Source organism: Streptomyces hygroscopicus (assembly GCF_026168105.1).
GTDB lineage: Bacteria > Actinomycetota > Actinomycetes > Streptomycetales > Streptomycetaceae > Streptomyces > Streptomyces hygroscopicus_D.
On the sequence record NZ_LBMW01000018.1, the window covers coordinates 1 to 110,434 of the forward strand.

The 110,434-nt window shown below is 71.3% G+C and carries 118 protein-coding genes, 3 pseudogenes and 1 riboswitch (1 of these 122 cut by a window edge); of the genes and pseudogenes, 60 read left to right on the forward strand and 61 right to left on the reverse strand.

Features of this window, described 5'->3' with window-relative positions; genetic code table 11:
- Positions 1-231: 231 nt before the first annotated feature.
- Together AAW14_RS18545 and AAW14_RS18550 are read right to left on the reverse strand one after the other, a co-directional pair.
- Complete coding sequence (locus AAW14_RS18545) at positions 232-864, reverse strand: FMN-binding negative transcriptional regulator (RefSeq protein WP_265564978.1); 633 nt, start codon at positions 862-864, stop codon at positions 232-234.
- Positions 864-1,547, reverse strand: coding sequence for a pyridoxamine 5'-phosphate oxidase family protein (locus AAW14_RS18550; RefSeq protein ID WP_265564979.1), 684 nt, complete (start codon positions 1,545-1,547; stop codon positions 864-866). Before AAW14_RS18550 ends, AAW14_RS18545 begins: the two co-directional genes overlap by 1 nt.
- Before the next feature lie 35 nt (positions 1,548-1,582).
- On the opposite strand from AAW14_RS18550, the gene AAW14_RS18555 reads away from it, so the two are divergent.
- Complete coding sequence (locus AAW14_RS18555) at positions 1,583-2,914, forward strand: aminotransferase class I/II-fold pyridoxal phosphate-dependent enzyme (RefSeq protein WP_265564980.1); 1,332 nt, start codon at positions 1,583-1,585, stop codon at positions 2,912-2,914.
- On the opposite strand, the gene AAW14_RS18560 is transcribed toward AAW14_RS18555, so the two are convergent.
- On the reverse strand, positions 2,911-3,909 hold the full coding sequence (locus AAW14_RS18560) for a DMT family transporter (RefSeq protein ID WP_265564981.1): 999 nt from the start codon (positions 3,907-3,909) through the stop codon (positions 2,911-2,913). The genes AAW14_RS18555 and AAW14_RS18560 overlap by 4 nt on opposite strands.
- Positions 3,910-3,983: 74 nt before the next feature.
- Here AAW14_RS18560 and AAW14_RS18565 point away from each other — a divergent pair, with 74 nt between their 5' ends.
- On the forward strand, positions 3,984-4,922 hold the full coding sequence (locus AAW14_RS18565) for a LysR family transcriptional regulator (protein WP_265564982.1): 939 nt from the start codon (positions 3,984-3,986) through the stop codon (positions 4,920-4,922).
- A 75-nt stretch (positions 4,923-4,997) separates the two neighbouring features.
- Here the strand turns inward: AAW14_RS18565 and AAW14_RS18570 are convergent, their stop codons facing one another.
- Positions 4,998-5,465 carry a pyridoxamine 5'-phosphate oxidase family protein gene (locus AAW14_RS18570; protein WP_265564983.1) on the reverse strand — a complete coding sequence of 156 codons (468 nt, stop codon included), beginning with the start codon at positions 5,463-5,465 and terminating at the stop codon, positions 4,998-5,000.
- Between the two features lie 135 nt (positions 5,466-5,600).
- On the opposite strand from AAW14_RS18570, the gene AAW14_RS18575 reads away from it, so the two are divergent.
- Positions 5,601-6,251 carry a cysteine hydrolase gene (locus tag AAW14_RS18575; RefSeq protein WP_265564984.1) on the forward strand — a complete coding sequence of 217 codons (651 nt, stop codon included), beginning with the start codon at positions 5,601-5,603 and terminating at the stop codon, positions 6,249-6,251.
- Positions 6,252-6,260: 9 nt separating this feature from the next.
- Here AAW14_RS18575 and AAW14_RS18580 read toward each other — a convergent pair whose 3' ends face one another.
- Positions 6,261-6,770, reverse strand: coding sequence for a Rieske (2Fe-2S) protein (locus AAW14_RS18580; protein ID WP_265564985.1), 510 nt, complete (start codon positions 6,768-6,770; stop codon positions 6,261-6,263).
- A gap of 164 nt (positions 6,771-6,934) precedes the next feature.
- Here AAW14_RS18580 and AAW14_RS18585 point away from each other — a divergent pair, with 164 nt between their 5' ends.
- The 7 genes from AAW14_RS18585 to AAW14_RS18615 all read left to right on the forward strand — a co-directional run bounded on the left by AAW14_RS18585 (position 6,935) and on the right by AAW14_RS18615 (position 13,140).
- Positions 6,935-7,708 carry a HipA family kinase gene (locus tag AAW14_RS18585; protein ID WP_265564986.1) on the forward strand — a complete coding sequence of 258 codons (774 nt, stop codon included), beginning with the start codon at positions 6,935-6,937 and terminating at the stop codon, positions 7,706-7,708.
- 50 nt (positions 7,709-7,758) lie between these two features.
- On the forward strand, positions 7,759-8,142 hold the full coding sequence (locus AAW14_RS18590; protein ID WP_265564987.1) for a DUF3037 domain-containing protein: 384 nt from the start codon (positions 7,759-7,761) through the stop codon (positions 8,140-8,142).
- Positions 8,143-8,303: 161 nt separating this feature from the next.
- Positions 8,304-9,065 carry a 3-oxoacyl-ACP reductase FabG gene (fabG, locus tag AAW14_RS18595; protein WP_265564988.1) on the forward strand — a complete coding sequence of 254 codons (762 nt, stop codon included), beginning with the start codon at positions 8,304-8,306 and terminating at the stop codon, positions 9,063-9,065.
- Positions 9,066-9,083: 18 nt separating this feature from the next.
- Positions 9,084-9,839, forward strand: coding sequence for an SDR family oxidoreductase (locus tag AAW14_RS18600; protein WP_265564989.1), 756 nt, complete (start codon positions 9,084-9,086; stop codon positions 9,837-9,839).
- Between the two features lie 198 nt (positions 9,840-10,037).
- Positions 10,038-11,618 carry an ABC transporter substrate-binding protein gene (locus AAW14_RS18605; RefSeq protein WP_265564990.1) on the forward strand — a complete coding sequence of 527 codons (1,581 nt, stop codon included), beginning with the start codon at positions 10,038-10,040 and terminating at the stop codon, positions 11,616-11,618.
- 90 nt (positions 11,619-11,708) lie between these two features.
- Entirely contained in the window at positions 11,709-12,392 is a 684-nt protein-coding gene (gene ung, locus AAW14_RS18610) for a uracil-DNA glycosylase (RefSeq protein WP_265564991.1), read from the forward strand.
- Positions 12,393-12,585: 193 nt separating this feature from the next.
- Positions 12,586-13,140, forward strand: coding sequence for a hypothetical protein (locus AAW14_RS18615; protein WP_265564992.1), 555 nt, complete (start codon positions 12,586-12,588; stop codon positions 13,138-13,140).
- Between the two features lie 67 nt (positions 13,141-13,207).
- Here AAW14_RS18615 and AAW14_RS18620 read toward each other — a convergent pair whose 3' ends face one another.
- Together AAW14_RS18620 and AAW14_RS18625 are read right to left on the reverse strand one after the other, a co-directional pair.
- Entirely contained in the window at positions 13,208-13,693 is a 486-nt protein-coding gene (locus AAW14_RS18620; RefSeq protein ID WP_265564993.1) for a hypothetical protein, read from the reverse strand.
- 110 nt (positions 13,694-13,803) lie between these two features.
- Positions 13,804-14,316, reverse strand: coding sequence for a DinB family protein (locus AAW14_RS18625; RefSeq protein WP_265564994.1), 513 nt, complete (start codon positions 14,314-14,316; stop codon positions 13,804-13,806).
- Positions 14,317-14,516: 200 nt separating this feature from the next.
- Between AAW14_RS18625 and AAW14_RS18630 the strand changes: the two genes are divergently transcribed.
- The gene (locus tag AAW14_RS18630; RefSeq protein WP_265564995.1) at positions 14,517-15,428 is read left to right on the forward strand and encodes a Gfo/Idh/MocA family protein; all 912 of its coding nucleotides are present in this window, start codon (positions 14,517-14,519) and stop codon (positions 15,426-15,428) included.
- Here the strand turns inward: AAW14_RS18630 and lnt are convergent.
- From lnt to AAW14_RS18650, 4 genes and pseudogenes are all read right to left on the reverse strand, one after another.
- Positions 15,346-16,920 (reverse strand): apolipoprotein N-acyltransferase, encoded by a 1,575-nt coding sequence (gene lnt, locus AAW14_RS18635; RefSeq protein ID WP_265564996.1) that lies wholly within the window; start codon positions 16,918-16,920, stop codon positions 15,346-15,348. The two genes, AAW14_RS18630 and lnt, sit on opposite strands and share 83 nt — an antisense overlap.
- Before the next feature lie 89 nt (positions 16,921-17,009).
- Positions 17,010-17,639: a nuclear transport factor 2 family protein gene (locus tag AAW14_RS18640; RefSeq protein ID WP_265564997.1), complete on the reverse strand. Its 630-nt coding sequence runs from the start codon at positions 17,637-17,639 to the stop codon at positions 17,010-17,012.
- Between the two features lie 444 nt (positions 17,640-18,083).
- A complete protein-coding gene (locus AAW14_RS18645) occupies positions 18,084-18,263 on the reverse strand; it encodes a hypothetical protein (RefSeq protein WP_265564998.1) in 180 nt (59 codons plus the stop codon).
- Between the two features lie 68 nt (positions 18,264-18,331).
- Positions 18,332-18,583, reverse strand: a pseudogene (locus tag AAW14_RS18650) (winged helix-turn-helix transcriptional regulator); the annotation flags it as partial.
- A gap of 19 nt (positions 18,584-18,602) precedes the next feature.
- Here AAW14_RS18650 and AAW14_RS18655 point away from each other — a divergent pair.
- The gene (locus AAW14_RS18655; protein WP_265565000.1) at positions 18,603-19,079 is read left to right on the forward strand and encodes a carboxymuconolactone decarboxylase family protein; all 477 of its coding nucleotides are present in this window, start codon (positions 18,603-18,605) and stop codon (positions 19,077-19,079) included.
- Between the two features lie 235 nt (positions 19,080-19,314).
- On the opposite strand, the gene AAW14_RS18660 is transcribed toward AAW14_RS18655, so the two are convergent.
- Positions 19,315-19,785: a winged helix-turn-helix transcriptional regulator gene (locus AAW14_RS18660; protein ID WP_265565001.1), complete on the reverse strand. Its 471-nt coding sequence runs from the start codon at positions 19,783-19,785 to the stop codon at positions 19,315-19,317.
- A gap of 114 nt (positions 19,786-19,899) precedes the next feature.
- On the opposite strand from AAW14_RS18660, the gene AAW14_RS18665 reads away from it, so the two are divergent.
- Positions 19,900-21,069, forward strand: coding sequence for a thiolase family protein (locus AAW14_RS18665; protein WP_265565002.1), 1,170 nt, complete (start codon positions 19,900-19,902; stop codon positions 21,067-21,069).
- 4 nt (positions 21,070-21,073) lie between these two features.
- Here AAW14_RS18665 and AAW14_RS18670 read toward each other — a convergent pair whose 3' ends face one another.
- Positions 21,074-21,871, reverse strand: a complete 798-nt coding sequence (locus AAW14_RS18670; RefSeq protein ID WP_265565003.1) for a TVP38/TMEM64 family protein — start codon at positions 21,869-21,871, stop codon at positions 21,074-21,076.
- Between the two features lie 361 nt (positions 21,872-22,232).
- Between AAW14_RS18670 and tuf the strand changes: the two genes are divergently transcribed.
- A complete protein-coding gene (gene tuf / locus AAW14_RS18675) occupies positions 22,233-23,402 on the forward strand; it encodes an elongation factor Tu (RefSeq protein WP_265565004.1) in 1,170 nt (389 codons plus the stop codon).
- 66 nt (positions 23,403-23,468) lie between these two features.
- On the forward strand, positions 23,469-24,314 hold the full coding sequence (locus AAW14_RS18680; RefSeq protein ID WP_265565005.1) for a spermidine synthase: 846 nt from the start codon (positions 23,469-23,471) through the stop codon (positions 24,312-24,314).
- Positions 24,315-24,390: 76 nt separating this feature from the next.
- Here AAW14_RS18680 and AAW14_RS18685 read toward each other — a convergent pair whose 3' ends face one another.
- Entirely contained in the window at positions 24,391-25,401 is a 1,011-nt protein-coding gene (locus tag AAW14_RS18685; protein ID WP_265565006.1) for a hypothetical protein, read from the reverse strand.
- A 76-nt stretch (positions 25,402-25,477) separates the two neighbouring features.
- Complete coding sequence (locus AAW14_RS18690) at positions 25,478-26,455, reverse strand: hypothetical protein (protein ID WP_265565007.1); 978 nt, start codon at positions 26,453-26,455, stop codon at positions 25,478-25,480.
- An 85-nt stretch (positions 26,456-26,540) separates the two neighbouring features.
- On the opposite strand from AAW14_RS18690, the gene AAW14_RS18695 reads away from it, so the two are divergent.
- Positions 26,541-26,978, forward strand: coding sequence for a DUF4442 domain-containing protein (locus tag AAW14_RS18695; protein ID WP_265565131.1), 438 nt, complete (start codon positions 26,541-26,543; stop codon positions 26,976-26,978).
- An 86-nt stretch (positions 26,979-27,064) separates the two neighbouring features.
- Here the strand turns inward: AAW14_RS18695 and AAW14_RS18700 are convergent, their stop codons facing one another.
- The 3 genes from AAW14_RS18700 to AAW14_RS18710 all read right to left on the reverse strand — a co-directional run bounded on the left by AAW14_RS18700 (position 27,065) and on the right by AAW14_RS18710 (position 29,751).
- Entirely contained in the window at positions 27,065-27,634 is a 570-nt protein-coding gene (locus AAW14_RS18700) for a CHAP domain-containing protein (RefSeq protein WP_265565008.1), read from the reverse strand.
- A 99-nt stretch (positions 27,635-27,733) separates the two neighbouring features.
- The gene (locus AAW14_RS18705; protein WP_265565009.1) at positions 27,734-29,332 is read right to left on the reverse strand and encodes a cation acetate symporter; all 1,599 of its coding nucleotides are present in this window, start codon (positions 29,330-29,332) and stop codon (positions 27,734-27,736) included.
- A complete protein-coding gene (locus tag AAW14_RS18710) occupies positions 29,326-29,751 on the reverse strand; it encodes a DUF485 domain-containing protein (protein WP_265565010.1) in 426 nt (141 codons plus the stop codon). Before AAW14_RS18710 ends, AAW14_RS18705 begins: the two co-directional genes overlap by 7 nt.
- 550 nt (positions 29,752-30,301) lie before the next feature.
- Here AAW14_RS18710 and AAW14_RS18715 point away from each other — a divergent pair.
- On the forward strand, positions 30,302-30,952 hold the full coding sequence (locus AAW14_RS18715) for a DedA family protein (RefSeq protein WP_265565011.1): 651 nt from the start codon (positions 30,302-30,304) through the stop codon (positions 30,950-30,952).
- An 86-nt stretch (positions 30,953-31,038) separates the two neighbouring features.
- Here the strand turns inward: AAW14_RS18715 and AAW14_RS18720 are convergent, their stop codons facing one another.
- Entirely contained in the window at positions 31,039-31,566 is a 528-nt protein-coding gene (locus tag AAW14_RS18720) for a gamma carbonic anhydrase family protein (protein ID WP_265565012.1), read from the reverse strand.
- Positions 31,567-31,672: 106 nt separating this feature from the next.
- Here AAW14_RS18720 and AAW14_RS18725 point away from each other — a divergent pair, with 106 nt between their 5' ends.
- Positions 31,673-32,446, forward strand: a complete 774-nt coding sequence (locus AAW14_RS18725) for an acyltransferase (RefSeq protein WP_265565013.1) — start codon at positions 31,673-31,675, stop codon at positions 32,444-32,446.
- Between the two features lies 1 nt (position 32,447).
- On the opposite strand, the gene AAW14_RS18730 is transcribed toward AAW14_RS18725, so the two are convergent.
- Positions 32,448-33,305: a DMT family transporter gene (locus AAW14_RS18730; RefSeq protein ID WP_265565014.1), complete on the reverse strand. Its 858-nt coding sequence runs from the start codon at positions 33,303-33,305 to the stop codon at positions 32,448-32,450.
- Positions 33,306-33,398: 93 nt separating this feature from the next.
- On the opposite strand from AAW14_RS18730, the gene AAW14_RS18735 reads away from it, so the two are divergent.
- From AAW14_RS18735 to AAW14_RS18745, 3 genes and pseudogenes are all read left to right on the forward strand, one after another.
- Complete coding sequence (locus AAW14_RS18735; protein WP_265565015.1) at positions 33,399-33,971, forward strand: helix-turn-helix domain-containing protein; 573 nt, start codon at positions 33,399-33,401, stop codon at positions 33,969-33,971.
- A 52-nt stretch (positions 33,972-34,023) separates the two neighbouring features.
- Positions 34,024-34,578, forward strand: a complete 555-nt coding sequence (locus AAW14_RS18740) for a YbaK/EbsC family protein (RefSeq protein ID WP_265565016.1) — start codon at positions 34,024-34,026, stop codon at positions 34,576-34,578.
- Positions 34,579-34,709: 131 nt separating this feature from the next.
- A pseudogene (locus AAW14_RS18745) lies at positions 34,710-34,862 on the forward strand (transcriptional regulator); the annotation flags it as partial.
- 98 nt (positions 34,863-34,960) lie between these two features.
- On the opposite strand, the gene AAW14_RS18750 reads toward AAW14_RS18745, so the two are convergent.
- Positions 34,961-35,518, reverse strand: coding sequence for an NAD(P)H-dependent oxidoreductase (locus tag AAW14_RS18750; protein WP_265565017.1), 558 nt, complete (start codon positions 35,516-35,518; stop codon positions 34,961-34,963).
- 149 nt (positions 35,519-35,667) lie between these two features.
- Here AAW14_RS18750 and AAW14_RS18755 point away from each other — a divergent pair, with 149 nt between their 5' ends.
- The 6 genes from AAW14_RS18755 (at position 35,668) to AAW14_RS18780 (ending at position 40,371) form a co-directional block, all read left to right on the forward strand.
- Positions 35,668-36,327, forward strand: a complete 660-nt coding sequence (locus AAW14_RS18755) for a TetR/AcrR family transcriptional regulator (RefSeq protein WP_265565018.1) — start codon at positions 35,668-35,670, stop codon at positions 36,325-36,327.
- 31 nt (positions 36,328-36,358) lie between these two features.
- Positions 36,359-36,910 carry a DinB family protein gene (locus AAW14_RS18760; RefSeq protein WP_265565019.1) on the forward strand — a complete coding sequence of 184 codons (552 nt, stop codon included), beginning with the start codon at positions 36,359-36,361 and terminating at the stop codon, positions 36,908-36,910.
- Between the two features lie 217 nt (positions 36,911-37,127).
- Complete coding sequence (locus AAW14_RS18765) at positions 37,128-38,138, forward strand: cation diffusion facilitator family transporter (RefSeq protein ID WP_265565020.1); 1,011 nt, start codon at positions 37,128-37,130, stop codon at positions 38,136-38,138.
- 106 nt (positions 38,139-38,244) lie between these two features.
- Positions 38,245-38,700: a MarR family winged helix-turn-helix transcriptional regulator gene (locus AAW14_RS18770; protein WP_265565021.1), complete on the forward strand. Its 456-nt coding sequence runs from the start codon at positions 38,245-38,247 to the stop codon at positions 38,698-38,700.
- Positions 38,697-39,551, forward strand: a complete 855-nt coding sequence (locus AAW14_RS18775) for an ABC transporter ATP-binding protein (protein WP_265565022.1) — start codon at positions 38,697-38,699, stop codon at positions 39,549-39,551. The genes AAW14_RS18770 and AAW14_RS18775 overlap by 4 nt, the downstream gene beginning before the upstream one ends.
- Positions 39,511-40,371: an ABC transporter permease gene (locus tag AAW14_RS18780; protein ID WP_265565023.1), complete on the forward strand. Its 861-nt coding sequence runs from the start codon at positions 39,511-39,513 to the stop codon at positions 40,369-40,371. Before AAW14_RS18775 ends, AAW14_RS18780 begins: the two co-directional genes overlap by 41 nt.
- A gap of 59 nt (positions 40,372-40,430) precedes the next feature.
- On the opposite strand, the gene AAW14_RS18785 is transcribed toward AAW14_RS18780, so the two are convergent.
- Both AAW14_RS18785 and AAW14_RS18790 read right to left on the reverse strand, forming a co-directional pair.
- Entirely contained in the window at positions 40,431-40,592 is a 162-nt protein-coding gene (locus tag AAW14_RS18785; RefSeq protein ID WP_265565024.1) for a hypothetical protein, read from the reverse strand.
- A 336-nt stretch (positions 40,593-40,928) separates the two neighbouring features.
- Entirely contained in the window at positions 40,929-41,336 is a 408-nt protein-coding gene (locus AAW14_RS18790; protein ID WP_265565025.1) for a CoA-binding protein, read from the reverse strand.
- Positions 41,337-41,522: 186 nt separating this feature from the next.
- Between AAW14_RS18790 and AAW14_RS18795 the strand changes: the two genes are divergently transcribed.
- Together AAW14_RS18795 and AAW14_RS18800 are read left to right on the forward strand one after the other, a co-directional pair.
- On the forward strand, positions 41,523-42,206 hold the full coding sequence (locus AAW14_RS18795; protein ID WP_265565026.1) for a hypothetical protein: 684 nt from the start codon (positions 41,523-41,525) through the stop codon (positions 42,204-42,206).
- Positions 42,203-42,745 (forward strand): SixA phosphatase family protein, encoded by a 543-nt coding sequence (locus AAW14_RS18800; protein ID WP_265565027.1) that lies wholly within the window; start codon positions 42,203-42,205, stop codon positions 42,743-42,745. The genes AAW14_RS18795 and AAW14_RS18800 overlap by 4 nt, the downstream gene beginning before the upstream one ends.
- A 3-nt stretch (positions 42,746-42,748) precedes the next feature.
- On the opposite strand, the gene AAW14_RS18805 is transcribed toward AAW14_RS18800, so the two are convergent.
- The gene (locus tag AAW14_RS18805; RefSeq protein ID WP_265565028.1) at positions 42,749-44,740 is read right to left on the reverse strand and encodes an amino acid transporter; all 1,992 of its coding nucleotides are present in this window, start codon (positions 44,738-44,740) and stop codon (positions 42,749-42,751) included.
- 251 nt (positions 44,741-44,991) lie between these two features.
- Between AAW14_RS18805 and AAW14_RS18810 the strand changes: the two genes are divergently transcribed.
- Positions 44,992-45,618: a YigZ family protein gene (locus AAW14_RS18810; protein WP_265565029.1), complete on the forward strand. Its 627-nt coding sequence runs from the start codon at positions 44,992-44,994 to the stop codon at positions 45,616-45,618.
- 173 nt (positions 45,619-45,791) lie between these two features.
- On the opposite strand, the gene AAW14_RS18815 is transcribed toward AAW14_RS18810, so the two are convergent.
- Positions 45,792-46,097: a hypothetical protein gene (locus AAW14_RS18815; RefSeq protein ID WP_265565030.1), complete on the reverse strand. Its 306-nt coding sequence runs from the start codon at positions 46,095-46,097 to the stop codon at positions 45,792-45,794.
- Here AAW14_RS18815 and AAW14_RS39760 point away from each other — a divergent pair.
- From AAW14_RS39760 to AAW14_RS18835, 5 genes are all read left to right on the forward strand, one after another.
- Positions 45,993-46,307, forward strand: a complete 315-nt coding sequence (locus AAW14_RS39760) for a DUF6317 family protein (protein WP_416223332.1) — start codon at positions 45,993-45,995, stop codon at positions 46,305-46,307. The two genes, AAW14_RS18815 and AAW14_RS39760, sit on opposite strands and share 105 nt — an antisense overlap.
- A 21-nt stretch (positions 46,308-46,328) precedes the next feature.
- A complete protein-coding gene (locus tag AAW14_RS18820) occupies positions 46,329-47,624 on the forward strand; it encodes a WXG100 family type VII secretion target (protein ID WP_265565031.1) in 1,296 nt (431 codons plus the stop codon).
- 16 nt (positions 47,625-47,640) lie between these two features.
- Positions 47,641-48,231 (forward strand): hypothetical protein, encoded by a 591-nt coding sequence (locus AAW14_RS18825; RefSeq protein WP_265565032.1) that lies wholly within the window; start codon positions 47,641-47,643, stop codon positions 48,229-48,231.
- Between the two features lie 959 nt (positions 48,232-49,190).
- Positions 49,191-50,354, forward strand: a complete 1,164-nt coding sequence (locus tag AAW14_RS18830; protein ID WP_265565033.1) for an exonuclease SbcCD subunit D — start codon at positions 49,191-49,193, stop codon at positions 50,352-50,354.
- 52 nt (positions 50,355-50,406) lie between these two features.
- Positions 50,407-53,400: an AAA family ATPase gene (locus AAW14_RS18835; RefSeq protein WP_265565034.1), complete on the forward strand. Its 2,994-nt coding sequence runs from the start codon at positions 50,407-50,409 to the stop codon at positions 53,398-53,400.
- A gap of 7 nt (positions 53,401-53,407) precedes the next feature.
- On the opposite strand, the gene AAW14_RS18840 is transcribed toward AAW14_RS18835, so the two are convergent.
- A complete protein-coding gene (locus AAW14_RS18840) occupies positions 53,408-53,854 on the reverse strand; it encodes an Lrp/AsnC family transcriptional regulator (RefSeq protein ID WP_265565035.1) in 447 nt (148 codons plus the stop codon).
- A 129-nt stretch (positions 53,855-53,983) separates the two neighbouring features.
- Between AAW14_RS18840 and AAW14_RS18845 the strand changes: the two genes are divergently transcribed.
- From AAW14_RS18845 to AAW14_RS18855, 3 genes are all read left to right on the forward strand, one after another.
- On the forward strand, positions 53,984-54,469 hold the full coding sequence (locus AAW14_RS18845) for a rhodanese-like domain-containing protein (RefSeq protein ID WP_265565036.1): 486 nt from the start codon (positions 53,984-53,986) through the stop codon (positions 54,467-54,469).
- A 48-nt stretch (positions 54,470-54,517) separates the two neighbouring features.
- On the forward strand, positions 54,518-55,033 hold the full coding sequence (locus AAW14_RS18850; RefSeq protein WP_265565037.1) for an immunity 21 family protein: 516 nt from the start codon (positions 54,518-54,520) through the stop codon (positions 55,031-55,033).
- A gap of 77 nt (positions 55,034-55,110) precedes the next feature.
- A complete protein-coding gene (locus AAW14_RS18855) occupies positions 55,111-55,956 on the forward strand; it encodes an SDR family oxidoreductase (RefSeq protein ID WP_265565038.1) in 846 nt (281 codons plus the stop codon).
- Positions 55,957-56,005: 49 nt separating this feature from the next.
- On the opposite strand, the gene AAW14_RS18860 is transcribed toward AAW14_RS18855, so the two are convergent.
- Complete coding sequence (locus AAW14_RS18860; protein ID WP_265565039.1) at positions 56,006-57,700, reverse strand: DUF885 domain-containing protein; 1,695 nt, start codon at positions 57,698-57,700, stop codon at positions 56,006-56,008.
- 55 nt (positions 57,701-57,755) lie between these two features.
- A complete protein-coding gene (locus AAW14_RS18865; protein ID WP_265565040.1) occupies positions 57,756-58,259 on the reverse strand; it encodes an Lrp/AsnC family transcriptional regulator in 504 nt (167 codons plus the stop codon).
- A 60-nt stretch (positions 58,260-58,319) separates the two neighbouring features.
- On the opposite strand from AAW14_RS18865, the gene AAW14_RS18870 reads away from it, so the two are divergent.
- Complete coding sequence (locus AAW14_RS18870) at positions 58,320-59,555, forward strand: trans-sulfuration enzyme family protein (RefSeq protein ID WP_416223333.1); 1,236 nt, start codon at positions 58,320-58,322, stop codon at positions 59,553-59,555.
- Between the two features lie 79 nt (positions 59,556-59,634).
- Here the strand turns inward: AAW14_RS18870 and AAW14_RS18875 are convergent, their stop codons facing one another.
- The 3 genes from AAW14_RS18875 to AAW14_RS18885 form a co-directional block, all read right to left on the reverse strand.
- Positions 59,635-61,056 (reverse strand): GNAT family N-acetyltransferase, encoded by a 1,422-nt coding sequence (locus AAW14_RS18875; RefSeq protein WP_265565042.1) that lies wholly within the window; start codon positions 61,054-61,056, stop codon positions 59,635-59,637.
- 198 nt (positions 61,057-61,254) lie between these two features.
- Positions 61,255-62,841 carry an alkaline phosphatase D family protein gene (locus AAW14_RS18880; protein WP_265565043.1) on the reverse strand — a complete coding sequence of 529 codons (1,587 nt, stop codon included), beginning with the start codon at positions 62,839-62,841 and terminating at the stop codon, positions 61,255-61,257.
- A gap of 450 nt (positions 62,842-63,291) precedes the next feature.
- Positions 63,292-64,122: an alpha/beta fold hydrolase gene (locus AAW14_RS18885; RefSeq protein ID WP_265565044.1), complete on the reverse strand. Its 831-nt coding sequence runs from the start codon at positions 64,120-64,122 to the stop codon at positions 63,292-63,294.
- 211 nt (positions 64,123-64,333) lie between these two features.
- Here AAW14_RS18885 and AAW14_RS18890 point away from each other — a divergent pair.
- A pseudogene (locus AAW14_RS18890) lies at positions 64,334-65,206 on the forward strand (RNA polymerase sigma-70 factor); the annotation flags it as partial.
- Between the two features lie 78 nt (positions 65,207-65,284).
- On the opposite strand, the gene AAW14_RS18895 reads toward AAW14_RS18890, so the two are convergent.
- Entirely contained in the window at positions 65,285-66,241 is a 957-nt protein-coding gene (locus tag AAW14_RS18895) for a GlxA family transcriptional regulator (protein ID WP_265565045.1), read from the reverse strand.
- 112 nt (positions 66,242-66,353) lie between these two features.
- Here AAW14_RS18895 and AAW14_RS18900 point away from each other — a divergent pair, with 112 nt between their 5' ends.
- Both AAW14_RS18900 and AAW14_RS18905 read left to right on the forward strand, forming a co-directional pair.
- The gene (locus AAW14_RS18900) at positions 66,354-66,650 is read left to right on the forward strand and encodes a putative quinol monooxygenase (RefSeq protein ID WP_265565046.1); all 297 of its coding nucleotides are present in this window, start codon (positions 66,354-66,356) and stop codon (positions 66,648-66,650) included.
- A gap of 323 nt (positions 66,651-66,973) precedes the next feature.
- Positions 66,974-67,735 carry a GntR family transcriptional regulator gene (locus tag AAW14_RS18905; protein WP_265565047.1) on the forward strand — a complete coding sequence of 254 codons (762 nt, stop codon included), beginning with the start codon at positions 66,974-66,976 and terminating at the stop codon, positions 67,733-67,735.
- Positions 67,736-67,926: 191 nt separating this feature from the next.
- Here the strand turns inward: AAW14_RS18905 and AAW14_RS18910 are convergent, their stop codons facing one another.
- From AAW14_RS18910 to AAW14_RS18960, 11 genes are all read right to left on the reverse strand, one after another.
- Positions 67,927-69,084 carry an ROK family transcriptional regulator gene (locus AAW14_RS18910; RefSeq protein WP_265565048.1) on the reverse strand — a complete coding sequence of 386 codons (1,158 nt, stop codon included), beginning with the start codon at positions 69,082-69,084 and terminating at the stop codon, positions 67,927-67,929.
- Positions 69,085-69,361: 277 nt separating this feature from the next.
- Complete coding sequence (locus AAW14_RS18915; protein WP_265565049.1) at positions 69,362-69,655, reverse strand: hypothetical protein; 294 nt, start codon at positions 69,653-69,655, stop codon at positions 69,362-69,364.
- 404 nt (positions 69,656-70,059) lie between these two features.
- Entirely contained in the window at positions 70,060-71,502 is a 1,443-nt protein-coding gene (gene purB, locus AAW14_RS18920) for an adenylosuccinate lyase (protein ID WP_265565050.1), read from the reverse strand.
- Positions 71,503-71,637: 135 nt separating this feature from the next.
- Positions 71,638-71,997 (reverse strand): DUF4326 domain-containing protein, encoded by a 360-nt coding sequence (locus tag AAW14_RS18925; RefSeq protein ID WP_265565051.1) that lies wholly within the window; start codon positions 71,995-71,997, stop codon positions 71,638-71,640.
- 27 nt (positions 71,998-72,024) lie between these two features.
- Positions 72,025-72,810: an SGNH/GDSL hydrolase family protein gene (locus AAW14_RS18930; RefSeq protein WP_265565052.1), complete on the reverse strand. Its 786-nt coding sequence runs from the start codon at positions 72,808-72,810 to the stop codon at positions 72,025-72,027.
- Between the two features lie 355 nt (positions 72,811-73,165).
- Positions 73,166-74,179: a hemolysin family protein gene (locus AAW14_RS18935; RefSeq protein WP_265565053.1), complete on the reverse strand. Its 1,014-nt coding sequence runs from the start codon at positions 74,177-74,179 to the stop codon at positions 73,166-73,168.
- Positions 74,176-75,501 carry a hemolysin family protein gene (locus AAW14_RS18940; RefSeq protein ID WP_265565054.1) on the reverse strand — a complete coding sequence of 442 codons (1,326 nt, stop codon included), beginning with the start codon at positions 75,499-75,501 and terminating at the stop codon, positions 74,176-74,178. The genes AAW14_RS18935 and AAW14_RS18940 overlap by 4 nt, the downstream gene beginning before the upstream one ends.
- 173 nt (positions 75,502-75,674) lie before the next feature.
- Positions 75,675-76,100 (reverse strand): GNAT family N-acetyltransferase, encoded by a 426-nt coding sequence (locus AAW14_RS18945; RefSeq protein ID WP_265565055.1) that lies wholly within the window; start codon positions 76,098-76,100, stop codon positions 75,675-75,677.
- A gap of 56 nt (positions 76,101-76,156) precedes the next feature.
- On the reverse strand, positions 76,157-77,047 hold the full coding sequence (locus AAW14_RS18950) for an LLM class F420-dependent oxidoreductase (protein ID WP_265565056.1): 891 nt from the start codon (positions 77,045-77,047) through the stop codon (positions 76,157-76,159).
- A 46-nt stretch (positions 77,048-77,093) separates the two neighbouring features.
- Positions 77,094-79,661, reverse strand: coding sequence for an ABC transporter permease (locus AAW14_RS18955; protein WP_265565057.1), 2,568 nt, complete (start codon positions 79,659-79,661; stop codon positions 77,094-77,096).
- Between the two features lie 7 nt (positions 79,662-79,668).
- The gene (locus AAW14_RS18960) at positions 79,669-80,475 is read right to left on the reverse strand and encodes an ABC transporter ATP-binding protein (protein ID WP_265565058.1); all 807 of its coding nucleotides are present in this window, start codon (positions 80,473-80,475) and stop codon (positions 79,669-79,671) included.
- Between the two features lie 315 nt (positions 80,476-80,790).
- Here AAW14_RS18960 and AAW14_RS18965 point away from each other — a divergent pair, with 315 nt between their 5' ends.
- Positions 80,791-81,054 (forward strand): toxin-antitoxin system HicB family antitoxin, encoded by a 264-nt coding sequence (locus tag AAW14_RS18965; RefSeq protein ID WP_265565059.1) that lies wholly within the window; start codon positions 80,791-80,793, stop codon positions 81,052-81,054.
- A gap of 3 nt (positions 81,055-81,057) precedes the next feature.
- Complete coding sequence (locus AAW14_RS18970) at positions 81,058-81,432, forward strand: fic family toxin-antitoxin system, toxin component (protein WP_265565060.1); 375 nt, start codon at positions 81,058-81,060, stop codon at positions 81,430-81,432.
- On the opposite strand, the gene AAW14_RS18975 is transcribed toward AAW14_RS18970, so the two are convergent.
- The 4 genes from AAW14_RS18975 to bioB all read right to left on the reverse strand — a co-directional run bounded on the left by AAW14_RS18975 (position 81,433) and on the right by bioB (position 85,431).
- Positions 81,433-82,119, reverse strand: coding sequence for a class I SAM-dependent methyltransferase (locus tag AAW14_RS18975; protein WP_265565061.1), 687 nt, complete (start codon positions 82,117-82,119; stop codon positions 81,433-81,435).
- 127 nt (positions 82,120-82,246) lie between these two features.
- A complete protein-coding gene (bioD, locus tag AAW14_RS18980) occupies positions 82,247-82,963 on the reverse strand; it encodes a dethiobiotin synthase (RefSeq protein WP_265565062.1) in 717 nt (238 codons plus the stop codon).
- 1 nt (position 82,964) lies between these two features.
- A complete protein-coding gene (locus AAW14_RS18985) occupies positions 82,965-84,245 on the reverse strand; it encodes an adenosylmethionine--8-amino-7-oxononanoate transaminase (protein WP_265565063.1) in 1,281 nt (426 codons plus the stop codon).
- Positions 84,238-85,431 carry a biotin synthase BioB gene (gene bioB / locus AAW14_RS18990; protein WP_265565064.1) on the reverse strand — a complete coding sequence of 398 codons (1,194 nt, stop codon included), beginning with the start codon at positions 85,429-85,431 and terminating at the stop codon, positions 84,238-84,240. The genes AAW14_RS18985 and bioB overlap by 8 nt, the downstream gene beginning before the upstream one ends.
- 147 nt (positions 85,432-85,578) lie before the next feature.
- Here bioB and AAW14_RS18995 point away from each other — a divergent pair, with 147 nt between their 5' ends.
- Complete coding sequence (locus tag AAW14_RS18995) at positions 85,579-86,706, forward strand: 8-amino-7-oxononanoate synthase (RefSeq protein WP_265565065.1); 1,128 nt, start codon at positions 85,579-85,581, stop codon at positions 86,704-86,706.
- A gap of 105 nt (positions 86,707-86,811) precedes the next feature.
- Here AAW14_RS18995 and AAW14_RS19000 read toward each other — a convergent pair whose 3' ends face one another.
- Both AAW14_RS19000 and AAW14_RS19005 read right to left on the reverse strand, forming a co-directional pair.
- Complete coding sequence (locus tag AAW14_RS19000) at positions 86,812-87,036, reverse strand: DUF397 domain-containing protein (RefSeq protein WP_265565066.1); 225 nt, start codon at positions 87,034-87,036, stop codon at positions 86,812-86,814.
- A gap of 12 nt (positions 87,037-87,048) precedes the next feature.
- Complete coding sequence (locus tag AAW14_RS19005; protein ID WP_265565067.1) at positions 87,049-87,909, reverse strand: helix-turn-helix domain-containing protein; 861 nt, start codon at positions 87,907-87,909, stop codon at positions 87,049-87,051.
- Positions 87,910-88,159: 250 nt separating this feature from the next.
- Between AAW14_RS19005 and AAW14_RS19010 the strand changes: the two genes are divergently transcribed.
- On the forward strand, positions 88,160-88,618 hold the full coding sequence (locus AAW14_RS19010) for an ATP-binding protein (protein ID WP_265565068.1): 459 nt from the start codon (positions 88,160-88,162) through the stop codon (positions 88,616-88,618).
- A 221-nt stretch (positions 88,619-88,839) separates the two neighbouring features.
- Here the strand turns inward: AAW14_RS19010 and AAW14_RS19015 are convergent, their stop codons facing one another.
- From AAW14_RS19015 to AAW14_RS19030, 4 genes are all read right to left on the reverse strand, one after another.
- A complete protein-coding gene (locus AAW14_RS19015; RefSeq protein WP_265565069.1) occupies positions 88,840-89,370 on the reverse strand; it encodes a DUF6328 family protein in 531 nt (176 codons plus the stop codon).
- Between the two features lie 79 nt (positions 89,371-89,449).
- Positions 89,450-89,923, reverse strand: coding sequence for a C40 family peptidase (locus AAW14_RS19020; RefSeq protein ID WP_265565070.1), 474 nt, complete (start codon positions 89,921-89,923; stop codon positions 89,450-89,452).
- 3 nt (positions 89,924-89,926) lie between these two features.
- Positions 89,927-90,122: riboswitch (cyclic di-AMP (ydaO/yuaA leader) on the reverse strand.
- Positions 90,123-90,526: 404 nt separating this feature from the next.
- Positions 90,527-90,832 (reverse strand): hypothetical protein, encoded by a 306-nt coding sequence (locus AAW14_RS19025; RefSeq protein WP_265565071.1) that lies wholly within the window; start codon positions 90,830-90,832, stop codon positions 90,527-90,529.
- Positions 90,833-90,839: 7 nt separating this feature from the next.
- Positions 90,840-91,475 (reverse strand): ATP-dependent Clp protease proteolytic subunit, encoded by a 636-nt coding sequence (locus tag AAW14_RS19030; RefSeq protein ID WP_265565072.1) that lies wholly within the window; start codon positions 91,473-91,475, stop codon positions 90,840-90,842.
- Positions 91,476-91,681: 206 nt separating this feature from the next.
- Between AAW14_RS19030 and AAW14_RS19035 the strand changes: the two genes are divergently transcribed.
- The 8 genes from AAW14_RS19035 (at position 91,682) to AAW14_RS19070 (ending at position 98,684) form a co-directional block, all read left to right on the forward strand.
- Entirely contained in the window at positions 91,682-91,957 is a 276-nt protein-coding gene (locus AAW14_RS19035) for a type II toxin-antitoxin system Phd/YefM family antitoxin (protein WP_265565073.1), read from the forward strand.
- A 446-nt stretch (positions 91,958-92,403) separates the two neighbouring features.
- A complete protein-coding gene (locus tag AAW14_RS19040) occupies positions 92,404-92,706 on the forward strand; it encodes an urease subunit gamma (RefSeq protein WP_265565074.1) in 303 nt (100 codons plus the stop codon).
- Positions 92,707-92,721: 15 nt separating this feature from the next.
- A complete protein-coding gene (locus tag AAW14_RS19045) occupies positions 92,722-93,033 on the forward strand; it encodes an urease subunit beta (RefSeq protein ID WP_265565075.1) in 312 nt (103 codons plus the stop codon).
- Positions 93,026-94,747: an urease subunit alpha gene (locus tag AAW14_RS19050; RefSeq protein WP_265565076.1), complete on the forward strand. Its 1,722-nt coding sequence runs from the start codon at positions 93,026-93,028 to the stop codon at positions 94,745-94,747. The genes AAW14_RS19045 and AAW14_RS19050 overlap by 8 nt, the downstream gene beginning before the upstream one ends.
- Complete coding sequence (locus AAW14_RS19055; RefSeq protein WP_265565077.1) at positions 94,747-95,421, forward strand: urease accessory protein UreF; 675 nt, start codon at positions 94,747-94,749, stop codon at positions 95,419-95,421. Before AAW14_RS19050 ends, AAW14_RS19055 begins: the two co-directional genes overlap by 1 nt.
- A 90-nt stretch (positions 95,422-95,511) precedes the next feature.
- A complete protein-coding gene (gene ureG / locus AAW14_RS19060; protein ID WP_265565132.1) occupies positions 95,512-96,189 on the forward strand; it encodes an urease accessory protein UreG in 678 nt (225 codons plus the stop codon).
- Positions 96,177-96,941 (forward strand): urease accessory protein UreD, encoded by a 765-nt coding sequence (locus AAW14_RS19065; protein ID WP_265565078.1) that lies wholly within the window; start codon positions 96,177-96,179, stop codon positions 96,939-96,941. Before ureG ends, AAW14_RS19065 begins: the two co-directional genes overlap by 13 nt.
- Before the next feature lie 144 nt (positions 96,942-97,085).
- Positions 97,086-98,684 carry an alpha/beta hydrolase gene (locus AAW14_RS19070; RefSeq protein ID WP_265565079.1) on the forward strand — a complete coding sequence of 533 codons (1,599 nt, stop codon included), beginning with the start codon at positions 97,086-97,088 and terminating at the stop codon, positions 98,682-98,684.
- A 91-nt stretch (positions 98,685-98,775) separates the two neighbouring features.
- On the opposite strand, the gene AAW14_RS19075 is transcribed toward AAW14_RS19070, so the two are convergent.
- From AAW14_RS19075 to AAW14_RS19085, 3 genes are all read right to left on the reverse strand, one after another.
- Positions 98,776-99,501, reverse strand: a complete 726-nt coding sequence (locus AAW14_RS19075) for a lysophospholipid acyltransferase family protein (RefSeq protein ID WP_265565080.1) — start codon at positions 99,499-99,501, stop codon at positions 98,776-98,778.
- A 239-nt stretch (positions 99,502-99,740) separates the two neighbouring features.
- Positions 99,741-99,929: a hypothetical protein gene (locus tag AAW14_RS19080; RefSeq protein WP_265565081.1), complete on the reverse strand. Its 189-nt coding sequence runs from the start codon at positions 99,927-99,929 to the stop codon at positions 99,741-99,743.
- A 132-nt stretch (positions 99,930-100,061) separates the two neighbouring features.
- A complete protein-coding gene (locus AAW14_RS19085) occupies positions 100,062-100,430 on the reverse strand; it encodes a low affinity iron permease family protein (RefSeq protein WP_265565082.1) in 369 nt (122 codons plus the stop codon).
- A gap of 184 nt (positions 100,431-100,614) precedes the next feature.
- Here AAW14_RS19085 and AAW14_RS19090 point away from each other — a divergent pair, with 184 nt between their 5' ends.
- Both AAW14_RS19090 and AAW14_RS19095 read left to right on the forward strand, forming a co-directional pair.
- Positions 100,615-101,622, forward strand: coding sequence for an SDR family oxidoreductase (locus tag AAW14_RS19090; protein WP_265565133.1), 1,008 nt, complete (start codon positions 100,615-100,617; stop codon positions 101,620-101,622).
- A gap of 15 nt (positions 101,623-101,637) precedes the next feature.
- Complete coding sequence (locus AAW14_RS19095) at positions 101,638-102,114, forward strand: TIGR00725 family protein (RefSeq protein ID WP_265565083.1); 477 nt, start codon at positions 101,638-101,640, stop codon at positions 102,112-102,114.
- Between the two features lie 99 nt (positions 102,115-102,213).
- Here the strand turns inward: AAW14_RS19095 and rocD are convergent, their stop codons facing one another.
- From rocD to AAW14_RS19110, 3 genes are all read right to left on the reverse strand, one after another.
- On the reverse strand, positions 102,214-103,434 hold the full coding sequence (gene rocD / locus AAW14_RS19100) for an ornithine--oxo-acid transaminase (RefSeq protein WP_265565084.1): 1,221 nt from the start codon (positions 103,432-103,434) through the stop codon (positions 102,214-102,216).
- Positions 103,431-104,243: a dimethylargininase gene (ddaH, locus tag AAW14_RS19105; protein ID WP_265565085.1), complete on the reverse strand. Its 813-nt coding sequence runs from the start codon at positions 104,241-104,243 to the stop codon at positions 103,431-103,433. Before ddaH ends, rocD begins: the two co-directional genes overlap by 4 nt.
- 123 nt (positions 104,244-104,366) lie before the next feature.
- Positions 104,367-104,870, reverse strand: a complete 504-nt coding sequence (locus tag AAW14_RS19110) for an Lrp/AsnC family transcriptional regulator (RefSeq protein WP_265565086.1) — start codon at positions 104,868-104,870, stop codon at positions 104,367-104,369.
- A 77-nt stretch (positions 104,871-104,947) separates the two neighbouring features.
- Here AAW14_RS19110 and AAW14_RS19115 point away from each other — a divergent pair, with 77 nt between their 5' ends.
- Genes AAW14_RS19115 through AAW14_RS19130 form a run of 4 tightly spaced genes read left to right on the forward strand, consistent with a single transcriptional unit; the run spans position 104,948 to position 108,994 of the window.
- Positions 104,948-105,703, forward strand: coding sequence for a LytR/AlgR family response regulator transcription factor (locus AAW14_RS19115; RefSeq protein WP_265565087.1), 756 nt, complete (start codon positions 104,948-104,950; stop codon positions 105,701-105,703).
- Positions 105,704-105,713: 10 nt separating this feature from the next.
- Complete coding sequence (locus AAW14_RS19120) at positions 105,714-106,070, forward strand: hypothetical protein (protein ID WP_265565088.1); 357 nt, start codon at positions 105,714-105,716, stop codon at positions 106,068-106,070.
- Between the two features lie 9 nt (positions 106,071-106,079).
- A complete protein-coding gene (locus AAW14_RS19125) occupies positions 106,080-107,792 on the forward strand; it encodes a cation acetate symporter (protein WP_265565089.1) in 1,713 nt (570 codons plus the stop codon).
- A complete protein-coding gene (locus AAW14_RS19130; RefSeq protein WP_265565090.1) occupies positions 107,789-108,994 on the forward strand; it encodes a sensor histidine kinase in 1,206 nt (401 codons plus the stop codon). Before AAW14_RS19125 ends, AAW14_RS19130 begins: the two co-directional genes overlap by 4 nt.
- A 3-nt stretch (positions 108,995-108,997) precedes the next feature.
- On the opposite strand, the gene AAW14_RS19135 is transcribed toward AAW14_RS19130, so the two are convergent.
- Both AAW14_RS19135 and AAW14_RS19140 read right to left on the reverse strand, forming a co-directional pair.
- Positions 108,998-109,156 carry a hypothetical protein gene (locus AAW14_RS19135; RefSeq protein ID WP_265565091.1) on the reverse strand — a complete coding sequence of 53 codons (159 nt, stop codon included), beginning with the start codon at positions 109,154-109,156 and terminating at the stop codon, positions 108,998-109,000.
- 13 nt (positions 109,157-109,169) lie between these two features.
- Positions 109,170-110,434 carry the 3' portion of a serine/threonine-protein kinase gene (locus AAW14_RS19140; protein WP_265565092.1) on the reverse strand. It continues 697 nt past the right edge of the window, so the window shows 1,265 of its 1,962 coding nt (coding positions 698-1,962); the start codon falls outside the window, past its right edge — the gene reads right to left on this strand; it ends in the stop codon at positions 109,170-109,172.

The following is a 110,434-nucleotide window of genomic DNA, read 5'->3' on the forward strand; positions in this document are numbered from 1 at the left end:
GTTCGACGCACCATTCGACACCGGATGTTAAAGATCAAGTTAGGTGCTGATCATGCGGTGGGAGGCACTCCTTGCTCCGTCCCCGGCCGCCTGGGGCGAACCCGGAAGGCCGATCCGGCACGCCGCCTCACGTCCGGCGGCGCCGCCTGGTCGCGGGGCCCGGCCGATGGCCCGACCGACAGGTGTGGGGCCCGAAGCAAGCCCCCACCTGCCGCTCACGCCCCGCGCGTCCTACGCCCCGCGCCTGCGCAGCAGGTGCTCGCGCGCGGCCGCGTCGCCCGGACCGCCCCGTTCCCCCAGCCCGGCCGCGATGCGGTCCTGGACCTCCTCCGGTTGATTGCCCGCGTACTTGAACTTCGCACGCACACCGGTCACTTCGAGCCGCAGGCCGCGGATGCCGGGCAGCATGCGGCCGTACGGCGCCTCGCCCGCCGCCGCGCGTGCGGAGCCGCCGTCCGGCTGGAAATGGCCCATCTGGCGATTGAGCAGATCCGCCTTCCTGGCCGGATCGTCCACGATGTGGGCCGTGCACCGGAGCTGGACCGCCGCGTAGAAGCTGGTGGGAACTCCGTTCTCGGGCGGCACGTCCGACGCCGCCTTCCAGGGCCCGGGCACGTACACATGGTCGTCGACCACGCTCAGCAGCACGTCCGGGTTCGCTTCCAGCGCGGCCCACAGCGGATTCGGGCGGGCCAGGTGCCCCACCGCTTCGCCGCGGTCCGCGTCGTACGCGAAGTGGAGGGGCTGGACGTACGGTGGTTCGCCCGCCAGTCCGTTCACGGCGAGCTGCCCGAAGTCATGGGCGGCGAGCCAGCGCTGCCACTCGGTGTCGTCGTGCGGTGCGTCCCAGGGGTGGACCAGCATCACAGGGCCGTCAGATAGTCCGGCAGCGCGATTCCGGGCGCGAGATCCGCGTCGGCGAGCGGGGCGCCGTACTCCCTGCGGACGGGGATCACGCCGGCCCAGTGGGGAAGAGCGAGGTCCTCGGGCTCGTCGTCCACCCCGCCGGTGCGCAGCTTGGCCGAGACCTCGTCCAGGTCGAGGCGGATCACGGCGGTGGCGGCCAGTTCCTTCTTGTTGGCGGGACGGGAGTCGCTCGAGCGGCCCGGCACGACGTGGTCGACCAGCGCGTCCAGGGCCGTCAGCTTCTCCTCGGGGTCGGTGACCTGGTGGGCGATGCCGTGCACCACCACCGATCGGTAGTTGATCGAGTGGTGGAAGGCCGAGCGCGCCAGGACCAGACCGTCGACGTGCGTCACCGTCAGGCAGACCGCGAGCCCCGGGTCGGCCTCGCCCGTCATCCGCAGCGGGCGCGAGCCCGTCGAGCCGTGGACGTAGAGCAGCTCGCCGACCCGGCCGTAGAGCGTGGGCAGCACGACCGGCGCGCCGTCGCGGACGAAGCCGAGGTGGCAGACATACCCCTCGTCGAGTATCGCGTGCACCAGTTCCCTGTCGTACGACGCCCGTTGCGCGGAGCGCGTGGGGACGGTCCGGTCGGTCGGTGAGTAGACGGCGGGCGGCGACGTCGGCTGCTGGGTCCCCTGCATTGACCTCTCCATTGCACTAGTGCATAATCTGCTTTGTGCTAGGAGAATATCGGATCGAGGGGCGGCGCGCAGCAGAGATTGCGGCGAGCGTCGAGCGCGCGGTGGGCGCCGGGGACCTGGAGCCTGGCCAACTGCTGCCGCCCATGCGGGAGTTGGCGGTCGAGCTGGGTGTGAATCCCAACACCGTCGCGGCCGCGTACCGCACCCTGCGAGAACGCGGAGTCATCGAGACCGCCGGGCGCCGGGGCAGCCGGGTGCGGTCCGCGCCGGCCACCACCGGTCGGGATCACATCCGCGTGGACGTTCCCGAGGGCGTGCGCGACGTGTCGAGCGGCAATCCGGATCCGGCGCTGCTGCCGCCGCTGGCACGGGCGTTCACGGAGGCCACCGCACAGGTGGACCTCGAGCCGGTGCTGTACGGAGATGTCGCCGTGGAACCGGAGCTGGCGCGCATCGCGCGGGCCGGCCTGAACGCCGCCGGGGTGCCGGACGGGCCGCTCGCCGTCGTCTCCGGATCACTCGACGCCGTCGAGCGCGTCCTGTTGGCCCACCTCAAGCCCGGGGACGCGGTTGCCGTCGAGGACCCCGGATGGGGCAGGACCCTGGACCTCGTTCCCGCGCTCGGATTGCGCACGGTTCCGGTCGGTGTCGACGACGAAGGCCCGCTGCCGGAGGGCGTACGCGCTGCGCTGGAAGCGGGGGCGCGCGCACTGATCGTCACGGACCGGGCCCAGAACCCCACCGGCGCCGCGGTGAGCGCCGCACGTGCGGGGGCCCTGCGCGCCGTGCTGCGGGAGCATCCCGGAACCCTGCTCATCGAGGACGATCACGCTCACGGGATCGTCGATGTGCCGCTCCACCCCCTCGCCGGGGTGACCCGCCACTGGGCCTTCGTGCGCTCGGTCGCCAAGGCGTACGGGCCCGACCTGCGCCTCGCCGTGCTCACCGGGGACACCGTCACCGTCGACCGGGTCCGGGGGCGGCAGCGGCTGGGGCCCGGGTGGGTGAGCCGGATTCTGCAGCGGGCCGTGGCGCGGCTGTGGGCCGACGGCGCGGTGGACGCGCGGGCGGTGGCGGCGGCGTACGGGGAGCGCCGTGACGCGTTGATCGGCGCGCTCGCGGAGCGCGGTGTCACGGCGCACGGTCGCAGCGGCATGAACGTGTGGGTTCCCGTGCCGGACGAGACCGGAGCGGTCGCGCGGCTGCTGCACGCGGGCTGGGCCGTCGCGCCAGGTGCCAGGTTCCGGTTGAGCGCGCCGCCCGGCATCAGGATCACGGTCTCGACGCTGGCCCCGAAGGAGACCGGCCCGCTGGCGGACGCGGTCGCCGCCGCCCTCGGCCCGGCCCCTGCCCGCAGCTACGTCTAGGTGGTGTCCGACACTTCGCGCGCCCGGCGGGAGGTGTCGGGCACCGCCTGGTTCCGGGGGCCCGCCTTGGGCCTGGCCTGCGTCAGTGCCGCGCCCGCCAGCACGATCACCGCGCCGAGCGGGGTCGACCAGGTCAGCGACTCACCGAGGATCGCGACGCCCGCCGCGGTGGCGATGACCGGGATGAAGTACGTGACCATTTGTGCCGTCGTGGGGCCGACCTCGGCGACCAGCCCGTACTGGATCAGGACGGCGAGTCCGGTGCCCAGGACGCCCAGGGCCGCGACGGCGAGCAGTGGCAGCACCGGGAAGCGGCTGGGCACGGTGGTGAACAGCGGGGTGACCAGGGCAAGTTGGACGGTGGCCAGCAGCAACTGGGCTCCGGTCAGCGACAGATGGGAGTGGCCTGACCCCGCCAGGGTGCGGCGAACGTAGATCCAGCCCACCGGGTAGCTGAGCGAGGCCAGCAGCGCCATCGCCGTACCCGCCGGATTCAGGCCGTGGAAGCCCTGCCAGGCACCGAGCACCGTCAGTACCCCCAGGAAGCCGATGCCGAGACCGGCGACCCGGCGCCGGGTCGGCCGGTCCTCGGAGAGCGCCACCAGGGACAGGGTCATGCCCCACAGGGGCGAGGTGGCGTTGCAGATACCGGCGAGCGTGGACGGGATCGTCAGCTCCGAGTAGGCGAAGAGCGAGAACGGCAGCGCGTTGAGGAGGAATGCGGCGACCGTCAGATGGCCCCAGGTGCGGGCTCCCCGCGGCAGCCGCTCGCGCTTGACGCCCAGCGCCGCCGCAAGCACCGCCGTACCGAACGCCAGTCGGCCGAGCGTGACCTGGAACGGTGCGTACGCCTCGGTGGCGACCTTGATGAGCAGGAAGCTGAAGCCCCAGATCAGGCAGAGGACGCCGAATCGGATCCGCCAGTCGAGGGCGGCCCTGCGGCGGCCTGTGGAAGGGGCGGCGGGGGCGGTTCGACGGGTGGCGACGGTGCTCATGGGCGTAACTCTGGCGCAGTCGATCTCGTAGCACAATCGAGATTTCGCGCATGATACCTCGTAGCATTGCTTACATGATGAACCTGGAGCGACTGCGCACCCTCGACGCCCTCGCCCGGCACGGCTCGGTCAGCGGCGCGGCCGAGGGGCTGCACGTCACGACCTCGGCCGTCTCCCAGCAGATGGCCAAGCTGGAGCGGGAAGTGGGGCAGCGGCTGCTGGCCAAGAACGGGCGGGGGGTACGGCTCACGGACGCCGGCCGTCTGCTCGCCGATCACGCGGCGCGGATCCTGTCGCAGGTCGAACTCGCCCAGGCCGACCTGGAGGCACAGCGCGGACAGGTGGCCGGTGAGCTGCGCCTGTCGGCCTTCCCGACCGCCGCCCGCGGACTGTTCCCGACCGCGCTGGCGGACCTGCGCGCCAGGCATCCCGCACTCCGGCTGCGCTCGAGCGAGCTGGAACCCGAGGCCGGGGTCGCCGGTGTGGTGCGCGGCGACCTCGATCTCGCGATCGTCCTCGACTGGTACAACAAGCCGATGCCGCTGCCCGAGGGCCTGGTCAAGGCGGCGATCCTCGACGATCCCGCGGATGTGGCGATGCCGGTGGGGCACCGGCTCGCCGACCGGACGGAGGTCGACCTGGGGGAGTTCGCCGAAGACGAGTGGATCACCTGGGGCGAGGGCGAGTTCTGCCACGAGTGGCTCATGTTCACTCTGCGCTCCAAGGGCGTGGAGCCGCGTATCGGCCACCGCGCCGCCGAGACGCACACCCAGCTGGGGTTGGTGGCCGCCGGGCTCGGCGTCTGCGTCGCACCGCTGCTCGGGCGCGATCCCATGCCGCCCGGAGTGGTGACCGTCCCGGTGCGACAGCGCGTGCGGCGGCACGTCTACGTGGTGTGGCGGGCGGACGCCGACCGCCGGCCGTCGATCCGGGCGGCGGTGGAGGCGCTGCGGGCGGCCGGGCAGGCGGTCTCGGCCGGGTCAACGGCGAGTCAGGCGGTCTCGGCCGGGTGAAGGGCGACGGCGACGCCGCCGGCCGGGCAGGCGGTCTCGGCCGGGTCAACGGCGAGTCAGGCGGTCTCGGCCGGGCTACAACGAGCCCAGCTTGCGGAAGTCCCAGGAGACGATCTTCTTCGGTGTCAGCCGCAGCCATGCGTGGCTGCCGTCGTGCGGCATCTCCTCCAGGCCGAAGTTCTTGCGCGCGAACAGCGTCTCCGGAATGTCGAGTTCGGCGCACAGCTCTCCGGTGCGGGGGATCTCGCCCACGAACTCCACCGTCCCGGACAGCTCGGCACCGCGCAGCTGTTCGTACTCCTCGCCCGTGTCGACAACGACGGCGATCCGCGGATCGCGGCGCAGTTCGGTCCAGCGCTTGCTGCGCACGACGGAGTACAGCCAGAGCGAGATGCCGTCCCACGCGAACCACAGGGTGCTCACGTGCGGGGCGCCGTCGGCCGACACGGTCGCCACCCGGCAGGTGCGCTGAGCGGTGAGGAAGTCATCCAGCTCGCCGGGCGTCATCATGATCTTCCGGCCCCGGCGCTGAGTGTCGGTCATGCGTCCCCCTCTTCTTCTCCCACGTCGTGTCAGAGAGAATCTCTGACATCACGTCAGAAAAGAATGGGGTGCCTTCCGTCCGCCCGCAATGGTCGCTACTCTCGCCGGTTCCGGCCGTCGACGTCAGGGGGAGCCATGCCGTCGTACGAACAGCTCAGTGAACTCCTGCAACCCCGGACCACGGTGCTGCTCACCGTGGAGTGCCAGCAGGGCGTCGTGGGGCCGGACAGCGCGCTGCCCGAACTCGCCGTACAGGCACGCTCGTCGGGCGCGCTCGCCAACGTGGCCCGGCTGGTCGCCGCCGCGCACGAGGGCGGGGTGCAGGTGATCCACGCGATTGCCGAGCGCCGCCCGGACGGCCGGGGCGCGAACCGCAACGCCCGCCTCTTCCGCGCCGCCGAACGGCTCCCGCTCCAGCAGCTGTCCGGCACCGCGGCGGTGCGCGTCGCGCCGCCCGTCGAGGTGGCGGAGGAGGACCTCGTCGTACGCCGGCTGCACGGGCTGTCGCCCCTGGCCGGCACCGAGGTCGACGCGCTGCTCCGCAACCTGGGCTGCCGCACCCTGATCGTCACCGGCGTCTCGGCGAACGTGGCGATCCCCAACGCGGTGTTCGACGCCGTCAACCGCGGCTACACCGCCGTCGTGCCCGCGGATGCCATCGCGGGGGTGCCCTCCGACTACACCCCCGCGATGATCCGCAACACCCTCGCGCTGGTCGCCACGGTCGCGGCCACGGACGAGGTCCTGGCCTGCCTCAAGCCGCAACGCCGGGCGGCGCGGGCCTGAAGGCAGGGGTCACGCGAGCGTGATCTCCCCCCCGGCCACGGTGATCTTCGCGGGGGGCAAGGGCTGTGTCGCCGGGCCCTTCTTCACACTGCCGTCGGTCGCGGAGAAGTGGCTGTTGTGACACGGGCAGGTGATCACGCCGTTCGCGATGCCCTTCACCGCGCAGCCCTGGTGGGTGCACTTGGAGGAGAACGCCTTGAACTCGCCCGCCGTCGGCTGGGTCACCACCACGCCCTGGTCGGCAAAGACCTTGCCGCCGCCCTGGGGGATGTCGGAGGTCTTCGCCAGCACCTTGCCGCCGGAGCCGCCCGAGGCGTTGCCGCCGCCCGTGCCGCCGGTGCCGGTGCTGGCACCGGTGCTCGCGGAGCTGCCGTTCTGCATGTCTGAGGAGCCCGACGACGACTTGTTGTCCGAGCCCCCGCACGCGGTCAGCGCGACGGCGAGCCCGGTCGCGCCGACCGCCGCCACGACCGTGCGGCGGGCTGGTGCCGGAGCGGGCTGAAGCGATTCGCTGGTCATGCTGACGTTCCCTTCCACGGATGTCGTCGATCTGCACGGTGGTACGGCTCCAGGGGGGCGGACGTTCAGACGGTGTCGACATCTTGACCCGTTCGGGATCCGCGGGCCGCAAGCCGTGCGCGGTCCGTGTCCGGGCGGCCCGAACTCCCCAGTAGCCTGGGGCGATGCTCAAGGAAGTCATCGCGACCCGTTACATCACGCCGCTGCGTGAGGGCGGTTCGCTGCCGGGGCTCGTGGAGGCGGACGACCTCGGGACCTACGTGATGAAGTTCACCGGCGCCGGACAGGGCCGCAAGACGCTCGTCGCCGAGATCGTCTGCGGTGAACTGGGCCGCCGGCTCGGCCTGCGGGTGCCCGGCCTGGTGACGATCGGCCTCGACCCGGTGCTGGGCCTTGGCGAGCCCGACCAGGAGGTGCAGGAACTGCTCAAGGCGAGCGGCGGACTCAACCTCGGCATGGACTTCCTCAGCCGCGCGATCGGCTTCGACCCGCTGGCCTTCGAGGTCGGCTGCGAGGAGGCCGGGCGCATCGTCTGGTTCGACGCTCTTGTGGGCAATGTCGACCGCTCCTGGCGCAACCCCAACCTGCTCGTGTGGCATGGCGACCTGTGGCTCATCGACCACGGCGCCACCATGATCTGGCACCACAACTGGCCCGGCGCCGAGGCCTCCGCGCTGAGGCCCTACGACGCCTCCGACCACGCTCTTGCCCCCTTCGCACCCGACGTGGCGGGTGCCGCCGCCGAACTGGCCCCGCTCGTCACCGAGGAACTGCTGGCCGAGGTGACCGCCGCGGTCCCGGACGAGTGGCTGACAGGCGAACCGGGCTTCGACACCCCGGACGCGCTGCGCCGGGCCTATGCGCGACCGCTGCTCGCCCGCGCCGCCTTCATCCATGAACGCATCCGGGGCATCGAGAGCCTTCGGGGGGACAAGTGAGCTCGGCAGGACAGGTGAGCTCGGCAGGACAGGCGAGCTCGGCAGGACAGGTGAGCGAGCGGGACGTCTTCGAGTACGCCCTGCTGCGGGTGGTGCCGCGGGTGGAGCGCGGCGAGTGCATCAACGCGGGCGTGCTGGTCTACTGCCGCGCCAAGTCGTTCGTCGCGGCTCGGACGCACCTCGACGAGGGGAAGCTGCTGGCGCTGGACCCGGGTGCGGACGTGGCAGGCGTCCGCGCCGCGCTCCGCGCCGTCGAGGGCGTGTGCGCGGGGGGCGCGGCGGCCGGGCAGGCGGCGCACGACGACGCGGGGCGGCGCTTCCGCTGGCTGATCGCGCCCCGCTCGACGGTCGTCCAGCCCGGGCCGGTGCACACCGGGCTGACCGCCGACCCTGCGGCCGAGACGGAGCGGTTGCTGGACCTCCTGGTGAGGTAATGGATCACACGCACCGGGCGTGCCGTTGACACCGGGTGCCAGGGCTTCTAGCGTCACGTCTGCTGAAGGTACTAAGCGGTCGCTCACCCGTGGGGCGTACCGTGAGAGCCGCAGACTTTCCGAAGGTGTTCCAGGCTTTCCAAGGGCGAGGAGAACCAGCAATGTCCACCACTGAGCAGCGGGTGGCCGTCGTCACCGGCGGTGCGCGCGGCATTGGCGCCGCCACCGCCGTACGACTGGCCGCCGAGGGCCGTGCCGTCGCGGTGATCGACCTCGACGAGTCCGCGTGCAAGGACACCGTGGAGAAGATCACCGCCGCCGGCGGCCAGGCGATCGCTGTCGGCTGCGACGTCTCGGACGAGGCGCAGGTCGAGGCGGCCGTCGCGCGTATCGCCGAGGAACTGGGCGCGCCCACGATCCTCGTCAACAACGCGGGTGTCCTCCGTGACAACCTGTTGTTCAAGATGAGCGTCTCGGACTGGGACACGGTCATGAACGTGCATCTGCGTGGTGCCTTCCTGATGTCGCGCGCGGTGCAGAAGCACATGGTGGACGCGGGCTTCGGCCGTATCGTCAACCTCTCCTCGTCCTCCGCGCTCGGCAACCGCGGCCAGGTGAACTACTCCGCAGCCAAGGCCGGCCTGCAGGGCTTCACCAAGACCCTGGCCAAGGAACTCGGCAAGTTCGGCATCACCGCCAACGCCGTCGCCCCCGGCTTCATCGCCACCGAGATGACCAAGGCCACCGCCGACCGCGTCGGCATGGGCTTCGAGGACTTCAAGGCCGTGGCCGCCACCCAGATCCCCGTGCAGCGCGTCGGCGAGCCGGACGACATCGCCAACGCGATCGCCTTCTTCACGGGCGAGGCGGCCGGATTCGTCTCCGGTCAGGTGCTGTACGTCGCCGGCGGACCGCTCGACTAGGGCCGGGGGCAGCAGAACATGACTTCGGAACTCTCCGGCAAGGTCGCCCTGGTCACGGGCGCCAGCCGCGGTATCGGCTACGGCATCGCCGAGGCGCTCATCGCGCGCGGCGACCGCGTCTGCATCACCGGACGCAACGAGGACGCCCTGAAGGAGGCCGTCGAGAAGCTCGGCGCCGACCGCGTCATCGGCGTCGCGGGCAAGGCGCACGACGAGGCCCACCAGGCCATCGCCGTGGAGCGCACCATGGAGGCCTTCGGCCGCGTCGACTTCCTGGTCAACAACGCCGGTACGAATCCGGTGTTCGGCCCGATCGCCGAACTCGACCTGAACGTGGCGCGCAAGGTGTTCGAGACGAACGTCGTCTCGGCGCTCGGCTTCGCGCAGCAGACCTGGAAGGCCTGGCAGAGCGAGAACGGCGGCGCCATCGTCAACATCGCCTCCGTGGCCGGTGTCTCCGCCTCACCGTTCATAGGCGCGTACGGCATCAGCAAGGCCGCCATGATCAACCTGACCCTGCAGCTCGCGCACGAGTTCGCGCCCAGGGTGCGGGTCAACTCGATCGCGCCGGCCGTGGTGAAGACCAAGTTCGCGCAGGCCCTGTACGAGGGCCGGGAGGCGGAGGCCGCCGCGGCCTACCCGCTCGGCCGGCTCGGCCTGCCCTCCGACATCGGCGGCGCGGCCGCGTTCCTGACGTCGGATCAGTCCGACTGGATCACCGGACAGACGCTCGTCGTCGACGGCGGCGTCTTCCTGAACACGGGGGTCGGCTGACGGACATCTCGACACGGGCGCGGATCGCCTCGAACCATTGACAGAATCCGCGCCCGTGTCCTCGAGAAGCGGTCACGTACGGGGATGACAACGTCGTCATAACGTGCTGGTCACATGCCCCGCCGGAGCACGGTGAACCCGGCGGGGCTCTGCGGTATGGTCGGCCGACCCCTGGTGTGGTAGCTCGAGGAGCAACGCGTGTTCAACCGGAACCGAGGCGTGCGTCAGCTGGCGACGATCGCGTCCATATCGCTCGTGGCCGGATGCGGGATCCTGTCCACGGATTCCTCCGGCAGCAAGGGACCCATCGTGGTGGGCACCACCAGCTCCCCGAGCACGCTGGATCCGGCCGCCTCCTGGGACAGCTCCTGGGAGCTGTTCCGCAACGTGTACCAGACCCTGCTGAACTACCCCCAGGGCGCGAGCCAGCCGGCGCCCGACGCCGCCAAGAAGTGCGCCTTCACCGACAGCACCAACCTGACGTACCGGTGCGTCCTGCGCGGCGGCCTGGCGTTCTCCAACGGCGACAAGCTCGACGCCCGGTCCGTGAAGTACTCCATCGACCGGATCAGACGGATCAACGTGCCCGGCGGCCCGGCGGGTCTGCTGGGCAGCCTCGACCAGGTCGAGACCAAGGGCGACCTCGAGGTCGACTTCCACCTGAAGGAGCCGGACGCCACTTTCCCGTTCGTCCTGGCCACGCCCGCCATGTCGATCGTCGACCCGGCCGACTACCCCGCCACGACGGTGCGCAAGGACGGCGGGACCACCGGGTCCGGACCGTACACGCTGAAGTCCTACCAGGAGGGCAAGGAGGCCCAGCTCGTAGAGAACGGCCGGTACCAGGGCTTCGCCAAGCTGAGCAACAACGCGGTCACCATCCGCTACTTCCAGGACTCCACCAGCATGGTGGACGCGCTCAAGAGCCGGAAGATCGACCTCACCTACCGCGGGCTGGCCGCCTCCGACATCGTCTCCCTCCAGCGCCACGAGTCCAACAACGGCATCCAGCTCGTGGAGAACCCGGGCATAGAGATCAGCTACCTGGTCTTCAACCCGAAGGACCCGTGGGCCGGCAAGATCGCTGTCCGCAAGGCCCTGGCCCAGGTCGTGGACCGGGCGGCGATCGCCCACAACGTCTACAAGGACACCGTCGAACCGCTCTACTCCATGGTCCCGGCGGGCCTGACCGGGCACACCACGGGCTTCTTCGACGAATTCGGGGACCCGAGCACCGCCAAGGCCCGCAAGATCCTCTCCGACGCGGGCATCACCCAGCGCGTCCCGCTGACCCTCTGGTACACCACCGACCGCTACGGCTCCGAGACCGCTCCGGAGTTCCGGGAGATCAAGCGTCAGCTCGAGGCCTCCGGCCTCTTCCAGGTCACCCTCGAGAGCCGCCCCTGGAAGACGTATGTGGAGGGCTACCAGAAGAGCCAGTACCCGGTCTTCGGCCGCGGATGGTTCCCCGACTTCCCGGACCCCGACAACTACATCGCGCCCTTCGTCGGCCAGCAGAACTCGCTGGGTACGCCCTATCCGGCGCCGAAGATCACCGGAGTCCTGCTGCCGGAGTCCCGGCGCCAGAGCGACCGCGGCAATGTGGTCCAGGAGTTCGAACAGGCCCAGCAGATCCTCGTCGACGATGCCCGGCTGCTGCCGCTGTGGCAGGGCAAGCAGTTCATCGCGGCGAACGAGGACATCGCCGGCGGCGAGCGGGCGCTGGACCCGTCGACGATCATGACGATGTGGGAGCTGTCCCGCAAGACCAGCTGGTAGACCGGTCGACGAGGGATTCAGGAGCCCGTTGTCAGTGGTCGCCTGTAGGTTCTGAGACCTGGAAGTGACCGCACATCGGAGGAACTTGAGGTGACCGACATCGCCATGCTGCCGGAGTCCTGGCGGGGCGTTCTGGGCGACGAACTGCAGCAGCCCTATTTCAAGGAGCTCACGGAGTTCGTCGAGGGCGAGCGCGCCAAGGGTCCCGTCTACCCTCCGCGTGAGGAGGTCTTCGCCGCGCTCGACGCCACGCCGTACGAGCAGGTGAAGGTGCTCATCCTCGGCCAGGACCCGTACCACGGCGAGGGCCAGGGACACGGCCTGTGCTTCTCTGTGCGGCCGGGCGTCAAGACCCCGCCCTCCCTGCGGAACATCTACAAGGAGATGCAGGAGGAGCTGGGCACACCGATCCCGGACAACGGCTACCTCATGCCGTGGGCCCGGCAGGGCGTGCTGCTGCTCAACGCGGTGCTGACGGTGCGCGCAGGCGAGGCCAACTCGCACAAGGGCAAGGGCTGGGAGAAGTTCACGGACGCGGTCATCCGTGCCGTCGCGGAGCGGCCGGACCCGGCGGTGTTCGTGCTGTGGGGCAACTACGCGCAGAAGAAGCTGCCCCTGATCGACGACACCCGGCACGTCGTCGTCAAGGGTGCCCACCCCTCGCCGCTGTCCGCGAAGAAGTTCTTCGGCTCGCGCCCGTTCACACAGATCGACGAGGCCGTCGCCCGGCAGGGGCACGAGCCGATCGACTGGACGATTCCGAACCTCGGATGAAGCCGGGGCGGGGCCGGACCGTGGTCCGGCCCCGCCCACCGGTCACCGGCCGTCTCGTGCCGTCACCGTCTTGGCCCGGCGTGTCCACGGAGCCGCCTGACCGCGATCGCCACTGGGGGCGGTTAGCGTCGTGGACGGGGGTCCCCGCTCGAGCAGCCGAGTGTGGGGGAGGGCGACGAGCGTGGAGGACACGGTGGCGAAGCGACAGGAGCAGGAGGCGCCGGACGCCCTCATGACCCGGATCGGACAGGTCGTGATGCTGCACCACGGCGGCGACCGTGAGGAGGCCCGGGACCGCTTCCTGCGCCTGTGGGCGGAGATCGGCGAGGACGGCGACCCGGTGCACCGCTGCACGCTGGCGCACTACCTGGCGGACACGCAGAACGACCCGGCCGACGAGCTCGCCTGGGACCTGCGGGCCCTGTCCGCCGCAGAGGAACTCAAGGACGAGCGGCTCGCCGGGCACGAGGGAGCGCTCGCGATGCGCGCCTTGTACCCCTCGCTCCACCTGAACCTGGCCACGGACTATGTGAAGCTCGGCCGTTCCGAGGCCGCCGGTGTCCATCTGCGACGGGCCCGTGGTGCGGCCGGCGTCCTCGGCGACGACGGCTACGGCGACGGCATCAGGGCGGCGATCGGACGCCTGGAGCGGCGGCTCGCGGAGGAGTGGCCGGGCGGCGGTGTCCCCGAGGCGGGGCCCACGGAGGGTCCCGGCGGAGAGACCCTGGGGCCGCCGAGACGGCCGTAGGGGGCCCGGGAACGTCGGTACGGCCTTTCCACGTTCCCGCCGAGGTCTCCGTACGGGCACTGCGGGCTCAACGCCCGTAGGTGCTCCTGCAGATGACCGCCTCGGGGCTGTCCGGCCGCCACCCTCCGTATGTGCGGCCGAGCGCGCACAGCTCCCCGTTCCTGGGGAACGCCTCGGCGACGGCCGGGGGTACCTCGATCCGCGTCCCCGGGCGGGCCCGCATCGGGTGGGTCCGTGGGTGGGCCTGCCGGTCGTGCGCGTGGGCGACGGGGCGGGCCGGGGTGGCGGCCGGTTGGACACCGGGTGCCGTGCGGGGCGGGCGGTGCGGGGTGGCGACGGTCGGCGAGGGTTCGGCGGAGGACTGGACCATCTCCAGCGCCTCCCGTGCCGGGGCCTGGACGACCCGCGGTTGTGCGCTGCCGTCGGGGCGCAGTGCCGAGGGGGTCGAGGACGGTGGGCCCGGCACGGCCGGTCGCTGGACGGTCACACAGCCGGTGAGGGCCGAGACGGCCACGGTGACCAGGAGCGTTGCGGTGGTCGTCGTTCGCTGCACCCGCGCAACTCTGCTGGGTCCGGCTCGCTTTGGGGGAGCGGACAGGCGGAGGATGCCCCGCACGAGTGATCTCCTGACTCCTACGGAGGGCACCGCCCGCGTCGGGCGCGTCAGTCCCCGGTGGCCCCGTCGACGCGCTCGCGGATCAGGTCGGCGTGACCGTTGTGGCGCGCGTACTCCTCGATCATGTGGGTGTAGATCCAGCGCAGGCTGAAGGGTTCCTCCGAGAACCTGCTGGGCCCCTTGGAGAGGTCGTCCAGTCCGAAGGCGGAGGCGTGGCGCCGGGCGATCTCGATCTCTGCCTGCCAGGTGGCGTACGCCTCCTGCCAGGTGTCGGCCTCGGTGAGGTGGAACTCGCCGTCGCGGTCCTCGTCGCTGTAGTAGATCGGCCCCGGATCCTCACCGACGAGCACCTTGCGGAACCAGCCCCGCTCCACCTCCGCCATATGCCGTACGAGTCCCATCAGGGAGAGCTCGGACGGAGGTACCGAGGCGGTTCTGAGCTGGGCGTCGGTGAGGCCTTCGCACTTCCATGCGAGCGTCTGGCGGTGGTAGTCGAGCCAGCCCTCCAGCATGGTGCGTTCATCGGCGTTCTGGGCGGGTTCACGGCGTGGGACTGTCATGCTCGCATCCTTCCCGACTCCCGTTCCTCCACCAACACATTTCCGGCACCCGCGCTCTTCCTGCGGGAATCCGACGACGTCGCCGACCGGCGGGCCCCCGGCGGGCCCCCGGGTGGGGCCCCGCGCTGGAGTGAGGTCGAGATCGGGGACGCCGTATGCTTCCGAAGAGGGCCCTGTCGGCAATCCCTAGGGAGACACCCGTGAAGGTCGGCTGCATCGGACTGGGCGACATCGCGCAGAAGGCCTATCTACCGGTGCTCGCGACGCAGCCGGGCCTCGAACTGCACCTTCAGACGCGGACGCCCGCAACTCTCCACCGCGTCGCCGACAGCCTGCACCTTCCGCAGGAGCAGCGGCACGTCGGCCTGGACGCGCTGCTCGCCCAGGGCCTCGACGCGGCGTTCGTGCATGCTCCCACCACCGCTCACCCCGAGATCGTGACGCGGCTCCTGGAGGCGGGCGTGTCGACGTACGTCGACAAACCCCTCGCCTACGAACTCAACGAGTCCGAACGGCTGGTGCGGCTCGCGGAGGAGAGGGACGTGAGCCTCATGGTGGGCTTCAACCGGCGCTACGCCCCCGGATATGTGCAGTGCGCCGACCATCCCCGCGAGCTGATCCTGATGCAGAAGAACCGCATCGGACTGCCCGAGGAACCGCGCACGATGATCCTCGACGACTTCATCCACGTCGTGGACACCCTGCGGTTCCTGGTGCCGGGGCCGGTCGACGACGTGACCGTGCGGGCCCGAGTCGAGGACGGTCTGCTGCACCATGTGGTGCTCCAGCTGGCCGGTGACGGATTCACCGCGCTCGGCGTGATGAACCGGCTGAGCGGTTCGGCGGAGGAGATCCTGGAGGTCTCGGGGCAGGACACCAAGCGGCAGGTGTGCAACCTCGCGGAGGTCATCGACCACAAGGGTCAGCCGACCGTGCGACGGCGCGGGGACTGGGTGTCGGTGGCCCGGCAGCGCGGCGTCGAGCAGGCCGCGCTCGCCTTCCTCGACGCCGTCCGCGCCGGCAAGGTCCTCAGCGCCCGTGACGCACTGGCGACTCACCAACTGTGCGAGCGGGTGGTGGCTGCGGTGCAGGAGCCGCCCGTCGCGCTCTGACGGCCCGGAAACCCTCGGCCGCGCACAGCCCCGCGAGCGCCAGCAGTGCCGCGTGCACCGGCCAGTCGCCGTAGCGGACGTACGGGGTGACGCCGTGCGCGAGCGGGACGTCGTACACCGCCGATGCGCTTTCGTGGGTGCCCAGCCAGGAGCCGACGCGCTCGCCGCTCGGGCCGTAGACGGCCGAGACGCCGGTCAGAGTGGCGTGCACCATCGGACGGCCGGTCTCCGCAGCGCGCAGCGCGGCCAGCGAGGCGTGCTGCTCCGGCGCCCAGCTGTGCTGGAACGTCGACGTCGCCGACTGGGCGAGCAGCACCTCGGCGCCCTTCTCCGCGAGGTGGCGGCTCATGTCCGGGAAAGCGGACTCGAAGCAGACCATCGGGCCGACACGCAGTCCGTGCCCGACGTTCATGACCACCTGCTCGGTGCCGCGCCCCCGGTCCTCGCCGGCCGCCCTGCCGACCGAGGTGGCCCAGCCGAGCACGGACCGCGCCGGTATGTACTCGCCGAACGGGACGAGCCGCATCTTGTCGTAACGGTCGCCGGTCGGGCCCTGGGGGCCGACGAGCACCGAGCTCTTGTAGATGCCGGGGTGGTCGGAGCGGCGGGCGTCGACGTTGACGAGGATGTCGGCCTTCACCCGCCGCGAGAGCGCCGCGATCCGGCCGGCCAGGTCAGGGCGGTGTGCGAGGTCGAATCCGACGCTGCTCTCGCCCCACACGACCAGGTCGACGTCCCGCCCGGCCAGCTCGCGGGTCAGCTGTTCCTCGCGGTCGAAGCGCTCGGCGGCGCTGTCCGCGCCGCCGACGATCCCTGGCTGGACGACCGCGATCCGCACCCGCCCGTCGAGAGCGGGGCTGGGCGACCAGAACCAGGCCGCCGACGTCGCGGCGGCCGTGGCGACGAGCCCGGCCAGGGCCGGGAGGCGTGATGCGCGCACCGACACGAGCAGGGCCAGGGCGACGTTCACGGTCACGACCAGGAAGCTCAGCAGCCACACCCCGCCGACCGAGGCGAGCCGCAGCGCGGGCTGCACCTGCCACTGGCTCGACCCGAGCAGCCCCCAGGGACCGCCCAGACCCTGCCAGGAGCGCACCAGCTCGACCATCAGCCAGCCCGAGGGCAGCACCACGAGAGCGGCGCCGAGCCGGCCCGGCGAGGGCACGCCCGCCAGGAAGCGCCGCACCAGCAGACCCCAGGGTGCCCACAGCGCGCCGAGCAGCGCCGCTATGACGAATGTGAACACGTTCAGACTCGGGATCAGCCAGTGGTGCACGGCCGTCATGAAGCCGAACCCGCCGAGCCAGCCATCGTACGCAGCCTGCCGTGCGGTCGGCGCGGAGCGGGCGAGCAGGATCCACGGGACCAGGGCCACATAGGCGAACCACCACAGGGACGGCGCCGGGAAGGCCACCATCGGCAGCGCGCCCGCGAGCACGGCGGCGGTACCGCGCCGCCAGCGGGAGGTGAGCCAGTTGCCGGTCATCCTCATTCGGCGCCTCCCTCCCCAGGGCATGTCACCAGTGTGCGCGCCGGAGAGGATCTTCGACAGGGGGCGTGCGGGAGTGCGGCGGGGGCTGCTCAGGCGGTCGGACTCGCACGGCGTGGTGGGGGAGTGCGGCGCCACTTCTCCTCGACCACCACCTCGCACAGCCGCCAGCCCTCGTACGTGCGCAGGAACGCGAAGGCGTACCGGCCGCCGCAGACGAAGTCGGGCTCGGACGTTCGGGCTGGACCGGAAGGACCGGGAGGCCCGGAAGGACTGGAAGGATCGAGAGGACCGGAAGGACTGGAAGGACCGGAAGGACTGGAAGGACCGGAAGGACCGGAAGGACCGGAAGGACTGGACGGGGCGGAGGCCGCAGCGGGATCGCCGTCCGGTCCCGCCCATCGCATGGGGTTGATGTAGTCGGCCCGGAGCCAGGCCGTGTCACCGACGTCCTGCTCCAGGACACCGAACCGCACGCGCCGGTTGACGATCAGATGCTGGCGCATCGGAAACAGCCGCATGGTCTGTTCCAGCCACCCGGCGACCTGCCCGGCATCGCCCTCGATACCTCCGGCCGACCGGTAGTCGGCGCGCCCGTCCGCCGTGAACAGCCCGCGGTACGCCTCCCAGTCCCCGTCGTCCACGGCCACCGCGTACTCGGTGACGAGTCCGTCGACGGCCAGCCGGTCCATCACGGTCGCGAGCTCCACGCGCTGGGTCATCGGCTCAGTGTTGGGTACGGGGGTGGCACAGCCAAGGGGCGTGCGGGGAATTTCGGGCCGGGCGGGTCATCCGGCCGTGCGGGGCGGAGGCGGTGCGCGGTGGCGCCCCGAGCGGTGGCCGTACGTACGGTGGGGGAGCGTCAGGTGTCCCGCCGGCGACGGCGGGCGGGACGCGTACGCGGGGCAGGCCACGTCCCGGCCCGAGGGCGCCGAGTGGCTCTTCGGACGCGAGCAACGTCACCGGCGACCTGGTCCCGCGGTGGCTCCGCCGAGCGGTGGATCGGCCGCGGCCCTGCCCCGGAACTGGAGACCGATCCGCGGCGCTGACCGGTCACGACGCCCCGGTCAACCACGCCGCCCCCGGCCGGGACGGCTGTTGGCGACCGCGACCGCACAGCCGCGTGGCGGCTCCCCGGCCCGCGTCGGCTGTGCCGAGGCTCGTCCTCAGGCCGCCTCGATGACCTCGCTGCGTATCGCGGCCGCCCACTCCACGACCAGCAGCTCGTACTCCGTGCGCTCCTGGGCCGACAGAGTGCCGCCCGCGCGCAGCCACAGCGCGCGGATCCGCTCGTTTAAGTCGTCGGCAGAGCGCGTGGAACCAGGGCTCATGACATCGGGGGACATGCGGACAAGCCTAGGGGCAAGGGCTGACGGTGCGCTACCGCATGGCTACGCCCACGGTATGTGGTTGGTCACGATCGGTTCTGCGGAGGGGAGTTGGTGGATTCCGTCGCCGGGGTCGACGCCGCCTCCGGTCCGGCCGTCCGGTGTTCGGCCCAGGCGTGGGACCAGGCCAGGAGCGGCTGCACCGCGGTGACCAGGTCGTCGCCCAGAGGGGTCAGGCGCCAGGCCGAGTCGGGGCCGGAGGTCGCCAGTCCGGCCGTGCGGAGTTCCGTGAGGCGGGCCGACAGGACGATGGAGGACATTCCGTCGCAGAGGCGCCGGAGTTCGCGGAAGCCGTAGGTGCTGGAACGTCATCCCGAACTCGCCTCCCGCATACGGACGTTGGGAGCAGGACTGCTCGTCCGCGGTCGGCTGGACCACGCCGATCGCGAACTTGTGATCGCCAGGGTCACCGCACGCTGCGGGTGCGCGTACGAGTGGGGCGTCCACATGGCCACGTACGCGGAAGTCGCCGGACTCACCCCGGAGCAGGCCGCTCTCACCGCGACCGGCTCCGCCGACGACCCCGCCTGGTCACCCCGGCGGGCGGCCCTGGTGCGTGCCGTCGACGAACTCCACGCCACCGCACGGCTGGGCGACGACACCTGGGCCCGTCTCCGCGCCCACCTCGACGAACGCGAAGCGCTTGAACCGCTGGTGCTGGCCGGCTGGTACCGCACGATCGCGTACGTAGCGAACGGGCTCGAGATAGGGCCGGAGCCGTGGGCCCGCGCCTTGCCCGAAGGCTGGGACGAGCCCGCCGACTCGGCTGCGTGAGGACTCGGCTCACCGGCGCACGGTGAGGAGGCGTCCGTATGACGATCGGCACCTTGTGCATCGTGCATGCTCACGGCGACCGCCTCACGCGCCGGGGACATCGTCACGGACCGCCGGCCCAAAGATCACCGGTTGCACAAGGGCCTGCAGCCGCATCGAGGTGCACGACGTCAATCCCGCGTCGCGGTCCTGAGCGCCGACCTGGACGTCTGCCGGGGGGACCTCGTGGGCGGGCCTACGGGGCGGCCGGACCGGAGACCGTCCAGCCGGGCGCCTGCGGATGTGCCGTCAGGTCCTCGTGGCGGACCTCGTCGCCGCAGACGGAGCAGGTGACGACCGGGAGCAGTGGTTTGCCGCAGTTGTGCTCGATCACCATGGGGCGATCGTCATCCCTCCGGAGATGGCGGTCGCCCCACGCCATGAGGGTCATCAGGACCGACTCCAGTTCCAGGCCCGCCGCCGTGGGCCTGTACTCGAAGCGCTGCGGCCGCTCGCTGTACATCTTCTTCGCCAGGATCCCCGCCTCCACCAGACGCTTCAGCCGCGTGGCCAGGATGTCGCGCGGCGCTCCGATGTTGCGCACGAGCTGGTCGAACCGTCCGTTGCCGAGGCACACCTCGCGCAGGACGAGCAGGGAGTACTTCTCACCGACCAGGGCGAGGGTGTCGGCGATCGAGCAGGGGCGCGGGTCTTTGGAGGCGGCCATGCCTCCAGTCTAGGCGAGAGTTGGATTTTCCAACTCATAGAGCTATGGTGGGTCCGGATTTCCTACTCACTGGTAATCGCCCACCGGCACCCGCCGGGCAAGGAGGCCGCACCAATGCGCGACGCCGTGATCGTCGAAGCCGTACGCACCCCGGTCGGCAAGGGCAGGCCGAACGGCGCCCTCGCCCATGTCCACCCTGTGGAGCTCCTCGCGCACACGCTGCGCACCCTCGTCGAACGCTCCGGCATCGACCCGGCGCTCATCGACGACGTCATCGGCGGCACCGTCGACCAGGTCGGCGAGCAGGCGATGAACACCACCCGGTACGCCGTGCTGTCCGCAGGCTTCCCGGAGACCGTGCCCGCGACCACCGTGGACCGCCAGTGCGGCTCCTCCCAACAGGCGGTGCACTTCGCCGCGCAGGGCGTGCTCTCGGGCGCGTACGACATCGTCGTGGCCTGCGGCGTGGAGTCCATGAGCCGGGTACCGATGTGGTCGAACGTGCCTCCGGGCAAAGACCCCTTCGGGCCCAAGGTCGCCGAGCGCTACCCGGAGGGTCTGGTGCCGCAGGGCGTCAGCGCCGAGCTGATCGCCGCGAAGTGGTCCATCACCCGCGAGCGGATGGACGCCTTCGCCGTGTCCTCGCACCGGAAGGCGGCAGCGGCCTGGGACGCGGGCCTGTTCGACGCCGAGACGGCTCCTCTGGAGGGCCTGACGCGTGACGAGTGCATACGTCCGTCCAGCACCACCGAGATCCTGGCCGGGCTCAAGCCCGCCTACCACGACCCCTCCTTCGCCGAGCGCTTCCCGCAGATCGAGTGGAACGTCACGGCGGGCAACGCCAGCCCCATCAACGACGGGGCGTCGGCCGTGCTGATCACCTCCAGTGAGACGGCGGCCCGCCTCGGCCTGCGCCCGCTCGGCCGGCTGCACAGCTTCGCGGTGACCGGCTCCGACCCCCTGCTGATGCTCACGGGTGTCATCCCCGCTACCGAAAAGGTACTGCGCAAGGCGCAGTTGACCCTCGACGACATCGACCTCTTCGAGGTGAACGAGGCCTTCTCCAGCGTCGTGCTCGCCTGGCAGCAGGAGACGGGCGCCGACCTCGCCAAGGTCAACGTCCACGGCGGGGCCATCGCCGTCGGCCATCCGCTGGGCGCCAGCGGCACCCGTCTGACCACCACCCTGGTGCACGCGCTGCGCGCGCGGGGAGCGCGCTACGGTCTGCAGACGATGTGCGAGGCGGGCGGCCTCGCCAACGCGATGATCCTCGAGGTGGTCTGACCGGTCAGACCGCGCGCAGGTGGTGGCGCTTGCGCCAGGCCACCACCGCGCCGGCCAGCGCCGGTACCGCGATGAACACCATCGCGATCAGGAAGGCGGGCGAGGTCGGCTTCGAGGCGCGGGCGCCGGCGACGGCGTAGGCAGCGGTGTTCGGAACCGAGCCCAGCGCCGTCGCGAGCAGGAACGGCGCCCAGCGCATCCGGGAGACGGCCGCGCAGTAGTTGGCCGCCCAGAACGGCACTGCCGGGAACAGCCGGGCCGCCATCATCGTTCGGAAGCCGTGCCGGGTGAGCTGCTCGTCGGCCGCCTTCAGCCAGCGTCCGCGCAGCAGTGGGCGCAGCGCGTCCTGCCCGAGCACCCGTCCGAGCCCGAATGCCATCCCGGCTCCCACCACCGTGCCCGCGAGGGCCGTGCCGGTGCCCAGCGCCGAGCCGAAGAGGGCTCCCGCCGCGACGTTCAGCAGCGGGCGGGGCACGAACGCGACCGTGCACAGCCCGTACGCCGCAGCGAAGACGACGGCCGCCGCGGCACCCCCGAGCTGCGGCGGCCAGCCGTGCTCCAGCAGCTTCTGCGGCTGGAACTGCAGCACACAGCAGGCGGCCGCGGCGAGCAGGAGCACGAGCAGGGACAGCCGCGACCAGGGTGACAACAGCACTCTCGTGCAGCGGGCGGTGAACCCGAGCGGTACGACGACGGCAGCGGCCGGCGCGGCGACGAGCTCCGTGACGGCGACGAGCTCCGTGACGGCGGCCCGGGGAGAGGCCGTGGCGGTGCCCCCAGAGCGGGTGGTGGCATCGAGCATCCGGCGACAGTAGCCGACGGTGTGTGTGATCGCCGTATGGTCCGTCTCGCGGAGGTCATGGCGTCAGGGCAACGGGCCCCGCACGAAAAACCATTCGACGTCGGCGGGCCCTTCGGCGAGGATCTACGCCATGTTCCGGTACGCCTTCGTTCTCGCAGCATCCGCCGCCGCGGATGCGCCGAAGGCTGCCGTTCCCGTCCTCGTGGCCGCCGTCGACGGCGCCCGAAGCTGACCCTTCCCGGATTGTCCGGCGGACCCCGCAGGGGGAGGGTCGGCAAGTCCTTGGGGTCCCCGTCCCGGTCGGACCGTCCGACGCCGGGGCCGTCACTCGGCATCACTGAAGAGGCTTCGAGGTACAGCCATGTCCAAAACGGCATACGTGCGCACCAAACCGCACCTGAACATCGGCACGATGGGGCACGTCGACCACGGCAAGACCACTCTGACCGCCGCTATCACCAAGGTCCTCGCCGAGCGGGGGACCGGCACGTTCGTCCCCTTCGACCGGATCGACCGGGCCCCGGAGGAGGCGGCGCGCGGTATCACCATCAACATCGCGCACGTCGAGTACGAGACCGACACCCGGCACTACGCGCACGTGGACATGCCGGGCCATGCCGACTACGTCAAGAACATGGTCACAGGTGCCGCGCAGCTCGACGGGGCGATCCTCGTCGTCTCCGCGCTCGACGGGATCATGCCGCAGACCGCCGAACACGTGCTGCTCGCCCGGCAGGTGGGCGTGGACCACATCGTCGTCGCGCTGAACAAGGCCGACGCGGGCGACGAGGAGCTCACCGACCTCGTTGAGCTGGAGGTCCGCGACCTGCTGACCGCCCAGGGCTATCCGGGCGACGCCGTACCTGTGGTACGAGTCTCCGGGCTCAAGGCCCTTGAGGGCGAGCCCCGTTGGACTGCGGCGATCGACGCGCTGCTCGACGCGGTGGACACGTATGTGCCCATGCCCGAGCGGTACGTGGACGCGCCGTTCCTGCTGCCTGTTGAGAACGTGCTCACGATCACCGGTCGCGGCACGGTCGTCACGGGCGCCGTCGAGCGCGGCACGATCCGCGTCGGCGACCGGGTCGAGGTGCTCGGCGCCGGCCTGGAGACCGTGGTCACCGGTCTGGAGACCTTCGGCAAGCCCATGGAGGAGGCGCAGGCCGGGGACAACGTGGCGCTGCTGCTGCGCGGGGTGCCGCGCGACGCGGTGCGCCGCGGGCACATCGTCGCCGCGCCCGGCAGCGTCGTGCCGAGCCGCCGCTTCTCGGCGCAGGTGTACGTGCTGTCGACGCGGGAGGGCGGCCGTACGACCCCGGTCTCGACCGGCTACCGGCCACAGTTCTACATCCGCACCGCGGACGTGGTCGGCGACGTCGACCTCGGCGGGACGGCCGTCGCCCGGCCCGGTGACACGGTGACCATGAGGGTGGAACTGGGCCGCGAGGTGCCGCTGGAGCCCGGCCTGGGCTTCGCGATCCGCGAAGGCGGCCGGACCGTCGGCGCGGGCACCGTGACGTCCGTCGGCTGACGGCTGCGGGAGGGTCCGGGGGGCGAGGCCGCGCCCCGGACCCTCCCGCACCCGCACAATGGAGCTGTGAGCGAGCCCATACCCGTCACCCGTACCGTCGACCACGGCACCGCCAAGCTGATGCCCGATGTGGACCGGGACAGGGCATGGCTGCTGACGGTCGACGGGTCACCGCAGTCGTACGTCGATCTGGACGCGCCGACGCACCTGGAGTTCGAGTACGCGCGTCGTCTCGGCCATGTGCTGGACACGGTGAAGGAGCCGTGGCGGCCCCTGGACGTGCTGCACCTCGGCGGGGGCGCGCTCACCCTGCCGCGCTATCTCGCCGCGACCAGACCGGGCTCACGGCAGGACGTGGTGGAGGCCGACCGGGGCCTGCTGGACCTCGTCATGGAACACCTTCCGCTGCCGGCCGACGCCGGTGTCGTCCTGCACCCGGCCGACGCCCGCGCGTGGCTGGAGGCCGCCGAGCCGGACTCCGCCGACATCGTGATCGCGGACGTCTTCGGCGGCTCCCGTGTCCCCGCCCACCTGACCACGGTGGCGTACGCACGCGCCGCCGAGCGGGTGCTGCGCCCGGACGGTGTCTACCTGGCGAACCTCGCCGACGCCGCGCCCTTCGCATTCCTGCGCTCTCAACTCGCCACTTTCGCGGCGGTGTTCGAGGAACTGGCGCTGATCGCGGAGCCGGGCGTGCTGCGCGGCCGCCGCTTCGGCAACGCCGTGCTCATCGCCGCCCACCGGCCGCTCGACACGGCCCCGCTCGCCCGCCGCACCGCCGCGGACGCGTTTCCGGCCCGCGTCGAACACGGGTCGGCGCTCCGGGACTTCACGGGTGGTGCGGAGCCCGTCCACGACGAGAACGCCGTCCCGTCACCCGAACCGCCCGACGGGTCCTTCACGATCGGTTGACGGGTCCCTCACGATCGTCCGACGGGAGGCCCGCCCGCCAGGTGCCACCACCGCCATGGCACCCGGGGGCGCCGACTCAGGACGCCGTCGGGTCGCCGTGGAGGCGGACGGTGCTCAGAATCTTCATGATCGTCGCGTCCGGGAGCTCGTCCTTCACACCCGTGGCCCCGTAGAGGTTCCACGCGACGAAGTCGCCCGTGGAGTTCTTGAAGCCGAACGTGATGGCCTTGCCGTCGCTCGCGCACTTCCCCTTCTGGGGCGTGTTCCTGGAGCGGGCCCAGGCGATGCTGCCCTGGACGCCGGACGCGGTCGTGTACGGCTTCGCCTTCTTGTCGAAGGTCACGCTCTTCTTGTCGGGCTGCGTGTATCCGCCGTACACCCACCAGGCCACCTGGTTCACCGCGACCTCGTCGGTGTTCTTGGCGCCGCTCGCTCCCTTGGTGCCCGCCGCGGCCAGCGCGGTGCTGTCCGGACGGCCGCTCTTGCCGTCGTCGGACGTGCACCAGTTCTCTTTGAGGTACGCGGGCGCGGACATGGTGATCAGGGGCTTGGCACCGGCCTTGGCGTTGTGGTCCTCGAAGCCGATCATCAGGTCCGGCGACTTGACGTCCCAGTCCGGTGGCACGTCGAAGGCCGTGCCCCACTTGGGGTTGACGACGACCTTCCAGCCCGGGACGGTCGGCTTGTCGGCGCCGCCGCCGCGCGGGTTGTCGGTCGCGGAGCTCGAGGGTGCCGCGCTCCGCGAGGTGGTGGGAGACGCCGTGCCGTTCTTGCCGCCGCCGGCGTTGTCCTTCTTGTTGCCGCCCAGGACCAGGACCCCGGTGACGGCCGCGGCCACGACCACGGCCGTCGCCGCCCCGATGGCGATGACCTTCGTCCGGTTCCCGCCGCCCCCGCCGCTCGGCGGCTGGGGCGCACCCGCGGGCGAGGGCGCGCCCCACTGCGGCTGCCCCGGCTGCTGATAGGGGTTGGGCTGCTGATAGTCCGGCTGCTGGTACGGGTTCGGCTGCTGGTACCCCGGCTGCTGGTAGGGGTTCTGGTTCTGCGGGTTCTGCTCGCCCCCGGGCGGCTGCTGTCCTGGCCACATGGGCAGTAACCCTAGTGCCGCCTGTGACACGTTTCGGTCACTGCCCCTCGTCAGACCTGTACCGGATGCGGGGTGTTCACGACCCCGACGCCTCCTTGTCGAGCCGTACGGTGGCCGCGATCTTCCGCACGGTGGCGTCCGGTACCTCGCCGGATACGCCCTTGGCGCCGAAGAACGACCAGGAGGTGAGGTCCCCTTGGGCGTTCCGGAAGGCGAACGTCCACGCCTTGCCGTCCGTTGCGCACTTTTTCGATTTCTCCACACCTACGGACCAGGCTGTGCCCAAACTGCCCTTGAGGCCGGAGTTCGTGGTGAAGGGCTCGACAGCGCCGGACTTCACCTTCGTCCGGTCGGGCTGGGTGTACTGCCCGTAGATCCAGGCCTTCGAGTCGGCACGCGCTATCTCCTCGGTGCCCTTCGCCCCGTTGTTGCCCCTGGAGCCCGCCGCGGCCAGCGGACTGTACTCGTACGTGCCGTCCTTGTTGTCGTCCGAGGCGCACCAGCGCTCCTGCAGGAACGCGGGTGCGCGCATGGCGACCAGTGGCTTGTCGTCGGGGTCGCCGTTCTCGGAGACCCAGGTGACCCAGTCCGTCGACTTGAGTGCCCACTGGGGCGGCACGTCGAACGCGACCCCCGATTCCGGGTTCACGACGACCTTCCAGCCCTTGACAGTGGCCTGCTCGCTGTCCGCGCCCCGCGGGTTGCTCGGGCTCGGCCGCGGAGAAACGGAGCGGGTGGGCTCCGGGCCGACCGCCCTGCCTCCGCCGCCCCCGCCGAGCAGCGCGAACCCGGTCACGCCGGCGGCGATCACCACGGCCCCCGCGGCGAGGACCGCGACAAGTTTTGTGTTGTTGCGGCCGCCCCCGGGCGGAGGCGTGACCCCGCCGGCCGGGTGCGGCGTCGTGTTCCACGACTGGGGTTGTTGATAGGGGTTCGGCTGCTGGTACGGGTTGGGCTGCTGGTATCCCGGCTGCTCGTACGGGTTCGACCGCTGTCCGGCCGCGGGCTGCTGCGGGCTCGGCCCGCCCCCCGGCGGCTGCTCTCCTGGCCACATGGACCGCAACGATACGACGATCAACACCCAGCCCTGGCCATGGCTGGCTACTCGCGGGTAACATCGCGGCATGAGCGCAGACCAGATGTCGATCGGCGAGATGCTCGCCGCCACGGTGCCGATGGCCAGGACCCTGAACCTGGAGTTCCTGGAGACCACGCCGGAGAAGGCCGTGGTGGCCCTGCCGGACCAGAGCGACTTCCACAACCACGTCGGCGGGCCGCACGCCGGGGCGATGTTCACGCTGGGTGAATCGGCGAGCGGCGCGATCGTGCTGGCCGCGTTCGGGGACCAGCTGTCGCGGGCCGTTCCGCTCGCCGTCAGCGCCGAAATCGCCTACAAGAAGCTCGCCATGGGCCCGGTCACCGCGACCGCCACGCTCGGCCGCCCCGCCGCCGAGGTCGTCGCCGAGCTCGACGCCGGTCAGCGGCCCGAGTTCCCCGTCTCCATCGCCATCCAGCGCGGGGACGGCGCCGTCTCCGGCGAGATGACGGTGGTGTGGACCCTGCGTCCCAACGGCTGACGGCGTCCGCGCCGCCGTATGCCGAAGGGCCCCGGCCGGGGACGTGCTTCCGGCCGGGGCCCTTCGGCGTGCCGCCGCGCCCCCTGTCAGAACCGCAGATACCGGCTGGGATCCGACGCCGACGTGGTGCGGATGCTCAGGGAGTCCGGCCGGAAGTCGTTGTACGCGCTGCGGTAGCCGTACTCGTGCAGTGTGACCGTCCCGTCGTCGCCGACGGCCGCGACGTAGGCGACGTGCCCCTGGCCGCCCGCGCCGTGCACGCCCGGGTCCCACTGCGCGATGTCGCCGACGTGCGGGACCGTGCTGGTCACGGCGCCGGTCCAGTGCCGGGCTTCGCCACGGAAGTCGGGGGACTTGCGGTGGGGGCGTCCATCGGCGCGGATCGCCCAAGCGGCGAACGAGGTGCAGGAGCGCCTGGGGTAGCCGTGGCCGTCGGCCGTCCGGGGGCCGGTCGCGTCCTTCCACGGGTAGGCGGCCGGGTCGGCCGCGGTCAGGGACGGGAGCCGCGGGGAGCGTGCCAAGGTGGCGGTGGAACCGGGAGCGGTCGTGGCTGCGGGCGCCGCGTGGCCCGTGGTGCCGAAGACCGCAAGGGCGGCCGTGGCCGTCACTCCGGCGGCCACGACGCGTAGTGATTTCTTCGACGTGCGCCTGTGCATGGGGGGTTGGTCCTTTCCGAAGAGCTTGTCGCAGCGTCGGGGCGGGACGTTTCGGTGGCGGTGTCGGGACGTGGTGGTCGGAACGGTGCGGTCCGGCGGTCAGCCCCGAACCGCACCGACCAGCGCGCGTATCTCGAACTCCTTCTGGGCGACGGTTTCTTGATGAGGCCTCAGAACACTGCCCAGCCAGCCGAGAAGGAAGCCAGCGGGAATCGAGACGATCCCGGGGTTCTGCAGCGGGAACCATGCGAAGTCGACATGCGGGTAGATCGAGGTGGGCGTGGAGGACACCACCGGAGAGAACACCACGAGGAGAATGGAGCAGATCAGACCGCCGTACAGGCTGAGCAGTGCGCCGTGTGCGCTGAAGCGGCGCCAGAAAAGGCTGTAGACGAGGGCCGGCAGGATGGCCGACGCGGCGATGGCGAAGGCGAGGAACGCCAGGCTCGCGGTACTCGTCTCCCACGGCAGCAGGGCGAGCAGCATGCCCAGGAGGCCGATCACGGCCGCCGCCATGCGTGCCACGCCGAGCTCCTCCGCCTGTGTCGCCCTGCCCTTGCGGACCACCTCGCCGTAGAGGTCGTGGGCGAGCGAGGAGGCCGCGGCGAGGGTGAGCCCGGCCGCGACCGCGAGCAGCGTCACGAAGGCCAGACAGGAGATCAGCGCGGTGAGCACGCCGCCGCCGATGGACTGGGCGAGGAGCAGGACGGCCGCGTCGCCCCTTGGGTCGATCCTCGCGATGGCCTCCCGGCCGACGATCGCGGTGGCGCCGAGACCGAGGATCCCCGCGGCCAGGCAGACGAAGCCGACGAGGCCCATGGCCCAGACGACCGAGGTACGCAGCACACCGTTGGTGCGCGGGGCGAGCAGTCGCATCACCACATGGGGGAGCGCGGCCAGACCGAGCACGATGGCCAGCTCCAGACTGAAGAAGTCGAGCTTGCTGGTGATGCCGCCGCCGTAGCGCAGCCCGGACTCCAGGAAGCGCGGGCCCACGCCGCTGTTGTGTGCGGCGGCCGACAGGAGCGCGTTGACATTCCAGCGGAAATGGGTCAGCACGACGACCGCCGTGATCGCCACACCGGCCACCAGCATCACGGCCTTGACGACCTGGATGAAGGTCGCGCCGGGCATTCCGCCGAGGGCCGCGTACACCACGACGATGGTGCCGATGACGACCACGCACAGGGTGCGGGTGATCTGACTGGGCTCGCCGATGAACTGGGTCAACAGTGCGACACTGCCGATGAGTTGGGCCACCAGGTAGAGAGTGGTGACCGTCAGGGTGCAGATGGCGAGGGCGAGGCGGACGGGCCGATGGAGGCGCGGCAGGCGCAGCGCCAGGGTGTCGCCGAGGGTGAACCTGCCGGAGTTGTGCAGGGGTTCGGCGATCACGAGCAGCACCGTCATCCAGGCGACCGTGGTCCCGCCCAGGTAGAGCAGGCCGTCGTAGCCCGTGAGTGCGACCAGGCCCGTACTGCCCAGGAGGGTCGCCGCCGACACGTAGTCGCCGCACATCGCCAGGCCGTTGCGCAGTGCGGACATGTTCCGGTTGCCGAGGTAGAACTCGCTGATCTCGTCGCGCTGGGGGGCCGTCAGCAGCGCGGTGAACAGGGTGACCACGACGACGGACAGAAAGAGGACGAAGGTCAGCTGCAGGCTGAGCCGGTTCGCGACGCTTGCGGAGACCGTCACCACGCGCGGAACCGCCCCTCCTGCGGGACACGAGGCCTCTCCCGCCCGGCGCGGCCCGGCTCCGGACGGCCCAGCTCCGCGCGGAGCCGACGCGCCGCGGGGTCGATGCGTCGGCGCATGTGCACGGTGTAGCGCCATACGGCAAAGGCCACGACCGCGAACTGGGCGAGGCCGAGGGCAAGACCGAGGGTGAGGTGTCCGGCCAGGGGCCGGTTCATCACCCGCGAGGCGAAACTCGACAGGAGCACGTACAGCAGAAAGCCACCCACGACCAGCGTCGCGGCGATGGCTCCGAAGGTGCGGAAGGAGCGGCGCAACGACTGGAATTCGGGATGTTCGTACAGGGACGGGTACCTCGTGGAATCGGCTGTCGGGGCGGGGGAAGGGGGCCGGTTGGTTTGTTGTGGGGGATATCCGTACATGACGCACCTTCTTTTTGCTGCCGTGTACCGCACTTCCGGAGGACGCCGACTCAGGAATGGCTCATCGAGAACTTCCGGATACCGAAACCGGGATCGTGTGCGGATTCTGTGGGGAGTTCGTGACGTTTCCGTTCTCGGGTTTTTCGGGTTTTCGGGGAGGTCGGGACGGCCTTGGGTGAGGTCCGTGACCGGGTCGGGTGCGGAGTATTGCAGTGCAGCCTTTGAACAATCAACCGCCTGTGCGGAGGGGAATTTGAAGAGGGTTGTTTCCGCTTTCCTGTCGGCTTTAATGCGTTTCTTGTTTCAAGGCTCCGGCGGGCCTTGTCCGACAGGCCGGGGTCCGTGCCGTCCCTGACGGCCGCGCGTCCAGTCGTCCCCGAAGGCCGTGCGACCAAGGGCGGGGGACACCCTGGCCGGGACCGTCCACCGGGAGCATCGGTGCGGACTGTGAGAGGCCCCGGATCCCGGTGAGCAGGTAGGCTTCCCGGGGGCACGCCCGACCAGACGTGCGCCCGCGAGAACACGGACGCGAATCGGGGAGGAACCGGCGGTGCACGTCCAGGAATGGCTCGACACGGTACCCGCGGCCGCCGTCTACGCGGTGGTGGCCCTGGTGATCGGTCTGGAGAGTCTGGGCATTCCGCTCCCGGGCGAGATCGTCCTGGTCTCCGCCGCGCTGATGTCCTCGCAGCACTCCGGCATCAACCCGATCGTCCTCGGCGCCTGTGCGAGCGCCGGCGCCGTCGTCGGCGACTCCATCGGTTACGCGATCGGCCGCAAGGGCGGACGGCCGCTGCTGGCCTGGCTCGGGAAGAAGTTCCCGAAGCACTTCAGCGAGGGCCATGTGACGACCGCAGAGCGGTCCTTCGAGAAGTGGGGTATGTGGGCGGTCTTCTTCGGCCGCTTCGTCGCCCTGCTGCGGATCTTCGCCGGCCCGCTCGCCGGTGTGCTGCGGATGCCGTACTGGAAGTTCCTGATCGCCAACTTCCTCGGCGGCGTGATCTGGGCGGGCGGCACCACGGCGGGCATCTATTACGTCGGTGTCGTCGCCGAGTCCTGGCTGAAGAAGTTCTCGTGGGTCGGGCTGGTCGTGGCCGTGCTGCTGGGGCTGGCGTCGATGCTGGTCGTCAAGAGGAAGGCCAAGAAGGCGGGGGCCGCGCAGCGGGAAGCCGAAACGGAAGCCGTGCCTGCGGGGGAGTAGAAGCCGCGCCGCATCCTCGTACCCGTGGGTGCCAGTGGCCCCTGCGAGGTGCCCCTCGTCGGGCGCCGCTCAGTCGTGCAGCCGTGTCAGTCGTGGACTTCTCGATGTGCCCTTGCCAGTTCCGCGTACATCGTGCCGTTCAGCGTGATGCCCTCGCGCTCCTCGTGGGTGAGCTGTCGCCTGACCTTTGCGGGTACTCCCGCGACGAGTGAGCCCGGGGGCACCTGCATGCCCTGCGGCACCAGTGCCTGCGCGGCGACCAGCGAGCCCGCGCCGATCACCGCGCCGTTGAGGACGGTGGCGCCCATCCCGATCAGACAGTCGTCCTCCACGGTCGCGCCATGGACGACGGCGTTGTGCCCGATGGAGACGCGTTCGCCGACGGTGACCGGGAAGCCCGGGTCGGCGTGCAGCGTGCAGTTGTCCTGCACGTTGCTGCTCGCGCCCACTGCGATCCGTTCGACGTCGCCGCGCAGCACCGCTCCGTACCAGACGCTCGCGCCCGCGTTGAGCGTCACATCGCCGATCACCACGGCCGTGGGTGCCGTGAACGCCTCCTGATGCACCTTCGGATCCTTGCCGCCGATGCCCGTGATCAGCGCCTTGTGCGTCATCGCCGTCTCCTCGTGGTCGGTACACCCGCACCGTACGCCATCGGTGGGGTGAAGATCACAGCCGTGCGGTCGCGTGGGCGCACCCCGGGCCCATTACGGTGTGCGGGTGCCCAGGAGCAAGAACACGTTCTCATCATGGTGTCGTGGCCTCGCGCAGCGCGTCGTCCACGCGGGCTGGGCCTGGGTGCAGCGCACGGGGTCCGTGACCGCGGAGCACCCCGGGCGCTTCCGCTTCGGCGCGATGGGAACGGGTACCAGGCTCGCCTTCCCGCTCGGCACGGTCTTCGGCGAGCCCTGGATCCATGTCGGCGCGCACTGCATCATCGGCGAACAGGTCACCCTGACCGCCGGTCTGATGCCCGGCCTCGACCTCGGCCCCGACCCGATCCTGCGTATCGGCGACGGCGTCGTCCTGGGCCGTGGCAGTCATGTCATCGCCGACACCACGGTCGCGATCGGCAGCGACTGCTACTTCGGGCCCTACGTCTATGTGACCTCCACGAACCACTCCTACGACGACCCGCACCAGCCCATCGGCAAGCAGTGGCCGCGGATGGAGCCGGTGGAGATCGGTCCGGGTTGCTGGATCGGAACCGGCGCGGTGATCCTGCCGGGAGCGCGGATCGGGCGGAACGTGGTGGTGGCGGCCGGAGCGGTCGTCCGCGGAGCCGTACCGGACCACGCGGTGGTGGCCGGGGCCCCGGCGCGGGTCGTGCGGCGCTGGACGCCCGAGGCCGGCTGGCAGCCGCCGCTGAGGACCCCGGCCCCGGTGCCCATACCCGACGGGGTCACGCCGGAGCAGCTGCTGGCGCTGTCGGAGCTGGACGAGGACACCGTGGCCCACCTCGCGGAGCTGGACGCCGAGTCGGCCGAGTCATGAGTCAGCCGGTGGCGAGGAGCACCGTGCCGACCAGCGCGAGGCCCGCACCCGCCGCCTGCACCGCGCGCAGCCGCTCGCTGAGGAAGCCGCGCGCGGCGAGCGCCGTGACCACCGGATAGAGCGAGGCGAGCACGGCGGCCACGGTGACCGGGCCGTGCTGGGCGGCGACGGCGTACGTCCCGTTGGCGGCGACGTCGGCGAGACCGACGAAGGCGAGCGCGGGCAGGGAGCGCCAGGGGAAACCGTCCTGCGGGAGCGCCGCCGTTCCGCGCCGCACGGCGACGTACAGGGCGGCACCGCCCGCGACGACGTTGGTCAGGCGTTGTACGAAGAGCGCCAGGAAGAGCCCGGTGACCGTCGTCGACGCCTCCGCGATCAACGCGAACACGGTGCCGAAGCCAAGCGCGGCGACCAGCGTGAGCAGGATCGCCCGCCGCTGGACCGGCGCGCCCCTGAGCTGGGGGCCGCCCGCTAGTACGACCCCGGCGACGGCTACGGCGATGCCCGCGGCCTGCAGCAGCCCGGGGCGCTCGCCGAGCGCGAGTCCCACGCCGACGGGGACCGCCACGCTCAGGGTGGCGAGCGGCGAGACGACGCCCATGGGGCCCATGGCGAGAGCCTGATAGAAGGAGAGCAGGGCGACGGGCCCGATCAGGCCCGCGGCGAGCGCGAACCACAGTCGTGGTCCAGCCTCGCCCCAGCCGCCGGTGGCCACCACGATCGCGCCGAGCACCGTCGCCGCGATGGTCTGCGAGACGACGACCACCGTCAGGCCGGGCATCCGCCGGGTGAGCAGCCCGCCGCCGAAGTCGGCCAGGCCCCACAGGAGGCTGGTGGCCAGGGCGAAGAGTGCTGTCATGAGCTGCCTCGCAGTACAGTTCAGTGAACGATCAGGTGCACCACACGATAGTTCATTCTATTCAACTCTGTCATATAAAATATTGGACGGAATGTGTCGGACCTCGACCTGCTGACCCAGTCCCTGGCGCGCAACGTCAAGCGCTGGCGCAACGAGCGGGGCTTCACCCTGGAAACGCTCGCGGCCCGCGCCGGAGTCAGCCGCGGCATGCTCATTCAGATCGAGCAGGCCCGCACCAACCCGAGCATCGGCACGGTCGTCAAGATCGGTGACGCGCTCGGCGTCAGCATCACCACCCTGCTCGACTACGAACAGGGCCCCAAGGTCCGCATCGTTCCCGCCGAGCAGGCGGTGCGCCTCTGGGACACCGACGCCGGCAGCTACAACCGGCTCCTCGCGGGCACTGAGGCGCCCGGCCCGCTGGAGATGTGGGACTGGCGACTGATGCCCGGCGACCGCAGCCCCTCGGACCCGCACCCCGTCGGCACGGTCGAGCTCGTCCATGTCACCGCCGGCGAGCTGACGCTGACCGTCGACGGAGTCGACTACCGGGTACCGACCGGAGCGAGCGCCTCCTTCGAGGCAAGCGCCCCGCACACCTACGGCAATGACGGCGACGTCCCGATGGAGATGGTGATGGCCGTCTCGGTGCCGCCCGTGCGCTGAGACGCCCGTCCGGCGGCCGGTGCCGGGCATACAGGGCTGTTAGCGTGCGGTCATGCGCGCACCCATCGGACACTTCGACAAGGCCACCCCGGCGCCCGACTGCCTGGACGAGCTGACAGCCCCGGTGGCGAACGCCGTACGCGAGTGGACCGGCAGCGTGCCCGCCGACCGGATCGTCTACGTCGACACCGAACCCGAGTGGGCGGACACCGCGGTCTTCCTGGAGCACTACGGCAAGGAGTTGCTCGACCGGTCCGCCAACTGCGTCGTGGTCGCGGGCAAGCGGGGCGGCGAGACGACACTGGCCGCCTGCCTGGTCCTCTCCGGCACGCGGGCCGATGTGAACGGAGTGGTCCGCCGCCAACTAGGCGCCCGCAAGGCCTCGTTCGCTCCGATGGAGGTGGCGACGGGGGAGACCGGCATGGAGTACGGGGGCATCACACCGATCGGACTGCCCGTCGGCTGGCCGGTGTTGGTGGACTCGGCCGTCGTGGACCTGCCGTACGTGCTGGTCGGCAGCGGCCGACGCCGGGGGAAGCTGCTGGTGCCGGGCAAGGCATTCGCGGAGCTGGCGAACGCGGTCGTGCTGGAGGGGCTGGGCGTCTGACGCCCCTGCGGGGGGTGTGGCGTTCGGCCGTGCCGGGCCGTTGCTCCGTCGTACCTGTGCCGAGGGCCGGTCGGGCCTACGGTGACCGCGCGCGTGCCGGGCCCGGCGTCCCCGTACGGAGAGCGCCGTGTCTGGCGCGGCTCCGGCTCGCGGGCCTGGTCGACACGCGCAAGGAAGGCCGCCGCGTGATCTACTCGCTGCGCGACGGCCATCTGCGCCGGGTCGTGGACGAGGCGCTCAGCATGGCCGACCACCGGCTCACCAACCGCCCGGCGCACGACTGAGGCTCGTTCGGCCGACATGTGAAAACGGCTGTGGGCCAGGACCGAGGGGTCCTGGCCCACAGCCGTGCCGGGGTTGGGCCGAGGCCCGAGAAGGGGTATCAGGCGGCGGTCGGAGCAGCCTCGGAGAGCTGCGCGAGGACCTTGGTCAGGCCCTCGACGACCTCGGAGTCGTCGGCCGGGTGGGTCTCTGCGAAGCGGACCACGGAGCCGGGGATGGACAGCTTGGCGTCCTCGAGGACCGCGGCACCGGCGATGCCCAGGGCCTTGCGGGTCTCGTCCTGCGCCCACACGCCGCCGTACTGGCCGAACGCGGTGCCCACCACGGCGACCGGCTTGCCGCTCAGGACGCCGGCGCCGTAGGGGCGCGACAGCCAGTCGATCGCGTTCTTCAGCACCGCCGGGATGGTGCCGTTGTACTCGGGCGAGAACAGGAGCAGGGCGTCGGCCTGGGCAGCGGCGGTGCGCAGCGTGGTCGCGGCCTCGGGCGCGCTGCCCTCGACGTCGATGTCCTCGTTGTAGAAGGGGATGAGGCCCAGACCCTCGTAGAGCACGACCTCGACGCCCTCGGGGGCGTGCTTCACCGCCGCCTCGGCGAGCTGGCGGTTGTGGGAACCGGCGCGAAGGCTGCCGACGAGAGCGAGGATGCGTACGGACATGGAAATCTCCGGGGGGTATCAGATCAGTACAAACGAACCATGGAAGTCCGTTCAATGTTGTACCACTTTAAGCGGACCGCGGTCCACTTCGTGTGACACTGTAAACGGACCAGGGTCCGATTGTCTTCCCGGGGAGCTACGCTGAAGCCATGACCGAGCCGCTCGCACCTTTCCCCGTGCCGCAGGACGACCCAGGCGGCCTGACGGACCTCGCCCTCATGCCGCCCGTCGGCGCGCCCCAGCTGCGCGCCGACGCCGCGCGCAACCGCACACGTCTGCTGGAGGTGGCCGCCCGCCTGGCCGCCGAGCGCGGTATCGCGAACGTGACCATGGATGACATCGCCTGCGGCGCGGGAGTGGGCAAGGGCACCGTCTTCAGGCGGTTCGGTGACCGTACGGGCCTGCTGGTGGCGCTGCTCAGCCATCACGAGGAACAGCTCCAGGCCGCCTTCCTGTCCGGGCCCCCACCGCTCGGCCCGGGAGCTCCCGCGGCCGAGCGGCTGCGTGCCTTCGGCTCGGCCGTGATCCATCATGAGCGCCTGTACCGGGACTTCTATCTGGCCGCCCACGCCGAGCCCGGCCGCCGCCGCACGAACCCCGCGTACCAGTTGCGGGTGGCCCACGTCTGCATGCTGCTGAGGGAGGCGCGGGCGGACGGCGACATCGAGCTCGTCGCGCACACGTTGCTCGGTTATCTGGAAACGGTGCTCATCGACCACCTGCTCACCCGCCGCGGGGTGACCCTGGAGCGTCTGCAGGCCGGCTGGTGCGACCTGGTCGACCGCTACACGGGCCGATGTACCGGCTGAGGCGCGCATCCGCCGCGCCATGATGGTGGCCATGACCACCCACAGCAGAAGAGCGGAGATGTTCGTCCCCGCCGAGCACGATCCCCGGGTCCTCGGCCCCGCCACCGGCGACGAGCGCACCCTCCTCAATGACTTCCTCGGTGCCCAGCGCGCCACGCTGGAGCTCAAGTGCACGGGACTGGGCGCGGAGTTGTCGCAGCGGTCCGTCGCACCGTCCACGCTCTCGCTGCTCGGCCTCCTGCGGCACCTGGCCGACGTCGAACGCCGCTGGTTCCGGCAGGTCCTGGCCGGTCAGGACGTGCCGCCGCTGTTCTCCTCGCCCGCCGACCCCGACGGCGACTTCTCCGGCGCGGTGCCCGCCCCCCGGGTCATGGCCGATGCCTGGAAGGCCTGGCGGACCGAGACGGCCTTCGCCGAGGCGTTCGTCACCGCCGCGCCCCACCTCGATGTCGAGGGCCAGGACTCCTGGCGCGGCACCGTGTCGCTCCGCTGGGTGCTCATCCACATGATCGAGGAGTACGCCCGTCACAACGGCCACGCGGACCTGTTGCGGGAGCGCATCGACGGGTCGATCGGAGTGTGAGGTCGATCGAGGTGTGATGCCGGGCGCCCCGGATGCCGGACGAGCAGTGCGGCGCGTGGGCGCCCACCCTCCCGCCCTCCCGGCCCCGTGACGTTTGTCCAGGTCAGCGACGTATTATCGGACATGACAACGGTCACCGGTGCAGGCTTTGCCGAGTGGCGTCCAGATGCGTTTCACTGCGGTCGTGGCATCGGATGCGAGGGGGAAGGCGGACCAGATGAGCGACCACGGCCATGGGCACGGACCGGGGGGCCATGCAGGGCACTCGCACGGCGTGTCGGCGGACGCCGACCGCCGCTGGCTGGGCCTGGCCCTCGCCCTGATCACCGTGTTCATGGCGGCCGAGGTGGTCGTCGGCGTCGTCGCGGGATCCCTGGCGCTGATCTCGGACGCGGCCCATATGCTCACAGACGCCGCCTCCATCGTGCTCGCGCTCATCGCGATGCGGCTCGCCGCACGCCCGGCCCGCGGCGGCTTCACCTACGGGCTCAAGCGCGCGGAGATCCTCTCCGCCCAGGCGAACGGCCTCACCCTGCTGCTGCTCGGGGCCTGGCTGGCGTACGAGGCCGTACGGCGGCTCATCCATCCGCCGCAGGTCGCGGGCGGGCTCATGCTGGCCACCGCCCTCGCCGGGATCGTCGTCAACGTGGCCGCCGGCTGGTGCATCTCGAGGGCCAACCGGACCTCCCTCAATGTCGAGGGCGCCTATCAGCACATCCTCAACGACCTGTTCGCCTTCATCGGCACCGCGATCGCCGCGCTGCTGGTCGTCCTGACCGGCTTCGAACGCGCCGACCCCATCGCCACGCTCGTGGTCGTGGCGCTGATGGTGAAGGCCGCGTACGGGCTGCTGCGCGAGTCCGGCCGAATCTTCCTGGAGGCCGCGCCCGCCGACGTCGACCCGGACGCGCTCGGCGACCGGCTCGTCTCCCGGCCGGGCGTCGTCGAGGTGCACGACCTGCACGTATGGCAGATCACCTCCGGTCAGGCCGCCCTGTCCGCACACATCCTCGTGGAACCCGGCGGCGACTGCCATGCGGTGCGCCGCGATCTCGAGGACGTCCTGCGCCACCAGTACCGCATCACGCACACCACTCTTCAGGTCGACCATGCTCCCGAGCAGGTCCTGCAGGTGACGCTGCACGGCGACCGGAACCAGGCGGAGGACCCGGCGCACTGCGAGGCCCCGCACGGACCGGTCCACCGGGAGGAGCCGCACCACCACTGACGGCGGCCGCCGTCCTCGGCGGCGGCGAGCGCACTCCTCATCCGTTTTGACCCTTTCTTTCCATTTCTTTCGGCGAATACCTCTGACTGAGAGCTATTGTCGAAGAGTGGAGTCGGAGAGCCTTGCCGACGATCTGGCCGAAGCTCTCGTCGGAGTGCAGCGGCTGATCCGGCGGCGGCTGCGCAGCGGGATGACCGCACCACTGCTGCGCGGCGCCGAGGTCGAGCTGCTGCGCCTGGTCGTGGCGCGGCCGGGCCTCGGGGTGTCGGACGCGGCCAGGGAGCTGTATCTGGCGGGCAACTCGGTCTCGACGCTCGTCAACCGTCTGGTACGGGACGGCTATCTGATCCGCGAGACGGACCCGGCCGACCGGCGGGCCGCGCGACTGCTGCCCACCGAGGCGGCCGAGGCACGGCTGCGTGACTGGCGGGAGCGGCGCACCGCACTCGTACGCCGACAGGTGGGCCGCCTCGAGGAGGCGGACCGCAAGGCGCTGGAGGTGGCCCTTCCGGCCCTGCGGAGGCTGGCGGAGAACCTGCACGAGGAGGCCGAGGAGACATGACGCGGAACGCGACCGACGACGGGGCTCCCGGGGGAGACGCCGTCACCTGTACCGGACTCGCCTACTCCTTCGGGGAGACGAAGGCGGTCGACGGACTCGACCTCGGCGTCCGCGACGGCGAGGTCTTCGGACTGCTCGGTCCCAACGGTGCCGGCAAGACCACCGCCATCCGCTGCATCACCACGCTCCTTCCGGTTCCGGCCGGCATGGTCGGCGTGTTCGGCCATGACGCGGCCCGCGAACGCATGGCCGTACGGCGCCTGCTCGGCTACGTGCCCCAGCAGCTCTCCGCCGACTCCGGGCTCACCGGGCGGGAGAACGTGGCCCTGTTCGCCCGCGTCTTCGACGTCTCCCGCCGCGAGCGGGCCCGGCGCGTCGAACAGGCCCTGGCGGCCGTCGACCTCACCGCCGCGGCCGACCGGCTCGCCAACACCTACTCCGGTGGCATGGTCCGTCGGCTCGAACTCGCCCAGGCCCTGGTCAGCGCTCCCCGGCTGCTCATCCTCGACGAGCCGACCATCGGCCTCGACCCGATCGCCCGGACCAATGTGTGGGAGCACATCAACGCCGTACGCGCCGCCACCGGCATGACCGTCCTCGTCACCACGCACTACATGGACGAGGCCGACCAGTACTGCGACCGGGTCGCCCTCATGCACCACGGCCGCGTCCGCGCCCTCGGCACCCCCGAGGAGCTCAGGAGCGGCCTGAGGGACCGACTCGGCACCGAAGGTCCGCTGCCGACGCTGGAGGACGTCTTCCGTGACGTCGCCGGCAGCGGACTCGACGACCAGTCAGGAGACTTCCGCGATGTCCGAAGCACCCGCCGCACCGCGTCCCGCGTCGGCTGACCGCCTCCACCCCGTGGAGCTCGACCTGCTGGTGGTTCCCCCGCGGGCCCGTACCGGCTGGAAGGTGCTGCCCGCCCGCGTCGTCGCGATGTGCGCGGTCGAGCTCCAGAAGCTGCGCCACGACCGCACCGAGCTGTACACCCGGGCGGTCCAGCCGGCGCTGTGGCTGCTCATCTTCGGGGAGACGTTCACCCGGATCAAGGCGATCCCCACCGGCGGGATCCCGTATCTCGACTACCTCGCGCCCGGCATCATCGCCCAGTCCGCGATGTTCATCGCCATCTTCTACGGCATCATGATCATTTGGGAGCGGGATGCCGGGATTCTCACGAAGCTGCTGGTCACACCGACGCCCCGGGCCGCGCTCATCACCGGCAAGGCCTTCGCCGCCGGCGTGAAGGCACTGGTCCAGGCGGTCGTCGTCGTCCTGATCGCGGCGGTGCTCGGCGTCGCGATGACCTGGAATCCGCTGCGCCTGCTGGGCGTGGCGGTGGCCGTGGTCCTGGGCTCGGCCTTCTTCTCCTGTCTGTCGATGACGATCGCGGGCATCGTCCTCACCCGTGACCGTCTGATGGGCATCGGCCAGGCGATCACGATGCCGCTGTTCTTCGGCTCCAACGCCCTCTATCCGGTCGCGGTCATGCCCGGCTGGCTCCAGGCCGTCAGCAAGGTCAACCCGCTGAGCTACCAGGTCGACGCGCTGCGCGGTCTCCTGCTCGGCACCCCGTCCCACCTGCCGGCCGACTTCACCGTCCTGACGGTGGCCGCGGCCCTGGGCGTCACCTCGGCCTCGTCGCTGCTGGGGCGGCTGGCCCGCTGAGCGCGGGCCGGGGCCCGGCCGGGCCGGAGTGTGTCGACGATCCGTGCCGACGGCGGAGGTCATCTCTTCTGCCAGAACGCCATCAGATCCGCGAGAGCCCTGATGATCTCGGGGCGCTCCGACGCCTCCGCCTTGCGCAGGCTGATGACCAGCGACAGCAGGATCATGGCGACGAAGAGGCCGACCACGTAGAGGAAGAGCTGCGGAGCAGCTGCGGCCATTTGTTCGAGCACGGCCCACATACCGCCTCCCGAAGGTCCCGGGCCGCCGCTTCCGAGAGACTGTGGCGCCGTGCGGTGAGCGGCTCGATGCCCACGACCGCGGTGTCCTGCTCGGCGAGTTCGGCGGGTACGGCGTCATCGAGTCCGGCGAGTTCGGCGCCCATGCGGCTCCGTCTCGTCGACGCTGGCGGTGGCGGGGAGGACTCCTCGTCGCCGCCTGACCAGTTACTTCGAGGTATCAAGATAGCCGTACGGACACCGTCACCACGCCTGACTCGCACATTCGTTCACTCGTTAGGACGCTTATCGGCCCCCATGCCGCGCGTCTGCGCCGGGTCAGCCCAGCAGTGGGATCTCGATGGCGGGGCAGCGGTCCATGACCATCTCCAGACCGGCCTCGCGCGTTCTGCCGTACGCCCGCTCGTCGACGACGCCCAGTTGGTACCAGACGGCCTTGGCGCCGATCGTGACGGCATCCTGGGCGACCGCGCCCGCCAGGTCGCTGTTGACGAAGACGTCGACGACGTCGACCGGGAAGGGGATCGCGCCCAGCGAGGCATAGCCCCGCTCGCCGTGGACCGTCTCGGCCTTCGGATGGACCGGAACGATCCGCTTTCCGAAGCGCTGGAGGACGGCAGCGACCCCGTAGGCCGCACGGCGCTGGTTCGTGGACAGGCCCACGATCGCCCAGGTGTCGCCCAGCTCGGTGAGGATCTTGCGGATCGTTGCTGAGTCGCCGTACACGGCCGGTCCCCTTCGACGTCCCGCGGCGCGGAAGCCACGCGCCGCCTGCTGTGCAGGCAACAGCGGGCGGGAGACGGTGATTCCCCACGGCCCGGCGACCGGCCGCGGGGAACCGGTCCCGCAGACGCTGTCCGGAAAGGTGCCCGCTTCCCTGCGCCGGGGCGTTCGCCCGCCTACGCTCACCTCGTGCTCCGTATCATCGACGACCGCACCGGCGAGCCCACCGAGATCCGTCCGGGCCTGGTCCGCGTCCACGCGCACGTGGCCGGGACCGACACGTCGGCCCTGCGTGTGCTGCTGGTGGCCGATGTACTGGCCCGGGCCCTGGAACTCGGCGGCACGCCCGTCGTCACGGTCGGCGCCCCGCCCGCCGCGCTCCGGGTGCGCGCCGACGACCTCGGCATCCGCCCCACGGAGCCGGACGCGCCGGGGGTCGGACGGGCCCTGCACGTCCTCGGCGCGCGGGACAGCGCACCCGCCGGGGTACACCTCGAGGTCGCCCCGGCGACCGGTCCCGCCGACTCCGGTGCGCCACCGCCGGTCGTACGCCTCGCCCTGCTCGCCCGCCCCCGACGGGAGCCCGCCGACCTCGGCACGGCCGCGCTGACGGAGGCCCGGGACACGCTGCTGCGCTGGCGCAAGGCCGTCGCCGCCTGGGCGACAAACCCCTCCAAACCCATCCCTGAACAGGTGCGGCAGGAGCTGCGCGCCGCCTGGGAGGACGATCTCGACGTGCCCGCCGTCCTGGCGGCGCTGCGGCGCGTGGAGGGCGCGGACGACATGCCGGACGGCGCGCGCTTCGAAACGTACGCTTACGCCGACCGGCTGCTCGGTCTCGAGCTCACCCGCGAGATCGGGGCCCAGACATGATCACCCGTTCCGGAGCGGGCCCACTGCGCCGACTCGTGGTGCTGCGGCACGCCAAGTCCGCGTGGCCCTCGGGCGTCGCCGACCATGAACGGCCTCTCGCGCCACGCGGCCGCCGCGACGCCCCGGCCGCCGGGCGCGCGCTCGCCGAGGCCGACTGCCTGCCCGACCTCGCGCTGTGCTCGACGGCTGTACGCGCCCGCGAGACCTGGGAGCTGGCCTCGGCCCAGTGGGGCACCCCGCCGCCGGTACGCCTCGAGCCACGGCTGTATGCGGCCGACGTACCGGACCTGCTCGAAGCCGTGCACGAAGTACCCTCCGTGGTACGGACGTTGCTGCTGATCGGGCACAATCCGGGGCTCGCGGAGCTGGTGCTGTCCCTCGCCGGGGACGGGCTCGACGACACGCTGGACCGGGTCCGCGCCAAGTTCCCCACCTCGGCAATCGCCGTCCTCGCCTGGCACGGCGTCACCTGGGACGCCCTCGCCCCCGCCACCGCGTTCCTGACGGACGTGACCGTGCCGCGGGGTACGGCGCAGTAGCGGCTAGCCGACGTGGACCCGGGGGCGGCGCGCCGGGTCGGGCTCGGCGCGGCGCAGCACCTCCCGCGTGACCGGGGCGACCTCGCCGTCCCCGAACACCAGGAAACGCAGCAGATGGCTGAACGGGTCGCCCTCGGTCCAGTTGAAGTAGGCGTGCGGCACCTCGCCGGTGCGGTCGCGGAGCTCCATCAGGACCGCCGCGATGGTGTTGGGCACGGTCGCGCCCGCCACCCGCAGCCTGCGCACCCCGTGCTTCTCGTCGCCGTGCACGCTCAGATCGGCGGTGAAGTCCGAGGAGTCGGTGACGAACACCTCCAGGAACAGCACCGGCCGTCCGTCCGGGATATGGGTCTGCTCGCGCTGGCTGTACTCCTTGGCGCGGTACTCCCGGGTGCTGTGCTCCTGGGGCTCATTGGCGATCAGCCGCAACGGCCCGCTCGCTGCCGCCTCGTCGATGAACCGGGCCGCGTCCTCGTCGAACGTGACGGCCGCCGCGCGCAGTTCGAAGGCTCGGTGCACACGTGACGCGAACGACGTGACCAGGATCGCGACGATGAAGATCAGTGCGATCTTGATGCCGTCCGGGCGCTCGATCACGTTCGTGACGAGGGTGTACGCGAGGACCGCGGTGATCGTTCCGAAGCCCGCGGCGGCGGCCCGGTGGCCGCGCCGGTGCACGGCGACGGTCGAGGCGAACGCCGCCGAGAGCATCAGCACGAGGACGCCGGTCGCGTACGCGCCGCTCTGCTCGTCGACGTTGGCGTCGAACCAGAGCGTGATGAAGAACGCGGCCGCCATGAAGACCAGGACTAGGGGGCGTACGGCGCGGGTCCACTCCGGGGCCATGCCGTAGCGCGGCAGATACCGCGGTACGAGGTTGAGCAGGCCTGCCATCGCGGAGGCGCCCGCGAACCAGAGGATCGCGATCGTCGCGATGTCGTAGACGGTGCCGAAGCCCTCCCCCAGGTGCTGGTGCGCGAGATAGGCGAGCGCGCGCCCGTTGGCCGGGCCGCCGCTCTTGAAGGCGTCCTGCGGGATCAGGATCGTGGTCGCCAGGCTGGACAGCAGCAGAAGGCAGCTCATGATCACGGCGGCCGTGGTGAGCAGCTTGCGCGTGTCGCGCACCCGTCCGGCCGGGTCCGCATACGTGTCCGACGGGTCGCCCTTGACCTGTGGCATCACCGCCACGCCTGTCTCGAAGCCGGACATGCCGAGCGCCAGCTTCGGGAAGACCAGGAGCGCCACACCGATCATCGCGAGCGGTGAGGAGTGCTCCGCGGTCATCGCGTGCGTCCAGTCGCCGATCCTCACCGGGTGGCTCAGCACCTCCCAGGCGGAGACGGCCAGCACGACGACGTTGAGGGCCAGGTACGCGGCCACCAGCGTCACCGCGATACCGATGGCCTCGCTGAACCCCTTCAGGAAGACGGCACCGAGCGCGGCGAGCAGGAAGAGGGTGATCCAGGTGTTCCCGCCGTCCATCCAGTGCGGAGTGAATGGGTTCTCCACCACGTGGGCGGCTGCGTCCGCGGCCGACAGCGTCATCGTGATCATGAAGTCGGTGGCCGCGAAGCCGAGCAGGACGAGGACGAAGACCTTCCCCGCCCACCACGGCAGCAGGCGCTCCAGCATGGCGATCGAGCCCTCGCCGTGCGGGCTCTCATGGGCCACCCGGCGGTAGACAGGGAGCGCGCCGAGGAGGGTCAGCGCGATCAGCACGAGCGTGGCGAGCGGCGACAGGAGCCCGGCGGCGAGCGCGGCGATACCGGGCTGGTAGCCGAGGGTGGAGAAGTAGTCCACACCGGTCAGACACATGACCCGCCACCAGGTGTGGCCCTGGTGCTCGGCGTCCGGGGTGGCGTGCGGACCCGGGTGCCGGGCCGTCCGCTCGCTCAGGCCATCCAGGAGCCAGGCCCGCCAGCGGGCCGGGGCGGCGGAGGGCCGCGAACGGCCCGGCTCTGCGGCGTCCGGGCTCTCCACCTGGGTGCCGGTCATGTTGCGATCTCCCTGTGATCGGTCGGGCGGCCCGGCGGGCCGCTGCTGTGGCCGGGTCTGCGGACGACACCGGACGTCGGGACGACGAGCGAGTATCCACTACGACGACGTGTGCCCCGGCGCCGGGGGCGAACGCACAGGGGGCCCTGGCGGGGGCGACGAGCCGGGAGCCGGGATGCCGGTCCGCGCACCGCGCCGCCAGGTCCCGGCCCTCGTGCGGCGCGCGCCCGGCCACCGCATACGCTGGGCCGATGCAGGACGAGTACCGCACAGTCGCCCGCGCGGGCGTGCACGAGACCGAGGTCAACCGCTCCCGCTTCCTGTGCGCCCTCGCCCCGGCCGCCACCGAGCAGGAGGCCCAGGACTTCATCGCGGGCGTCCGCAAGGATCACGCGGACGCCACCCACAACTGCTACGCGTACGTCATCGGCGCGGACGCCGCGGTCCAGAAGGCGAGCGACGACGGCGAACCGGGCGGCACCGCGGGCGTGCCCATGCTCCAGATGCTGCTGCGCAGGGACATGCGGTACGTCGTCGCCGTGGTCACCCGGTATTACGGCGGCGTCAAGCTGGGCGCGGGCGGGCTCATCAGGGCGTACGGGGGAGCGGTGGGCGAGGCCCTGGACGCGGTCGGCACGCTCACCCGCCGCCGCTTCCGGCTCGCCACGGTGACCGTCGACCACCAGCGCGCGGGCAAGGTGCAGAACGATCTGCGGGCGACCGGCCGCGAGGTGCGGGACGTGCGCTACGGCGAGAACGTCACGATCGAGATCGGGCTGCCCGACGCCGATGTGGAGGCGTTCCGGGCATGGCTCGCGGACGTCACAGCTGGCACGGCAGGGTTCGCACTGGGCGGAGAGGCGTACGGGGACGCATGACGGACCGACGGCCGTCCTTGCCGCGCCGGTCGGGGTGCAAGGACCGGCGCAGCACCAGCCAGTTGGCATGGCCGTCGGCCGGGTTCTCGTCTTTGGCCTTGAGGGCGAAGGCCGTCCAGTCGTAGAGCCGCTCGCCCTTGGCGCCGTCGCCGCAGGAGCGGCGTTCCCACTGGTCACGTGCTCTTCGCGTAGTGGAGCAGGTCGTCGGCGCGTTTCACAATGACGTAGTCGCGGACCGCGTCACGCAGCCGCTCGGCGTCCCACACCGATCCATTCAGCAGCCACTGCATCCTGTCCGCGGTCACATGCCAGGCACGTTCCGACAGCGTCCAGCCGTTCTTCTCCGGCAGCTCCGCCGGCAGCCCCTCAATGAATTGCGCGAACACCGCCCGAGGCTCCGGCCGGTTGAACAAGTACCCCAACGAACCAGTCAAGGTGGCCAGTTCAGCATCCCACCCGGCTATCTGCCCAGCCGTCACACCCAGCATCATGCCCGGTCAACGACACCACGCAGGCACCGTCACAAGATCTCCGGCTGTAGTACCTGCTTCAGCAGGGCAAAGAATGCGATTCGCGCTCTTTCCACCGGCCGGATCGAGGAGCACGGGGATCTCCTTGACGCCGCGGTCAAGCACTTGACGCACCGCGACATCGACGTGCACGGGCTTTTCGAAGACCTGATGGGATAGCGAGACGGGGGGACACAAGCTGTGACGGATTCCTGGGTGGGCGGCGACATCGACGGTCTGGCCGCCATGGGCACCGCCCTCACCGGTGCCAAGGAGCACCTGGACGACATCGTCAAACCGCTCAGCAAGGGAGTCGACAAGCTCGTCAAGGACGCGGGCTGGAAGGGCGAGGCCGCCGAGAAGTTCGAGGCCGCCTGGACCAAGGACGCGATCACCGCCGGCGGCTTCGCCGAACTGGTGTACGCGGTGGGCAAGGAGCTCACCGACCTGGCCACCAACCTGTCCTCAGCCAACACGGCACTGCAGAACGCCGCCCATGTCGCCCAGAAGAAGGGTGTGTCCATGGGGCCGAAGGGGGAGCCCATCCCCCTCGCGACGAACAACCCGCCCTCCGAGAAGGAGGAGCAGGCAACAAAGGACAACAACGACTACACCACCCTCTACACGGAGCTGATGCACCAGGCCCAGCGTGCCCGGCTCCTCGCCGCCAAGCACATCGGCCAGCTCTACGCCGAGATCGACCCCAGCGAGCCGATGCAGAAGGGCGACAAGATCGTGGTCGCCGACTACCTGCGCGGCCTGTGGACCGCTGGGGCGGAGGGCGACCGGGCGCTCAGCCTGGACATGGCGGACGACATCAAGCACGCCCAGGAGGAGCACGACAAGGCGCTGTCCGCGCTGAAGGACGAGGAGGCCAAGTTCCGGACGGCGGACGCGAACCTCCCCAAGGCATTCAAGCTGCGCGGGGAGTGGCAGGCCGCCGCCGACCAACTCGACAGCCTGGAAGGGCGGCTGGCCGGGCTGGAGAACGGCAGCTCCCATATGCCGTACGACCGGTACCTCAACTACAAGATGGCGGACGTCCTGCGCGGCAGTGAACTCGCCGAGGGCGCTCCCCGGTTCCTCAAGGAGATCCCGGTAATCGACGTCGCGGCCACGGTGACCGCCGGCGGTCTGGAGGCCGAGCAGGACCACGACGAGGGCTGGTCCTGGGGCCACTCGGTGCTCGTCGACGTGGGCGGCGGCCTGGTGGCCCTGGGTGCCGGTGTCGGTCTCGCGGCCTCGATCCCGGTGGACGGGGTGGTCGCCACGGCCGCGGTCGGCGGCGCGGTCGTCGTCGGCGTGGGAACTTTCGCCGACAAGCTGTTCCACGAGCACTGGAGCGAGGACTGGGACGACCACGGCGCGGTCGTGGGCACGCTGTACGGCATCGGCCACTCCGGGGCCCAGGCGTGGCACGCGGGCGAGGGTATGGTGACCGGCACCGGCCACTGGATCGGCGACAAGTCCAAGGCGCTGTGGAACAAGATCTTCTGATGTTGGTGGGGACGACATGATAAGTACGGCGGACGGCGTCCCCGGGGAGCAGGTGGAGCCGGCGGCGATTCCGCGCCTGGGCACCACCTGGTTCGACCGGGGCGCCGGGTACTGGCTGCGCCGGATCGCACATGGCTGCTTCCAGCTCGCCCTGCTGCTGTTCGCCGGGCTCGTCGTGACCGCCTTCTACGCGGGGTTCTGGGAAGCGGTGGGGGTGCCCCGCTCCGTACGTACCGCGGTGTACGCGGTGACGGTGGTCGCCTGCCTGCTCAGCCTCGTCGCGGGTTTCGTGCGCACCCGGCGCGCACCGGTGGAGATCCCCAACCCCGAGCAGGCATGGCGGGAGCACCGTTCCCGGCAGCGCAGGAACGCCGCCTCGGCCGCCGGCGGCCGCTGGACGCTGCTGCTCCTCGCGCCCGTCCTGCCCGCCACCGTCGCCTGGGCGATCGGCACCTGGGCCGCCCCGACGCTCGCGCGCCGCACCGCCGCCGAGATCGGCGCCCGCGAGGACTACGAGCGCCGGGTACGCGAGCAGGAGGAGCGGGTCGAGGCCGCCCGACCGCTTCCGCCCCGCAACCGGGCCGAGCGCCGCCACGGACGCCGCTGAGCGCGGGCCCGGGCCGGTTGCCCAACCCGTCTGCGTCGCCGCCCAGTTGACTGGCTCGCACAGCCCGGCGTACGCCGAACCCTCCGCACCCGGCGGCCCTTGGCCGTAGTCCGGCCGGGCGACGACCGGGAGCGGACGACCTGCCCCGGCGCCCGGTCATCACGGTGAACCAGTGGCCGTGCAGCGCTCGTGAGCACGGCAGGCAAGGATTCGGTCGGGACTGAGCGCGGCACAGCTGGAGGACCGAGGTCTCACCTACCACGTCTATTCGTCGTATCACGCGACTGCTCAGCACGGTGAAGCGGCGCTGTTGCTCGATGAGCACTACCGGTGTCATCCCGCCATCGCGGATGTGGTCAACGGCTATTGCCACGCCGGCCAGTTGCAAGTCCTCACCGATGTCCGCAGCCAGGTCCCAGCCGTCAACGCTTCCCGTGCCTCAGGGCTGTCCCGTAATCCCCGGCGGGCGCACGACGACAGCCACGGCACCTCGCTGCGTTGTCGGATCGACCGAATACGCCCAGTATGAGGACGACCCTCCGCCTTGCGATGCACCGCATCTGACGCCGCGCGCTGATCCACCGGGGATTACGGGACAGCCCTTCGCCAGACCGCCTTCCGGGGATTGGCCGAATTGGAGCAGTCCGCGCCGGACAGGTAGGCATCCCCCGGATGCCTACCTATTTGGCCGTGGCAGCGACGAATCGAGAGGCGTTGTGCAGAGTTGGTTCTGCTCCTGTGGTGTCCAGGGGATGGAGACAACCTCGTATGTGGAGTCGTGGACCATCTCCACCGGCGTGTTGGTTGATGTGAGATCGCGATGATCGCGATGTGGGGTCAGTGGTGAATCAGGTGCCGGCAGGCGTTAGCGTGATGGGTGCCGGCCTGGGATTCCCGTGCTGGCTTGTGCTGGTTTTTTGGGGCGTTACCGAGAGAAACATGCAGGTCAGGTCCGTTTTATGAGATTGCTGCACACTTCCGACTGGCATCTGGGCCGGGCGTTCCACCGCGTGAACATGCTCGACGCCCAGGCCGAGTTCATCGACCGTCTCGTCGCCACCGTGCGCGAGCGCGGCGTGGACGCGGTGGTCGTGTCGGGAGACGTGTACGACCGGGCGGTGCCACCGCTGGCCGCCGTCGAACTGTTCGACGATGCCCTGCACCGCCTCGCCGCCCTCGGCGTGCCCACGGTGATGATCTCCGGGAACCACGACTCGGCGCGCCGCCTGGGCGTGGGGGCGGGGCTCATCGGCCGCGCCGGGATCCATCTGCGCACGGAGCCCGCCGCCTGCGGCACACCCGTCGTGCTGGCCGACGCCCACGGCGACGTGGCCTTCTACGGCCTGCCGTATCTCGAACCGGCCCTGGTCAAGGACGAGTTCGGGGTCGAGAAGGCGAGCCACGAGGCGGTGCTCGCGGCCGCCATGGACCGGGTTCGCGCGGATCTCGCCACGCGGGCGCCGGGCACCCGTTCCGTCGTCCTCGCCCACGCCTTCGTCGCCGGTGGCGAGCCCAGCGACAGCGAGCGGGACATCACGGTCGGTGGGGTCGCCGCGGTGTCCGCCGTCGTCTTCGACGGCGTGGACTACGCGGCCCTGGGCCATCTGCACGGCAGCCAGACCGTCACCGAGCGCGTGCGCTACTCCGGTTCCCCGCTGCCGTACTCCTTCTCGGAGGCCGCCCACCGCAAGAGCATGTGGCTCGTCGATCTCGGCGCCGAGGGCTTTCTCGCGGCGGAGCGTGTCGACTGCCCGGTGCCGCGGCCCCTCGCCCGGATCCGCGGGCGGTTGGAGGACCTGCTCGCGGATCCGGAGCTGGAGCGCCATGAGCAGGCCTGGGTGGAGGCCACGCTCACCGACCCGGCGCGGCCCGCCGAGCCCATGGCACGGCTGACCGACCGCTTCCCGCACACACTCAGTCTTGTCTTCGACCCCGAGCGCGCTCCGGAGGACGCCGGCGTGTCGTATGCGCGGCGGCTCGCGGGCCGCTCCGACCAGCAGATCGCGGAGGACTTCGTGGCCCACGTACGCGGAGCGCGACCCGACGCACACGAACGGGCGGTGCTCCAGGCCGCGTTCGACGCGGTGCGCGCCGACCAGTCGGTGCGGGAAGTCGCCCGGTGACCGCCTCGCACCCACCGGACACCTCGTACGCACGAGGGCCGGAGGGGGCCCGGTGAGGCTGCACCGCCTGGACATCACCGCCTTCGGCCCCTTCGGCGGCACCCAGAAGGTCGACTTCGACGAGCTGTCCGCCGCCGGGCTGTTCCTGCTGCACGGACCCACCGGCGCAGGCAAGACCTCCGTCCTGGACGCCGTGTGCTACGCGCTGTACGGGGCCGTGCCCGGAGCCCGGCAGAGCGGCCAGGGCGTGACCCTGCGCAGCGACCACGCCGCGCCGCACACCCGCACCGAGATCCGGCTCGAACTCACCGTCGCGGGACGCCGGTTGGAGATCGGGCGCCAGCCGCCGTGGGAGCGACCGAAGAAGCGCGGCACCGGTACGACGACCGACAAGGCGCAGAGCCGGCTGCGCGAGTACGACACCGCGGCCGGTGCCTGGAAGGACCTCAGCCGTTCCCACCAGGAGATCGGGGAGGAGATCACCCAGCTGCTCGGCATGAGCCGCGAGCAGTTCTGCCAGGTCGTACTGTTGCCCCAGGGCGACTTCGCCCGTTTCCTGCGAGCCGACGCCGAGGCCCGCGGCAAACTGCTGGGCCGGCTCTTCGACACCCACCGCTTCGCCGAGGTCGAGCAGCGTCTTGCCGAGCGGCGCCGCGCGGCCGAGGCACACGTGCGGGCGGGGAACACCGCGCTGCTCGCGGACGCCCACCGGATGCAGCAGGCGGCGGGGGACTCCCTGCCCGTACCCGAGCTCGCCCCGGGCGACCCGGGGCTCGCCGAAGCCGTCATGGGCTGGGCCGCCGTCGCCCGCAGTACGGCCCGGGAGCGCCTCACCATCGCACACTGCGCGCGTACCGCCGCCGAATCGGCGCGCGCCGACGCCGAGCGCACCCTGGACGGCGTACGCGAACGCGCGCGCCTCCAGCGCAGGTTCGCCGAAGCCAGGGAGCGCGCGGCACGGCTCGAGCAGCGTGCCGACGCCCATCGGGCGGCTCAGGCGCGTATGGAGCGCGGACGCAAGGCCGAGGCCGTGATGCCCGCACTGGACCTGCGCGCGGCGGCCGAGGCCGAGCACCGCAGGGCCGCCGCCGAGGAGACGCGGGCCCTTGCAAGGCTCCCGGAGGCGGACGCGAATGCGGGCGCGGCCGGGCTCGCATCCGCCGCGCGGCGGGCCGCCGAGGAGCTCGGCGGCCTGGAGCCGGCCCGCCGTGGCGAACAGCGGCTGGCCGCACTCACCGGCGAGCGAAGGGACCTGGAGCGCGAGGAGCGCGACGACGAGGCCGTCCGCCAGGACGCCGAGGACTGGCTCGCGGAATGGGAGCGGATCCGCGCGGAGCTGCAGGCCCGGATCGACTCCGCCCAGGAGGCCGCCACCCGGGCCGAACAGCTCGCGGTGCAGCGCGAACCCGCGCAGCAGAGGCTGACGGCGGCCCGTGAGCGCGACCGGCTCACCCGGGACACCGAGGAGGCCGAAGCCCGCGTCCTCGCCTCGCGCGAACGAGCGGTACAGGCGCACGAGCAGTGGCTCGACCTCAAGGAACGGCGGCTCAAGGGTATCGCCGCAGAACTCGCCGCCGGACTCGTCGACGGCGAACCCTGTGCCGTCTGCGGCGCCACCGAGCATCCCGCACCCGCCCGGAAGGCCGCCGGGCATGTGGACCGGGAGGCGGAGGAGCGGGCGCTCGCCGCCTACCGGGACGCGGACGAGCAGAGCAGGGAGAACGCTCGTCGGCTCGGCGCCCTGCGCGAGACGCTGGCCGCCGCAACCGCCGCCGCGGGTGAAGCTCCCACCGACCAACTGACCGCGTTTGTAGAGGAGTTGGAGCGGCTCCACGGTGCCGCGCGGGCGGGCGCCGCACAACTGCACGCCGCACAGGAGGAGCTGAGCGGGGCCGAGCGTGAGCGGGAACGGCGTGCGGCGGCCCGTCAGGAAGCCGCCCTCAGGGGAGCGGCCCGCGTCTCCCGCCGTGAGGCACTGGACCACGAACGGGCCGTGCTGGAGGAGGAGTTGCGGCGTGCCCGGGGCGATGCCGCCAGCGTCTCCGAGCGCTCGGCCCAACTGGAGCGCCGAGCCGCCCTGCTCGCCGAGGCCGCCGACGCCGTGCGCGCCGCCGAGGACGCGGCACAGCGGCTCAAGGACGCCGACGCGCGCCTCGCCGACGCCGCCTACCGTGCGGGGTTCGACACACCGCAGATGGCGGCCGACGCCCTCCTCGACGACGCGGCCCACCGCGAGCTGCAACGACGGCTGGACGCCTGGCAGCAGGAGGAGGCAACCGTGCGGGCGGTGCTCGCCGAGGCCGACACGGCCGCCGCCGCGCAGCAGCCGCCCGCCGACCTCCAGGGAGCCGAACGTGCCGCCGAGGTCGCGACCCGCCGACTCCAGGAGGCGGTCTCCGTCCAGGACGCGGCGGCCCGCCGCTGCGCCGAACTCGACCGGCTCTCCGCGCACGCCACCGTCTCCGTGCGAGACCTTGCGCCCCTGCGCGAGGAGTACGACCGGGTGGCCCGGATGGCATCCCTCGCGGCCGGCACCTCCGCCGACAACGAACGCAAGATGCGCCTGGAGTCGTATGTGCTGGCAGCCCGTCTGGAACAGGTGGCGGCCGCCGCGACCGTACGGCTGCGCCGCATGTCCTCGGGCCGCTACACCCTGGTCCACTCCGACGACCGCTCGGGCCGTGGCCGCAGCGGCCTCGGACTCCATGTCGTCGACGCCTGGACCGGGCGGGAGCGCGACACGGCGACCCTCTCCGGCGGGGAGACGTTCTTCGCCTCCCTCGCGCTCGCGCTCGGCCTCGCGGACGTCGTCACCGACGAGGCCGGCGGGGTCCGCCTCGACACCCTCTTCATCGACGAGGGATTCGGCAGCCTCGACGACCAGACCCTCGACGAGGTCCTCGACGTGCTCGACTCCCTGCGGGAGCGGGACCGCAGCGTGGGCATCGTCAGCCACGTCGCCGACCTGCGCAGGCGTATCCATGCACAGTTGGAGGTCATGAAGGGCAGGACCGGATCGGTCCTCAGGCAGCGAGGAGTGGGCTGAGCGCGGCTCAGCGTCCCAGGGGGCGGCGGGGAAGAGGCGAGGAGTACACGACGCTCGTCGTCACCGAACCCAGCGCACCGATCTTGCCCGACACCTCCTCCAGATGACGCATCGAGCGCGCCGCGACCTTGATGACGAAGCAGTCGTCGCCGGTGACGTGGTGCGCCTCCAGGACCTCGGGCGTGGCGGCGACGAGGTCGTGGAACGGCTTGTAGTTGCCGTTCGGGTAACGCAGCCGGACGAACGCCAGGATCGGCAGGCCCAGGCGGTCCGGGTCGACCACCGCCGCATACCCCTGGATGACGCCGGCCTCCTCCAGTCGCCGCACCCGCTCGGTGACGGCGCTCGCGGACATGGAGACCGCACGGGCCAGTTCGGCATAGCTGGCACGGCCCTCGCGCTGGAGGACGTCGAGGATGCGCCAGTCGGTGGCGTCCGGGGAATACGCGGTCATTGCCGAGGAATAGCAGGGAAATCCCCGTCGGATCAAGGGGTGGGCCGGTGATCGCTCCTTCAGGAAGGTGATCAGCGACCGTAGATTCCTGGTCGGAGACATCCGCCGGGAAGCCAGGAAGGCAAGACCATGACCGCCAGCCCGAGTGCCGTGAACCCCGTCCTGAGTGTGGCCCCGGTCGCCCCGGCCACCGCCGCCACCCACTTCCGGGCGTGCCTTGCCTTTCACACCGATGTCTCCGACGTCGCCGCCGCGCTCGCGGCGGGCGAAGACCCCGGATTCGTCGTCCTCGACTCGCGTTCCACCGAGTCCTGGGACCAGGGCCACATCCCGGGCGCTGTCCATCTGCCCACCGCTCTCATCCCCGAGCTGGCCGGGCAACTCCTCGACAGGTCCGTGCCGGTGGTCACCTACTGCTGGGGCCCCGGTTGCAACGGCGCGACCCGCGCGGCCCTCGCCCTCGCCGAACTCGGCTTCCAGGTCAAGGAGATGCTCGGTGGCTTCGAATACTGGGCACGTGAGGGGTTCGAGTACGAGACGTGGGAGGGACGTGAACGCCGCGCCGCCGACCCCCTGACGGCGCCGGTGGAGGCCGCGGACTGCGGCTGCCGATGAACCGGAAGCGATGCCTCCGTCGCGGCCCGGTGCGTGTAGTTTCTGGGCATGGTCAGATACGCGAACCCGGGTGCGGTCGAGTGGGTGGAGTCGGGCGGCGGGCCGCTCATCGCGATACCGGAGGTGGTGCTGCCGTTCTGGGCGGGAGCCGACGGCGACGACCTGTTCTCCGACTACGACCGGGCGTGCGAGGTCGACGGGCTCATCGGTCTGCTGCCGGTCGGCGACACCCGCGCCCTGGTCCTCGGTGACGAGCCCGCCTCCACCGCCTTCCTGCCGGAGCACGGCATATTCGTACGATGGTGCGCCGCGGACTCCGAGGACGCGCTTCTCGCCCGGATCCCGGCGGCGCTCGAGGCGGCCGAGTGGGAGCCGGAGGTGCAGTGGGACGTGCCGGGCGCGGTGGTGCTGTTCGACGCCGCCTGGCCCGGAAACGAGTCGGCGCGCACCGATCGTCTGCGCGTGGCGCTGGAACCGGGGCGGTACACGGTGCGCGCGGCGTACGTGGAACCCGGCCCGGAGGTGTGGTTGGGGCTCGTACACGTGCGCAGGACCGAGGACTGACGGCCGCGGTGGCGGTCGGGCATCGGCGCGGTCGATGAGTGTGCGGTTGCTCGTCCGCCGTGCGCATCATGGCGCCCATGCCAGGACTCCCGCACCCCGCACCCGAAGACCTCCGCCGTGATCCGCTGCCCCTGCGCGGCAGGACCGCCCTCGTCACCGGGGCGAGCCGACGCGCGGGCATCGGATACGCGGTGGCCCGGCGGCTGGCCGCGTACGGCGCCGGCGTGTATCTGCACCACCATGTGCCGCACGACGCGGACATGCCCTGGGGCGCCGACCGTCCCGAGGAGTTGGTCGCCGGAGTCCGCGCTGCGCTCGGCGACCCCGCGGCGCCGGTGGTGGACGGACCGGCGGACCTGTCCGACCCGGCGGCCCCGGCCGAACTGATCGCGCGGGCCGCCGAGGCGCTGGGCGGACGGATCGACATCCTCGTCGCCAATCACGCGCTCAGCGGCGACGACGGCACCCTCGACACCGTCGACGCCGCCATGCTGGACGCGCACTGGGCCGTGGACACACGTTCGGTGCTCCTGCTGGTCCAGGCGTACGCCCGGCTGCGCGCCGCGCTGCCGCCGGGCTGCCCGGGCGGGCGCGTGGTGATGATGACCTCCGGGCAGGACATCGCGGACGGCATGCCGCACGAGATCGCGTACGCGCTGCAGAAGGGCGCCCTCGCGTCGATCACGCGCTCGCTCGCGACGGCCCTTGCGCAGCACGGCGTCACCGTCAACACGGTCAACCCCGGCCCCGTGGACACCGGCTATCTGACCGGTGACGCCTATCAGGCCGTCGCCGCGGGATTCCCGGCCGGGCGCTGGGGCATGCCCGACGACCCCGCCCGTCTGATCGCCTGGCTCGCCACGGACGAGGCGGCCTGGATCACCGGGCAGGTCGTCGACTCGGAGGGCGGCTTCAGACGCTGAGCGCCCGGGCCCGGGGCCGGATGGCCCGGGCCCGGCCGCTCGTCCGTGCTCAGAGCTGCGAGAGCTCGTCCACCAGGTCGTCCAGACCCAGCGACCCCTGCGACAGGGCCGCCATGTGCCAGGCCTTCGCGTCGAAGGCGTCGCCGTGGCGCTTCCTGGCGTTCTCGCGGCCCAGCAGCCAGGCACGTTCGCCGAGCTTGTAGCCGATCGCCTGGCCGGGCATCGAGAGGTAGCGGATCAGCTCGCTCTCGACGAAGTCCGCCGGACGGCTGCTGTGCGCACCGAAGAACTCCTGCGCCAGCTCCGGCGTCCAGCGCTCGCCCGGGTGGAACGGCGAGTCCGCCGGGATCTCCAGCTCCAGGTGCATGCCGATGTCGATGATGACCCGGACCGCCCGCATCATCTGGGCGTCCAGATAACCGAGCCGCCGCTCCGGGTCGGTGAGGAAGCCCAGTTCGTCCATGAGGCGTTCCGCGTACAGGGCCCAGCCCTCGACGTTCGCGCTGACACCGCCCACCGTGGCCTGATAGCGCGAGAGGTTCTTCGCCACGTACACCCACTGCGCGAGCTGGAGATGGTGTCCGGGGACGCCCTCGTGATACCAGGTGGAGACCAGGTCGTACACCGGGAACCGGGTCTGCCCCATCGTCGGCAGCCAGGTCCGGCCCGGGCGGGAGAAGTCGGCGGACGGCGCCGTGTAGTACGGTGCCGCCGCGCTGCCGGGTGGCGCGATGCACGACTCCACCTTGCGCACATCGTCGGCGAGTTCGAAGTGAGTGCCGTCGAGCGCCTCGATCGCCTCGTCCATCAGGCCCTGGAGCCACACCCGGACCTCGTCGACGCCCTCGATGTGGGCGCCGTGCTCGTCGAGGTGCGCGAGCGCCACCCACGGCGTCTCGGCGCCCGGCAGGATCTTCTCGGCCTCCTTCTTCATCTCGCCGAGGATGCGGTGGTACTCGGACCAGCCGTACGCGTACGCCTCGTCGAGGTCCAGGTCCGTCCCGTTGAAGTAGCGCGCCCAGTGGGCGTAGCGCTCACGGCCGACCGTGTTCGGCGCGCCCTCGACCGTCGGCGCGTACACGTCGCGTACCCAGTCCCGCAGCTCGACGACGGCCGCGGTCGCCGCACGCGCGGCCTCGTCCAGCTCCGCACGCAGCGACTCGGGACCCTGGGAGGCGAAGTCCTCGAACCAGCCACGGCCGTGGCCGTCCGTGTCCGACCACTCGCTGAGCTGCTCGACGAAGGTCGCGGTCGGGCGCGGGCCGGCATGCAGCTTGCGCTCCAGGCCGAGGGCGATGGACTCGCGGTAGCCGCGCAGGGCGGCCGGCACGGCACGCAGCCGCTCGGCGACCGCAGCCCAGTCCTCCTCCGTCGCCGTGGGGGTCAGAGTGAAGACCTCGCGTACGGCGTGCACCGAGGTGTGCATGTTGCCCACCGCTCTGAGGCCCTCGTCGGCCCCGTGCACCGCGAGTTCGGCCGTGAGCCGCTCACGCAGAAGGCGAGCGCACCGGCGCTCGATGTCACTGTCCGCGCCGGGCCGGCGCTCCGCCTCATCGAGCCGTGCCAGGGTGGCCCGCGCCAGCTCGGCGAGCTCCTCCTGGCCCGCGGGCGAGGTGTCGGGCAGCTTGCTGGAACTTTCCTTCACACCGAGGTACGTGCCGGTTACCGGGTCGAGGGCGACGAGGGCGTCGACATAGGCGTCGGCGACCTCCCGGGGCAAGGGGCTCCTGGTGGTGTCTGACATGCGGACCATCCTGATACGGCGACGTGGTCCGCGTCACGGGGATTCCGCGCTCGGCTTACGCCTGTTCAGCTGGTTTCGGCAAGTTCTGCCCGGGTGGCAGCAGCGGGCCGCAGTCCCACTGCTGGAAGATCAGCCGGGTCTCCACCCGCGCCACCTCGCGCCGCGCCGTGAACTCGTCCAGGACCAGCCGCTGGAGGTCCGCCATGTCCGCGACCGCGACATGCACGAGGTAGTCGTCCGGGCCGGTGAGGTGGAAGACCGTGCGGGACTCGGGCAGGGCACGGATCCGTTCCACGAAGGGTCCGACCAGCTCCCGCCGGTGCGGTCTGACCTGAACCAGCAGCAGCGCCTGGAGGCCGCGCCCCAGCTTCGCCGGGTCCAGCCGCAGCTGATGGCCGAGAATCACCCCCGAACGGCGCAGCCTGGTCACCCGGTCAAGACAGGTCGAGGGCGCGACCCCGACCTGCGCTGCCAGGTCACGGTAGGTGGACCGGGCGTCGTTCTGCAGCAGCCGCAGAAGATGGAGATCCACCGGGTCCAGTACGACAGTTTCGGCCATGTGCCGAACGTAACACGGGTTTCGCCGCGGTGGCCCCGGCCGGTGTTCAGTCTGCCGCTCATGTCTTCCGGTACTCATGATGCGTATGACGCGCAGGACGCATTCCGCGGCGATCACGTCGGGGATCACTCCGCCCTCCGGGCACTGGCCACCGAGGCCGTGCACGCCGGACGCGAGGACCTTCCCGCTCTCGGGCTGCACGCCCCGCCCCTCGACCTGTCCACGACCTACCCCTCCCACGACAGCCGGGGTGAGGCAGCCCGCATCGACGCCTTCGCGGCCGACGGCGCAGAGCTCATGGGGCCGCCCGTCTACGGGCGGCTCGGTAATCCCACCGTCGCTCGCTTCGAGACAGCGCTCGCCCGGCTGGAGGGCACCGAGAGCGCCGTCGCGTTCGCCAGCGGCATGGCCGCGCTGAGCGCCGTGCTGCTCATGCGGAACGCCCTGGGTCTGCGCCACGTCGTCGCAGTACGACCGCTGTACGGGTGCAGTGACCATCTGCTGACCGCCGGGCTGCTGGGCTCCGAGGTCACCTGGACCGACCCGGCGGGCATATCCGAGGCGCTGCGTCCCGACACCGGGCTCGTCATGGTGGAGTCCCCGGCCAACCCGACGCTCGCGGAGATCGACCTGCGCGCGGTCGCCCATGCCTGCGGTTCGGTGCCGCTGCTGGCGGACAACACCTTCGCGACGCCGGTACTGCAGCGCCCCGCAGAGCAGGGAGCGCGACTGGTGCTGCACAGCGCCACGAAGTACCTCGGCGGCCACGGCGATGTGATGGGCGGCGTGGTGGCCTGCGACGAGGAGCTGGCGCGCCGGCTGCGCCAGGTGCGCTTCGCCACCGGCGGGGTGCTCCATCCGCTCGCCGGCTATCTGCTGCTGCGCGGTCTGTCGACGCTGCCGGTACGGGTCCGGGCCGCGTCCTCCACCGCCGCCGAGCTCGCCCGCCGTCTCGCCGCCGACCCACGGGTCGCCCGTGTCCACTATCCGCGGATCGGCGGCGCGATGGTCGCCTTCGAGGTGTACGGCGATCCTCACGCGGTGATCGCCGGGGTCCGTCTGATCACTCCCGCAGTGAGCCTCGGCAGCGTCGACAGCCTCATCCAGCATCCGGCGTCCATCAGCCACCGCATCGTGGACGCGACGGACCGCCGGGGCGCGGGAGTGAGCGACCGGTTGCTGCGGCTGTCGGTGGGCCTGGAGGACGTCGAGGACCTGTGGGCCGATCTGGAGGGCGCCCTGGGAGCGGAGCGCTCCGGCGGCGACCGGCGGCGGGAGGAGGTAGCGGGGCGGTAGGAGCCGGGCGTACGCCGACCGGCCCGGCGGGTGCGCCGGGCCGGTCGGCATTCGTGGCTCGTGCGTGGTGTGCGCGACGTCAGTCCTGTGTGCTCCTGCCTCCGTGCCGCTGGGGTGTCTGGCCGTAGGGCAGGCGCGAGGCCACCGGTGTCGCGTCCAAGCGGGCCGTGACGACCAGGGTGCCCTCCTCGATCTGGTAGTCGAGGGGAAGTCCCAGGCCGCGCATGGCGGCGACCATGCCCGTGTTGGAAGCCTGGGTGACCGCATAGACGCTCTCGCAGCCCGCCTCGACCGCCATCGTCACCAGGCGCCCGAGGAGTTCGGCGCCGATACCCCGCCGCTGCCAGTCGTCCTCGACGAGCAGCGCGACCTCCGTCTCGTCGCCGTCCCACAGCAGGTGCCCGAGGCCGACGATCTGGCCCGACGCCGTCTGCACCGCGAGGGTCCGGCCGAAGCGCGGGCTGAGCAGATGGCTGAGGTAGCGGTCCGCGTCGCCGACCGGGCCGTGGTAGCGCATGCTCAGCGTGCGTGCCGAGCACCGCTCGTGCATCTCCTTCGCCGCCTCGAGGTCCGAGGTGTCGGCCCGCCGTACGGTGATCGCGTTGCCCTCGGGCAGCGTCAGCACGTCCTGGCTGCGCGGGATGCGCGGACCGAGCCGCGCATCCAGTTCCACCAGTGCCCGCGCCCGCGCGAACTCCGTCGGCGTGAACGGCAGATACGGCCGCTCGACCGTGATCACCCCGCCCTCCGGTGCCCGCAGCCGCATCAACGTGTCCTCGAGGGCCCCCTCGACGGGAGCGTCCTCCTCCGCCCGGCCCGAGCCGGGGGAGCGGGCGGGCAGGGAGCGGATGGTGCACCGGCCGAGCAACTGGCGGAGCGCGAGCGGTAGTTCGGCAGCGTCCAGAGCGGTGCGGGTGGCCAGGCCCAGCACCCGGGTCGGTACGTCCACCAGGTCATGGGCGTCGGCCCGCTCGATCCAGGTCCCGTCGCCGCCGGCCGCCGAGACGGCACGCGTGACCTCGGCCGCGTCCAGTTCCGCCGGTGCCCGCAGCAGGAACTCGTCGACCGTGCCCTGTGCCAGCGGGTGGGTCTGCAGGCTGAGGATGTCGATCCGCAGTCCGGCCAGTGCCGTGCACAGTGCGGCCAGCGAGCCCGGCTCGTCCTTCACCGTCGTCCGCATCCGCCACAGCGCGCTCGCTCCGCCCGCTGCTTCGGTCCCGGACGGCCCGGCCTGCCGCCCCTCGGCGAGCGGCCGGGCGCCGGTATCGCTCACGGGCGGCGCATGACCGTGGCGGCGTGACCACCATGTGTGGAAGGCGGCCGTCGCGACCAGTGCCACCGCCGACATCAGCAGCAGGACGGGACCGTCGGGGCCGTGCCCGATCAGATTGGCCACCGCGTCCGCCACCGCTACCGCCGTGAACAGGGCTGCGAGTTCGACCACGTCCCGGCGCCAGTGGTGCACCGGACGACCGTGCTTCGCCCGCGTTACGTCAGACATGTCTCGAGTCATGCAACCACTGTGAAGGAAGGGTGTTGCGTGATCACGAACGCTTTGTGACTGATCGGTTAAAGGTAGATCTGCCCTTTTTGTTGTTCTTTTGGGGGAAGCTTTGCCGCCGGCCCCGACCAGGCGCGCAACCTGCCTGGTCAGGGCGGCCCTGCACGGCCCCGCCGAGTCGTCGGCCCGGCGGGCGCGTCACTGCCCCACGCGGCCCGGCTGTAGCGCCTGTGTGAACAGTACGGTCCCGTCCTGCTCGCGCAGCCGGACCGTCAGCTCTCCGCTGTCCCCGTCGATCTCCACCTCGCCGAAGAACTGGTAACCGCCTGCGGGCGAGACGTTGGAGGCGGTCGGCGCCTTCACGAACACCCGCTCCGGGCCGAAGGTGTTGTCCAGGGCGCTGGCCGGGAAGGCACCGGCGTTGAGCGGCCCCGAGACGAACTCCCAGAACGGCTCGAAGTCGGTGAACGCGGCGCGCGAGGGCTGGTAGTGCTGCGCCGAGGTGTGGTGCACATCGGCCGTCAGCCACAGCGTGCCCGTGATCCTCCGGTGCTTGACGAACCGCAGCAGCTCCGCGATCTGCAGCTCTCGCCCGAGCGGTGCGCCCGGGTCGCCCTGTGCCACCGCCTCGAAGTTGGGTTTGTTCTCCATCGGGTCCGGCACCACCAGGCCGAGCGGCATGTCCGCCGCGATCACCTTCCACACCGCGCGGGACCGTGCCAGCTCCCGCTTGAGCCACTCCAGTTGCTCGGCGCCGAGGATGCCCTGCGGGTCGACGGTCTGGTTGTCCGGCGAGTTGGCGTTGCGGTAGCTGCGCATGTCCAGGACGAACACGTCCAGCAGGGGACCGTGCCGCATGACCCGGTACACCCGGCCGTTTCCGTCGCCCGGCCGCAGCGTCGAGACCGGGAAGTACTCGCTGAACGCGCGCCGGGCCCGGGCTGCGAGCACGTCGATGCTCTTCTCCGTGTAGCGGCTGTCGGAGGAGGCGATCACCTCGCCCGGATACCAGTTGTTGCGGACCTCGTGGTCGTCCCACTGGATGATCGAGGGCACCTGGGCGTTGAACCGCCGCAGGTTCTCGTCCAGCAGGTTGTAGCGGAAGTTGCCGCGGTACTCGGCCAGGGTCTCGGCGACCTTGGACTTCTCCTCGGTGGTGATGTTCCGCCAGGTGCCGCCGCCGGGCAGGGCCTGGGTCGCCGAGATCGGCCCGTCGGCGTAGATGTTGTCGCCGCTGCAGAGGAAGAAGTCCGGGTCGAGCTTGGCCATCGCGTCGTAGATCCGGTATCCGCCGAGGTCCGGATTGATGCCCCAGCCCTGGCCCGCCAGGTCGCCCGACCACAGGAAACGCACTCCGCGGCGCCGTCCGGTCGGTGTCGTGCGGAAGGTGCCCGTCATGGGCTCGCCGGTGCGCCGCTGGTCGTCCGGGTCGGCGAGGAGCACGCGGTAGTGGATCTGCTGTCCGGCCGGCAGCCCGTGCAGCCGTGCGGTCCCCGTGAAGTCCGTGTCCGCGCCCAGCAGCGGGCCCTGCCATCTGCGGGCATTGCGGAACGAGTCCGTCGCGGCGGTCTCGACGATCATCCGGGCCGGGCGGTCGGAGCGCACCCAGACGAGACCGGAGTGCGCGGTCACGTCTCCGGCCTGGACGCCCCATCCCGCCTTCGGCCGCCCCGACAGGGCGAACGCCGGTGCCGCGCCGAGCGTGGTGGGCAGGGACAGGGCCGCCGACGCGGCCAGGGTGCCGCGCAGCACGCTGCGGCGGCCGGGAAAGGGACGGTGTGACATGGATGCGCCTCCAGGGACGGTTCCGGCCAGTGGGCACTGCCACACCTACTGGTGCGCCGCAGCGCATACGCAAACCCCGGGTGAACAGCGGACCGCGCCACCCGGGGACGTCCCCGGCCGTCACGCGCGCCTGGCCTCCGGCATCGCCCGTACGCCCGCCCGGTCCATGGTCCTTTTGCGTTCGACGACCTCTTCGGTGTACGCACTTGGCACGAGCAGTCAGCCGAGCCGCATCCCCGGCCGCGCGCCGGCAGTTCGGCGAGTGCGGTCCGTGGACGCGGCGGCCCGCGCGGATCCGGGTGGCCCAGTGTGCGGTGTGCAGTTCGGCCAGTACCGCATCGCGTCGGCCGTCGCGAGCGAGCTGGTAGGGGCCGGAGTGGCACTGGGCTCGGTTGCGTTGACCCTCCAGCGTCGGGCGCCGGGACTTCTGGCGGGGCGCGCTCGGGGCGCTCAGCGGCTGCCGTCCAGGATGACCCGCGCGACCAGCGCCGGATCGTCGTTCATCGGGACGTGGCCGCAGCCGGGCAGCCGCACCAGCCTGGCCTTGGGGATGATCTGCTTGGCGCGGACGCCCTGACGGCGCATCAGGATCATGTCCCGGGTGCCCCAGGCCACGGTGACGGGCAGCCCGGGCACGTCCTCGGTGAACTGGACCGACGTTCCGGCCCGGAGGGTGTCGGCGAACCCCTCGGCACGGGCCAGCGCGAGGGTCTCGGCGACGACGGCCTCGGGCGAACGGCGGGCGGGACGGGCGTAGATGGTGCTCGTCAGCATCGCGCGCCCGGCCGCCGTGCGGGACAGCCGCTCCACCACCGGCAGCGGCATGGTCTGCGCGCCCTGCCGCATCGCGGTGAGGACCGTGAAAGCGTACCGTCGCTCGAACGGGGACCAGAACCCGGCGGGCGACAGCGCGGTGACGGACCGTACGAGCTTCCCGCGGCCCAGCTCCAGAGCCAGCAGACCGCCCAGTGAGTTGCCCGCCACATGCGGGCGGTCGATCTCCAGCGCCTCGCACAGCGAGCCGAGCGCGGGCACCACGGTCGACAGGTCGTAGGCGAGTCCGTCGGGCAGGGCCGGGGACGCGCCGAAGCCGGGGAGGTCGACCGCGATCACGTCCCGCTCTGCCGCCAGGATGTGCACGACCGGGTCCCAGGCCTGCCGGTGGTGGCCTATGCCGTGCAACAGCAGGAGCGGTTCGCCGGAGCCCACGCGCGCGTAGGAGACGGTCACGGTCCGCGGGCCGTGCGGAGAGGGAACGCTGAAGGAGACCGTGGCGGCCATGGTGCTTGCTCCTCGTCTGGGACACGTTGACGGACGGTGTTGTAGACAGCTTGTCAGCAATTGCTACCCGCGGGTAGCCCCCGGTCGTTGCGAACCACGCGCGCGTACGCACCGATCGGCACCGCGAGCCGTCGGCGGTCCGCGGCAATTGTGCTCCGCACGACAGCGGTTGCGCCTGGACACGGCAGAGCGTGTCGGATGGGATGGGGCCGTGACACGCGACACCGCGACCGAGGTTTTCGAAGCGCACCGCCCCGTCCTGATGGGCGTCGCCTACCGCATGCTCGGCCGGGTCGCCGACGCCGAGGACGTGGTCCAGGAGGCCTGGCTGCGCTGGTCCGGTGCCGACCGTGACGCCGTACGCGAGCCGCGCGGCTACCTCGTGCGCATCACCACCCGGCTGGCCGTCGACCGGCTGCGCCGGGCGCAGACGCGCAAAGAGGCGTACGTGGGTCCGTGGCTGCCGGAGCCGTACGTCACCGACTTCGGTGACACCGTGCCGGACGCGGCGGAGCGGGCCGTGCTTGCAGACTCCGTCTCGCTAGCCGTTCTTGTCGTCCTGGAGTCCCTGTCGCCGCTGGAGCGGGCGGTGTTCGTCCTCCGCGAGGCCTTCGGGTATCCGTTCGCGGAGATCGCCGCCACCCTGGACCGCAGCGAGGCCGCGGTGCGCCAGCTCGCCGGACGGGCCCGCAGGCACGTCGAGGAACGACGGCCGCGCTACGAGGTCGACCCGGCCCAGCGCCGTGATCTGACCGAGCGGTTTCTGGCCGCGTCGGCGGAGGGCGACCTCGAAGGCCTGATGGCACTGCTCGCACCGGACGTCCGGCTCGTCGGCGACAGCGGCGGGCGTGCCAAGGCGCCGTTGCGGATCCTCGAGACCGCCGAAAAGGTCGGACGCTTCATCCTGGGTGTGGCGGGCAAGGGCATCCCGGACCCGTCGTTCCGCTTCCTGGAACTCAACGGCGGTCCGGCCCTGTTGATCCTCTCCGGCGGCAAGCCCGACAGCGTCCTCCAACTGGACGTCGCGGAAGGGCGCATTCAATACGTCTACATCGTGCGCAACCCGCAGAAGCTGGCGTCCTTGCCGGTCGGCTGGGCGGGCGGTGCCCGGGTGGAGGGTTGCCACCGGAACGAGAAGCCTGGGCGTCGATCGCCCAGTGGGTCAGAAGCGGCGGAGGGCCGAGGTGGTCTTGCCCGTGCGTTCACGCAGGAGCACTCGCAGGGTGTTGGCGTGCTCGTAGCCGACCTTCCGGGAGATGGTCTCCAGCGGCAGGTCGGTGGTGCGCAGCAGATGAGCGGCCCGTTCGACCCTCAGGTCCTGGATGAAGCGGATGGGTGAGGTTCCAAGGACGCGCTGCACCGTGCGTTGGAGCGTCCGTTCGCTGACGCCCAGGGACCTGGCGGCCTCCGGGACGCTGATCGGCTCGGCCAGACGTTCACGGGCCCAGCGTTCGAAGGCCGCGACGGTCGGATCCCTCTGCGCCAGGGCGCTCGGGATGGTGTAGGCGGACTGCGACGGACGTTCGTCCACGACCAAGTAGCGCGCGACCAGGTCGGCCAGAGCGGGACTGCTCGCCCGTACGATCGCCAGGGCGAGATCGACATGCCCGAACGCCGCGCCCGCGGTGGTGACTTCGCCCGAGGCGATGACCATCTTGCTCTGATCGAGCTGGACCGTGGGGTATCTGGCGCGGAACACCGGTGCCAGCCACCAGCTCGTGGTGGCGCGGAGACCGTGCAGAACCCCCGCCTCGGCCAGCAGGAACGTGCCGGTGCATGCCGAGGCGACCGGGATGCCGTGCTCACGCGCTTGGGCGATCAGGTTGCGGACGGGGAGCGACTGGTCCCCGCCGACATGGTCGAGGAGTGCTGCGGGTCGGCGCTCGGCCAGGGCGGGGACGATCAGCAGATCCGCTGTCCCGACGTGTGCGACGGGCCGTGCGGTCACGATGTGCCCCGCTCCGGTTCGCACCTGAGGGCGGAATCCGACCGTCGTCACGTTCCAAGCCGGCGGTTCGGAGATCTCCTCGCCCATTGCGTTCGCGCCGTCGAGCACGTCGAGGATGGCCGCGAGCCCGGAGTCGAACACTCCGTCGTAGACGAGAATCGCTACTTGCATGACGGAAACACTATCAATGGAGTCGTTTCTGCCACTGATGTGATCACTCGGCGGCGACATAGGTTCGCTGCATGCCGGAAGCCCGGCAGTTACAAGACGAGGAGTGACCACGATGAAGATCGGTCTGTTGGCGCGCATCGAAGCCAAGGCGGAGTACGCCGACCAGGTGGAGGCGATGCTGCGCGATGCGGTGGAGCTGGCCGAGGAGGAGCAGCACACGGTCACCTGGTTCGCGTTCCGTCAGGATGCCACCACCTTCGGGGTCTTCGACACCTTCAACGACGAGCAGGGGCGGGAGAGTCACCTCCGAGGCCGGATCGCAGCGGCGCTCATGGGCGCGGCGGAAACCATGCTCGGCTCGGCCCCGGTCATCACCCCGGTGGACCTGCTGGCGTTCAAGGTCTCCTGACCGCTTCGGCGCACGGAGTCGGCACGTATGAGGGGCGCCGGCCCCCTCGCGGTGGGCCGGGTCGTATCTCGCGGCGGGTCGAGCCGGGGTATCGGCCCACCCGCCGTCCGTGAACGGACGCTTCGCCGCCGTCTCCTGCACGTCGCCCCCCACGAACACCGTGTGAACGCTCTGCGGCACCACGTCTGTGCGGTCAGTAAGGGGCCGAGGATTGGTCTTGACCAAGGGTGGGGGTCGCCCTATGGTCGCAGAGAAGTGCAACAACCTTTAATAAACAAGGGCGCTGAAACGCCGCCGGGCCCACGGCGATTGCGGAGGACAGGGTGGGGACCACGCAGCTGGAATCGGTGCCTGAGCCTAAGTACTGGCACCTCAAGACCGTGCTCACGGAAGCTCTCGACTCCGAGTTCTCCGTGGGCGAGATCCTGCCCAACGAACGGGATCTCGCCGCCCGCTTCGGCGTCGCCCGTGCCACGCTCCGTCAGGCCCTCGAGCAGCTCGAACTGGAAGGCCGACTGCAGCGCCGCCGTGGTGTCGGCACCACCGTCGCCCCGCCGCGCGTGGGCGTGGCCGTGGGCTCCGAGCAGCACACCTGGCCGGGCGCGCCCGGCGATGCCTGGCAGCCCGTGGACTGTACGGCGGCGGTCCCGCCAGCCGCCGTGGCCGGCTTCCTGGACGCCGCACAGGACGAACAAGTGCACACCGTGCGCCGCTCCCGCGTGACGCACGGCCAGCCCGTCGCCGCCGAGCTTCTCTACATCCCCGAATCCTCGGCACCCGACCTCTCCGCGATCGACGCGCCCTCGGGCGCGGCACGCGCGCGTGCGGTGCTGCGCGAGCTGCAGCGCCTGGGGCTGGAGGGCCGGGAGCAGGCCGTCGAGCTGGGCTCGGCGAGCGCCGAGGACGCCAAGGAACTCGACCGGCTGCCCGGCGCGCCCGTCCTCGTCGTCACCACCCGTTTCTTCGCCGAGGGACGCACCGCGGCCGTATCCGTAGCGACGTACCGCGCCGACACCTGCCGTCTTACCTTCGGCGACTCCGGCGGCGTCGAGATCCACCACGACCCGGAGCGCCGCGCCTCCTGACCCCTCCGACGGCGGCGCCCAACGCCACGGTCACGCCATGGCCACGCCACGGGCCGCCTGCCACCGACGAGAGCCTCATCCGTCGCGCCCCGGCCAACCGGGGCGCGCGACACCTTTGCTCCCGGCTGTACCCCGGTCGCGGGGGTGCTTCCTTCGCCCGCATGCGCTGATCCTTCGCCATGTGCCCGCGTTCAGCGCCGCGCCGTCACCGTGCCCTCCACCGCGAACAGTTGCTCTTCCACATGGTCCAGCGCCAGCCGCAGCGCCCCCGTCGCCACCGCGGCCTCGCCCAGCCGTGACAGGGTCACCCTCGGGGGGCGCAGACAGTAGCGGGCCAGCTCCTGGCGCAGCGGGTCCAGCACCCCGTCCAGGCCAGTCGCCCAGCCGCCGATGACGACGAGTTCCGGGTCGAGGGCCAGGACGAGGGCCGCCACGTCGTGCACGAGCCGCTGGATGAACCGGTCCACGGCGGCGCGGGCGCGCTGGTCGCCCTGGCGGGCGAGCGCGAACACATCGGCGACCTGCTGCTCGTCCAGCGGCTGCAGCGGCTCGTCCGTGGTGGACAGCAGCGCCTCCGGGGCCGCCCCACGGCCCAGCAGATGCAGTGCGCCGATCTCCCCGGCCGCCCCGCCGTAGCCGCGGTGCAGCCGTCCGCCGATCAGTGCACCGGCGCCGGGGCTCAGCCCGGCCAGTACGAAGACGACGTCGTCGGACTCGCCGGCGGCGCCCTTCCAGTGCTCGGCCACGGCCGCCGCATTGGCATCGTTCTCGACAAGCACCGGGCATTTGAAGGAGCGGCTGAGCCGTTCGCCCAGATTCAAACCGGTCCACTCGGGCAAGGCCGTACCCAGGCGCACGGTGCCGTCCGCCTCCACGATCCCGGGGCTGCCCACACCGACGGCGCGCAACGAGCCCCGGGCCACGCCCGCCCGGCGCAGCAATTCGGCGACCGTGCTCCGCAGCCGCTCCAGACGCTCGTCGGCCGACGCCGTCTCGGAGACGTCCTTGGACAGGGTGCCCAGTTCCCTGCCGTCGAGGTCCGCCAGAAGTGCGGTCACCCGGTGCGCGCCGACGTCCAGGCCGAGCAGATGGCCCGCTTCAGCCCGGAACCGGAACCTCCGTGCCGGCCGGCCCTGGCGCCGGGCAGCCCCCTCCTCGGCCGCCTGCTCCACCACGAGCCCGGCCTCGATCAGCCCCTCGACCACGCCCTCGACGGTCGGCCGGGACAACCCCGTCACCCGGGTGATCTCGGTGAGGGTCGCGCAGTCCGTGGCACGCAGCGCATGCAGCACCACCGCCGAGTTGATCCTTCGAAGCAGAGAGGGGTCCCCGCCGGTCAGCCGCCCCAACGTCCGTCCTCCCAGCTCGTGCGCGTGTTGGGCGGATCGTACTCGGCGCCGCGCACACCCGCGAGGGCCGGGCACCACCCGAGCTGCGCGCGGACGCGTGGCGCCTGAAGCGCCGGGATGCCCGAAGTGCCCGGATGCCCGAGGAGAGCGGAGACCGGAGCCATCAGCGGCTGGTGTCCCGGTCCGGAGATCCGGGCGCGGTAGCGGCAGATATGTTCGATGTTCGGGCGGGCCCCGGGCCGGTATCCCGCCGTTGTGTGAAGTCGGCCGCCTGCGGTCACTCTGCGTGGATATCCGGCCGGACCTCCACGATGATGTCCGCGTCCGCCGCGTCGCCCTCCGCATCGCGCCAGAGGAAGACCCGCACGTGCTTCGCCCGCGGCTGGCCGCGCATCCTCCACTCGGTCATCAGATCGGCCACCACGAGGGCGACGGCGTACTGGGCGCCCTCGCTGGAATCGGCGGCGGTGATCGCACCCTGCCACCGTTCGGGGTCGCTGCCGTAGGGGCGCCATCCTTCCGAGCCGTGCGGCTCGAACACCCGGTAGACCCAGTCCGTCTCGGTGCCCATGACACCGATCCTGTCACCTTTCGAGCGGCCCCTGCGCAGGCGGGCGACGAGGGCGTCGGTCGGAGATCACCTTCACCTTCGAGCCCGGGCAAGCTGTGCACGTTCGTCGCCAAGGGCATCGGTTGGGGCTGCGCCGGCCGCCACGGCGCCCACCGCGAACCCCGACAACCCTGCCCCCGGGGAGGCTGGACGGCGGCGTTCGGCCTGTGCGCAAGCAGCGCACGATCAGCAGCCTGGGCGACATGATCCGGCGCTCGCGGCAGGCGGACAGCGACTCGGCCGCAACTACCGGCGCGGCCTCGGCGACGTGGCCCCCCGCGGCGGCAGCAACCGCGGGCCGTCACCGACCACGTCCGGCACCGGACGTTCGCGGGCGGCCTCCGGTTCCGCCGGGATGAACCCGCTCAGAGGATCGCCCCCGGGGTGTAGCCGGCGGCCTCCGGGTGCTGCTTCACGAGCTCCTCGATGCGGCCCACGACGGCGGCGACCTGCTCGGCCGCGGCGCCCGTGAAGGACAGCTTGTCCGCCATCAGCGCGTCCAGCTGGGCGCGGTCCAGCGGGATGCGCTCGTCGGCGGCCAGCTTGTCCAGCAGCTCGTTGCGCTCCGCACCCTGCTCACGCATGGCGAGGGCGCAGGCCACGGCGTTCTCCTTGATCGCCTCGTGCGCGACCTCGCGGCCGACGCCCGCGCGGACCGAGGCCATCAGCACCTTCGTGGTGGCGAGGAACGGCAGGTAGCGGTCCAGCTCACGTGCCACGACCGCCGGGAAGGCACCGAACTCGTCGAGCACCGTCAGGAACGTCTCCAGCAGACCGTCCAGCGCGAAGAACGCGTCCGGCAGGGCGACCCGGCGCACCACCGAGCAGGACACGTCGCCCTCGTTCCACTGGTCGCCCGCCAGCTCGCCGGTCATGGAGGCGTAGCCGCGCAGGACGACCATCAGACCGTTGACGCGTTCGCAGGAGCGGGTGTTCATCTTGTGCGGCATCGCGGAGGAGCCGACCTGCCCGGGCTTGAAGCCCTCGGTCACCAGCTCGTGCCCGGCCATCAGCCGGATCGTCTTCGCCAGCGACGACGGCGCGGCAGCCAGCTGCACCAGTGCGGTGACGACCTCGTAGTCGAGCGAGCGGGGGTACACCTGGCCGACCGAGGTGAAGGCCTGCGCGAAACCCAGGTGCTCGGCGATCCGGCGCTCCAGATCGGCAAGCTTGCGCGCGTCGCCACCGAGCAGGTCGAGCATGTCCTGCGCGGTGCCGACGGGGCCCTTGATGCCGCGCAGCGGGTAGCGGCCGAGCAGTTCCTCCAGGCGGCCGAACGCGACCAGCAGTTCGTCAGCGGCGGTGGCGAAACGCTTGCCGAGGGTGGTGGCCTGGGCGGCGACGTTGTGGGAGCGGCCGGCCATGACCAGTTCGCCGTACTCGGCCGCGAGCTTGCCGAGGCGCGCCAGCACGGCCACCGTGCGGTCGCGCATCAGCGCCAGCGAGAGCCGGATCTGCAACTGCTCGACGTTCTCGGTGAGGTCGCGGGAGGTCATGCCCTTGTGCACGTGCTCGTGCCCGGCGAGATCGTTGAACTCCTCGATCCGCGCCTTCACATCGTGCCGTGTGACCTTCTCGCGCTCGGCGATCGAGGCGTGGTCGACCTGGTCGAGGACGCGCTCGTAGTCGGCGATCGCCTCGTCCGGCACCTCGATCCCGAGATCCTTCTGGGCCCGCAGCACCGCGAGCCAGAGCTGTCGCTCCAGCCTCACCTTCTGCTCGGGCGACCAGAGCGTGGCAAGCTCGGCCGAGGCATAGCGTCCGGCCAGGACGTTCGGGATACGGGGCTTCGCGGGCGCAGCAGTCACGTGTACGGATTCTACTGGCGATTCGTGCAGGCCAGCGCCATGGGGCGGTTCGGCGGAACCTACGAGACCGCCGTCACGCAGAACGGCGAGCTCCCTGACGCCAGTCGCCCGATCGGAGAGCGGCGGCCACGGTGGCTACGACCTGTGTCCCGCGCGCTTCGGCCGGTCCGCCACCTCCGCCAGGATGTCCCCGTGGCAGAGCTCGGGCGCGCACCAGCACGCGAGGGTCCTGCCCCGCAGTTCGGGCACCAGGGCCAGCAGATCGGGGCGGTCCCTGAGGTACTCGCGGTACTTGGCCATCACCTGGGCCCGCGTCCCGTCGTGCTTCTTCTTCGGGGTGTCGATCTGGAACGGGTTGTACAGGGGGTGCTGGGGGAGATCCCAGCCGCCTCTGGTCAGGCGGCGGCCGATGTAGACGAGGTCCTCGGGGGCGTGCTCCAGCCGCGGGCCGAACTCGTGCAGGCGGCCCTTCAGATTGATCACCTCGGTGGTCACGCGGGACTCCCTCCGGAGCGTTCCGTACTACTGGGCGACAGGGCCCTCGTAGGGCAGCAGTTCCGGCCGCTTGGCCGGTCGGCCGTCACCCGAGGAGCGGCCGGTCAGCCGCCGTCCTATCCACGGCAGCAGGTGCTGCCGGGTGAAGCGGACGTCCGCGCCCCGACGGGCGAGCCAGTTCGGCGGCGCGGCCGGAGGCAGTGGCGTGCGCCACTCCGTATCCTCCGCCGCGTATCCGAGCGTCTGCCAAACGGCTTCCGCCACCCGGTGGTGTCCCGCGGCCGTGAGGTGGAGGCGGTCGACGTCCCAAAGGCGCGGGTCGGTGAGCGAGGGCGCTCCGTACAGGTCGACCACGACCGCGCCGTGCTGCTCGGCGAGCTCGTCGACGCAGGCGAACAGCTCCTCCATGCGGGCCCGGAACCGTTCCAGGACGGGGCCCTGCCGGCCGGGGCTGCGCATCAGGACGAGCTGCTCGCAGGACGGCGCCAGCCGCTCCACGGCCTGCGTCAGCAGATCCCGTACGCGGCCCATGTCGCACTTGGGTCGAAGCGTGTCGTTGAGACCGCCGACCAGGGTGATGACATCGGGCCGCATCGCGGCGGCGACGTCCACCTGCTCGTCGACGATCTGCCCGATCAGCTTGCCGCGCACGGCGAGGTTGGCATAGCGGAATCCGGGCGTCCGTGCGGCCATCCGGCCCGCCAGGACATCGGCCCAGCCGCGGTAGGAACCGTCGGGCAGCAGGTCCGACATGCCTTCGGTGAAGGAGTCGCCGACCGCGACCAGACTGCTGTATGTGGGATTCGTCTGCATGGCGCCGTTGATGGTATCCCGCCGACATACCCGCCGGTCGGTCGCCCCGCACCCGGCGCCCTCCGGCCGTCGGCGCCTCGTCCCGTACGGCCGGCCGCGGGTACCGCGGCGTTGAACGGGGGCTGGGGCTGCGGGCTCCGGCAGCCGTGAGATCCAGGGCGGGCCGACAGGAGCCGGGGGCTGCCGTGAGCCTGGTGAGGCGAGGGGAGCCCGGCGGTCCGGCGCGCGAACCCGCCACGGCGCTCAGGCCGGGCCGCCAAGGGCAGATCCCTGGGCGGCCGCCGGTCGGCTCGCCGGGAGCAACCACGGCCCGTCGGCATGTCGAAATTGCCGCCCCGGCCCCGCCGCCCCCTCATCACACCGGCTGGCCGAAGAGCTGTCGCAGTACGTCCTCCATGGTCACCAGGCCCGCCAGCCGTCCGTCTTCGCCGAGGACCGCCGCCAGGTGCGTGCGGCTGGCGCGCATCGCGGTGAGCACGTCGTCCAGGGGTGCCTCCTCGCGCACCCGAGGGATGGGGCGCAGGTCCCGCAGCCGGAAGGGCCGGTCCCGCGGCGACGCGTCCAGCGCGTCCTTGACGTGCAGATAGCCGACGATCCTGCGGCCCTCGTCCACGACCGGGAAGCGCGAGAACCCGGACTCGGCGGACAGTTGCTCCAACTCCTCCGGGGTGACGCCCAGGCGCGCGTAGACGACGCGTTCCAGCGGAACCACCACATCGCGCACGGGCCTGCGGCCCAGCTCCAGCGCGTCGTGCAGCCGCTCCTGGGCGCGGTTGTCGATGAGTCCGGCGTCGGTGGAGTCCCTGACGAGCCGCGCCAGCTCGTCGTCCGAGAAGGTGGCCGAGACCTCGTCCCTCGTCTCCACGCGCAACAGTGTGAGCAGCGCGTTCGCGAAGGTGTTCACGGTGAAGATCACCGGTCGCAGCGTCCGGGACAGGCCGACCAGCGGCGGGCCGAGCAGCAGCGCCAGACGCACCGGCTCCGCGAGCGCAATGTTCTTCGGCACCATCTCGCCGAGCAGCATGTGCAGATACGTCGCGAGGGTCAGCGCGATCACGAAGGACACGGCACGGCCGACGCCCTCCGGGATCCCCGCCGCGTGGAACACCGGCTCCAGCAGATGCTCGATCGCGGGTTCGGCGACCACGCCCAGCACCAGCGTGCACAGGGTGATGCCGAGTTGCGCGGCCGCCAGCAGCGCCGACACGTGCTCCAGTCCCCACAGCACGCTGCGCGCCCGGCGGTCGCCCGCCTCGGCGCGTGGCTCGATCTGGCTGCGGCGGACGGAGATCAGCGCGAATTCGGCGCCCACGAAGAAGGCGTTCGCGACGAGCGTCAGCAGACCGATCAGCAACTGGACGACGGTCACCGCTCCCCCTCCTGCCTGGCGGTCGGTGCGTGCATCAGCACGCGCGCGGCCCGGTGTCCCGACGCGTCCACCACGTCGAGGCGCCAGCCGTCGACGGCGACGCTGTCGCCCTTGACCGGTATCCGGCCCAGTTTCGTGGCGACGAGCCCGGCCAGCGTCTCGTACGGGCCGTCGGGCACCCACAGGCCGATGCGCCTGAGCTGGTCGATGCGGGCCGAGCCGTCGGCCGAGTACAGCCTCCGGCCGGCGGTGTCCGTGCCGGCCGGTGCCAGGTCGGGCGTCTCGTGCGGGTCGTGCTCGTCGCGCACCTCGCCGACGACCTCCTCGACGATGTCCTCCAGGGTGGCGACACCGGCTGTGCCGCCGTACTCGTCGATGACGACGGCCATGGTGTTCTTGCCGGAGAGCCGGTCCAGCAGTCTGTCGACGGTGAGCGACGCGGGGACGAAGAGCGGTTCACGCATGATCCGGGTGACCGGGCACTGGGGCCGCTCCTCGGCGGTTACGGCCACGGCGTCCTTGATGTGTGCGACACCGACGACCGAATCGAGGTTGCCGCGGTACACCGGGAAGCGTGACAGACCTGTCGCGCGCGTCGCGTTCGCCACGTCCGCGCAGGTCGCCTGGACGTCGAGAGCGACGACCTGGATACGCGGGGTCATCACGTTCTCCGCGCTCAGGTCGGCGAGGTTGAGGGTCCGTACGAACAACTCGGCGGTGTCGGACTCCAGGGCGCCCTCCTTCGCGGAGTGCCGCGCGAGCGCCACCAGTTCCTGGGGCCCGCGCGCGGAGGCCAGTTCCTCGGCCGGTTCGAATCCGAGGCGGCGCACGATGTGGTTGGCCGTGTTGTTCAGGTGCGTGATGAACGGACGGAAGACGGTGCTGAACCAGCGCAGCGGGGTGGCCACCCGTCTGGCCACCGCGAGCGGCGAGGAGATGGCCCAGTTCTTGGGCACCAGCTCCCCAACCACCATCAGGAACAGGGTCGACAGCCCGGTGCCGATGACCAGTGCCACGGATGTGGACGCGGAAGGCGGTACGCCCAGCGACTGCAACGGGCCCGCGATCAGTTTGGCGATCGACGGTTCGGAGAGCATGCCGACCACCAGGTTGGTGACCGTGATCCCGAGCTGGGCCCCGGACAGCTGGAACGTCAGATTCCGTACGGCCTTGAGGGTGCCCGCCGCCCAGCGTTCGCCCCGCTCCACCGCGCGCTCCAGCTCGCTGCGCTCGACCGTGGTGAGTGAGAACTCCGCCGCGACGAAGACCCCGCACGCGAGCGAGAGCAGGACCGCCACGAGCAGGAGGAGCACTTCGGTCATCGGGTCACCTCCGTCCCATGATCGGCCAGGGACGCGACGACCGCGCGATGTCGGGTACTGGGGGCTCGTCCATCGGCGGACGCTCACACCTTTCCATGGTGGGACGAGTTGACCTCTCGAGGGGACGCCTTGACCCCTCAATGGTAAAGGATTGGCAAAGTGATGTGCGTGGTTCATTCGGCGAGACGCTTCACCCAGCGGCGCCACCGCTCCTCGGGTGCATACCCCGCCGCCCGCCACGCAAGGTGCGCGGTCTCGTTTCGCTGCAGCACCATCGCGTCCCCGCGGCGCCCCCCGAGTCGCACGAACCGCTCCTCCGCGGCGGCCAGCAGCGCCGAGCCGACGCCCTGCCGCCGCCGGTCCGGGCGCACCGCCAGCCGGTACAGATGACAGCGCCAGCCGTCGAAGCCCGCGATCACCGTGCCGACCAGTTCGTCGCCCCGATGCGCGAGGATCAGCGCCTCGGGGTCACGGGCGACGAGCCGCTCCACGCCGTCCCGGTCGTCGCTGATGCTCGTGCCCTCGGCGGCCGTCTTCCAGAAGGCCAGCACGGTGTCGAGATCCTCGGGTGCGGCCGGCCGAATCCGCAGATCAGTCATGTGATGATCACATCACCCAGGGCCGCGCCGGACAGGGAATTCCACAATCCGGACGGCTACTCGCCGCGCAGCGCCTCGATGACCGGTGCGAACGCCTCCATGTGGGGCTCCAGAACGGCCAGATACGAGAACCCGTACCGCTCGCGCCGGTCGCGCACCTGCTCGGCGATCTGCTCCACGGTGCCGAGCAGCACGATGGGCAGCTCCAGTGCCTGATCGAGCGTCAGGTCCGTCACCCGCTCCAGCAGCGGCCGCACGGCCCCCGCCCGGTCCTGAGTGACCGCGACCATCTGGATGAGCAGGTTCAGCTCGGCGGGCTCCTTACGGCCCGCGGCCAGCCCCCGGTAGAGCGCCACACGCTCGTCCAGTTCCTCGGCCGTGAGCGGTGCCGACTGACCCGTGCCGCTGCCCGGCACCGAGCGCGCCCCCGCGAACGCCGCGATGTCGGCGTGTTCGGCGGTGAGCCCCAGCATCCGGTCGCCGTTGCCGCCGATGAGCAGCGGCACCCGCGGCTGCTGCACCGGCCGTGGCTGGAACTCCTCGGAGCCGAGCAGCCGCTCCAACTCCTCCACGGTGCACCGCAGATGGTCGACGCGCTCGCGCGGCGAACCGAACGGCAGGCCTGCCCTGTCGTGCTCGGCCTGGACGTATCCGGTGCCGAGACCGAGTTCGAGACGGCCGCTCGTCAGGGCGTCGGTCGTCGCCACCTCGCGGGCCAGCAGCGTCGGATTCCAGAAACCCGTGTTGAGTACGAACGTGCCCACCCGGGGCCGCTCGGTCGCCTCCGCCGCGGCGACCAGCGCCGGGAAGGGCGCGGGCCAGCCCAGGTGGTCGGGGACGAGGATCACGTCGTAGCCGAGTCCCTCGGCACGACGGCACTTTGCGCGCCACTGCTCGGCCGGGCCGGGGCTGAGCAGATTGACACCGAAGCGGAACGGACGCGGCATGAACTCTCCCCACCTTCGGGCGATTTGAGCATGTGAGGCGATTCCGTCACTCGTGTGCGATCGCCGCCAGCACATTCATGCGCGACGCACGCAACGCAGGCAGCAGCGCCGCCACCACGCCCACGACCGCCGCGCCCACCACCACGGCGATGATCGTGCCCCACGGCACCGCCAGCGCCTTCAAGCCCCGCAGCGCGAGCACCTGCTGGGTGCAGACCCCCCACACGAGCCCCAGCGCCAGCCCGAGGACCGCTCCGAACACGGCGATCACCACCGACTCCAGCCGGATCATCCGGCGCAACTGCCGCCGGGCCAGTCCGATCGCGCGCAGCAGCCCGATCTCACGGGTGCGCTCCACCACCGACAGGGCGAGGGTGTTGACCACCCCGAGCACCGCGATGACGATCGCCAGGCCGAGCAGCGCGTACACCAGGTAGAGCAGCACCGAGATCTGGTTGTGCACCAGCTTCTTGTAGTCGGCCTGGTCGCGCACCTGGACCTGGGGGTACGGCGCCAGGGTCTTCCCCAGATGGGAGCGCAGCCGGTCCTTCGGCGTACCGGGCGCGGTGTTCACGTACAGCGCGGAGTCCTGTCCGTCCGGCGCGTACTTCTGGAGCGTCGCCATCCCGAAGAACAGTCCGCCCTGCATGCCGAAGTTCTCGGAGCCGCCCTGGTTGGTGAGCGCGCCGACCCTCAGATCGGTGTGGCGGCCGCCCGGGAACCGGAGCGGGATCGTGCTGCCGACGCGGACGCCGTGGTCCTTCGCGAACGTCAGGTCCATGGCCATGGCGCCGTCCGCGAGCGCGGCAGCCGTGTCGCCCCGGGCATAGGTGATGTGTGCGACGTCGTCCAGCCGCGGGTCGTAGCCGGCCGCGGTCGTCTCCACACGTGTGCCGTCCGGCAGCCGTGCCGCGACGGGCGTGAACCGCTGGCGCACGACGAGGCCGGCGCCGGCCGTGGCGCGGACCCGGTCGGTGATCTCCTGCGGGAAGGGCTGGAAGTTGCTGTTCTGCACCACGAAATCGGCGCCCAGCGTCTTGTCGATCTGCTGGTCGAACGACTTGGACATGGAGGTGCTGGCCACGGACATCCCGGCCACCAGGGCGAGCCCCACCATCAGCGCGGACGCGGTGGCTCCGGTGCGGCGCGGATTGCGCAGGGCGTTGCGCTGGCTCATGCGGCCGATGGAGCCGAACAGGGCGGGGAAGACAGCGCCCAGCACCCGGATCACCGGACGCACCAGCAGCGGGCCCGCGATGACGGTGGCCACGAGCGTGAGGACCACGCCGAGGCCGAGCAGCGAGGCGGCGGGCGCGGTCCTGGTGGCCCGGACGCACCCCGCCAGCGCCGCCACCCCCAGTGCGCCGACGACGGCACCCGCCACCGCGCGGACCCTGAGCGGTCGGCCCACACCGGCGATCTCGGCGTCGGCGAGGGCCGCCATCGGAGAGATCCCGGCCGCCCGCCGTGCCGGCAGGTACGCGGCCACGAACGTGACACCGACCCCGACCACATAGGCGGAGACCGGGGTCACCCAGCCGATCACCATCTCGGTGGACTTGATGTTCATGCCGAACGCGCTCATCAGCCGGATGAGCCCGGCCGCCAGCCCGATCCCCGTGGCGAGCCCGAGTGTCGAGCCGACCAGGCCGAGCAGCAGCGCCTCCGTCAGCACCGACCGGCGCACCTGCCGACGGTCGGCGCCCAGGGCGCGCAGCAGGCCCAGTTCGCGGGTGCGCTGGGCGATGAGCATCGAGAACGTGTTGACGATGAGGAAGACGCCGACGAGTACGGCGATGCCGGCGAATCCCACCATCACGTACTTGATCACGTCGAGGAAGGTGCCGAGCTGGTCGATGTCGGACTTGGCCTGTTCGCCCGCGGTCTTGAAGTCGTAGGCGGAGGACCGCACCCGCGCGGCGACACGCTGTTTGAGCACGTTGTCACTCACACCCGGTGCGGCGTCGACCGCGATGCTGGTGGCCGCGCCGGGCCTGCCCAGCAGCCTGGTCTGGGCGGTCGGGGTGTCCAGGAAGAGCAGGGCGGCGCCCGGATTGGTGGTGGTGAAGGTGGCGATCCCGACGACCCGCACCCTGAAGGAGCCGGGACGCGCCAGCACCGTCAGCGTGTCGCCGGTCCTGACGTGCTTGTGCCGGGCGGTGTCCGCGTCCAGCAGCGCCTCGCCGGGACCCCGGGGTGCGTGCCCGGACGTCAGTTTCACCGGGCTGCGCTTGGTGACGTACCAGTTCTTGGCGATGGTGGGCGCGCCGGTCGTCGGCCCCACGGGAGCGTTCCTGCGGTCGACGACCGTGACGTTGTTGACGGCGACGTCCACATGGGTCGCCGCGACGCCGTCGACCCCGGTCACCAGCGAGGCCAGTGAGGCGGGGAGGGTCGGGGTCACGCCGGTCGGGACCCGGGAGGTGAGGTCCTGCTTGGGGCTCACGGTCACATCGGCGGCCGTGGAGGCGAACAGCCGGTCGAAGGTCCGGGTGACCGTGTCCGAGAAGATCAGGCTTCCCGCGACGAATGCCACGGACAGGAGGACGGCGAGGGCCGAGAGTGCCAGCCGTCCCTTGTGCGCGAGGAAGCTGCGCAGCGTCGCCTTGAGCACGGTGGCCTCACTTCTCGCGGCCGGACGTGTCGTCGAAGGCAGCCCGCACCGTGTCGAACCGCTTCATGCGTTCCAGCACGGTGTCGGCGGTCGGCCGCGCCATCTCGTCCACGATCCGTCCGTCCGCCAGGAAGAGCACCAGATCGGAGTGGGCCGCCGCGCCCGGATCGTGGGTGACCATCACGACGGTCTGCCCCAGGTCGTCGACCGCCTGGCGCAGGAAACCGAGGACCTCCAGCCCCGACCGGGAGTCGAGGTTGCCCGTGGGCTCGTCCGCGAAGATCAGCTCGGGGCGGGAGGCGAGTGCCCGGGCGCAGGCGACGCGCTGTTGCTGCCCGCCGGACAACTGGGCCGGCCGGTGGCCGAGCCGGTCCCGCAGGCCGAGTGTGTCGATCACCTGGTCCACCCACTCCCGGTCGGGCCTCTGGCCCGCGATGTCCATCGGGAGCGTGATGTTCTCGGCCGCGCTCAGTGTGGGGATCAGATTGAACGACTGGAACATGAAACCGATGCGGTCCCGGCGCAGCCGGGTCAGCTCACGATCCTTCAGGCCAGTGATCTCGGTGTCGCCGAGCCACACCTGACCCGCCGAGACCGTGTCGAGTCCCGCCAGGCAGTGCATCAGCGTGGACTTCCCCGAGCCCGAGGGACCCATGACCGCGGTGAAGCGGCCGCGCGTGATGTCCACGTCGACCGCGTCGAGGGCGAGGACCGTCGTCTCGCCCGAGCCGTACGCCTTCGTCAGTCCCCGGGCGCGGGCGGCCGTCCCGTCCGGCTCCGCGCGGCCCCGGGCGTGCTCCGCAGCAGTGGACAAGACCGCCTCCTCGGTCGTGGACGCCGTGACGTCGTGGACGTTCCGCCGTCCTCGTCTGGGTCTTCCAGGTCTTCCCTTTTCCCGTCTTCCCGCGCTTTCCGGTCTTGCCCTGCCGTCGTTCCCCGTCCCATTCCCTTTTCCCTGTTCCGGCCGAGCGTAGTGTGATGCGGAGCACACCCGGTATCCCTCGGGAGTCCAGGCGCGTCTCCGCCACAGGTCGTGCCCCGGATGCCGGTGTAAGGGGCACTCTCCACCCCGTGGTGGAGCCAGGCTGCCCCCTTGCCGACGCTAGCGCCACGGCGCTAGCGTCGGGGTATGGCGAAGACCCAGCTGAACGTGAGGGTGGACGAGGACACCGCCCGAGCCGCCCGCGAACGAGCCCTGGAGCGCGGCATGAGCGTCAACCGCTACATCGAAGAGCTGGTCAAGCAGGACGCGGGGGAGGCGGGTCACACGTTCGTGGAGGCAGCCGCCGACTTCATGAAGCAGTACGAGTCCGTCTTCGCCGAGGAGTTCGGTGCCACCCGCGAGGGCCGGGGCGAGGGCTCGGGAGAGCACCGGAGCGAAGGTCGTCGCTGAGCGTTGAGCAACCTAAGGATCGACCTCGCCTGGCTGCTGATGGTCGCCGAACAGAAGACACCCGGAGATCCCCAGGTCACCGACTGGGGAGCGCTCGTCGCCGCGGTCAGCCGGCACGACGCGGAGATATTCGGCGTCCCCGTCTACGACACCCCGCACGCCCGCGCCGCGGCCCTCCTCCAGCTTCTGCTGCACGTTCCCGCGCTGGAGCGCTCCAACGCGCTGTTCGCGTCCGCGGTCGCCTACGCCTATCTGGTCGCCAGCGGTGTCAAGGTCGTCACCTCCCCGGAGCAGGTGCGCGACCTGGCCCGGCTGGTCAAGGGCGGCGAGGCCTCCGTGAGTGACATCGCGCGGGAGCTGCGGCAGTGGAGTCTGTGACTACTCCCCGCCGCCGGGCCGCCGGGCGGTGCCCAGCACGCAGTACGACGTCGGCAGACGCGGCCCCTTCTCCGGCATCAACAGCCGCCGGTAGGGGCCCAGTTCGAATCCGGCCGTGCGCAGGGCCGCCACCGGGTCCCGGGACAGGTGACAGCCCCCGTTGAGCGGCGGCCACACCGTGCGGTCCAGGGCGCGCTGGGCGTACCGCATCGCGGGCCCGCCGCCCGCGCCGTGCTCGTAGAACCGCAGCGTACCGCCGGGCCGCAGTACCCGTCGCAGCTCACCGAGCGTGCGCGTGAGGTCCCGCACGCTGCAGAGCACCAGGGAGACGACCGCCGCGTCGAAGGCCTCGCTCTTGACCGGCAGCGCCTCCGCCGCGCCCGGCACCACGTCCACCGGGACGTCGGCGCGCAGGGCTGCCTCGACCGCCAAATGCCGCAGCAGCCGCTCGGGTTCGATCGCGACGACCTCCGAGACCGTGCGCGGGTAGTGGGCGAAGTTCAGACCGTTGCCCGCGCCGATCTCGATCACCCGGCCGGACAGCCCGGCCAGGAGCCGGTCCCGGACGGCAGCCATGCCGATGCGTGTCTCGGCGGCGACGGAGATCCGGGCGTAGTAGCGGGCGAAGAGCGGATGGTGCACGGAGTCCCGCGACACCGTGTGGGGTCGGACGGACCGCAGCGGCATGAGCACCTCCCGGATAGGACCGGCCTTACCCGGATTGTCCCCCGCACGCGCCCGGCGCACCCCTGCGTGTGGCCGCGGACGCTTCCGTGTCCCACGGAGTGGACGCCCGGGCCAACTCCGCCGCGCCCTACGGCGCGTGCGCCGAGGCGAACGCCGTCGCCGACCAGGTCCCGCCCAGCGGGGGCGCCAGCCAGCCGGGTGCTCCGGCGCGGAAGTCCGCGGGCGCGTGCGCTCCCGCTCCCGCGGGCAGCGCGCCGAGCAAGGGCGACCCGGTCACCGCAGGCAGGTCGGCGAGGTTGCACCGGGACGCGAGATCGGCCGACTCGGGCCAGCTGCCGATGACCACACCCGCCAGGTCCAGCCCCAGACGACGCAGTTCGCGCGCCGTCAGTTCGGTCGTGTTGAGCGTGCCGAGGCCCGCCGACGTGACCACCAGCACCGGCGACGCCAGCAGCCGCGCGACGTCCGCCAGGGTGCCGTCCTCGTCGTCGAACCGTACGAGCAGCCCGCCGGCCCCCTCGACGAGGACGAGGTCGTGCCCGACGGCCAGCTTCGCGGCGGCCTCCGCCACCTCGTACGGCCGCACGGGAGGCATCCCGGCGCGCCTGGCCGCCGTGGCGGGCGCCAACGGCTCGGGATAGCGCGCGAGTTCACACGTCGTCACGGTCCCCGCGAGCCGAGCCACCTCGTCGGCGTCCCCGCGCTCGTCGGTCCGGACACCCGTCTGCGCGGGCTTGAGCACGGCCACGGACCGGCCCGCCGCGACGGCCACCGCCGCGACGGCGGCGGTCGTGACCGTCTTGCCGATCTCCGTGCCGGTCCCCGTGATCACCAGTGTCGACATGTCACCCTTCCCGTGCCGCCGCGCACACCGCGCGCGCGATGCGTGCCACGTCCGCGTCGCCGGTCACAAACGGCGGCATCGTGTAGACGAGGTCGCGGAAGGGCCGCAGCCACACGCCCTCGCGCACCGCGGCCCGCGTCGCGGCCGCCATGTCGACCTCGTGGTCGAGCTGGACGACACCGATGGCGCCGAGGACCCGTACCTCGCGCACCCCCGGAACGTCCGCCGCCTCCGCGAGCCCGTCCCGCAGACCCGTCTCGATCCGCTTGACCTCCGACTGCCAGTCCTGGCCGAGCAGCAGCTCGACCGAGGCGCAGGCCACGGCGGCCGCCAGCGGATTGCCCATGAAGGTCGGGCCGTGCGCGAGCACCGGCACCTGACCCCGGGAGATCCCCTCCGCCACGCGCGGGGTGCACAGCGTGGCCGCCAGGGTCATGTAGCCGCCGGTCAGCGCCTTGCCCACACACATCACGTCCGGCGTCACGGTCGCGTGGCCCGCGGCGAACAGCGCGCCCGTGCGCCCGAACCCCGTGGCGATCTCGTCGAACACGAGCAGCACGTCGTGCGCATCGCACGCCTCGCGCAGCACACCCAGATATGCGGGGGAGTGGAACCGCATCCCGCCCGCCCCCTGCACCACCGGCTCCACGATCACCGCGGCCAGTTCGTCCGCGTGCCGCGCGATCGCCGAGCGCAGATGGTCCGCGTACGACTCCTCGTACGCACCGGGAGGCGCGTCCGCGAACACCTGGCGCGGGAGCACCCCGGACCAGAGTTCGTGCATCCCGCCCTCGGGGTCGCACACGGACATCGGGTTCCAGGTGTCTCCGTGGTAGCCGCCACGCCAGGTCAGCAGGCGCTGTTTGGCGGGTCGCCCGAGCGAACGCCAGTACTGCAGGCACATCTTGACCGCGACCTCGACCGAGACCGAGCCCGAGTCCGCGAGGAAGACGTGCTCCAGGTCCTCAGGCGCGATGTCGACCAGGAGCTTCGCGAGCCGCACGGCGGGCTCATGGGTGAGCCCGCCGAACATCACATGACTCATCCGCGCCAGCTGCTCGCGCGCGGCCTCGTTGAGCACCGGGTGGTTGTAGCCGTGGATCGCCGACCACCAGGACGACATGCCGTCGACCAGCTCGCCCGAGCCGTCGGCCAGGTGCAGGCGCACCCCGCTCGCCGACTCCACGACGAGCGGCTCCTGCCGTCCGGGCATGGGACCGTAGGGATGCCAGACGTGCTGCCGGTCCAGCGCCAGCAGCTCGTCCACGGACAGATCAGGCATTGGGCGCGATGTCCGTTCCGGCTCCCCGGCGGCGTACGGCGACGAGATCCGTACGGGGCTCGTCCGTCCGCGGGGCGGAGGCGGCACCGGAACCGCACACACCGCCGCCCTCGTGCGATCCGCACCCCGTGCCGTCGTCGGACCCGCACGCCGCACCCGCGTGCGACCCGCATCCGCCGGCCGCGCGGTGTTCCGGCAGCGTCACCTGGTCCGTCCCCTCCACCTCGAACCCGGCATCCGCGATCATCTCCAGGTCCGCCTTGCCCGCCTGGCCCTCACTGGTCAGGTAGTCGCCCAGGAAGATGGAGTTGGCCAGGTGCAGGGCAAGCGGCTGCATCGTGCGCAGATGCACCTCGCGGCCGCCCGCGATGCGCACCTCCACGTCCGGGCACACGAACCGCACCATCGCCAGGATCCGCAGACACCGCTGCGGGGTGAGGCTCCACTCCTTGGCGAGCGGTGTGCCCTCGAACGGGATCAGGAAGTTGACCGGGACCGAGTCCGGGTCCAGCTCCCGCAGCGAGAAGACGACGTCGACCAGGTCCTCGTCGCTCTCGCCCATGCCCGCGATCAGGCCCGAGCAGGCCGACAGACCGGCGGCGTGCGCCTTCTGCACGGTGTCCACGCGGTCGGCGTAGGTGTGCGTGGTGGTGATGTCCCCGTAGGTGGCCTCGGACGTGTTCAGGTTGTGGTTGTACGCGTCGGCGCCCGCGGCGCGCAGCCGCTCGGCCTGGCCGTCGGAGAGCAGACCGAGGCAGGCGCACACCTCGACGCCCTCGTTCTGTTCCTTGATCGTCTTGATGGTGTCGGAGACCCGGTCCACGTCCCGGTCGGTGGGGCCGCGCCCGCTGGCCACCAGGCAGACACGCTTGGCCCCGCCCGCGACTCCGGCCGCGGCGGCCTGCGAGGCGTCGTCCGGCTTGAGCCAGGTGTACTTCAGGATCCCGGCCTTCGAGCCGAGCCGCTGGGAGCAGTAGGAACAGTCCTCGGGGCACAGGCCGGACTTCAGGTTGACGAGATAGTTGAGTTTCACCCGTCGGCCGAACCAGTGGCGGCGCACCTTTCCGGCCGCGGCCACCACATCGAGCACGTCGTCGTCGGAAGTGGCGAGGACGGCCAGAGCTTCCTCGCGGGTCGGCGTCTCGCGCCGCAGCCCCTTGTCCACCAGCGTGTTCAGCAGGTCCATGAGAGCCGATCCTGTCCTAAGGGACCGCCCCGGGCCAAGGAGACTTTGCACAAGAGACGCCGTTCGACGTGTGGGTATTGCCACACCCTGGGCGGCTGGTCGTGCCGCTAGTGTCTGTCCACTGCCTACAAAAGCCCCGGAGGACCCATGGCGTTCGGCTGGATCGACGAGCAGGCGCGGACGCGCCACCGGGCCGGACTCGTCCGCACCCTTCGCCCCCGCGCCGCGGACTCCCCGCTCCTCGACCTTGCGAGCAACGACTATCTGGGCCTGGCCCGCCACCCCGAGGTCGTCGAGGGCGCCGCCCGGGCCGCCCGTCGGTGGGGCGGCGGTTCGACCGGCTCACGGCTCGTCACCGGCACCACGGAGCTGCACGGCGAACTGGAGCGCGAGCTGGCGGATTTCTGCGGCTTCGAGGCGGCCCTGGTGTTCTCCTCCGGTTACGCCGCCAACCTCGCGGCGGTGACCGCGCTCGCGCCGCACGGTTCCCTGGTCGTCTCCGACGCCGGCAACCACGCCTCGCTCATCGACGGCTGCCGCCTCGCGCGCGGCACCACCCAGGTCGTCGCGCACGCCGACCCGGAGGCGGTCCGCAAAGCGCTGGACACCCACCCGGGACCTGCCGTCACCGTCTCCGACACGGTCTTCTCGGTGGACGGCGACGCGGCCCCTCTGGGCCAACTGGCGGACGTCTGCCGGGAGTTCGGAGCGGGGCTGATCATCGACGACGCGCACGGCCTCGGCGTCCTCGGGGACGGCGGCCGGGGCGCCCCGGCCGCCGCGGGGCTCGCGGGCGCCGCGGACGTGGTGGTGACGGTGACACTGTCGAAGTCGCTGGGCAGCCAGGGCGGCGCGGTACTCGGCCCGGCCCCGGTGATCGACCACCTGGTCAACGCGGCCAGGACGTTCATCTTCGACACCGGTCTCGCCCCGGCCGCGGCAGGCGCGGCACTCGCGGCGCTGCGTCTGCTGCGCCGCGAGCCGGAACGCGCCGCACGGGCCCGCGCGGTGGCGAGGGCCCTGCACACCCGCCTCACGGCCGAGGGCCATGAGGCGGTGCGGCCGGACGCCGCCGTGGTGTCGGTGCGGGCGCCCTCTCCCGAGCAGGCCGTCCGGTGGGCGGCCGACTGCCGGGCGGCGGGAGTGGCCGTCGGCTGCTTCCGCCCGCCGTCGGTGCCCGACGGCATCTCACGGCTGCGTCTGACCGCCCGGGGGGACCTGACCGACGGGCAGGTGGAACACGCCGTACGGGTGATCGGCGAGACGCGACCGTGAGTCGGCGAAACGGCCGTGCATCGCGCGTTGGAGGGAGTGACTCGGAAATCGGGTCGGAATTTGGCTCGAAATTGACTCAAAGGGAACCGATTCGCACGGGAGTGATCAGTCCAGTGCGGCCAGGAAATCCTCCCAGGCGTCGGGGGTGAACAGCAGCGCGGGGCCTGTCACGTTCTTGGAGTCGCGCACGGCCACCAGACCCTTGCGGGGGCCGGGGCCCGGACGGGCGGTCTCGACGCAGTTGTTGCATCCGGTGCTGCGGCTGCTGCGCAGCCACAGCACACCGTGCAGGGACGTACTGTCGGGGATGTGCCGAGGCAGTGCTGACACGGGGGTGCCTCCTTACGCGTCGCCGGCCAACGCGGCGATGCAATCCAACGAGTCCTCAGGCGAAAGGGCGTGGATCTGCAGGGAGTCGAAGGCCTCGCAGTAGGCCTGAAGGTCTTCTTTCCGTTCGAGATAGAGGCTACTCGTCAAATGGTCGAGAACAACCACATCCAGATCAGATCTGCTCGGAAATGAGAAGATAACGAAAGGCCCGGTGATGCCGATGTGCGCCCCCGCGGCGAACGGCAGGACCTGGAGCCGCACATGGGGCAGCCTGGCCGCGTCCAGGATCCGCTTCAGCTGGCGTGCCATGACCTCCGGCCCGCCGACCTCCCGCCGCAGCACCGCCTCGTCCAGGACGGCGCTCAGGGTCAGCGGCGGTTGTGCACGCAGTACGTCCTGACGGGCCAGCCGGACCTCAACCAGGGCGTTCAGCTTCTCGTCCTCCAGGGTGCCGACCGCGGCCCGGGTCACGGCCCGAGCGTACTCCGGCGTCTGCAGCAGTCCCGGCACCACGGAGGTCTCCAGGGTGCGCATCGCGCTCGCCTGCGACTCCAGGCTGATGAAGTCACGGTAGGTCGGCGGCAGCACCCCACGGTAGGCATGCCACCAGTTCTGCCGGCCGCCGCCGTCCTCGGAGCCCGCCAACGCCAGGAGGAGTTCCCGCAGTTCGGGATCCCCCGCGCCGTACGCGTCCAACAGCAGTCGTACGTCGGCCGGTTTGACCCCGCTGGCACCCGTCTCGATCCGGCTCACCTTCGACTGGTGCCAGCCGACGCGGGCGGCCGCCTCGCCGCTCGTGAGACGCGCGCGGGAGCGCAGGGCGCGTAATTCGGCGCCCAGTTTGCGACGGCGCACCGCTGGTCCGTACTGCATGGCCGACTCCTTCCGCACGGCGCGCGGTTTTCACGGCGACGGTAGAGGATGGCCCCGAGGCACGCCCAAATACGGTCGGTCGTCGGAGAGTTCACCGCTTCGAGCGACAGATATATGCATATCTCGGGGGAACGCACCCGGCGGGGCCCGGGTGATGGCAGTCTGGCGCGAAGCACCAAGTCCGGGACCGTTACTCGAACCAACCGCTCCGTGTCGGACTCCGGTCCCGTGGGAAAGGGACGACCTCGCCATGGCAGACCATCAGGAAGCATCCGTCACTCTGCCGAGCGACCCCGCCTCGGTCTCGGCCGCGAGGCAATACGTCTCGGGCGTCCTCGTCGAATGGGGCCTGCCGAGCGACGCCGAAGTCGCGGACACCGTCCGCCTGATCGTGTCCGAACTCGCCACCAACGCCGTGCAGCACACCTTCGGGCAGTCACCCACGTTCACGGTCGATCTGGCCCTCGACCGGGACGAGTTGCTGCGCATCGGTGTCACCGACAGCCACCCTCGTTTTCCCAAACGGCTACCGGCGGCAGTGCAACAGGACAACGGCCGGGGAATGGTGATCATCCGATGGCTGGCAGCGGAGGGCGGCGGCACGGTGAGTGTGCGGCCCACCCGGGAGGGCGGAAAGACGGTCGCGATCGAACTGCCGTGGACCGCGCCGGTGCAGCCGGTCACGACAGCGGGACAGCAAGAGCCTTGAAGCGTGGTTCCATGGTCTCGGCGAGGGCGAGCCGGCCCGTCTGCGCCGCCCCGCCGGGCGGCCACAAGGGCTGGGCGCCGCATTCGACCGTGGACGCGCCCCTCCCGGTCCCCTGAAGCAGTGCTCGGCACATACCCGCGATGTCAGGCCTATTTGCTGATGATTCGGCGAGGGTGCCGCGCGGACCCGCCCCGCACGGGCCGCGCAGGCGGTCACGGCGGTCACCGGGGGCGATCCGGCGGCTCCGGGCCCGGAGCCCCTCGTCGATCCGCCCTGACGACCGCCCGCCGGGCCGCCCAGGGCAGTACGCGCCACAGGCCTACGCACACCAGGAGCGTCCCCGCGCCCGCGGCGACGCCCGTTGCGCGGCCGAGCGACACGTCCACCACCAGCAGCACCGACCCGGTGAACGCGAGGGCCAGCACCGCCAGCCCGACGGTGGCGAGTCGGGAGGAGATCCGCACGATGGCCGGTTTGACGTTCTTCTGGAAGAGCGCGCGGTGCAGCGCGGCGGGAGCCGTGAAAAGAGCCGCGGCCAGCATGGCGAGCAGGAGCGTTGTGACGTACGTGGCGCGCTGGACCGTGTCGAGGGACGGGAAGCGCTGGGTGAAGGCAAGGGTCAGCAGGAACGCGAAGAGGATCTGCACTCCGGTCTGGGTGACCCGCAGCTCCTGCAGCAGCTCGGCGAAGTTGCGGTCGGCGCGCTCCAAGGGCGTCTCGTGTCGTGTCGGGCGGGGAGGTCGGTCGGCCATGGTGAACGAGTAACCGTTCCGGCGCTCCCCACGCGTCCACGGGGTGACGGCGCACCGACGCCGTCACCCCGTCGGCCGGTCAGCTGACCCGGCCGTACCACACGCTCCTGGTCCAGATCGTCTCGAGCCTGACCACGGACCCGGTCTTCGGGGAGTGCCAGATCTTTCCCTTCCCGGCGTAGATGCCGACGTGGTAGATGTTCCGGCCCGAGTGGAAGAACACCAGGTCTCCCGCCCTGCGCTGCGAGGCGGAGATGTGGTGCGTCTCGTTGTACTGCGCCGCGGCCGTACGGGGCAGCGTCTTGCCGGCCTTCTTGTAGGCGTAGAGGGTGAGCCCTGAGCAGTCGAAACGGCGGGGTCCGGTGGCGCCCCACTGGTAGGGGGAACCCTGCTTGGACGCGGCGATCTGAAGCGCCCTGGTGGCGGGCGAGGCGGCCGCCGCGTCGCCCGCGGCGCCTGGAACCGCGATACTGCCGCCGACGGCGGCGATGGTGAGAGCCGAGGCGGTACCGGCCCTGGTCAGCAGCGACGGGACACGATTGAGCGCAGTCATGCGCAACCCTTCGTCAGCCGCCTGTGAAGGATGACCTGTCGGATTCGGGCTGGCGAAGTTGCCCGGCCGCTCACGCGGCTTCACCCCAAGGACCGTCCGGATCTCTCCGGGGGTCCGCCTTGCTGGGTCCTCCACTCCTGCCGATCCACTCCTGTCGACCGGTCATCCGGGCGGCGGCAGGACTCGGCGTCCGCCCGGACCGCCCCGCCGCGGTGGCGGGGGCTTGTCGTCAGGAAGGGATCTTCACCCACCGGCGGTGGAAAATCACAATGGAATCGGAGGTTTGTGGTGTTACTCACCAACCACTCGTTCGGGTGGACAGCCCCTTGTTCGAGGGATGTTGAGAGGGTGAACGAGGCTCGGACCTGCGGCGAAGCGCTCCATCGTGCCCTTGGACTAGGTGCGTTGGGCAACTCTCCCGGGCTCTCGAATGGATGCGTGTCTACTCCGGCCGGGGGTACACCGTTCGGCCCGTTTGTGTCGGGGCGCCCGACGCACGCGCCCCGTGCATGCCGTGTGCGGCGCGGTTCGCGTCAACTGTCAGGTTCGGGCGGTACTGTCACTTTCCGTCAGCCGCTTTCGGTCGGTGCCCTGGTGATGCGCTCACCCCGCTCCCGGCGGCACCGTGACCCGGGCCGCGCGGCGTTCGCCGTCGAGGAGGCGGAGGGCGCGGGCGAGGGTGGGGCCGTGCAGCTCGTTCTCGCCACGTTGGTGCATCAGGGTCAGCGCCTCGCGCAGGGCCACCGCCTTGGTCACCAGGGCCTGGGCGGCGCGCAGTCCGCGGTAGGTGTCCCCGGAGTGCGCGGGGTTGATGCGGCCGAGCAGGTCGACCACGTCGAGGTAACGGTCGATCAACTCCGCCTCGGCGCGGGTCAGCGCGGGCAACGGCGGCAGTTCGGGAGGCAGCATCGGCGGCTCACCTCGCGCCAGGCGCGGTGCTTGACGCCTTGCGGCTGGAGATGACGCGGTCGACCAGGCCGTACTCCACGGCCGCCGGCGCGTCGAGGATCATGTCCCGTTCGATGTCGGCGGCGACCCGTTCCGGGCTCTGCCCGGTGTGCCGTACGAGCATCTCCTCGAGCCGCTTGCGCGTGCGCATCAACTCCTCGGCCTGGATGACCAGATCGCTGGCCTGTCCCTGCACCGGCTCCGGCAGGGAGGGCTGGTGGATCAGCACGCGCGCGCCGGGCAGCGCGAGCCTCTTGCCCGGTGTTCCCCCGGCGAGCAGAACGGCGGCGGCGGACGCCGCCTGCCCGAGGCAGATCGTCTCCACATCGCAGTTGACGTACTGCATCGTGTCGTAGACCGCGGCCATCGCGCTGAACGAGCCGCCGGGGGAGTTGATGTACAGCGAGATGTCCCGGTCCGGATCCAGGTACTCGAGGTGCATGAACTGCGCCATGACGTCGTTGGCCGACGTGTCGTCGACGGGCGTGCCCAGGAACACGATCCGCTCGTCCAGCAGCTTCGCGTACGGGTCAAGGGTCCGGTGGCCGTAGCTGGTGCGCTCGGTGAACTCGGGCAGGACATAACGGGCCGTCGGTGGGTTCATCGGCATGCTTCTCCTCGGAAGTAGCTCCTGTAAAAAATGTACAGGATGTACGCTCTATGAGGTGAGGAGCATGCTGAGAGCGAAACGGTGGGCACCCCTCCGTTTCGACCGGTAGGGGCCGGGTCGACCGGAGGGGAAGCGGTCCCCTGGCAGAACAGGATCTTTCGCGCATTCGGGCCCTCGGGCCCCGGTCTAAGCTGGAGCACATGGCCTACGAGATTCCGGTGACGCAAGCCAGGGCTGAGCTCGCCGATCTGATCAACCGCGTGGTGTACGGCGGCGAGCGCGTCGTCGTGACGCGGCACGGCAAGCCTCTCGTCGCCCTGGTCTCCGCCGCCGACCTCGAGCGGCTCGCCGAACTGGACGCCACGGAGGAGCAGGTGATCAGCTCGGTCTCCGGCGTCCGGGAGGTTGCCTCGGCCCCGCGCGAGCGCCACCGTTTCGGGATCGCGGCCGAGCACCGGGGGACCGGCACGTCCTGAGGCCGATCGGGGCCGCACCCGTCGGGGCGGCGGCGTCGGCGGGGCGAGCACGGCACGGACACCGCGGGGCCGGGTCGGGGTGACGAGCGCCCACGCCGGTGGCCCGTTCCGCTGGAGCGGCCCGGCGACGAGCGTGCTCGCGGCGCGGGTGGCCGAGCCCCGGAGCCCGGCGCGGTGACGGCCACGGCGCCGTATACGGTCGGGTCCTTGCTCGCGTCCTGGGTGGCGCCTCGGCAACCCGAAGGCGGGGCCGGAATGCATCTGCGCGCCGCCGGAGCCGCCCGGCGTGCGGGACCCGCGGTCGGGAGCCCGCCGGGATCACAGCTCGGTTAACTTGTTCGAAACTCGGTCCAACTAGCCTGCCCATCCACGCCACCAGGCACTATGCCCCGTGGCTGAGGCAACCGGACCCCGCACGGTCCGGAGCGAGGACTGTGAGGTGGGACGTGCAACTGACCCCGCACGAGCAAGAGAGGCTGCTGATCCACGTGGCGGCCGACGTGGCCGAGAAGCGCCGGGCCCGCGGCCTCAAGCTCAACCACCCCGAAGCCGTAGCGCTCATCACGTCGCACATCCTCGAAGGCGCGCGGGACGGGCGCCCGGTCGCCGAGCTGATGGCGTCCGGGCGCAAGCTGCTCACCCGGGACGACGTGATGGAGGGCATCCCCGAGATGATCCACGACGTCCAGGTCGAGGCGACCTTCCCGGACGGCACCAAGCTCGTCACCGTCCACGATCCGATCGTCTGACGGGGAGCGGCCGCCATGATTCCCGGAGAGATCCTGTTCGCGGACGACCCGGTCGTCTACAACGAGGGCCGTGAGGTCACCCGGCTGACCGTACTCAACGCCGCCGACCGGCCCGTCCAGGTCGGCTCCCACTACCACTTCGCCGAGGCGAACCCCGGCCTCGACTTCGACCGCGTGGCCGCGCGCGGCAAGCGGCTGAACATCGCCGCCGGCACCGCCGTGCGCTTCGAGCCCGGGATCCCCGTCGCCGTCGAACTCGTCCCGCTGGCAGGCACCCGCGTCGTGCCCGGTCTGCGCGGGGAGACCGGAGGTGCCCTCGATGCCTGAGATCTCGCGCGCCGCGTACGCCGACCTGTTCGGCCCCACCACCGGTGACCGCATCCGGCTCGCCGACACCGACCTGATCGTCGAGATCGAGGAGGACCGCTCCGGGGGCCCGGGGCTCGCCGGTGACGAGGCCGTTTTCGGCGGCGGCAAGGTCATCCGGGAATCCATGGGCCAGTCGCGTGCCACGCGCGCGGACGGCACCCCCGACACCGTCATCACCGGTGTCGTCATCATCGACCACTGGGGCATCGTCAAGGCCGACGTCGGCATCCGCGACGGCCGGATCAGCGCCATCGGCAAGGCCGGCAACCCGGACACTATGGACGGCGTCCACCCGGACCTGGTGATCGGCCCGGAGACGGAGATCATCGCGGGCAACGGCCGGATCGTCACCGCCGGTGCCATCGACGCGCACGTCCACTTCATCTGTCCGCAGATCGCCGACGAGGCGCTCGCCGCGGGCATCACCACGCTGGTCGGCGGCGGCACCGGACCGGCCGAGGGTTCGAAGGCGACCACCGTCACACCCGGCCCCTGGCATCTGGCGCGGATGCTCGAGGCGATGGAGAAGTACCCGGTCAACGTCGGTCTGCTCGGCAAGGGCAACACCGTCTCGCACGAGGCGATGCTCTCGCAGATCCGCGGCGGAGCCCTCGGCCTCAAGCTGCACGAGGACTGGGGCTCCACGCCGGCCGTCATCGACGCCGCCCTGACCGTCGCGGACCGCACCGGTATCCAGATCGCCATCCACACGGACACGCTCAACGAGGCCGGGTTCGTGGGCGACACGCTCGCCGCGATCGACGGCCGCGGTATCCACGCGTACCACACCGAGGGCGCGGGCGGCGGGCACGCGCCGGACATCATGACCGTGGTCTCCGAGCCGTATGTGCTGCCCAGCTCGACCAACCCGACCCGGCCGTTCACCGTCAACACCGCCGAGGAACACCTCGACATGCTGATGGTGTGCCATCACCTGAACCCGGCGGTGCCGGAGGACCTGGCGTTCGCCGAGTCACGGATCCGGCCCTCCACCATCGGCGCCGAGGACATCCTGCACGACCTCGGTGCCATCTCGATCATCTCCTCCGACTCCCAGGCCATGGGCCGGGTCGGCGAGGTCATCATGCGGACCTGGCAGACGGCGCATGTGATGAAGCGGCGACGCGGGGCGCTGCCGGGTGACGGCCGCGCGGACAACCACCGCGTACGTCGCTATGTCGCCAAGTACACGATCAACCCGGCGCTCGCGCAGGGCCTCGCCCATGAGATCGGCTCCGTCGAGACCGGCAAGCTCGCCGACCTCGTGCTGTGGGAGCCCGCGTTCTTCGGGGTCAAGCCTCACCTCGTCGTCAAGGGCGGCCAGATCGCGTACGCGCAGATGGGCGACGCCAACGCGTCGATCCCCACGCCGCAGCCGATCCTGCCCCGGCCGATGTACGGGGCGATCGGGCGGGCGCCGGCGTCGAACTCCGTCAACTTCGTCGCGCCTGCGGCGATCGAGGACGGGCTGCCCGAACGGCTCCCGCTCGGGAAGAAGTTCGTGGCCATCGAGTCGACACGCGGCGTCACCAAGGCGGACATGTGCGAGAACGACGCCCGTCCGCTTGTGCGGGTCGATCCCGACAGCTTCGCCGTGCACATCGACGGAGAGCTGGTCGAGGCGGCTCCGGCCGTCGAACTTCCCATGGCCCAGCGCTACTTCCTCTTCTGATGTCCCGCGCCGCGCTTCTCGTACTGGCCGACGGCCGCTTCCCCGCCGGAGGGCACGCGCACTCCGGCGGGGCCGAGGCGGCCGTGCGGGCCGGGCGCATCACCGGGGCCGCGAGCCTGGAGGAGTTCTGCCGGGGGCGGCTGCACACCGCGGGTCTCGTCTCCGCCTCGCTGGCCGCGGCGGCCGCGCTCGGCGCCGACCCGGCGGCCCTTGACACCGCCGCGGATGCCCGTACACCCTCGCCCGCGCTGCGCGTCGCCGCGCGCAGGCTGGGGCGGCAGCTGATGCGGGCCGCCCGGGCGACCTGGCCCTCCGGCGAACTGGACGCGTTGGCGGGGGAGTTCCCCAAGGGGGCGCATCAGCCGGTCGTGCTCGGGCTGGCCGCCCGGGCGGCCGGGCTGGGGGCCGATGACGCGGCGCACTGTGTGGCCTACGAGAGTGTAAGTGGTCCCGCCACCGCGACGGTGCGGTTGCTGAGTCTGGACCCCTTCGACGCCACGGCTGTGCTCGCCCGGCTGGCGCCGGAGCTGGACCGGGTCGCCGACCAGGCCGTCCTGGCCGCACGGCGGACGCTCGACGACGGGGTCGACGCCTTGCCTGCGGCTTCCGCGCCGCTGCTGGAGATCAGTGCGGAGGCGCATGCCGCATGGGCGGTACGTCTGTTCGCGTCCTAGGAGGTTTCCAGCGTCCCTGCCGCTGTTCCCGTCCCCGCCCCCGTCTCCTTACCCGGGGGCGTGTCCCCAGAAATGCCTGGAGCCGTGATGATGCACCTCGACCACACCCACGACGGCCCCACCGCCGTCAGCGCCGACGCGCAGCGGCCCGACGGTACCCGCCGGGCCCTGCGGATCGGGCTCGGCGGTCCCGTCGGATCCGGTAAGACCGCCACCGTCGCCGCGCTCTGCCGGGCCCTGCGGGACCAGATCTCGCTGGCCGTCGTGACCAACGACATCTACACCCGCGAGGACGCCGAGTTCCTGCTGCGCGAGGCCGTGCTGCCGCCGGAGCGGATCACCGCCGTCGAGACGGGAGCGTGTCCGCACACCGCCATCCGGGACGACATCTCCGCGAACCTCGAAGCCGTGGAGGATCTGGAGGACGAAGCCGGACCGCTGGATCTCATTCTCGTCGAGTCAGGCGGGGACAATCTCACCGCCACCTTCTCCAAGGGGCTCGTCGACGCGCAGATCTTCGTCATCGACGTCGCGGGCGGGGACGACATTCCGCGCAAGGGCGGTCCCGGTGTCACCACCGCCGATCTGCTCGTCGTCAACAAGACGGACCTCGCCCCGTACGTCGGGTCCGATCTCGCGCGCATGGCCGCCGACGCGAAGGCCCAGCGGGCCGAGCTGCCGGTGGTCTTCCAGTCGCTGCGGACCGGGGACGGTGTCACCGGCGTCGCCGACTGGGTGCGGGCGCGGCTCGCCGCGTGGGCGGCGTGACCACGGGAGTACGGGCCACGGCGCGGATCGTGGCGCGGGACGACGGCAGGGGCGGCACCTCCCTGCCCGTACTGGCGGGCGAGGGTCCGCTCGCCCTGCGCCGTACGCGAGGGAGCGGCGACGAGGCCCGCGTCATGATCGTCGGCGCGATGAGCGGGCCGCTAGGCGGAGACCACTTCACGGTCCAGGCGGAGGTGGCGAAGGGCGCTCTGCTCCACGTGGGATCGGCAGCCGCCACCATCGCCCTGCCCGGTCAGGCCAAGGGCGAGGCTCGCTACGACGTCCGCCTCCACGTGGCCGCCGGGGGCGAACTGCGCTGGCTGCCCGAGCAGTTGATCTCGGCCCAGGGAAGTGAGCTTTACGTCTCCTCACGTATCGACCTCGCGCACGGTGCCCGCCTGATCCACCGTGAGGAACAGGTCCTCGGGCGTGCCGGTGAGCAACCCGGAAGGCTCACCAGCCGTCTCACCGTACGGGTGGGCGAACGGCCGTTGCTCGACCAGGAGTTGGCCTGCGGACCGGGCGCCCCCGGTGGATGGGACGGGCCCGCGGTGCTGGCGGGGCACCGGGCTATGGGGCAACTCGTCGTCGTACGGCCCGAGTTCGAACGCGATCCGGTGCAGCCGCAGCAGATGGGGGAGTACGCCGCCCTCACCCCGCTCGCGGGCCCCGCGGTGCTCGTCACCGCCCTTGCGCCGGACGCGCTGCAGCTGCGCCGGGTGCTGGACCAGGCGCTGCAGGCGCTGACCTGAAACGGTCTGTCCGTTCAACGAATATCCACATACCGGTTATCGGATTGGCAACGAATGCCAGGCCCCCCTGTTCTCAGGGACCTCACAGCCGCAAGGATCCCCGTACCGATCGACCAATCGCAACCATGTACGGGGAGGCCCCACTTGAGGGGATTGAGACCGACAAGACGAGTGACTGCGCTCGGCTCCGCGGGGGCATTCGTCACGGCCACGCTGATAGCCGGCGCCATGGCGGCACCGTCGGCCACCGCCGACTCGCGCCACGGTCAGGACCGCGAGGCCCGCGGCGCCGCGATCGCGGCCGCACGCGCCGCCAAGGCCGGGATCGACTGGCAGGACTGCCCGGCCGACTGGGGGCTCGAGAAGCCCATCCAGTGCGGCTGGGTCACCGTTCCGCTCGACTACGCCCACCCGAACGGCAAGCAGATCAAGCTCGCCGTGGACCACATCGGGAACACGGGCACCAAGGAGGACCGCCAGGGCGCTCTCGTCTACAACCCCGGCGGCCCCGGCGGCTCCGGCCTGCGCTTCCCGCGCCGGGTCACCACCAAGAACGCCATCTGGGCCAATGTGGCGAAGGCGTACGACTTCGTCGGCTTCGACCCGCGCGGCGTCGGCCACTCCGCGGCCATCTCCTGCGCGGACCCGCAGCAGTACGTGAAGGTGCCGAAGGCGGACCCGGTCCCCGACTCCGAGGCCGACAAGCTCGCCCAGCGCAAGCTCGCCCGTGAGTACGCTCAGGGCTGCGCCGAGCGCACCGGGCGCGCGATGCTCGAGCAGATGACCACGCCCAACACCGCGCGCGACCTGGACGTGATCCGTGCCGCGCTGGGCGAGAAGAAGCTCAACTACCTGGGCGTCTCGTACGGCACCTACCTCGGCGCCGTCTACGGCACGCTCTTCCCGGGCCACCTCCGCCGCATGATCGTCGACAGCGTGGTCAACCCCTCGCGCCGGAAGATCTGGTACCAGGCGAACCTCGACCAGGACGTCGCCTTCGAGGGCCGCTGGAAGGACTGGGAGGACTGGGTCGCGGCGAACGACGCCTCCTTCCACCTGGGCACGACCCGCGATGCGGTCCAGGCGAAGTGGCTCGAGTTGCGCGCGACGGCGAAGAAGAACCCCATCGGTGGCGTCGTCGGCCCGGCCGAACTGATCTCCTTCTTCCAGAACGCCCCGTACTACGACTCCTCGTGGGTGTCGACCGCCACGGTGTTCGGCAAGTACTACGCGGGGGACACCAAGGCGCTCGTCGACGCCGCCGCACCCGACACGTCGAACACGGCGGGCAACATCACCGCCGAGAACGGCAACGCCGTCTACACGGCCGTCGAGTGCACCGACGCCAAGTGGCCCACGAACTGGCAGAAGTGGGACCGGGACAACACCCGGCTCAACACGAACTACCCGTTCATGACGTGGGCGAACGCATGGATGAACCTGCCGTGCGCCACCTGGCCGGTCCGGCAGCAGACCCCCGTGAACGTGGGGACGGGCAAGGGCCTGCCGACCGTGCTGATCGTGCAGTCCACGCGGGACGCCGCGACGCCGTTCGACGGGGCGGTCGAACTGCACAAGCGCTTCAAGGGTTCCCGTCTGATCATCGAGAAGGACGCGGGCTCCCACGGCGTGACCGGTCTGGTCAACCCGTGCATCAACAGCCGGGTGGACACGTATCTGCTCACCGGCAGGACGGACGACGCCGACGTGACGTGCGGGCCGCACGCCACGCCGAAGCCGTAGTCGTACGCACGCGTCATCCACACGCGTGGGGGGGCGGCCGGATCCCGGCCGCCCCCCTCGTCGTGCGTCGTCCTTCGGCTCCCGTCCGCCGTCAGCTCAGCGGTACACGAGGGAACCTGTGGACCCTGTCCGCACTCTTCGCCGTCTCCTCGGCCTTGGCGACCGCCGCGTACTGGTCGACGTACTCCTGCTCGGAGAGGGACAGGATGGCGTACATGATCTCGTCGGTGACGGCGCGCAGGATGGCCTTCTCGTTCTCCATACCGGCGTAGCGGGAGAAGTCGAGGGGCTTGCCGAAGCGGATCACCACGGGATGGATGCTCGGGACGACCTGGCCCGGGGGCTGGGCCTCGAAGGTGCCGATCATCGCGCAGGGGATGACGGGGACCTTGGCCCGCAGGGCCATCACCGCGACACCGACCTTGCCCTTGTAGAGGCGGCCGTCATGGGAACGGGTGCCCTCCGGATAGATGCCCAGCAACTCGCCCTTGCGCAGCACCCCGAGACCCTCCCGGATCGCGGCCTGTCCGGCTTCCTTCCCGGAGCGGTCCACAGGGATCTGCCCGGCGCTGCGGAAGAAGGCAGCGGTGAGACGCCCCTTGATGCCGGGCCCGGTGAAGTACTCGGCCTTGGCGAGGAAGGTGATGCGCCGTTTGAGGATCGCGGGCATCAGAAAGTGGTCGGAGAAGGAGAGATGGTTGCCGGCGATGATGGCGGGCCCATCCGTCGGCACATTCTCGAGGCCCTCTATTCGCGGCCGGAAGACCAGTCTCAGCAGCGGTCCGAGAAGGACGTATTTGAGCACGTAGTAGAACAAGAGCCTCGCTCCTCACTCCGCGGATCAGCCCAACCGCCGCGTTCCAGCAGCTCAACCGGCGTGCAGTGGGGTGTCAGTGTAGGGTCCGGCGCCCTCGCCCGGAACCGCGCCCGGCCCGAGTCGACGTGATACCGACGGTCCTGACGGGGCATCGGGACACCGCTGTTCCGTAAGCGCCTCGTGCGGTCCACGGCGGGGACCGCACGAGGCGGGGAGGGTGACACCGTGCAGAGCGGTGTTCACAGATAGTCCTCGTCCTCCTGCTCCGGGTAGCCGGACTGGTCCTCCGCCCTGCGGTCGCGCTGCTGCCGCTCCAGCATGTGCTGGCGCTCCTGGCGTGCCTGTTCCTGGGCGCCGAGGGTTTCCTCGGTCATGTCCTCGACATAGTGCGAGTCGTCCCCGTAGGGGCCCTGTTTCCGGTCGGTCATGTCGGCTCACTCCTCGATGAGGCCGGCTCACTCCTCGATGAGGGGTAAGAGGGCGCGGCACCGCCCCTGATCAGCGTGGCACGGCTGCCAGGGCCGTGCATATCGGTCACTGTGCGGGTGTGAGACGGCGCCCTACGTCTCCTCCTCCATGCGGATCGATTCCTTGAGTTCCTGCAGGGCGCGGCTGTCCGTGTCCTTGTTCATTTCCACCAGGGCGCCGGCGATCGCGTCGAGCTTGCGCTGAATGGCGTGTTCCGCCCGCATCTCCGAGTTCTTCAGCAGCGCGAGGAGGAGGAGCGTGACCGCGCTCATGGACTCCCCCGCGAGCAGGAGCCACTCGACGGACAGTCCCGCGGCATGGGCGGCGATGAAGAAGCCGACGAAGACCAGGCAGATCAGGAAGAAGAGCGGGGAGCTCGTCAGATTGGAGGCCTTCTCCGCCAGTTCCGCGAACCTGCCCCGCCGGGGGCCGCCGCGCTCGACGGGACTCTTGAAGATCATGCACGAAGGCTTCCCCCTCCGGTCAGAGCATGACGGCCATGCACCCGGGCGGGGTAACCGACCGCCGTCCGGTGGTGACGGGGCGTGGCGCCGTCGCGGGAGCGTTGAACGGCTCGCGCGTCCGCGGGTACTCGCTTGTCCCGGTCACCGAGAGGAGCCCGACGTGAGCACCGCAGCGAAACGAATGATCGTGGTGACGGGAGCCACCGGCAATGTGGGAACCAGCCTGGTGCGACTGCTCGCCCAGGACCCGGACGTGACCGGGGTCAGGGGCCTGGCACGCCGTGTCCCCGACCTCGGCCCGGACCGCGTGAAGTGGTCACGGGTCGACCTCGCCTCGGAGCAGGCCGACCTGGTGAAGGAGTTCGAGGGCGCGGACGCGGTCGTGCACCTGGCCTGGGCGTTCCGGCCGACGCACGTCCCGGTCGCGACGTGGGGGACCAACGTGCTCGGCAGCATCCGGGTCTTCGACGCCGTCGCCGCCGCGGAGGTGCCCACTCTGGTGCATGCCTCCTCCGTCGGCGCGTACTCCCCGGGACCCGGGGACCACACCGTCGACGAGTCCTGGCCGACGCACGGCTGGCCGGACGCCGCCTACACACGGGAGAAGGCCTACCTCGAGCGGACCCTCGACGCCTTCGAGTACCGGCACCCCGCGATCCGGGTCGTCCGGATGCGGCCCGCGTTCCTGTTCAAGCGGGAGTCGGCGAGTGAGCAGCGGCGCATCTTCGGCGGACGGTTCCTGCCCGGACCGCTGGCCCGGCCGGAACTGCTCCCCTTCCTGCCGGACGTCAAAGGACTGCGGGTCCAGGCCCTGCACACCGACGACGCGGCCCGCGCCTGTCAGCTGGCGGTCCACGGTGCGGCCCGCGGCGCGTTCAACCTGGCCGCCGATCCGCCCCTTGACGCCGCCATGCTCGGTGAACTGCTGGGGACCCGCCCCGTACGGCTTCCCCGCACGGCCGCGCGGTCGGCGATCGCCGCCGCGTGGGGGCTGCGGCTGCTCCCCGCGTCACCGCACCTCTTCGATGCCGTGCTGCGCCTGCCGCTCATGGACTGCACGCGCGCACACACCGAGCTGGGCTGGACCCCGCGCCGGACGGCGACCGAGGTCCTTGAGGAGTTCCTGCGCGGGCTGCAGGAGGGCGCCGGTGCGGGAACGGCACCGCTGCAAGGGCGCAAGGTCGGCTGAGAGGGCTCCTGAGGCATGGCGGTTCAGGTTGCTGTGTGCGGGCCGAGCCGGTGCGGCGAGCGGGAGCTGACGCTCGCGTACGAGGTGGGCCGGCTGATCGCGCAGCGCGGGGCCGTGGTGGTCTGCGGCGGGCACGGCGGGGTGATGGGCGCCGTCGCGGCGGGCGCCCGGTCGTGCGCGGGCCTCGTCGTCGGGGTGCTGCCGGGGGCCGACCGCTCCGGTGCCGGGCAGGATCTGAGTGTCGCGGTCGCCACCGGGCTCGGGCAGGCGCGCAACAACGTGATCGTCAACAGCGCGGACGCCGTCGTCGTGGTCGGCGGATCCTGGGGCACCCTCTCGGAGCTGGCCCTCGCCATGCGCCGGGGCGGTGTGCCCGTGGTCCGGCTCGGCGACGGCTGGCGGATCGTCGACGCGGACGGGCGCGAACCGCCCGGTGTGCTGTCCGCGCGGACGCCCGCCGAGGCGCTGGACCTCACGGGGCTGTGGGACTGACGGAAGTGCGGCGAGGGTCGCCGCCGGGGCGGACCCGGGGGTTCGGCGCAAGGAGTGCCCGGGGGCCGTCACGCGCGACCCCCGGGCAGTCGCGCCGTCCTACGCCGCGAGCACCTTCTCCAGTGCGTCCAGTGCCGACCGCAGTTCCTCGTCCGTGATCGTCAGCGGCGGGGCCAGCCGGATCGTCGAACCGTGGGTGTCCTTGACCAGGATCCCCTCCCGCATGAGACGTTCGCTGATCTCGCGGCCGGTGCCGATCGCGGGGTCGATGTCGACACCCGCCCACAGCCCGCGCGAGCGGAAGCCCAAGACGCCCCTTCCGACGAGCGCGGCGAGTCCGTCCCGCAGCAGTACGCCCGCCTCGGCCGCCCTGCGCTGGAACTCACCCGTCTCCAGGAGGCCGACGACCGCCGACCCGACCGCCGCCGCCAGCGGGTTGCCGCCGAACGTCGAGCCGTGCTCGCCCGGCCGCAGGACCCCGAGGACGTCACGGCGGCCGACCACCGCGGACACCGGCACGATGCCCCCGCCCAGCGCCTTGCCGAGCAGCAGCACGTCCGGCAGGAGCCCTTCGTGCTCCACGGCCAGCGTGCTGCCCGTACGGCCGAGGCCCGACTGGATCTCGTCGGCGATGAACAGACACCCGGCACGGCGGGTGAGCTCGCGCACGGCGGTGAGATAGCCGTCGTCGGGGATGATCACGCCCGCCTCGCCCTGGATGGGCTCGATCAGCACGGCCGCCGTCGTCTCGTCGACGGCCGCCTCCAGCGCGGCCGGGTCGTTGTAGGGCACCACACGGAAGCCCGGGGTGAAGGGGCCGAAGCCCGACCTCGCGGTCTCGTCCGTGGAGAAGCTGACGATCGTCGTCGTACGGCCGTGGAAGTTGCCGTCCGCCACCACGATCGTCGCCCGGCCCGCCGGAACGCCCTTGACCTCGTACGCCCATTTGCGGGCCACCTTGACGGCGCTCTCCACCGCCTCCGCGCCCGTGTTCATCGGCAGCACCATGTCCAGACCCGTCAGCGCGGCCAGCGACTCGGCGAACTCGGCCAGCCGGTCGTTGTGGAAGGCCCGGGAGGTGAGGGTCAGCAGATCCAGCTGACGGTGCGCCGCCTCGATCAGCACCGGGTTGCGGTGCCCGAAGTTGAGGGCCGAGTAGCCGGCGAGCATGTCGAGGTAGCGGCGCCCCTCGACGTCCTCCACCCAGGTGCCCTCGGCGCGGGCGACGACCACCGGCAGCGGGTGGTAGTTGTGCGCCAGGACCGGCTCCTCGGCACGGATCAGCTCGGCGGACGAACGCGTACGGACGGGTGCGGTCATGAACGGATCTCCTGGGTGCAGCACTTGATGCCTCCGCCGGCCTTGTGGAACTCGGACAGGTCGACGGGGACGGGGTTGTAGCCGTGGTCGGCGAGCCGGGCGGCGAGCGCCTCGGCCTTCGGCGCGATGAAGACATGGCGTCCGTCGGAGACGGAGTTCAGTCCGAAGGCCATGGCGTCGTCCCGGGTGGCGAGGACCGCGTCCGGGTACAGCCGGGCCAGCACCTCCCGGCTGCCGGGCGAGAACGCCTCCGGGTAGTAGACGATGTTGTCGTCGTCGAGGACGAACAGTGCCGTGTCCAGGTGGTAGAAGTACGGGTCCACCAGGGTCAGGCTGATCACCGGGTGACCGAAGAACTCCTGGACCTCGCGGTGGGCCTCGCGGGTCGTACGGAATCCGGTGCCGGCCAGCACGTACCGCCCCGTCCAGACCAGGTCGCCCTCGCCCTCGCACACGAACTCGGGGCGGTGGACGTCGTAACCGGCCGCCTTGAACCATGTCTCGTAGTGGACGGACTCGGGGCGCCGCTCGGGCGCGTGGAAGAGGGAACCGAAGACGCGGCCGTCGACGACGACCGCCGAGTTGGCGGCGAACACCATGTCCGGGAGGCCGGGGACCGGCTCCACGGCGTCGACGGTGTGGCCATGGGTGCGGTAGGCGTGGATCAGCGCCTGCCACTGCTCCCGCGCCAGATCCACGTCGACCTTCGCGTCGGGGTGCATCCAGGGGTTGATCGCGTACTGCACGGCGAAATGTCTGGGTTCACAGACCAGGAAGCGCCGGCGGCGCGGCACACGGCTGTCGAGCACAGAGGGGTTCCTCCGCTCCAGGAATGTCGACTGAGGGTTGACACCAAGGTAGGAACTGCCGCAGACGGGCGACAAGGAACAATGATTGCGCGTTTACGCAGGAATGCTGCGTCTTGGGCCGCCTCAGCGCACGTCTGCTGCGCGGTCCGGTGCGGCGTGGCTGGCGCCCGCCTCCGGACTGTCCGGGAGCAGATGCGACAGCACCATCACGCTGATCGTCTTCCGGATGAACGGCTCCGTACGGATGCGCTCCAGCACCTCCTCGAAGTGCTCGACGTCCCGCGCCCGCACATGGAGCAGCGCGTCCGCGCCGCCGGTCACCGTCATCGCCGCGGTGATCTCCGGATGGTTGCGCACGACCTCGGCCAGACGCCGTGGAGGGGCCGCGCCCTCGCAGTACACCTCGACGTACGCCTCCGTCCGCCAGCCCAGTGCCGAAGGCTGCACCGTGGCCGTGAACCCGGTGATCACGCCCGTCTCGCGCAACCGGTCCACCCGGCGCTTGACCGCCGTCGACGACAGGCCGACGGCAGCGCCGATCTCGGCGAAACTGGTCCTGGCGTTCGCCATCAGAGCAGTGATGATCTTCCGGTCGAGCTCGTCGAACGGCGCTGGCCTGCTGTTCATGCGGGCACTGTATCCAGCGGGAACGTCCATGTTCGGCACATGTCCACGCGTACGGAATGCTCCTACACTCCACGTTCATGCTGCGTGCCCTCGCCGTCGACGACGAACGCCCCTCGCTCGAGGAAATCCTCTATCTCCTGCGCGCCGACCCCCGCATCGGCAGCGTGGAGGGCGCGAGCGACGCGACCGAGCCGCTGCGCCGCATCAACCGCGCCCTGGAGTCCGGGCCCGACGGCCCCGACGCGATCGACGTCGTCGTCCTCGACATCCACATGCCCGGGCTCGACGGCCTCGAGACGGCCCGGTTGCTGTCCGGCCTGGCCAGGCCGCCACTCGTCGTGTTCGTCACCGCCCACGAGGGCTTCGCCGTGCAGGCCTTCGACCTCAAGGCCGTCGACTACGTCCTCAAACCCGTGCGCCGTGAACGCCTTGCGGAGGCGGTGCGCCGTGCCGCCCAGCTGCGGGAGACCGCGCCGCCGATCCCGGTGCACGAGCCCGACCCCGACCACATATCCGTCGAACTCGGCGGCGTGACACGGTTCGTGCCCGTCGAGGACATCACCCATGTGGAGGCGCAGGGCGACTACGCCCGACTGCACACCCCACCGGCCAGCCATCTGGTACGGATCCCGCTGTCCACCCTGGAGGAGCGCTGGCGCTCGCGCGGCTTCGTGCGCATCCACCGCCGCCACCTCGTCGCCCTGCGCCACATCGACGAACTCCGCCTGGACGCGGGCACGGTGAGCGTCCTCGTCGGCTGCGCCGAACTCCAGGTCAGCCGACGGCACGCCCGCGAACTGCGGGACCTGCTGATGCGCCGGACGACGGGTTAGGGGGAACGGCATGCCCCAGGACCCCGCCGAACGCCGGGTCGTCGTCAGCGGGCCGCCCAGGCGCGCCCGCCGGGCCTCCGGCTACTACCGGCCGCGGACCGAGATCGACGAACAGACGACCCTCGGCCACACCTATGTCCGATCGCTGATGCGCAGTCAGCTCCGGGCGGCGCTGGCCGTGTTCACCGTGCTGGTGCTCCTGGTGGCACCGCTGCCCCTGGTCTTCGCCGCCACCCGGAACACCGGCGCGGAGTGGGCCGTGCTCGGGTTCTGCCTCTACCCGCCGCTGGTCCTGCTCGCCCGCTGGTACGTGCGCCGCGCCGAGCGCAACGAGAAGGACTTCATCCGGCTCGTCGAGGACCGCTGAGGGCGCGCCGTGAACCAGGACTACGCCGTCCCCGCGGTCGCCCTCGTCGTCCTGGCGACCGTCCTCGTCGGCGCCTTCGGGCTGCGTGTCTCCCGCACCACCTCCGACTTCTACGTCGCCTCCCGTACCGTCGGCCCCCGCCTCAACGCCGCCGCGATCAGCGGCGAATACCTCTCCGCCGCCTCCTTCCTGGGCATCGCGGGCCTCGTCCTCGTCCAGGGCCCCGACATGCTCTGGTACCCGGTCGGCTACACCGCCGGCTATCTCGTCCTGCTGCTGTTCGTCGCCGCGCCGCTGCGCCGCTCCGGTGCCTACACGCTGCCCGACTTCGCCGAGGCGCGGCTCGCCTCGCAGCAGGTGCGCCGGCTGGCCGGGGCCTTCGTGGTGGGGGTCGGCTGGCTGTATCTGCTGCCCCAACTCCAGGGTGCGGGACTCACGTTGGCGGTGCTGACCGGAGCGCCCGAGCCGCTCGGCGGGATCATCGTCGCCGCCGTCGTGGTCGCCACCGTGGCCGCGGGAGGCATGCGAAGCATCACCTTCGTCCAGGCCTTCCAGTACTGGCTCAAACTCACCGCCCTCCTCGTCCCCGCGCTCTTTCTGGTGCTGGCCTGGCAGGGCGACGGGGCGCCGCGCGACGCCTTCGCGGAACCTGCCGCCTTCCGTGCGCACCGCGTCGTACGGATCGGTGACGACCTCGACCTGAGACTGTCCCGCCCGCTCGACGTTACGGCGACGGGCACGGTCGACGGCCTGAGGTACGCGGGACAGCGCGTCCCCCTCGCCGCCGGCGTCCACCGCATCGCACGCGGCACCCTGCTGAGCTTCACCCGGCGCGACCCCGTCCCGGTGGCCGACCGCGGCAGCGACGGCGATATGTCGACCTCACTCGCGTCCGGCCACGGGAAGCGCCCGCTCTACGCGACGTACGGACTGATCCTCGCCACGTTCCTCGGCACCATGGGCCTGCCGCACGTCGTCGTCCGCTTCTACACCAGCCCGCACGGTGTCGCGGCCCGTCGCACCACCGTCGCCGTGCTCGGCCTGATCGGCGCCTTCTACCTCCTGCCGCCGGTCTACGGGGCGCTGGGCCGGCTCTACGCCCCCGAACTCACCCTCACCGGGAACGCCGACGCCGCTGTTCTGCTGCTGCCCGGCCGGATGATCGGCGGGCTCGGTGCGGACCTGCTGGGCGCGCTGGTCGCGGGCGGGGCGTTCGCCGCGTTCCTGTCCACCGCGTCGGGTCTCACCCTGGCGGTGGCCGGGGTGCTCGCACAGGACGTGCTGCCCTCGCGGGGCGTGCGGCACTTCCGGCTCGGCACGCTGCTGGCGATGGCGGTCCCGCTGGCGGCGAGCGTGCTGGTCGGCGGCCTCCCGGTGGCGGACGCGGTGGGTCTCGCGTTCGCCGTGTCCGCGTCGTCCTTCTGCCCGCTGCTCGTGCTGGGCATCTGGTGGCGTCGGCTGACCCCGCCGGGAGCGGCCATGGGCATGCTGGTCGGGGGCGGATCGGCGTTCGCGGCAGTGGCGGCGACCACGGCGGGCCGCGCCGGTACCGGCACCCTGCATGCGCTGCTCGCCTGGCCCGCGCTCTGGTCGGTACCCCTCGGATTCCTGACCATGGTGCTGGTGTCCCTGGCCACCCCGGGGCGGGTACCGACCGGGACGGCGGCGATTCTGGCCCGGTTCCATCTGCCCGAGGAACTGCGGGCGGAGGCGAAGGCATGAGCGGTTTCGTCGCGGGCCTGTGCGTGGCCGTACTCCCGCTGCTCGCCGCCGGGTTCTGGCTCGGCCGACGCAACGGGCACCCCGAGAGCCTCGGCGGGCTCGGCACCCCCGTCGAGCACGCCACGTTCCAGACCCTGCACACCGCCTCCCTGGCGGCGCCGCCCCTGCGGGCCGGGCTCACCGAGGAGACGGCCCGCAGGGCCGCCCGCCGGCTGCGTACTCTGCTCGGCACCGACGCACTGTGCCTCACCGACCGTGAGACCGTGCTGGCCTGGGACGGCGCGGGCGAGCACCACCGCGACGAGGTGCTGGAGCGGCTCGCCGACCCGTTGGGGACCGGGCGCGGTGAGGCGTTCCGCCTGCGGTGCGAGGAGCCCGACTGCCCGCTGCGCTGGGCCGTCGTCGCCCCCCTCACCGTGGACGACCGAGTGCACGGCACGCTGGTGGCGTGCGCGCCCCGCGAGTCCGCGGTGCTCGTCCGGGCCGCGGGCGAGGTCGCCCGCTGGGTCTCCGTGCAGCTGGAGCTGGCGGATCTGGACCGGTCCCGTACGCGGCTCATCGAGGCCGAGATCAGGGCCCTGCGCGCCCAGATCTCCCCGCACTTCATCTTCAACTCGCTCGCCGTGATCGCCTCGTTCGTGCGCACGGACCCCGAGCGCGCCCGCGAACTGCTGCTGGAATTCGCCGACTTCACCCGCTACTCGTTCCGGAGGCACGGCGACTTCACCACGCTCGCCGACGAACTCCACGCCATCGACCACTACTTGGCACTCGTGCGGGCCCGATTCGGCGACCGGCTCTCCGTCACGCTGCAGATCGCACCCGAGGTGCTCCCGGTCGCCCTGCCCTTCCTCTGCCTCCAGCCGCTCGTCGAGAACGCAGTCAAACACGGCCTCGAGGGCACCACCGACAAACGCCACATCAACATCACCGCGCAGGACGCGGGCGCCGAGGCGCGGGTCGTCATCGAGGACGACGGGGCCGGAATGGACCCGGAGTTGCTGCGTCGCATCCTCGCCGGAGAGATCAGCCCGTCGGGCGGCATCGGTCTGTCCAACGTGGACGACCGGCTGCGCCAGGTCTACGGCGACGACCACGGCCTCGTGATCGAGACCGCGGCGGGGGCGGGCATGAAGATCACCGTCCGGCTGCCCAAGTACCAGCCGGGGGTGCATTCCGCGGGTCGCCCACCCCGGCAGTGAGCGTCAGGTGCTGCCGCAGGCGACCATCCCGAGCGTGATCAGACCGAGCACGACCCAGCCGAACCACAGCCAGCCGTTGCTGCCGAGCGCCACCGTGTAGGCCGTCACCACGACGAGCGCGCCGACGGTGAGCGCCCCCATCGTCTTCGTGGTACCGGGCATCGCAACACCCTCCTCATGGTTCGTCCTTTCCCATGGTGCCCCCGTTCTGCTTGCGAACGGTGCAGACGACGAGATGAGTTCCGGACGTCCATGCGCCCTTCCCCGTCCAGGAAGCGGCCTCGTAGCGGGCGGGGTCGTAGCCGTAGTCCTTCGGCGGCACATCCCGCGCACACGCGGCGTCCGACAGGTCCTTGGCCCTGGTGAGGGTGGTGTCCGGGCCGAGCCGGGTGAAGCCGAGCACCTGCTGGTCGTGCGTTCCCCGGCAGGAGACCAGGCGCGCGACCCGCAACGACGGCGCGTCCAGACAGTCCCGTTTCTGCATGTTGGCCGTGTCGACGAACGTCATGCCCGGCGCACGGTGGTCCCCGAGCGGCCCATACACCGGACCGTGCGCCCCCAGCACCAGACAGGCGGTGCGTCGGTCGGCCGTCTCGAATCCCGCCGGGCTCGGGACCACGGCGTAGCTGCGGACGTCCGCCAGATTCGCGCGGATCCCCTGCGTGCGCTGCTCGCACTCCGCGGGCCCACGTGTGCGCGCCTCGTCGGCGGACGCGCTCGCGACAACGGCCATGACCTGCCCGTCCGGGGTCCTGTCCGCGCAGCTCGGATCCACCGTCAACCGCGGAGCGCCGCCCTGGAACGGGCCCCCGGGCCAGTCGGCGACCACGCAGTCGCCCTCCTTGAGCGGGCGGGCCAGGGCAACCGCGTCGCCGTACGGTTTCGCCGTGCTGCCGGCCGTCCGGTTCGTCATGGCGTACCAGACGCCGCACAGGGCGAGGAGCAGACCGAGTGCGCAGGCGGTCAGGGCACGCAGCAGGTGCGACCGCCTGGGATGGCGCTCCCCGCGGCCGAACGGATGGCCGGAACCGCCCGCGTCCGGGCCGCTGAGGAGATGCTCCCCGTACGACGCCGACGGCGTGACCGGAGGCACGGGCCGTACCCGGACGCCGGGCTCGGACCCCGCGGGCGGTGCCGTCCCCGGACCGCCGTACCCGGGGGCGGCACCGAAGCCGCCCACCGGCCGGCGGGGCGAGGTCTCGGTCCTCGTGTCGGACAGCTCCCAGGGTGGCTGCGACCCCAGGTCGACCCGGGTCCGAGGATGCGGCTGCGGGGCGACGACCGCGGCCAGCGCCGCCGCGGTGTCCGCCGCCGTGATCCTGAGGGCCGGGTCCTTGACCAGCATGGCGGCCAGCAGCGGCGCCAGAGCCCCGGCCCGCGCCGCAGGCCGGGGCTCCTCCAGTACCACTGCGGTGATCTCGGCGAGCGGTGTGTCCCGCT

Bases quoted from the DNA above. Each gene is read 5' to 3' on its own strand.
- AAW14_RS18545 (WP_265564978.1), bottom strand. From the start codon at position 864: ATGCTGGTCCACCCCTGGGACGCACCGCACGACGACACCGAGTGGCAG.
- AAW14_RS18550 (WP_265564979.1), bottom strand. From the start codon at position 1,547: ATGCAGGGGACCCAGCAGCCGACGTCGCCGCCCGCCGTCTACTCACCG.
- AAW14_RS18560 (WP_265564981.1), bottom strand. From the start codon at position 3,909: ATGAGCACCGTCGCCACCCGTCGAACCGCCCCCGCCGCCCCTTCCACA.
- AAW14_RS18565 (WP_265564982.1), top strand. From the start codon at position 3,984: ATGATGAACCTGGAGCGACTGCGCACCCTCGACGCCCTCGCCCGGCAC.
- AAW14_RS18570 (WP_265564983.1), bottom strand. From the start codon at position 5,465: ATGACCGACACTCAGCGCCGGGGCCGGAAGATCATGATGACGCCCGGC.
- AAW14_RS18575 (WP_265564984.1), top strand. From the start codon at position 5,601: ATGCCGTCGTACGAACAGCTCAGTGAACTCCTGCAACCCCGGACCACG.
- AAW14_RS18580 (WP_265564985.1), bottom strand. From the start codon at position 6,770: ATGACCAGCGAATCGCTTCAGCCCGCTCCGGCACCAGCCCGCCGCACG.
- AAW14_RS18585 (WP_265564986.1), top strand. From the start codon at position 6,935: ATGCTCAAGGAAGTCATCGCGACCCGTTACATCACGCCGCTGCGTGAG.
- fabG (WP_265564988.1), top strand. From the start codon at position 8,304: ATGTCCACCACTGAGCAGCGGGTGGCCGTCGTCACCGGCGGTGCGCGC.
- AAW14_RS18600 (WP_265564989.1), top strand. From the start codon at position 9,084: ATGACTTCGGAACTCTCCGGCAAGGTCGCCCTGGTCACGGGCGCCAGC.
- AAW14_RS18625 (WP_265564994.1), bottom strand. From the start codon at position 14,316: ATGACAGTCCCACGCCGTGAACCCGCCCAGAACGCCGATGAACGCACC.
- lnt (WP_265564996.1), bottom strand. From the start codon at position 16,920: ATGAGGATGACCGGCAACTGGCTCACCTCCCGCTGGCGGCGCGGTACC.
- AAW14_RS18640 (WP_265564997.1), bottom strand. From the start codon at position 17,639: ATGACCCAGCGCGTGGAGCTCGCGACCGTGATGGACCGGCTGGCCGTC.
- AAW14_RS18645 (WP_265564998.1), bottom strand. From the start codon at position 18,263: ATGTCCCCCGATGTCATGAGCCCTGGTTCCACGCGCTCTGCCGACGAC.
- AAW14_RS18660 (WP_265565001.1), bottom strand. From the start codon at position 19,785: ATGGCCGCCTCCAAAGACCCGCGCCCCTGCTCGATCGCCGACACCCTC.
- AAW14_RS18665 (WP_265565002.1), top strand. From the start codon at position 19,900: ATGCGCGACGCCGTGATCGTCGAAGCCGTACGCACCCCGGTCGGCAAG.
- AAW14_RS18670 (WP_265565003.1), bottom strand. From the start codon at position 21,871: ATGCTCGATGCCACCACCCGCTCTGGGGGCACCGCCACGGCCTCTCCC.
- tuf (WP_265565004.1), top strand. From the start codon at position 22,233: ATGTCCAAAACGGCATACGTGCGCACCAAACCGCACCTGAACATCGGC.
- AAW14_RS18685 (WP_265565006.1), bottom strand. From the start codon at position 25,401: ATGTGGCCAGGACAGCAGCCGCCCGGGGGCGAGCAGAACCCGCAGAAC.
- AAW14_RS18690 (WP_265565007.1), bottom strand. From the start codon at position 26,455: ATGTGGCCAGGAGAGCAGCCGCCGGGGGGCGGGCCGAGCCCGCAGCAG.
- AAW14_RS18695 (WP_265565131.1), top strand. From the start codon at position 26,541: ATGTCGATCGGCGAGATGCTCGCCGCCACGGTGCCGATGGCCAGGACC.
- AAW14_RS18700 (WP_265565008.1), bottom strand. From the start codon at position 27,634: ATGCACAGGCGCACGTCGAAGAAATCACTACGCGTCGTGGCCGCCGGA.
- AAW14_RS18710 (WP_265565010.1), bottom strand. From the start codon at position 29,751: ATGTACGGATATCCCCCACAACAAACCAACCGGCCCCCTTCCCCCGCC.
- AAW14_RS18720 (WP_265565012.1), bottom strand. From the start codon at position 31,566: ATGACGCACAAGGCGCTGATCACGGGCATCGGCGGCAAGGATCCGAAG.
- AAW14_RS18730 (WP_265565014.1), bottom strand. From the start codon at position 33,305: ATGACAGCACTCTTCGCCCTGGCCACCAGCCTCCTGTGGGGCCTGGCC.
- AAW14_RS18740 (WP_265565016.1), top strand. From the start codon at position 34,024: ATGCGCGCACCCATCGGACACTTCGACAAGGCCACCCCGGCGCCCGAC.
- AAW14_RS18750 (WP_265565017.1), bottom strand. From the start codon at position 35,518: ATGTCCGTACGCATCCTCGCTCTCGTCGGCAGCCTTCGCGCCGGTTCC.
- AAW14_RS18755 (WP_265565018.1), top strand. From the start codon at position 35,668: ATGACCGAGCCGCTCGCACCTTTCCCCGTGCCGCAGGACGACCCAGGC.
- AAW14_RS18760 (WP_265565019.1), top strand. From the start codon at position 36,359: ATGACCACCCACAGCAGAAGAGCGGAGATGTTCGTCCCCGCCGAGCAC.
- AAW14_RS18765 (WP_265565020.1), top strand. From the start codon at position 37,128: ATGAGCGACCACGGCCATGGGCACGGACCGGGGGGCCATGCAGGGCAC.
- AAW14_RS18775 (WP_265565022.1), top strand. From the start codon at position 38,697: ATGACGCGGAACGCGACCGACGACGGGGCTCCCGGGGGAGACGCCGTC.
- AAW14_RS18780 (WP_265565023.1), top strand. From the start codon at position 39,511: ATGTCCGAAGCACCCGCCGCACCGCGTCCCGCGTCGGCTGACCGCCTC.
- AAW14_RS18785 (WP_265565024.1), bottom strand. From the start codon at position 40,592: ATGGCCGCAGCTGCTCCGCAGCTCTTCCTCTACGTGGTCGGCCTCTTC.
- AAW14_RS18800 (WP_265565027.1), top strand. From the start codon at position 42,203: ATGATCACCCGTTCCGGAGCGGGCCCACTGCGCCGACTCGTGGTGCTG.
- AAW14_RS18805 (WP_265565028.1), bottom strand. From the start codon at position 44,740: ATGACCGGCACCCAGGTGGAGAGCCCGGACGCCGCAGAGCCGGGCCGT.
- AAW14_RS18810 (WP_265565029.1), top strand. From the start codon at position 44,992: ATGCAGGACGAGTACCGCACAGTCGCCCGCGCGGGCGTGCACGAGACC.
- AAW14_RS18825 (WP_265565032.1), top strand. From the start codon at position 47,641: ATGATAAGTACGGCGGACGGCGTCCCCGGGGAGCAGGTGGAGCCGGCG.
- AAW14_RS18830 (WP_265565033.1), top strand. From the start codon at position 49,191: ATGAGATTGCTGCACACTTCCGACTGGCATCTGGGCCGGGCGTTCCAC.
- AAW14_RS18840 (WP_265565035.1), bottom strand. From the start codon at position 53,854: ATGACCGCGTATTCCCCGGACGCCACCGACTGGCGCATCCTCGACGTC.
- AAW14_RS18845 (WP_265565036.1), top strand. From the start codon at position 53,984: ATGACCGCCAGCCCGAGTGCCGTGAACCCCGTCCTGAGTGTGGCCCCG.
- AAW14_RS18850 (WP_265565037.1), top strand. From the start codon at position 54,518: ATGGTCAGATACGCGAACCCGGGTGCGGTCGAGTGGGTGGAGTCGGGC.
- AAW14_RS18855 (WP_265565038.1), top strand. From the start codon at position 55,111: ATGCCAGGACTCCCGCACCCCGCACCCGAAGACCTCCGCCGTGATCCG.
- AAW14_RS18860 (WP_265565039.1), bottom strand. From the start codon at position 57,700: ATGTCAGACACCACCAGGAGCCCCTTGCCCCGGGAGGTCGCCGACGCC.
- AAW14_RS18865 (WP_265565040.1), bottom strand. From the start codon at position 58,259: ATGGCCGAAACTGTCGTACTGGACCCGGTGGATCTCCATCTTCTGCGG.
- AAW14_RS18870 (WP_416223333.1), top strand. From the start codon at position 58,320: ATGTCTTCCGGTACTCATGATGCGTATGACGCGCAGGACGCATTCCGC.
- AAW14_RS18875 (WP_265565042.1), bottom strand. From the start codon at position 61,056: ATGTCTGACGTAACGCGGGCGAAGCACGGTCGTCCGGTGCACCACTGG.
- AAW14_RS18880 (WP_265565043.1), bottom strand. From the start codon at position 62,841: ATGTCACACCGTCCCTTTCCCGGCCGCCGCAGCGTGCTGCGCGGCACC.
- AAW14_RS18885 (WP_265565044.1), bottom strand. From the start codon at position 64,122: ATGGCCGCCACGGTCTCCTTCAGCGTTCCCTCTCCGCACGGCCCGCGG.
- AAW14_RS18895 (WP_265565045.1), bottom strand. From the start codon at position 66,241: ATGCAAGTAGCGATTCTCGTCTACGACGGAGTGTTCGACTCCGGGCTC.
- AAW14_RS18900 (WP_265565046.1), top strand. From the start codon at position 66,354: ATGAAGATCGGTCTGTTGGCGCGCATCGAAGCCAAGGCGGAGTACGCC.
- AAW14_RS18915 (WP_265565049.1), bottom strand. From the start codon at position 69,655: ATGGGCACCGAGACGGACTGGGTCTACCGGGTGTTCGAGCCGCACGGC.
- AAW14_RS18930 (WP_265565052.1), bottom strand. From the start codon at position 72,810: ATGCAGACGAATCCCACATACAGCAGTCTGGTCGCGGTCGGCGACTCC.
- AAW14_RS18940 (WP_265565054.1), bottom strand. From the start codon at position 75,501: ATGACCGAAGTGCTCCTCCTGCTCGTGGCGGTCCTGCTCTCGCTCGCG.
- AAW14_RS18945 (WP_265565055.1), bottom strand. From the start codon at position 76,100: ATGACTGATCTGCGGATTCGGCCGGCCGCACCCGAGGATCTCGACACC.
- AAW14_RS18950 (WP_265565056.1), bottom strand. From the start codon at position 77,047: ATGCCGCGTCCGTTCCGCTTCGGTGTCAATCTGCTCAGCCCCGGCCCG.
- AAW14_RS18965 (WP_265565059.1), top strand. From the start codon at position 80,791: ATGGCGAAGACCCAGCTGAACGTGAGGGTGGACGAGGACACCGCCCGA.
- AAW14_RS18975 (WP_265565061.1), bottom strand. From the start codon at position 82,119: ATGCCGCTGCGGTCCGTCCGACCCCACACGGTGTCGCGGGACTCCGTG.
- bioD (WP_265565062.1), bottom strand. From the start codon at position 82,963: ATGTCGACACTGGTGATCACGGGGACCGGCACGGAGATCGGCAAGACG.
- AAW14_RS18985 (WP_265565063.1), bottom strand. From the start codon at position 84,245: ATGCCTGATCTGTCCGTGGACGAGCTGCTGGCGCTGGACCGGCAGCAC.
- bioB (WP_265565064.1), bottom strand. From the start codon at position 85,431: ATGGACCTGCTGAACACGCTGGTGGACAAGGGGCTGCGGCGCGAGACG.
- AAW14_RS18995 (WP_265565065.1), top strand. From the start codon at position 85,579: ATGGCGTTCGGCTGGATCGACGAGCAGGCGCGGACGCGCCACCGGGCC.
- AAW14_RS19005 (WP_265565067.1), bottom strand. From the start codon at position 87,909: ATGCAGTACGGACCAGCGGTGCGCCGTCGCAAACTGGGCGCCGAATTA.
- AAW14_RS19010 (WP_265565068.1), top strand. From the start codon at position 88,160: ATGGCAGACCATCAGGAAGCATCCGTCACTCTGCCGAGCGACCCCGCC.
- AAW14_RS19015 (WP_265565069.1), bottom strand. From the start codon at position 89,370: ATGGCCGACCGACCTCCCCGCCCGACACGACACGAGACGCCCTTGGAG.
- AAW14_RS19020 (WP_265565070.1), bottom strand. From the start codon at position 89,923: ATGACTGCGCTCAATCGTGTCCCGTCGCTGCTGACCAGGGCCGGTACC.
- AAW14_RS19025 (WP_265565071.1), bottom strand. From the start codon at position 90,832: ATGCTGCCTCCCGAACTGCCGCCGTTGCCCGCGCTGACCCGCGCCGAG.
- AAW14_RS19030 (WP_265565072.1), bottom strand. From the start codon at position 91,475: ATGAACCCACCGACGGCCCGTTATGTCCTGCCCGAGTTCACCGAGCGC.
- AAW14_RS19035 (WP_265565073.1), top strand. From the start codon at position 91,682: ATGGCCTACGAGATTCCGGTGACGCAAGCCAGGGCTGAGCTCGCCGAT.
- AAW14_RS19045 (WP_265565075.1), top strand. From the start codon at position 92,722: ATGATTCCCGGAGAGATCCTGTTCGCGGACGACCCGGTCGTCTACAAC.
- AAW14_RS19050 (WP_265565076.1), top strand. From the start codon at position 93,026: ATGCCTGAGATCTCGCGCGCCGCGTACGCCGACCTGTTCGGCCCCACC.
- AAW14_RS19055 (WP_265565077.1), top strand. From the start codon at position 94,747: ATGTCCCGCGCCGCGCTTCTCGTACTGGCCGACGGCCGCTTCCCCGCC.
- ureG (WP_265565132.1), top strand. From the start codon at position 95,512: ATGCACCTCGACCACACCCACGACGGCCCCACCGCCGTCAGCGCCGAC.
- AAW14_RS19080 (WP_265565081.1), bottom strand. From the start codon at position 99,929: ATGACCGACCGGAAACAGGGCCCCTACGGGGACGACTCGCACTATGTC.
- AAW14_RS19085 (WP_265565082.1), bottom strand. From the start codon at position 100,430: ATGATCTTCAAGAGTCCCGTCGAGCGCGGCGGCCCCCGGCGGGGCAGG.
- AAW14_RS19090 (WP_265565133.1), top strand. From the start codon at position 100,615: ATGATCGTGGTGACGGGAGCCACCGGCAATGTGGGAACCAGCCTGGTG.
- AAW14_RS19095 (WP_265565083.1), top strand. From the start codon at position 101,638: ATGGCGGTTCAGGTTGCTGTGTGCGGGCCGAGCCGGTGCGGCGAGCGG.
- rocD (WP_265565084.1), bottom strand. From the start codon at position 103,434: ATGACCGCACCCGTCCGTACGCGTTCGTCCGCCGAGCTGATCCGTGCC.
- AAW14_RS19110 (WP_265565086.1), bottom strand. From the start codon at position 104,870: ATGAACAGCAGGCCAGCGCCGTTCGACGAGCTCGACCGGAAGATCATC.
- AAW14_RS19115 (WP_265565087.1), top strand. From the start codon at position 104,948: ATGCTGCGTGCCCTCGCCGTCGACGACGAACGCCCCTCGCTCGAGGAA.
- AAW14_RS19120 (WP_265565088.1), top strand. From the start codon at position 105,714: ATGCCCCAGGACCCCGCCGAACGCCGGGTCGTCGTCAGCGGGCCGCCC.
- AAW14_RS19130 (WP_265565090.1), top strand. From the start codon at position 107,789: ATGAGCGGTTTCGTCGCGGGCCTGTGCGTGGCCGTACTCCCGCTGCTC.
- AAW14_RS19135 (WP_265565091.1), bottom strand. From the start codon at position 109,156: ATGCCCGGTACCACGAAGACGATGGGGGCGCTCACCGTCGGCGCGCTC.